This is a genomic window from Variovorax sp. J31P207, assembly GCF_030316965.1.
GTDB lineage: Bacteria > Pseudomonadota > Gammaproteobacteria > Burkholderiales > Burkholderiaceae_C > Variovorax > Variovorax ginsengisoli_B.
The window spans coordinates 55721-166815 of the sequence record NZ_JASZYN010000004.1 but is presented as its reverse complement, the minus strand read 5'-3'; the positions used below and the strand labels follow the sequence as shown (position 1 = coordinate 166815).

The 111095-nt window shown below is 67.9% G+C and carries 107 protein-coding genes, 2 tRNA genes and 1 riboswitch (2 of these 110 running past the window's edge); of the genes, 72 read left to right on the top strand and 37 right to left on the bottom strand.

Annotated features, from left to right (window positions below; translation table 11 throughout):
- Positions 1-1974 carry the 3' portion of an acetate--CoA ligase gene (acs, locus tag QTI68_RS15395; protein ID WP_286522451.1) on the top strand. It extends 24 nt beyond the left edge of the window, so 1974 of the gene's 1998 nt are visible here — the last part of the coding sequence; its start codon lies beyond the left edge, outside the window; the stop codon is at positions 1972-1974.
- A gap of 56 nt (positions 1975-2030) precedes the next feature.
- Entirely contained in the window at positions 2031-2537 is a 507-nt protein-coding gene (locus tag QTI68_RS15390) for a LapA family protein (RefSeq protein ID WP_286522449.1), read from the top strand.
- Positions 2538-2555: 18 nt separating this feature from the next.
- Here QTI68_RS15390 and QTI68_RS15385 read toward each other — a convergent pair whose 3' ends face one another.
- The gene (locus QTI68_RS15385) at positions 2556-2861 is read right to left on the bottom strand and encodes a c-type cytochrome (protein ID WP_286522447.1); all 306 of its coding nucleotides are present in this window, start codon (positions 2859-2861) and stop codon (positions 2556-2558) included.
- 104 nt (positions 2862-2965) lie between these two features.
- Here QTI68_RS15385 and QTI68_RS15380 point away from each other — a divergent pair, with 104 nt between their 5' ends.
- A complete protein-coding gene (locus tag QTI68_RS15380) occupies positions 2966-3220 on the top strand; it encodes a TIGR04438 family Trp-rich protein (RefSeq protein WP_286522445.1) in 255 nt (84 codons plus the stop codon).
- 128 nt (positions 3221-3348) lie between these two features.
- On the opposite strand, the gene ilvD is transcribed toward QTI68_RS15380, so the two are convergent.
- Positions 3349-5043, bottom strand: coding sequence for a dihydroxy-acid dehydratase (ilvD, locus tag QTI68_RS15375; RefSeq protein ID WP_286367550.1), 1695 nt, complete (start codon positions 5041-5043; stop codon positions 3349-3351).
- Between the two features lie 97 nt (positions 5044-5140).
- Here ilvD and QTI68_RS15370 point away from each other — a divergent pair, with 97 nt between their 5' ends.
- Positions 5141-6079, top strand: a complete 939-nt coding sequence (locus QTI68_RS15370; RefSeq protein WP_286522444.1) for a LysR family transcriptional regulator — start codon at positions 5141-5143, stop codon at positions 6077-6079.
- A 6-nt stretch (positions 6080-6085) separates the two neighbouring features.
- Here the strand turns inward: QTI68_RS15370 and bfr are convergent, their stop codons facing one another.
- Entirely contained in the window at positions 6086-6556 is a 471-nt protein-coding gene (bfr, locus tag QTI68_RS15365; protein ID WP_286522443.1) for a bacterioferritin, read from the bottom strand.
- Between the two features lie 137 nt (positions 6557-6693).
- Between bfr and lgt the strand changes: the two genes are divergently transcribed.
- The 6 genes from lgt (at position 6694) to QTI68_RS15335 (ending at position 13210) form a co-directional block, all read left to right on the top strand.
- Positions 6694-7521, top strand: a complete 828-nt coding sequence (lgt, locus tag QTI68_RS15360; protein ID WP_286522442.1) for a prolipoprotein diacylglyceryl transferase — start codon at positions 6694-6696, stop codon at positions 7519-7521.
- 96 nt (positions 7522-7617) lie between these two features.
- Positions 7618-8286 (top strand): GntR family transcriptional regulator, encoded by a 669-nt coding sequence (locus tag QTI68_RS15355; RefSeq protein ID WP_286522441.1) that lies wholly within the window; start codon positions 7618-7620, stop codon positions 8284-8286.
- Entirely contained in the window at positions 8283-9740 is a 1458-nt protein-coding gene (locus tag QTI68_RS15350) for a malonyl-CoA decarboxylase (protein WP_286522439.1), read from the top strand. Before QTI68_RS15355 ends, QTI68_RS15350 begins: the two co-directional genes overlap by 4 nt.
- A gap of 78 nt (positions 9741-9818) precedes the next feature.
- Positions 9819-10805, top strand: a complete 987-nt coding sequence (locus QTI68_RS15345; RefSeq protein WP_286522438.1) for a Bug family tripartite tricarboxylate transporter substrate binding protein — start codon at positions 9819-9821, stop codon at positions 10803-10805.
- A gap of 82 nt (positions 10806-10887) precedes the next feature.
- Complete coding sequence (locus QTI68_RS15340; RefSeq protein WP_286522437.1) at positions 10888-11664, top strand: enoyl-CoA hydratase/isomerase family protein; 777 nt, start codon at positions 10888-10890, stop codon at positions 11662-11664.
- A 7-nt stretch (positions 11665-11671) separates the two neighbouring features.
- Complete coding sequence (locus tag QTI68_RS15335; RefSeq protein WP_286522436.1) at positions 11672-13210, top strand: malonate--CoA ligase; 1539 nt, start codon at positions 11672-11674, stop codon at positions 13208-13210.
- 5 nt (positions 13211-13215) lie between these two features.
- Here the strand turns inward: QTI68_RS15335 and QTI68_RS15330 are convergent, their stop codons facing one another.
- The 4 genes from QTI68_RS15330 to QTI68_RS15315 form a co-directional block, all read right to left on the bottom strand.
- Positions 13216-13641, bottom strand: a complete 426-nt coding sequence (locus QTI68_RS15330; protein ID WP_286522435.1) for a universal stress protein — start codon at positions 13639-13641, stop codon at positions 13216-13218.
- Between the two features lie 41 nt (positions 13642-13682).
- Entirely contained in the window at positions 13683-14126 is a 444-nt protein-coding gene (locus tag QTI68_RS15325) for a universal stress protein (protein ID WP_286522433.1), read from the bottom strand.
- Between the two features lie 359 nt (positions 14127-14485).
- Positions 14486-14818, bottom strand: coding sequence for a cell division protein ZapA (locus QTI68_RS15320; RefSeq protein WP_286522432.1), 333 nt, complete (start codon positions 14816-14818; stop codon positions 14486-14488).
- Positions 14818-15036 (bottom strand): DUF904 domain-containing protein, encoded by a 219-nt coding sequence (locus tag QTI68_RS15315; RefSeq protein ID WP_286522430.1) that lies wholly within the window; start codon positions 15034-15036, stop codon positions 14818-14820. The genes QTI68_RS15320 and QTI68_RS15315 overlap by 1 nt, the downstream gene beginning before the upstream one ends.
- 69 nt (positions 15037-15105) lie before the next feature.
- Positions 15106-15342: riboswitch (cobalamin riboswitch) on the top strand.
- An 81-nt stretch (positions 15343-15423) separates the two neighbouring features.
- On the opposite strand from QTI68_RS15315, the gene QTI68_RS15310 reads away from it, so the two are divergent.
- From QTI68_RS15310 to QTI68_RS15275, 8 genes are read left to right on the top strand one after another with little or no spacing between them, the layout of a single operon-like run.
- Positions 15424-17310, top strand: coding sequence for a TonB-dependent receptor domain-containing protein (locus QTI68_RS15310; RefSeq protein ID WP_286522429.1), 1887 nt, complete (start codon positions 15424-15426; stop codon positions 17308-17310).
- Positions 17307-17873 (top strand): bifunctional adenosylcobinamide kinase/adenosylcobinamide-phosphate guanylyltransferase, encoded by a 567-nt coding sequence (locus tag QTI68_RS15305; protein WP_286522428.1) that lies wholly within the window; start codon positions 17307-17309, stop codon positions 17871-17873. The genes QTI68_RS15310 and QTI68_RS15305 overlap by 4 nt, the downstream gene beginning before the upstream one ends.
- A complete protein-coding gene (locus QTI68_RS15300) occupies positions 17870-18730 on the top strand; it encodes an ABC transporter substrate-binding protein (RefSeq protein WP_286522427.1) in 861 nt (286 codons plus the stop codon). Before QTI68_RS15305 ends, QTI68_RS15300 begins: the two co-directional genes overlap by 4 nt.
- Complete coding sequence (locus QTI68_RS15295) at positions 18727-19731, top strand: FecCD family ABC transporter permease (RefSeq protein ID WP_286522426.1); 1005 nt, start codon at positions 18727-18729, stop codon at positions 19729-19731. The genes QTI68_RS15300 and QTI68_RS15295 overlap by 4 nt, the downstream gene beginning before the upstream one ends.
- On the top strand, positions 19728-20504 hold the full coding sequence (locus QTI68_RS15290; protein WP_286522424.1) for an ABC transporter ATP-binding protein: 777 nt from the start codon (positions 19728-19730) through the stop codon (positions 20502-20504). The genes QTI68_RS15295 and QTI68_RS15290 overlap by 4 nt, the downstream gene beginning before the upstream one ends.
- Before the next feature lie 12 nt (positions 20505-20516).
- The gene (cobO, locus tag QTI68_RS15285) at positions 20517-21086 is read left to right on the top strand and encodes a cob(I)yrinic acid a,c-diamide adenosyltransferase (RefSeq protein WP_286522422.1); all 570 of its coding nucleotides are present in this window, start codon (positions 20517-20519) and stop codon (positions 21084-21086) included.
- Positions 21083-22033: an adenosylcobinamide-phosphate synthase CbiB gene (gene cbiB / locus QTI68_RS15280; protein ID WP_286522420.1), complete on the top strand. Its 951-nt coding sequence runs from the start codon at positions 21083-21085 to the stop codon at positions 22031-22033. Before cobO ends, cbiB begins: the two co-directional genes overlap by 4 nt.
- Positions 22030-23034, top strand: a complete 1005-nt coding sequence (locus QTI68_RS15275; RefSeq protein WP_286522418.1) for an aminotransferase class I/II-fold pyridoxal phosphate-dependent enzyme — start codon at positions 22030-22032, stop codon at positions 23032-23034. The genes cbiB and QTI68_RS15275 overlap by 4 nt, the downstream gene beginning before the upstream one ends.
- Before the next feature lies 1 nt (position 23035).
- Here the strand turns inward: QTI68_RS15275 and QTI68_RS15270 are convergent, their stop codons facing one another.
- Positions 23036-23950, bottom strand: a complete 915-nt coding sequence (locus QTI68_RS15270) for a LysR family transcriptional regulator (RefSeq protein WP_286522417.1) — start codon at positions 23948-23950, stop codon at positions 23036-23038.
- Between the two features lie 165 nt (positions 23951-24115).
- Here QTI68_RS15270 and QTI68_RS15265 point away from each other — a divergent pair, with 165 nt between their 5' ends.
- From QTI68_RS15265 to QTI68_RS15250, 4 genes are all read left to right on the top strand, one after another.
- Positions 24116-24979 carry an alpha/beta hydrolase gene (locus QTI68_RS15265; RefSeq protein WP_286522416.1) on the top strand — a complete coding sequence of 288 codons (864 nt, stop codon included), beginning with the start codon at positions 24116-24118 and terminating at the stop codon, positions 24977-24979.
- A gap of 207 nt (positions 24980-25186) precedes the next feature.
- Positions 25187-26431: an efflux RND transporter periplasmic adaptor subunit gene (locus tag QTI68_RS15260; RefSeq protein ID WP_286522415.1), complete on the top strand. Its 1245-nt coding sequence runs from the start codon at positions 25187-25189 to the stop codon at positions 26429-26431.
- A 22-nt stretch (positions 26432-26453) separates the two neighbouring features.
- Positions 26454-29717, top strand: a complete 3264-nt coding sequence (locus QTI68_RS15255) for an efflux RND transporter permease subunit (protein WP_286522414.1) — start codon at positions 26454-26456, stop codon at positions 29715-29717.
- Between the two features lie 30 nt (positions 29718-29747).
- Positions 29748-31232 carry an efflux transporter outer membrane subunit gene (locus tag QTI68_RS15250; protein ID WP_286522413.1) on the top strand — a complete coding sequence of 495 codons (1485 nt, stop codon included), beginning with the start codon at positions 29748-29750 and terminating at the stop codon, positions 31230-31232.
- A 22-nt stretch (positions 31233-31254) separates the two neighbouring features.
- Here the strand turns inward: QTI68_RS15250 and QTI68_RS15245 are convergent, their stop codons facing one another.
- Complete coding sequence (locus QTI68_RS15245) at positions 31255-31503, bottom strand: hypothetical protein (protein ID WP_286522412.1); 249 nt, start codon at positions 31501-31503, stop codon at positions 31255-31257.
- Positions 31504-31628: 125 nt separating this feature from the next.
- On the opposite strand from QTI68_RS15245, the gene QTI68_RS15240 reads away from it, so the two are divergent.
- The 4 genes from QTI68_RS15240 to QTI68_RS15225 are packed head-to-tail and all read left to right on the top strand — an operon-like array spanning position 31629 to position 35486.
- Complete coding sequence (locus QTI68_RS15240; protein ID WP_286522410.1) at positions 31629-33101, top strand: cobyric acid synthase; 1473 nt, start codon at positions 31629-31631, stop codon at positions 33099-33101.
- Complete coding sequence (gene cobT, locus QTI68_RS15235; protein ID WP_286522408.1) at positions 33098-34144, top strand: nicotinate-nucleotide--dimethylbenzimidazole phosphoribosyltransferase; 1047 nt, start codon at positions 33098-33100, stop codon at positions 34142-34144. Before QTI68_RS15240 ends, cobT begins: the two co-directional genes overlap by 4 nt.
- Positions 34141-34938, top strand: coding sequence for an adenosylcobinamide-GDP ribazoletransferase (locus tag QTI68_RS15230; protein ID WP_286522406.1), 798 nt, complete (start codon positions 34141-34143; stop codon positions 34936-34938). The genes cobT and QTI68_RS15230 overlap by 4 nt, the downstream gene beginning before the upstream one ends.
- Positions 34935-35486 carry a histidine phosphatase family protein gene (locus QTI68_RS15225; protein ID WP_286522405.1) on the top strand — a complete coding sequence of 184 codons (552 nt, stop codon included), beginning with the start codon at positions 34935-34937 and terminating at the stop codon, positions 35484-35486. The genes QTI68_RS15230 and QTI68_RS15225 overlap by 4 nt, the downstream gene beginning before the upstream one ends.
- A gap of 31 nt (positions 35487-35517) precedes the next feature.
- Here the strand turns inward: QTI68_RS15225 and nth are convergent, their stop codons facing one another.
- Complete coding sequence (gene nth, locus QTI68_RS15220) at positions 35518-36156, bottom strand: endonuclease III (protein WP_286522403.1); 639 nt, start codon at positions 36154-36156, stop codon at positions 35518-35520.
- 63 nt (positions 36157-36219) lie between these two features.
- Between nth and QTI68_RS15215 the strand changes: the two genes are divergently transcribed.
- A complete protein-coding gene (locus QTI68_RS15215; protein ID WP_286522402.1) occupies positions 36220-37407 on the top strand; it encodes an aminotransferase-like domain-containing protein in 1188 nt (395 codons plus the stop codon).
- A 69-nt stretch (positions 37408-37476) separates the two neighbouring features.
- Here QTI68_RS15215 and QTI68_RS15210 read toward each other — a convergent pair whose 3' ends face one another.
- The 8 genes from QTI68_RS15210 to mfd form a co-directional block, all read right to left on the bottom strand.
- Positions 37477-37788, bottom strand: a complete 312-nt coding sequence (locus tag QTI68_RS15210) for a HigA family addiction module antitoxin (RefSeq protein WP_286522401.1) — start codon at positions 37786-37788, stop codon at positions 37477-37479.
- Between the two features lie 63 nt (positions 37789-37851).
- Positions 37852-38121 carry a type II toxin-antitoxin system RelE/ParE family toxin gene (locus QTI68_RS15205; protein ID WP_286522400.1) on the bottom strand — a complete coding sequence of 90 codons (270 nt, stop codon included), beginning with the start codon at positions 38119-38121 and terminating at the stop codon, positions 37852-37854.
- Positions 38122-38197: 76 nt separating this feature from the next.
- Positions 38198-38959 (bottom strand): hypothetical protein, encoded by a 762-nt coding sequence (locus QTI68_RS15200; protein ID WP_286522398.1) that lies wholly within the window; start codon positions 38957-38959, stop codon positions 38198-38200.
- Positions 38959-40470: an alkaline phosphatase gene (locus tag QTI68_RS15195; protein ID WP_286522396.1), complete on the bottom strand. Its 1512-nt coding sequence runs from the start codon at positions 40468-40470 to the stop codon at positions 38959-38961. Before QTI68_RS15195 ends, QTI68_RS15200 begins: the two co-directional genes overlap by 1 nt.
- A 31-nt stretch (positions 40471-40501) precedes the next feature.
- Positions 40502-41980 (bottom strand): alkaline phosphatase, encoded by a 1479-nt coding sequence (locus QTI68_RS15190; RefSeq protein WP_286522395.1) that lies wholly within the window; start codon positions 41978-41980, stop codon positions 40502-40504.
- Positions 41981-42100: 120 nt separating this feature from the next.
- On the bottom strand, positions 42101-43342 hold the full coding sequence (locus tag QTI68_RS15185; protein ID WP_286522394.1) for a cystathionine gamma-synthase family protein: 1242 nt from the start codon (positions 43340-43342) through the stop codon (positions 42101-42103).
- A 5-nt stretch (positions 43343-43347) separates the two neighbouring features.
- The gene (gene serB / locus QTI68_RS15180) at positions 43348-44052 is read right to left on the bottom strand and encodes a phosphoserine phosphatase SerB (protein ID WP_286522392.1); all 705 of its coding nucleotides are present in this window, start codon (positions 44050-44052) and stop codon (positions 43348-43350) included.
- Positions 44049-47534 carry a transcription-repair coupling factor gene (gene mfd, locus QTI68_RS15175; RefSeq protein WP_286522391.1) on the bottom strand — a complete coding sequence of 1162 codons (3486 nt, stop codon included), beginning with the start codon at positions 47532-47534 and terminating at the stop codon, positions 44049-44051. Before mfd ends, serB begins: the two co-directional genes overlap by 4 nt.
- Before the next feature lie 105 nt (positions 47535-47639).
- Between mfd and ispD the strand changes: the two genes are divergently transcribed.
- From ispD to QTI68_RS15160, 3 genes are all read left to right on the top strand, one after another.
- Positions 47640-48350 carry a 2-C-methyl-D-erythritol 4-phosphate cytidylyltransferase gene (gene ispD / locus QTI68_RS15170; RefSeq protein WP_286522390.1) on the top strand — a complete coding sequence of 237 codons (711 nt, stop codon included), beginning with the start codon at positions 47640-47642 and terminating at the stop codon, positions 48348-48350.
- Positions 48347-48853, top strand: a complete 507-nt coding sequence (gene ispF / locus QTI68_RS15165) for a 2-C-methyl-D-erythritol 2,4-cyclodiphosphate synthase (RefSeq protein ID WP_286522389.1) — start codon at positions 48347-48349, stop codon at positions 48851-48853. The genes ispD and ispF overlap by 4 nt, the downstream gene beginning before the upstream one ends.
- Before the next feature lie 88 nt (positions 48854-48941).
- Complete coding sequence (locus tag QTI68_RS15160; RefSeq protein WP_286522388.1) at positions 48942-49598, top strand: hemerythrin domain-containing protein; 657 nt, start codon at positions 48942-48944, stop codon at positions 49596-49598.
- Positions 49599-49628: 30 nt separating this feature from the next.
- Here the strand turns inward: QTI68_RS15160 and QTI68_RS15155 are convergent, their stop codons facing one another.
- Complete coding sequence (locus QTI68_RS15155) at positions 49629-51128, bottom strand: sensor histidine kinase family protein (RefSeq protein WP_436411608.1); 1500 nt, start codon at positions 51126-51128, stop codon at positions 49629-49631.
- Positions 51129-51141: 13 nt separating this feature from the next.
- Positions 51142-51873 carry an osmolarity response regulator transcription factor OmpR gene (gene ompR / locus QTI68_RS15150; RefSeq protein WP_028250078.1) on the bottom strand — a complete coding sequence of 244 codons (732 nt, stop codon included), beginning with the start codon at positions 51871-51873 and terminating at the stop codon, positions 51142-51144.
- A 172-nt stretch (positions 51874-52045) separates the two neighbouring features.
- Between ompR and QTI68_RS15145 the strand changes: the two genes are divergently transcribed.
- Both QTI68_RS15145 and QTI68_RS15140 read left to right on the top strand, forming a co-directional pair.
- Positions 52046-52342, top strand: coding sequence for a hypothetical protein (locus QTI68_RS15145; RefSeq protein WP_286522387.1), 297 nt, complete (start codon positions 52046-52048; stop codon positions 52340-52342).
- A gap of 65 nt (positions 52343-52407) precedes the next feature.
- Positions 52408-53097, top strand: a complete 690-nt coding sequence (locus QTI68_RS15140; protein ID WP_478139685.1) for an SIMPL domain-containing protein — start codon at positions 52408-52410, stop codon at positions 53095-53097.
- A gap of 17 nt (positions 53098-53114) precedes the next feature.
- On the opposite strand, the gene QTI68_RS15135 is transcribed toward QTI68_RS15140, so the two are convergent.
- A complete protein-coding gene (locus tag QTI68_RS15135; protein ID WP_286522386.1) occupies positions 53115-53885 on the bottom strand; it encodes a 3-hydroxybutyrate dehydrogenase in 771 nt (256 codons plus the stop codon).
- Positions 53886-54137: 252 nt separating this feature from the next.
- Between QTI68_RS15135 and QTI68_RS15130 the strand changes: the two genes are divergently transcribed.
- The 3 genes from QTI68_RS15130 to QTI68_RS40155 all read left to right on the top strand — a co-directional run bounded on the left by QTI68_RS15130 (position 54138) and on the right by QTI68_RS40155 (position 57017).
- Positions 54138-56279 (top strand): RelA/SpoT family protein, encoded by a 2142-nt coding sequence (locus tag QTI68_RS15130; protein ID WP_286523169.1) that lies wholly within the window; start codon positions 54138-54140, stop codon positions 56277-56279.
- Positions 56280-56329: 50 nt separating this feature from the next.
- Positions 56330-56406 (top strand) — tRNA-Val (locus QTI68_RS15125).
- A 158-nt stretch (positions 56407-56564) separates the two neighbouring features.
- Positions 56565-57017, top strand: a complete 453-nt coding sequence (locus QTI68_RS40155) for a GyrI-like domain-containing protein (RefSeq protein WP_353506432.1) — start codon at positions 56565-56567, stop codon at positions 57015-57017.
- Here QTI68_RS40155 and QTI68_RS15120 read toward each other — a convergent pair.
- A complete protein-coding gene (locus tag QTI68_RS15120) occupies positions 56950-57189 on the bottom strand; it encodes a hypothetical protein (protein ID WP_503011682.1) in 240 nt (79 codons plus the stop codon). The two genes, QTI68_RS40155 and QTI68_RS15120, sit on opposite strands and share 68 nt — an antisense overlap.
- Positions 57190-57345: 156 nt before the next feature.
- Between QTI68_RS15120 and QTI68_RS15115 the strand changes: the two genes are divergently transcribed.
- Positions 57346-59892: a glycosyltransferase gene (locus QTI68_RS15115; RefSeq protein ID WP_286522385.1), complete on the top strand. Its 2547-nt coding sequence runs from the start codon at positions 57346-57348 to the stop codon at positions 59890-59892.
- Positions 59893-59907: 15 nt separating this feature from the next.
- Here the strand turns inward: QTI68_RS15115 and QTI68_RS15110 are convergent, their stop codons facing one another.
- Together QTI68_RS15110 and QTI68_RS15105 are read right to left on the bottom strand one after the other, a co-directional pair.
- Positions 59908-60600: a class I SAM-dependent methyltransferase gene (locus tag QTI68_RS15110; RefSeq protein ID WP_286522384.1), complete on the bottom strand. Its 693-nt coding sequence runs from the start codon at positions 60598-60600 to the stop codon at positions 59908-59910.
- Between the two features lie 43 nt (positions 60601-60643).
- Positions 60644-62977 carry a hypothetical protein gene (locus tag QTI68_RS15105; RefSeq protein ID WP_286522383.1) on the bottom strand — a complete coding sequence of 778 codons (2334 nt, stop codon included), beginning with the start codon at positions 62975-62977 and terminating at the stop codon, positions 60644-60646.
- 132 nt (positions 62978-63109) lie between these two features.
- Between QTI68_RS15105 and QTI68_RS15100 the strand changes: the two genes are divergently transcribed.
- Positions 63110-64285: an FkbM family methyltransferase gene (locus QTI68_RS15100; RefSeq protein WP_286522382.1), complete on the top strand. Its 1176-nt coding sequence runs from the start codon at positions 63110-63112 to the stop codon at positions 64283-64285.
- Positions 64286-64436: 151 nt separating this feature from the next.
- Positions 64437-64883: a hypothetical protein gene (locus tag QTI68_RS15095; protein WP_286522381.1), complete on the top strand. Its 447-nt coding sequence runs from the start codon at positions 64437-64439 to the stop codon at positions 64881-64883.
- 21 nt (positions 64884-64904) lie between these two features.
- Here the strand turns inward: QTI68_RS15095 and gdhA are convergent, their stop codons facing one another.
- Positions 64905-66248 (bottom strand): NADP-specific glutamate dehydrogenase, encoded by a 1344-nt coding sequence (gene gdhA, locus QTI68_RS15090; RefSeq protein WP_286522380.1) that lies wholly within the window; start codon positions 66246-66248, stop codon positions 64905-64907.
- 230 nt (positions 66249-66478) lie between these two features.
- Between gdhA and QTI68_RS15085 the strand changes: the two genes are divergently transcribed.
- From QTI68_RS15085 to rimO, 3 genes are all read left to right on the top strand, one after another.
- Positions 66479-66847, top strand: a complete 369-nt coding sequence (locus QTI68_RS15085) for a hypothetical protein (protein WP_286522379.1) — start codon at positions 66479-66481, stop codon at positions 66845-66847.
- 124 nt (positions 66848-66971) lie between these two features.
- Complete coding sequence (gene phaR, locus QTI68_RS15080) at positions 66972-67505, top strand: polyhydroxyalkanoate synthesis repressor PhaR (protein WP_478139604.1); 534 nt, start codon at positions 66972-66974, stop codon at positions 67503-67505.
- A 39-nt stretch (positions 67506-67544) separates the two neighbouring features.
- The gene (gene rimO, locus QTI68_RS15075) at positions 67545-68951 is read left to right on the top strand and encodes a 30S ribosomal protein S12 methylthiotransferase RimO (RefSeq protein WP_286522377.1); all 1407 of its coding nucleotides are present in this window, start codon (positions 67545-67547) and stop codon (positions 68949-68951) included.
- Between the two features lie 21 nt (positions 68952-68972).
- Here rimO and QTI68_RS15070 read toward each other — a convergent pair whose 3' ends face one another.
- Both QTI68_RS15070 and QTI68_RS15065 read right to left on the bottom strand, forming a co-directional pair.
- The gene (locus tag QTI68_RS15070) at positions 68973-69311 is read right to left on the bottom strand and encodes a DUF1090 family protein (RefSeq protein WP_286522376.1); all 339 of its coding nucleotides are present in this window, start codon (positions 69309-69311) and stop codon (positions 68973-68975) included.
- A gap of 77 nt (positions 69312-69388) precedes the next feature.
- Entirely contained in the window at positions 69389-69640 is a 252-nt protein-coding gene (locus tag QTI68_RS15065) for a hypothetical protein (RefSeq protein ID WP_286522375.1), read from the bottom strand.
- A 73-nt stretch (positions 69641-69713) separates the two neighbouring features.
- On the opposite strand from QTI68_RS15065, the gene QTI68_RS15060 reads away from it, so the two are divergent.
- From QTI68_RS15060 to QTI68_RS15050, 3 genes are read left to right on the top strand one after another with little or no spacing between them, the layout of a single operon-like run.
- Entirely contained in the window at positions 69714-69932 is a 219-nt protein-coding gene (locus QTI68_RS15060) for a hypothetical protein (protein WP_286522374.1), read from the top strand.
- Positions 69933-69952: 20 nt separating this feature from the next.
- Positions 69953-70156, top strand: coding sequence for a hypothetical protein (locus tag QTI68_RS15055; RefSeq protein ID WP_286522373.1), 204 nt, complete (start codon positions 69953-69955; stop codon positions 70154-70156).
- 36 nt (positions 70157-70192) lie between these two features.
- Positions 70193-70951, top strand: a complete 759-nt coding sequence (locus tag QTI68_RS15050; protein WP_286522372.1) for an SOS response-associated peptidase — start codon at positions 70193-70195, stop codon at positions 70949-70951.
- 3 nt (positions 70952-70954) lie between these two features.
- Here the strand turns inward: QTI68_RS15050 and QTI68_RS15045 are convergent, their stop codons facing one another.
- Both QTI68_RS15045 and QTI68_RS15040 read right to left on the bottom strand, forming a co-directional pair.
- Positions 70955-71344, bottom strand: a complete 390-nt coding sequence (locus QTI68_RS15045; RefSeq protein ID WP_286522371.1) for a cupin domain-containing protein — start codon at positions 71342-71344, stop codon at positions 70955-70957.
- A gap of 615 nt (positions 71345-71959) precedes the next feature.
- Positions 71960-72044 (bottom strand) — tRNA-Leu (locus QTI68_RS15040).
- 90 nt (positions 72045-72134) lie between these two features.
- Between QTI68_RS15040 and rnr the strand changes: the two genes are divergently transcribed.
- Together rnr and QTI68_RS15030 are read left to right on the top strand one after the other, a co-directional pair.
- On the top strand, positions 72135-74420 hold the full coding sequence (gene rnr, locus QTI68_RS15035; RefSeq protein ID WP_286522370.1) for a ribonuclease R: 2286 nt from the start codon (positions 72135-72137) through the stop codon (positions 74418-74420).
- Positions 74421-74436: 16 nt separating this feature from the next.
- Positions 74437-75198, top strand: a complete 762-nt coding sequence (locus QTI68_RS15030; RefSeq protein WP_286522369.1) for an SDR family oxidoreductase — start codon at positions 74437-74439, stop codon at positions 75196-75198.
- On the opposite strand, the gene QTI68_RS15025 is transcribed toward QTI68_RS15030, so the two are convergent.
- The 3 genes from QTI68_RS15025 to QTI68_RS15015 all read right to left on the bottom strand — a co-directional run bounded on the left by QTI68_RS15025 (position 75195) and on the right by QTI68_RS15015 (position 79318).
- A complete protein-coding gene (locus QTI68_RS15025; RefSeq protein WP_286522368.1) occupies positions 75195-76667 on the bottom strand; it encodes an NAD(P)H-hydrate dehydratase in 1473 nt (490 codons plus the stop codon). The two genes, QTI68_RS15030 and QTI68_RS15025, sit on opposite strands and share 4 nt — an antisense overlap.
- A gap of 8 nt (positions 76668-76675) precedes the next feature.
- Positions 76676-77932 carry a D-amino acid dehydrogenase gene (locus tag QTI68_RS15020; RefSeq protein ID WP_286522367.1) on the bottom strand — a complete coding sequence of 419 codons (1257 nt, stop codon included), beginning with the start codon at positions 77930-77932 and terminating at the stop codon, positions 76676-76678.
- A 66-nt stretch (positions 77933-77998) separates the two neighbouring features.
- Positions 77999-79318: an amidase gene (locus tag QTI68_RS15015; protein ID WP_286522366.1), complete on the bottom strand. Its 1320-nt coding sequence runs from the start codon at positions 79316-79318 to the stop codon at positions 77999-78001.
- A 225-nt stretch (positions 79319-79543) separates the two neighbouring features.
- Between QTI68_RS15015 and rpsB the strand changes: the two genes are divergently transcribed.
- From rpsB to QTI68_RS14910, 21 genes are all read left to right on the top strand, one after another.
- Positions 79544-80299: a 30S ribosomal protein S2 gene (gene rpsB, locus QTI68_RS15010; RefSeq protein ID WP_286522365.1), complete on the top strand. Its 756-nt coding sequence runs from the start codon at positions 79544-79546 to the stop codon at positions 80297-80299.
- Positions 80300-80409: 110 nt separating this feature from the next.
- The gene (gene tsf, locus QTI68_RS15005) at positions 80410-81333 is read left to right on the top strand and encodes a translation elongation factor Ts (protein ID WP_286522364.1); all 924 of its coding nucleotides are present in this window, start codon (positions 80410-80412) and stop codon (positions 81331-81333) included.
- Positions 81334-81426: 93 nt separating this feature from the next.
- Positions 81427-82149 (top strand): UMP kinase, encoded by a 723-nt coding sequence (gene pyrH / locus QTI68_RS15000; RefSeq protein WP_286522363.1) that lies wholly within the window; start codon positions 81427-81429, stop codon positions 82147-82149.
- Positions 82150-82162: 13 nt separating this feature from the next.
- Complete coding sequence (frr, locus tag QTI68_RS14995; protein ID WP_286522362.1) at positions 82163-82726, top strand: ribosome recycling factor; 564 nt, start codon at positions 82163-82165, stop codon at positions 82724-82726.
- Position 82727: 1 nt separating this feature from the next.
- Positions 82728-83465, top strand: a complete 738-nt coding sequence (gene uppS, locus QTI68_RS14990) for a polyprenyl diphosphate synthase (RefSeq protein ID WP_286522361.1) — start codon at positions 82728-82730, stop codon at positions 83463-83465.
- A gap of 4 nt (positions 83466-83469) precedes the next feature.
- Positions 83470-84315, top strand: a complete 846-nt coding sequence (locus QTI68_RS14985) for a phosphatidate cytidylyltransferase (RefSeq protein ID WP_286522360.1) — start codon at positions 83470-83472, stop codon at positions 84313-84315.
- A complete protein-coding gene (ispC, locus tag QTI68_RS14980) occupies positions 84312-85499 on the top strand; it encodes a 1-deoxy-D-xylulose-5-phosphate reductoisomerase (RefSeq protein WP_286522359.1) in 1188 nt (395 codons plus the stop codon). The genes QTI68_RS14985 and ispC overlap by 4 nt, the downstream gene beginning before the upstream one ends.
- A 21-nt stretch (positions 85500-85520) precedes the next feature.
- Positions 85521-86891, top strand: coding sequence for an RIP metalloprotease RseP (rseP, locus tag QTI68_RS14975; RefSeq protein WP_286522358.1), 1371 nt, complete (start codon positions 85521-85523; stop codon positions 86889-86891).
- 40 nt (positions 86892-86931) lie between these two features.
- A complete protein-coding gene (gene bamA / locus QTI68_RS14970; RefSeq protein ID WP_286522357.1) occupies positions 86932-89343 on the top strand; it encodes an outer membrane protein assembly factor BamA in 2412 nt (803 codons plus the stop codon).
- Positions 89343-89912 (top strand): OmpH/Skp family outer membrane protein, encoded by a 570-nt coding sequence (locus QTI68_RS14965; protein WP_286522356.1) that lies wholly within the window; start codon positions 89343-89345, stop codon positions 89910-89912. The genes bamA and QTI68_RS14965 overlap by 1 nt, the downstream gene beginning before the upstream one ends.
- Before the next feature lie 15 nt (positions 89913-89927).
- Positions 89928-90914, top strand: a complete 987-nt coding sequence (lpxD, locus tag QTI68_RS14960; protein ID WP_286522355.1) for a UDP-3-O-(3-hydroxymyristoyl)glucosamine N-acyltransferase — start codon at positions 89928-89930, stop codon at positions 90912-90914.
- Entirely contained in the window at positions 90911-91357 is a 447-nt protein-coding gene (gene fabZ, locus QTI68_RS14955) for a 3-hydroxyacyl-ACP dehydratase FabZ (protein ID WP_286522354.1), read from the top strand. Before lpxD ends, fabZ begins: the two co-directional genes overlap by 4 nt.
- A gap of 10 nt (positions 91358-91367) precedes the next feature.
- Entirely contained in the window at positions 91368-92156 is a 789-nt protein-coding gene (lpxA, locus tag QTI68_RS14950; RefSeq protein WP_286522353.1) for an acyl-ACP--UDP-N-acetylglucosamine O-acyltransferase, read from the top strand.
- 8 nt (positions 92157-92164) lie between these two features.
- Positions 92165-93313, top strand: a complete 1149-nt coding sequence (lpxB, locus tag QTI68_RS14945; RefSeq protein WP_286522352.1) for a lipid-A-disaccharide synthase — start codon at positions 92165-92167, stop codon at positions 93311-93313.
- Positions 93285-93953, top strand: coding sequence for a ribonuclease HII (rnhB, locus tag QTI68_RS14940; RefSeq protein WP_286522351.1), 669 nt, complete (start codon positions 93285-93287; stop codon positions 93951-93953). The genes lpxB and rnhB overlap by 29 nt, the downstream gene beginning before the upstream one ends.
- Positions 93950-94747 (top strand): TrmH family RNA methyltransferase, encoded by a 798-nt coding sequence (locus QTI68_RS14935; protein ID WP_286522350.1) that lies wholly within the window; start codon positions 93950-93952, stop codon positions 94745-94747. The genes rnhB and QTI68_RS14935 overlap by 4 nt, the downstream gene beginning before the upstream one ends.
- 118 nt (positions 94748-94865) lie before the next feature.
- Positions 94866-96050, top strand: coding sequence for a glutamine-hydrolyzing carbamoyl-phosphate synthase small subunit (gene carA, locus QTI68_RS14930; RefSeq protein ID WP_286522349.1), 1185 nt, complete (start codon positions 94866-94868; stop codon positions 96048-96050).
- Complete coding sequence (carB, locus tag QTI68_RS14925; RefSeq protein WP_286522348.1) at positions 96043-99264, top strand: carbamoyl-phosphate synthase large subunit; 3222 nt, start codon at positions 96043-96045, stop codon at positions 99262-99264. Before carA ends, carB begins: the two co-directional genes overlap by 8 nt.
- A gap of 59 nt (positions 99265-99323) precedes the next feature.
- On the top strand, positions 99324-100193 hold the full coding sequence (gene kdoO, locus QTI68_RS14920) for a Kdo hydroxylase KdoO (protein ID WP_286522347.1): 870 nt from the start codon (positions 99324-99326) through the stop codon (positions 100191-100193).
- A 65-nt stretch (positions 100194-100258) separates the two neighbouring features.
- Entirely contained in the window at positions 100259-100735 is a 477-nt protein-coding gene (gene greA / locus QTI68_RS14915; protein ID WP_286522346.1) for a transcription elongation factor GreA, read from the top strand.
- 20 nt (positions 100736-100755) lie between these two features.
- On the top strand, positions 100756-101169 hold the full coding sequence (locus QTI68_RS14910) for a DUF4149 domain-containing protein (protein ID WP_286522345.1): 414 nt from the start codon (positions 100756-100758) through the stop codon (positions 101167-101169).
- Here QTI68_RS14910 and QTI68_RS14905 read toward each other — a convergent pair whose 3' ends face one another.
- Both QTI68_RS14905 and QTI68_RS14900 read right to left on the bottom strand, forming a co-directional pair.
- Positions 101170-101940, bottom strand: a complete 771-nt coding sequence (locus QTI68_RS14905) for a glycosyltransferase (RefSeq protein WP_286522344.1) — start codon at positions 101938-101940, stop codon at positions 101170-101172.
- A gap of 2 nt (positions 101941-101942) precedes the next feature.
- The gene (locus QTI68_RS14900; protein WP_286522343.1) at positions 101943-102422 is read right to left on the bottom strand and encodes a YhbY family RNA-binding protein; all 480 of its coding nucleotides are present in this window, start codon (positions 102420-102422) and stop codon (positions 101943-101945) included.
- A 20-nt stretch (positions 102423-102442) separates the two neighbouring features.
- Between QTI68_RS14900 and QTI68_RS14895 the strand changes: the two genes are divergently transcribed.
- The 5 genes from QTI68_RS14895 to QTI68_RS14875 all read left to right on the top strand — a co-directional run bounded on the left by QTI68_RS14895 (position 102443) and on the right by QTI68_RS14875 (position 107938).
- Positions 102443-103111, top strand: coding sequence for an RlmE family RNA methyltransferase (locus QTI68_RS14895; protein WP_286522342.1), 669 nt, complete (start codon positions 102443-102445; stop codon positions 103109-103111).
- 150 nt (positions 103112-103261) lie between these two features.
- The gene (gene ftsH / locus QTI68_RS14890) at positions 103262-105181 is read left to right on the top strand and encodes an ATP-dependent zinc metalloprotease FtsH (protein WP_286522341.1); all 1920 of its coding nucleotides are present in this window, start codon (positions 103262-103264) and stop codon (positions 105179-105181) included.
- Positions 105182-105242: 61 nt separating this feature from the next.
- Positions 105243-106103, top strand: a complete 861-nt coding sequence (folP, locus tag QTI68_RS14885) for a dihydropteroate synthase (protein WP_286522340.1) — start codon at positions 105243-105245, stop codon at positions 106101-106103.
- Positions 106100-107434 (top strand): phosphoglucosamine mutase, encoded by a 1335-nt coding sequence (gene glmM / locus QTI68_RS14880; RefSeq protein WP_286522339.1) that lies wholly within the window; start codon positions 106100-106102, stop codon positions 107432-107434. Before folP ends, glmM begins: the two co-directional genes overlap by 4 nt.
- A gap of 9 nt (positions 107435-107443) precedes the next feature.
- A complete protein-coding gene (locus tag QTI68_RS14875) occupies positions 107444-107938 on the top strand; it encodes a GNAT family N-acetyltransferase (protein ID WP_286522338.1) in 495 nt (164 codons plus the stop codon).
- A gap of 52 nt (positions 107939-107990) precedes the next feature.
- Here the strand turns inward: QTI68_RS14875 and QTI68_RS14870 are convergent, their stop codons facing one another.
- The 3 genes in view from QTI68_RS14870 to QTI68_RS14860 are tightly spaced (at most 46 nt apart) and all read right to left on the bottom strand, a layout consistent with a single transcriptional unit that may run on beyond the window.
- A complete protein-coding gene (locus tag QTI68_RS14870; protein WP_286522337.1) occupies positions 107991-109265 on the bottom strand; it encodes an acyl-CoA dehydrogenase family protein in 1275 nt (424 codons plus the stop codon).
- Positions 109266-109311: 46 nt separating this feature from the next.
- Positions 109312-110400 carry a phosphotransferase gene (locus tag QTI68_RS14865; protein ID WP_286522336.1) on the bottom strand — a complete coding sequence of 363 codons (1089 nt, stop codon included), beginning with the start codon at positions 110398-110400 and terminating at the stop codon, positions 109312-109314.
- Positions 110401-110413: 13 nt separating this feature from the next.
- Positions 110414-111095: the 3' portion of a Crp/Fnr family transcriptional regulator gene (locus tag QTI68_RS14860; protein ID WP_286367633.1), read on the bottom strand. The gene runs 41 nt beyond the window's last position; 682 of the gene's 723 nt are visible here — the last part of the coding sequence; the start codon falls outside the window, past its right edge; its stop codon occupies positions 110414-110416.

Here is a 111095-nt window from a genome sequence, read left to right as displayed (position 1 = left end):
TCCGTCCTGGTCGAAAACCGTGTCTTTCCGCCCGACGCGCGGGCCAGCCAGGGCGCGCGCATCGCCAGCATGGCGGCCTACGACGCGCTCTGCAAGGAGGCCGCGGACGACTTCGACGGCTTCTGGGCCCGCCAGGCGAAAGCCAACGTGACCTGGACCAAGCCCTTCACGCGCACGCTCGACGAGTCGAACGCGCCGTTCTACACGTGGTTCGAGGACGGCGAGCTCAACGCCTCCGCCAACTGCCTCGACAAGCACATCGGCACCCCGGTCGAGAACAAGACCGCGATCATCTTCGAGGCCGACGACGGCGCGGTCACCAAGGTCACCTACAAGGAACTGCTGGCTCGCGTCTCGCAGTTCGCAAACGCGCTCAAGGCCGAGGGCATCCGCAAGGGCGACCGGGTCATCATCTACATGCCGATGACCATCGAAGGCGTGATCGCGATGCAGGCCTGCGCCCGCATCGGCGCCACCCACAGCGTGGTCTTCGGCGGCTTCTCGGCCAAGGCGCTGCAGGAACGCATCATCGACGCCGGTGCGGTGGCCGTCATCACCGCCAACTACCAGCTGCGCGGCGGCAAGGAACTGCCGCTGAAGGCGATCGTCGACGACGGCATCGCGCTCGGCGGCTGCGAGTCGATCAAGAGCGTGCTGGTCTACCAGCGCACCGCGACCGCCTGCGCGATGGTGGCCGGGCGCGACAAGACCTTCGCCGAGGTGCTGAAAGGCCAGGCCAGCGAATGCCCGCCGGTCCCGGTCGGCGCCGAGCATCCGCTGTTCATCCTCTACACCTCGGGCTCGACCGGAAAACCCAAGGGCGTGCAGCATGCCACCGGCGGCTACCTGCTGTGGGCCAAGCTCACGATGGACTGGACCTTCGACGTCCGTCCCGAGGATGTCTTCTGGTGCACCGCCGACATCGGCTGGATCACCGGCCACACCTATGTCGCCTACGGCCCGCTGGCCGCGGGTGCGACGCAGGTGGTGTTCGAAGGCATCCCGACCTTCCCGCACGCCGGGCGCTTCTGGCAGATGATCGAGAAGCACAAGGTCACGATCTTCTACACCGCGCCGACCGCGATCCGCTCGCTGATCAAGGCGGCCGACAGCGACGAGAAGGTGCACCCGAAGAACTGGAACCTGTCGAGCCTGCGCATCCTCGGCACCGTGGGCGAGCCGATCAATCCGGAAGCCTGGATGTGGTACCACCGGAACATCGGCGCCGAGAAATGCCCGATCGTCGACACCTTCTGGCAGACCGAGACCGGCGGCCACGTCATCACGCCGCTGCCGGGCGCCACGCCGCTGGTGCCGGGGTCGTGCACGCTGCCGCTGCCGGGCATCATGGCCGCGATCGTCGACGAGACCGGCAAGGACATCCCCAACGGGGCCGGCGGCATGCTGGTCATCAAGCGCCCCTGGCCGTCGATGATCCGCACCATCTGGAACGATCCCGAGCGTTTCAAGAAGAGCTATTTCCCCGAGGAGATGGGCGGCACGATCTACCTCGCCGGCGATGGCGCGGTGCGCAGCGCCGACCGCGGCTACTTCCGCATCACGGGACGCATCGACGACGTGCTCAACGTCTCGGGCCACCGGCTCGGCACGATGGAGATCGAATCGGCGCTGGTGGCCAAGACCGACCTGGTGGCCGAGGCGGCCGTGGTGGGGCGGCCTGACGACGTGACGGGCGAAGCGGTCTGCGCCTTCGTGGTGCTCAAGCGCGGCCGACCGGCGAGCGACGAGGAAGCGCGCAAGATCGCGACCGAACTGCGCAACTGGGTGGCGAAGGAGATCGGTCCCATCGCAAAACCGAAAGACATCCGCTTCGGAGAGAATCTTCCGAAGACGCGCAGCGGTAAGATCATGCGGCGCCTGCTTCGCAGCCTCGCCAAGGGCGAGGCCATCACCCAGGACACCTCGACTCTGGAGAACCCGGCCATCCTCGAACAGCTGGGCCAGGCGTACTGAGCGGGGGCGCTGGCGGCGCGTCGCCGCCAGCGGTTCAACTTCAGGGAAAAAACAAAATGGGATTGAGAACTGCCGTCTTGCTGATCGTCGTGCTGCTGATCGCAGCGCTGGCCGCGTTGAACTGGGGCACGATCGCAACACCCACCTTGATCTCGATCGGTTTCATGCAGGTCACGGCGCCGCTGGGCCTGATCATGCTGGGCCTGACGGCGCTGCTCGGCATCTTCTTCGTGGCCTACGTGGTCTACCTGCAAAGCTCGATCCTGATGGAGACGCGCCGGCACACCAAGGAAATGCAAGCCCAGCGCGACCTCGCCGACAAGGCCGAGGCCTCGCGCTTCACCGAGCTGCGCAGCTTTCTCGAAACCCAGGAAAACGTCCACATGGCGCGCAATGCCGAGCGGCATGCAGCCTTGCTGGCGCGCATCGAACAGGTGGAGGTGGCTGCCAGGCAGCGCGCCGAGCAATCCGAGAACTCGATCGCGGCTCACATCGGGCAGCTGGAGGATCGCCTCGAACGGCGCCCGGTGGCGACACCGTCCGCCCTGCCGCCGGCGGTCTGAGCCGGCGTGCTGCCGTGCCTACTTGGTCGACAGCACCCAGGCCGCGAGCTTCTTGGCGTCCGCCTCGCTGACCTGGTTGTTGGCGGGCATCGGCACCGGGCCCCAGACGCCCGCGCCGCCCTTCACGATCTTGGTCGCCAGCATGTCGACGGCGCCTTTGTCGTCCTTGTACTTCGCGGCCACGTCCTTGAACGAGGGGCCCAGCACCTTGCGATCGACCGCGTGGCAGCTCATGCAGTTCTTCGACGTCGCCAGCGCCAGGTCGGCGAAGGCGGGCGCGGCGCAGGCCAGGGCGGCCAGGGCGAGCAAGAGCGCTTTTTTCATGGGTGACTGATGCGTGGGTGCGTTAAAGTCGTATCAACGCGATTGTAGGCAGGGCGGTGGACCGTCCTGGCCGGCGTGTCCCTGACTCAACGGAGAAGTTCGCGATGTGGTTCCTGATGCTGGGCCTGCTGGGTGTGGCGCTCAAGTTTTTCGAGATCGGCTTTGTCGCCACCTGGAGCTGGTGGGTCGTGCTGATTCCGTTCGCGCTCGCGATCGCATGGTGGGCGTGGGCCGATGCCTCGGGCTACACCAAGCGCAAGGTGGTCGAAAAAGAGAACCAGCGGCGCCAGGACCGCATCGACCGCCAGCGCAGCAATCTCGGCATGCTCACCAGTCGCTCGAACCGCAAGCGGCGCTGAGCAGCCAGGCGCCTCCAACGCGCTCTTCACGAGAAACACCGCGGAACCGGCTTTGCCGGGCCGCTGGTGTTGCCCCCGGCAGGGGGTGGGCGCCCGGACACGCAGTGCCGGGCAACCTGGGGGCGAGCTCAATACTTGTCGAGCACCGCGCCGGAGCTTGCACTTGAGGCATTGAAGGCGAACTTCGCCTGCACCCCCCGCGTATAGCGCGGCGCCGGTGCCTTCCAGCCTTCGCGTCGCTTGGCGATCTCGGCTTCCGGCACGTTGAGTTCGAGCTTCAGTTCATGGGCGTCGATGGTGATCGAGTCGCCTTCGTTGACGAAGGCGATGGTGCCGCCGGCCGCCGCTTCGGGCGCCACGTGACCGACCACCATGCCCCAGGTGCCGCCCGAGAAGCGGCCGTCGGTGATGAGGCCGACGCTTTCGCCCAGGCCGGCGCCGATCAGCGCGCCCGTGGGGGCCAGCATCTCGGGCATGCCGGGGCCGCCCTTGGGGCCCAGGTAGCGCAGCACCATCACGTCGCCGGCCTTGATCTTGCCGTCGAGGATCGCCTGCAGGGCCGACTGCTCGTCGTCGAAGACGCGCGCCGGGCCTGTGATGACCGGGTTCTTGAGCCCGGTGATCTTGGCCACCGCGCCTTCGGGCGACAGGTTGCCCTTCAGGATCGCGAGGTGGCCCTCGGCGTACATCGGGTTGCCGATCGGGCGGATCACGTCCTGGTCGGCGCGCGGCTGGTCGGGCACGTCCTTCAGCACTTCGGCGATGGTCTGGCCGCTGATCGTCAGGCAGTCGCCGTGCAGCAGGCCGGCGTTCAGCAGCACCTTCATGACCTGGGGGATGCCGCCGGCCTGGTGCAGGTCGACCGCCAGGTACTTGCCGCTGGGCTTCAGGTCGCACAGCACCGGCACCTTCTTGCGCATGCGCTCGAAGTCGTCGATCGACCAGTCGACGCCCGCCGCATGGGCGATCGCCAGGAAGTGCAGCACCGCATTGGTCGAGCCGCCGGTGGCCATGATGACGGCCACCGCGTTCTCGATCGCCTTCTTGGTGACGATGTCGCGCGGCTTGATGTCCTTCTTGATCGCCTCGATCAGCACCTTGGCCGATTCCTTGGCCGAGTTGGCCTTCTCGTCGTGCGGGTTGGCCATGGTCGACGAGTAGGGCAGCGAGATGCCCAGCGCCTCGAAGGCCGAACTCATGGTGTTGGCCGTGTACATGCCGCCGCAGGAGCCGGTGCCGGGGATCGCGCGCATCTCGATCTCGCGCAGGTCCTCGTCGCTGAGGTTGCCGGCGGCGTTCTGGCCGACCGCCTCGAACACGCTCACGATGTTGAGGTCCTGGCCCTTGTACCGGCCGGGCAGGATGGTGCCGCCGTAGACATAGATCGCCGGCACGTTGGCGCGCAGCATGCCCATCAGGCCGCCGGGCATGTTCTTGTCACAGCCGCCGACCACCAGCACGCCGTCCATCCACTGGCCGCCGACGCAGGTCTCGATGCAGTCGGAAATCACTTCGCGGCTGACCAGCGAGTACTTCATGCCCTCGGTGCCCATCGCCATGCCGTCTGAAATGGTCGGGGTGCCGAACACCTGCGCGTTGCCGCCAGCTTCCTCGATGCCCTCGATGGCCGCATCGGCCAGCTTCTGCAGGCCCGAGTTGCAGGGCGTGATGGTGCTGTGGCCATTGGCGACGCCGACCATCGGCTTCTTGAAGTCGCCTTCCTGGTAGCCCATGGCGTAGAACATCGAGCGGTTCGGCGCCCGGCTCTTGCCTTCGACGATGTTGGCGCTGCGGCGGTTGATCTGGATCGGTTTCGTGTCCATCGTGGTTCTCGCGTTCGTGATCGGGGGACGCCAAGTATCGGACGATTGATTGATTGGTTCCAATCCTATTTGTCGGTGCTATTGATATGCTTCGCATATGAAAGAAGCAGCAATCGACTTGCGCGCCTGGCGCCAGTTCGTGGCCGTTGCCGAAGAGCTGCACTTCGGCCGGGCCGCGCTGCGGCTGCACATGACCCAGCCGCCGGTCACCCAGGCCATCGCCCAGCTCGAGCGCACGCTCGGGGTGCTGCTGTTCGATCGCACGCGGCGCCGGGTGGCGCTGACGCCGGCCGGCGAGGCGCTGCTGCCGGAGGTGCGCGAGTTGCTGGCGCGCGCCCAGGCCCTGCCGTCGCGGGCCCGCGCGGCGGCGGCTGGAGAGGTCGGGCGGGTCCGGCTGGCCTTCGTCTCGACCATCGGCTTCGACCAGCTGCCGGGCTGGGTGCGCGCCTTTCGCGAACACAGTCCGCAGGTGGTGCTCGAACTGGTCGAGGCCACGGGGGACGTGCAACTGCGAGACCTGCAGCGGGGCGACATCGATGCCGGCCTGATGCTGCACTCACCGGGCTTCGCGCCGCCGGGGCTCAGCCACCTGCGGGTGGCTGTCGAGCCGCTGGTTCTGGCGCTGCCCGAGCACCATCCGCTGGCGAGCGCGCAACCGCTGCCTTGGGAGGCGGTGCTGGGCGAGCCGCTGGTGATCTTTCCGCGCCGCATCGCGCCTTCGCTGCATGACGCGGTCTTCGGGCTCTACCACGCGGCCGGCCGGCTGCCCGTGGTGGCGCAGGAAGCGATCCAGATGCAGACCATCGTCAACCTGGTGTCGGCCGGCCTCGGCCTCGCCTGGGTTCCCGAGAGCGTGATGCAGTTTCGCCGCACCGGGGTGGTCTACCGCACGCCCGACAGGGCCGGTGCGCGCGGCAGGAAACAGCCGGCGGTTCCGCTGTGCGAGACCAGCCTGGTGTGGCTGGAAGGCGACGCGCACCCGGCGCTGGACCGATTCGTCGGCTTCGTGCGCGAGCGGATGGAGGAGGGCGGCTGAGCGCCCTCAGGCTTGCGACTGGGTCTGGAGGTAGTTTTCGAGTCCGACCTTGTCGATCAGGCCGAGTTGCTTCTCGAGCCAGTAGGCGTGGTCTTCCTCGGTGTCTTTCAGCTGGGCGAGCAGCAGGTCGCGGCTGACGTAGTCGCCGACGCCCTCGCACAGCGCCATGCCCTGCTTGAGCGCCTCGCGCACCTCGTATTCGGTGTCCAGGTCTTTCTGCAGCATCTCGGGCACGGTCTGCCCGGGCGTGAATTCCTTCGGGCGCATGTCCGGCAGGCCGCCGAGCAGCAGGATGCGGCGGATCAGCGCGTCGGCGTGCTGGGTTTCCTCTTGCATCTCGTGGTCGAGGCGGGTGTAGAGCTTGACGAAGCCCTGGTCCTCGTAGATGCGGGAATGGATGAAGTACTGGTCGCGGGCGGCGAGTTCGCCGCGGACCAGTTGCTTGAAGTAGTCGATGACCTGTGGGTTTCCCTGCATGGGGCTGACCTTGTTGTTCTAGGTGAAGACCCGAGTATCGCGTCGAACCGGGTCGCTGGGGAAGATGTCCCCGTTTGCGCGGTCTGCATGGGCCTGTGTCTAAGAAGCGTTCGCATCGGGACGGCACAATCTGTCCCATGCTCATGTACCCGCAGATCAACCCCATCGCCCTGCAGCTCGGGCCGGTCGCCATCCACTGGTATGGCCTGACCTACCTGGCGGCCTTCGCGCTGTTCTATTTCCTCGGCACGCGCCGGCTCGGGCACGAGCCCTTCCGCTCGATCACCGGCCCCGGCGCCTGGACCCGCAAGGATGTCGAGGACATCCTGTTCCTCGGCGTGATGGGCGTGATCGTCGGTGGTCGGCTCGGCTACTGCCTGTTCTACAAGCCGGGCTACTACCTCACCCATCCGCTCGAGATCTTCTTCGTCTGGCAGGGCGGCATGAGCTTTCACGGCGGCCTGCTCGGCGTGATCGCCTCGATGGTCTGGTTCTCGCGTTCGCGCGCCCGGCCGTTCTGGCAGGTGATGGACTTCGTGGCGCCCTGCGTGCCCACGGGTCTGGCCGCGGGGCGGGTGGGCAACTTCATCAACGGCGAGCTCTGGGGCCGCTTCAGCAACCCCGAATTGCCTTGGGGCATGGTGTTTCCGCAGAGCGGCTCGATGCTGCCGCGCCACCCCTCGCAGGTCTACCAGTTCCTGCTCGAGGGCCTGCTGCTGTTCGTGCTGCTGTGGCTCTACGCCCGCAAGGACCGCGGCGAGCGGCGCGTGTCGGCGGTGTTCCTGATCGGTTACGGCCTGATGCGCTTCATCGCCGAATACTTCCGCGAGCCGGACGACTTCCTCGGCCTGCTGGCGCTCAACATGAGCATGGGGCAGTGGCTTTGCGTGCCGATGATCGCCTTCGGCCTCTGGCTCTATGCCAGCGCCCGTCCGGCGCCGGTGGCCGGCGCCCTCCGGGGCTGAGCGGCGGCCGCCGGGGCCGGGTATCTCCCGAGGCCCCGGGGCGTTGCGCGTTGGCCTCCGCATTCTCATAATTACGCGTAATTACGAGAGCCGCCCATGCGCCTGGTCCAGAACTCCCTGCACGACGAAGTCGCCGCCACCTTGCGCGAAGAGATCTTCGGCGGCGTGCTGGTGCCGGGCGCCTTCATCGACGAGGCGTCGGTGTGCGAGCGCCTGCAGATCTCGCGCACGCCCTTGCGCGAGGCGCTCAAGGTGCTGACCGCCGAAGGGCTGCTGCGGCACGAGCCGCGCCGGGGCTGCTTCGTCGCCGAGGTCACGCAGCGCGACCTCGACGAGATCTTCCCGGTGATCGCGCTGCTCGAAGGCCGCTGTGCCTGGGAGGCTGCGCGCAACGCCAGCGACGACGATCTCGCCGCGCTCGAAGCGCTCCACGACCGGCTCGCGAAGCACGCGCGGGCGCGCCGCATCAACGACTACTACGCGACCAATTTCGCGATCCACGAGGCGATCATCATGCTGGCCGACAACCGCTGGCTGGCGCAGGTGATCGGCGACCTGCGCAAGATCCTCAAGCTGGCGCGGCAGCAGCAGCTGCATGCGCCGGGACGGCTCGAGCAGAGCCTGTCCGAACATCTCGCGGTGTTCGCCGCCCTCAAGGCCCGCGACAGCGACGGCGCCGAGGCCGCGATGCGGACCCACCTGAACCGCCAGCGCGAGGCCCTGCGGGCGGTCGCGCTGCAACAGAAAGCGAAGCTCATCTCATGAATGCCGGCGACTGGATCACACGCGGGGTTTCCCTGCTGCGCCCGGGCCATGCGCCCGATGGCACCAAGGCGGCCACCGATTCGACCAAGGGGAAGCGGGCCGCGGGGCCGCGCCCGCTCGGCGAGCGGCTCGAGGCGACGCTGCGCCGTCCCGGCGAGGCGCTGGGGCCGCGGGCCCTGCGGCACGCGCTGGTCGACCTGCAGGCGGTGGTCGACCCGCAGATCAGCGAAGTCGAGGCCGGTCGCCGGGCCCATGCGGTGGTGCAGTGGTATGGCGCCCGCGAGCTCGACGAGCGGCGCGACATCTGGCTCCTGATGAGCGAGCGCTTCGCGCCCGATGTGCAGAAGCTCAGCACGGCGCGCGACCAGCACGAGGCCGCGGTCGGCACGCCGGACGAAGGCCAGGCCGAGATCGGACTGCGGCGCGCCCTGGCGTCGCCGCGCGCGCGGCTGCTGCAGCGCTTCGCGATCGATCCCGACGGCATGCGCTTCCTGGTCGACCTGCGCGCCGAGCTGCTGCCGCACCTGAAGGGCGACCGCCGGCTGCTGCCGCTCGAGGCCGAGCTCGAGCACCTGTTCTCGACCTGGTTCGACATGGCTTTCCTCGACCTGCGGCGCATCAGCTGGGACTCGCCGGCCTCGCTGATCGAGAAGCTGATCCAGTACGAGGCGGTGCACGACATCAAGAGCTGGGCCGACGTCAAGAACCGGCTCGACAGCGATCGCCGCTGCTACGGCTTCTTCCATCCGCGGCTGCCCAACACGCCGCTGATCTTCGTCGAGGTGGCGCTGGTCGACCACATCAGCGAGGGCATCGTGCCGCTGCTCGACGAGGCGGCCGCGGTGGTCAGGCCGGACAAGGCGACGACCGCGATCTTCTATTCGATCAGCAACACGCAGGCCGGGCTCAAGGGCGTGAGTTTCGGCGATTCGCTGATCAAGCGCGTGGTCGAGACGCTGCAGGACGAACTGCCGCGGCTGAAGGTCTTCGCGACCTTGTCGCCGATCCCGGGCTTTCGCGGCTGGCTGGCGAAGAAGGCCGACCAGATCGTCGCGCGGCTCGACGAGAAGCGGGCCGCCGAACTGGGGCGGGCCGTGGGCTCGCTGCCTCCGACCGGCGAGCGTTTCCTCGCCGCCGCCGACGAGGTGCTGGCGCTCGACGCCCGGTCACCGGTGCGGCAGTTGCTGCTGCACGCGGCGGCCGAATACCTCGGACGCGCCACGGCCGACGGCAAGCCGGTCGATCCGGTGGCGCGCTTCCATCTTGGCAACGGTGCGCGGGTGGAGCGGCTCAACTGGGGCGGCGACCCGTCGCCCAAAGGCCTCAGGCAGTCCTACGGCCTGATGGTCAACTACCTCTACGATCTCAAGCGCCTCGACAAGCACCGCGCCTGGCTCGCCCAGGGCAAGGTGGCTGTCTCCGGCGGCATCGACGACTTGTTCCTCAAGGGTTGAGAGAGCATTGGGGTCCTTCCAACCCGACGCGCTTCGGGCCCCGGCGCAAGACAGACAAACGACAACAGGAGACAACCGATGACCTCAGGCTTTCAACGGCGGGACGTGCTGCGCCTGGCGGCGGCGAGCGCCGCGATGGCGGCGGCCGGCGTGCGCGCCCAGTCGCACTGGCCGACCCGGCCGGTGACGATGATCGTGCCGTTCCCGGCCGGCGGCGGCACCGACGCCTTCGCGCGGCCGCTGTCGGCGCAATTCACCAAGCTCACCGGCCAGACGCTGGTGATCGACAACCGCGGCGGCGCCGGCGGCACCGTGGGGGCCAGCATCGCGGCCAAGGCGGCGCCGGACGGCTACACGCTCTTCATGGGCGCGGTGCATCACGCGATCGCGCCGTCGATCTACCCCAAGCTCGACTACGACCTCGAAAGGGATTTCGTGCCGCTGCTGCTGCTGGCCAACGTGCCGCAGGTGGTGGTGGTGAATCCGAAGCGGGTCACCGAGACCACGCTCAAGGCCTTCGTCGCCAATGCCAAGCAGAACCCGGGCAAGCTCAACTACGCCTCGGCCGGGGCCGGCACCTCGCACCACCTGGCGGGTGAGCTGTTCAAGCTGCAGACCGGCACTTTCATCACGCACATTCCCTATCGAGGCGCCGGACCGGCGCTGCAGGACCTGATCGCCGGCAACGTCGACGTGATGTTCGACGGCCTCGGCTCGTCGGCCCAGCACATCAAGGCCGGCCGCATCAAGGCGCTGATGGTGGCCGGCGGCAAGCGCAATCCGGCGTTCCCCGACGTGCCCTGCGCCGCCGAGGTGGGTTTGCCCGACTACACCGTGACGACCTGGTACGGACTCTGGGCGCCCAAGGGCACACCGGCGGAGGTGCAGGCCCGGATCGTCGACGACATGAAGAAGGCGCTCGCCAGCGACGAACTGAAGTCGATCTGGGCCAGCAACGGCTCGGAGATCCCGAACGTCACCAACGCCGCCTACGCCGCTTTCGTGAATGCGGAAATCAAGCGCTGGGCGGCGGTGGTCAAGGCTTCGGGGGCGAAGTTGGAATGAGCGCCGCGCCGGGCCGCCCCAAGCAAGCTCGCGCCCCCTCGGGGGGCAGCGAGGACACGAAGTGCCGAGCGTGGGGGCTTGAATGACGGCATCGATCGGCTTGCGCACGGAGGGCCGGTTGGCCTTCGTGACCTTGGCGAACAGCGGCCGCCTGAATGCCATGACGCGCGCCATGTGGCGCGAGCTGCGCGAGGTGTTCGAGCGTCTCGGGCAACTGCCCGAGCTTCGCTGCGTGGTCGTCGGCGGGGAGGGCGGCGCCTTCTGCGCCGGCGGCGACATCTCCGAATACCCCTCGTTCCGCTTCGAGGTCGAGCCGCTGCGCGCCTTCCATGAGGACGAGGTCTGGGCGGCGCTGGCCGCCATGCTGGCCTGCGAACTGCCGCTGGTCGCGTGCATCGAGGGCGCCTGCATGGGCGCCGGGCTCGAGATCGCGAGCTGCTGCGACATCCGGCTGGCCGGCGAATCGGCGAAGTTCGGTGCGCCGATCGCCAAGCTCGGTTTTCCGATGGCGCCGCGCGAGGCAGCGCTGGTGCAGGGTGCGATCGGCGACGTGCTGGCGCGCGACATGCTGCTGGCGGCCAGCGTGCACGGCGCCGAGCGCCTGCGCGACGCCGGCTTCCTGCTGCGCGTGCTGCCCGATGCCGATCTCCAGTCCGAAGTGCTGGCCCACGCAAATCGCATCGCCGCGCTGGCGCCCGCAGCCGCGCGCCTCAACAAAGCCACCTTCGCCGCCCTGCGGCAAGCCGGCGCCCAGGCGGGCGTCGCGCCGCTGCTGACGACCGCCTACGATTACGCCGACACCGCCGAGCATCGCGAAGGCATCGCCGCCTTCATCGCCAAGCGGCCTCCCGTCTTTTGAGATCGACATGACTGACATTTCCAACGCCAATCTGTTCGCCGTGCTGCGCGCGGCGTTTCCCTCCGACCTCGACGCGATCGCGGTCGAGACCGACGACGGCCTGTGCTATTCGTGGCGCGACCTGGACCGCGCCAGCGCCATGATCGCCAACCTGCTGGAAGCGCTGGACCTCGAGCCCGGCGCCCGCATCGCGGTCCAGGTCGAGAAGTCGGTCGAAGCGATGATGCTGTACCTGGCAACCCTGCGCGCCGGCTATGTCTTCCTGCCGCTCAACACCGCCTACCGGGGCGCCGAGATCGAGTATTTCATCGGCAATGCCGAGCCGGCCGTCGTGGTCTGCAGCAGCGCCAACGCGTCCTGGGTGGCGCCGATCGCCACCGCGGCGGGCACCCGCCATGTCTTCACGCTCGACGACGACCGCAGCGGCACATTGCTCGACGTGGCGGCGCAATGCAGCGACCGCCACGCGATCGCCCCGAAGCAGGAGGACGATCTCGCCGCCATCCTCTACACCAGCGGCACCACCGGCCGCAGCAAGGGCGCGATGCTCACGCACCGCAACCTGTCGTCGAACGCCGAGGTGCTGAAGGACTACTGGGGCTGGCGCGGCGACGACGTGCTGATCCACGCGCTGCCGATCTTCCATGTGCACGGGCTCTTCGTCGCGATCCATGGCGCACTGATCAGCGGCAGCCGGATGATCTGGTTCAACCGCTTCGACGCCGCGCGCGTGGTGGCCCGGCTGCCCGAGGCGACGGTCTTCATGGGCGTGCCCACGCTGTATGTCCGGATGCTGGCCGAGCGCGGGCTGACGAAGAAGGCCTGCCGCCGCATGCGGGTCTTCATCTCCGGCTCGGCGCCGCTTTTGATCGATACCTTCGACGCCTGGCGCGAACGCACCGGCCAGACCATTCTCGAGCGCTACGGCATGAGCGAGACCGCGATGCTGACCTCCAACCCCTACAGCCCGGTGCAGGGTCCGCGGCGTGGCGGCACGGTCGGGTTTCCGCTTCCCGGCGTGCAGCTGCGGGTGCGCGACGACGCCGGCGAGCCGTGCCCGACCGGCGAGATCGGTCATATCGAGGTCGACGGGCCCAACGTGTTCGCGGGCTATTGGCGGATGCCCGAGAAAACCCGGGAAGAGTTCACCGCCGACGGCTACTTCAAGACCGGCGACGTCGGCAAGTTCGACGAACTGGGCTACGTCACGATCGTCGGACGCAGCAAGGACCTGATCATCAGCGGCGGCTACAACGTCTATCCGGCCGAGATCGAAGGGTTCATCAACGAGCTGGCCGGCGTGGCCGAGAGCGCGATCGTCGGCGTGCCGCATGCCGACTTCGGCGAGGTCGGCGTGGCCATCGTGACGGCACGGGCCGGTGCCGCGATCGACGGCGAGTCGATCATTGCCGAGCTCAAGGAAAAGCTCGCCAACTTCAAGATCCCCAAGCGCTGCTTCGTGGTCGACGAACTGCCGCGCAACGCGATGGGCAAGGTGCAGAAGGCCCTGCTGCGAGAGCAGCACAAGGCCTTGTTCAAGGGCTGAGGGCCTTACTGGACCAGCAGCACCGAGATGTCGGTCTCGGCCACCACCTTGGTCGCGACCGAGCCCATCAGCGCCCGGCCGAACAGGCCGTGGCCGTGCGTGCCCATGACGATCAGTTCGGCGCCGCAGTCGGCGGCGGCCTTGAGGATTTCCTCGGCGGCATGGCCGTGGCGCTGGTCGACCTTGTAGCCGGTGATGCCGGCGCTGGCCAGCGTGGCCTTGAGCGGATCGAGCACCTTGGCGGTCTCTTCGGCGTAGTAGTCGCGCACGATCTCCTTGCTGAGGTGGCGGGTCACATGGCCGGGCACGCCGATGCACACGTGAACCACGACGAGTTCATTGCCGTCGATGAACATGGCGCGGTTCTTCGCCAGGTAGTCGATGGCTTTCTGGGTGTGCGCGCTGCCGTCGACGGCGATCAGGATCTTCATGCAAGGCCTCTCGTTGTTCTGGATGGGATGACGGGCCGGTCTCAGCGCAGGACCAGCACCGGCAGGTCGGAATGGGTGAGCACATGCTGGGTCTCGCTGCCCAGCAGCAGTCGCTTGATGCCCTTGCGGCCATGCGAGGCCATGACGATCGTGTCGCTGTCGTGCTTCTTCGCGGCGGCGATGATGGCGTCGCCGACCAGGTCGGCGCTGACTATTGAGGTCTTGACCTTGACGCCGCTGGCCTCGGCTTGTTTGGCGATCTCGTCGAGCGACGCTTGAGCCGCCTCGGCCCATTGCTTCTCGATGCGACCGATGTCCTCGGGCGTGAACACGGCGGCGCCGTCGAAGTAGTTGGTCGGGTAGCGTGGCACCACGGTCACGGCGACCAGCTCGGCGCCGTTCTGCGAGGCCAGCGCGATGGCGCTCGCCACGGCCTTCTTGGCGAGGGGGGAGCCGTCGGTGGCGACCAGGATTCGCTTGAACATGAATGCTCCTGTGGTTGGACCGCCAAGAGCTTAATACAAGGGTCGCCGGGACGGACTTGATTCACGTCATGCCGACGGGGGAAAGCTGCGGCGCAGAAAAAAAGCCACGGCGCCTGTTGCAGGGCCGTGGCTTTCGAAAAAAGGTGTCTGCGAGTGTGAGCCGAACCCGCATCCTGAACCAGGGTTCAGGTGGGCGAGGTCAGCAAGGCTTCGGGTTCATCTGACGCGAGATGATCACACCCGCCAAGCGATGTTCCAAGCCCTGCTCCGGAGAGCATTGGTACAAGGAAATATAGAGCCCAGCTTCGCACCGCAGACGAAGCGTATTTTACGCCCGCTGTCGCCTGCGCGCCCAAGCTTCAGAGTAAATGTCCGTCGCCGGCAAGGGCCTGGTCGAGGCGCTGGACCAATTGCGCGGCGCGTGCGTCGTCTTCGGCACTGCCGGCGGGCGCTGCGGCCGGCGCGGGGGGCGGCGCAGGCGCGGGCGCGGCTTCGCGCTGCACGAGGTCGAAAGCGAGGTTCAGCGAGGCCAGCACCGCGATCCGGTCGCGCGCCTTGACCTTGCCGGCGTCGCGGATCTTGCACATGGCGGCGTCGACGCGCTCGACCGCTTCGCGCAGTTGCGGCTCGCCGCCTTCGGGGCAGCCGAGCAGGTAGCTCTGGCCCATGATCTGGACTTCGATTTGTTTCATCAGGGAGTGTTTTGGCCGGGATCGGCGGGCAGGTGGTCGAGCAGGGCGTCGAGCCGCGTGCGTGCCGCGGCGAGCCGCGATTTGAGGGTGTCGCGTTCGCGCGTGAGCGCGTCGACCTGGTCCTGGAGCAGCGCATTGGTGCGCTGTACTTCCTCATGGCGCACGAGCAGGCGTTCGACGCGCTCGGCGATCTGGTCAATACGGCTCGGTGCAGGCATGGAGGACGATTGTAGTTACCGGCGCCGGCGTGTTTGCATCGTCGCGCGCAAGGTAGATGCCAAGAAACCCTACAATTCCGCGCGTTGGTGCTCGCTCCGCGGTTCACGCGGTGCAGTTCAACGGGAAGCAGGAGGCGGAGCCCATCGGGCCGAGCCAACCTGCGCTGCCCCCGCAACGGTCAAGCAGACGGCATCTTCGGATGCCACCCTCGTCAATCAGCCACTGGGCGCTCTGAAACAGGCGCCTGGGAAGGCGGCGAGGGCCGCGCTGCCAGCCCGGATACCGGCCAACGAGGCGGCTGCCGCATGGAGAGAAGCATGTTCGCAGCCATGACGTCCAAACGCCGGCGGGGAAGCCGGCGACGGGCATTGATCTTTGTCGCTTCCATGAAATCTGTCGTCTCGTCCACCTGCGCCGCCCGCAGCGCTTCGTCGTGCCCGCTTCCGCGCGCCCATGCCATCGCGCTGGCCATCGTTTCCCTGACTTCGCTGCCGAACCTGGCCTCGGCCCAGGAGGCCGCCACGGCGACCCTGCCCGAAACCGTGGTGACTGCAACGCGCGCGCCGGCCCGCATCGACGAACTGGTGTCGGACACCGTGGTCATCGAACGGGCCCAGATCGAGCAGCAGGCCAGCCGTACCTTGCCCGAAATCCTGGCCCGCATGGCGGGGGTTCAGATCTCGGCCAACGGCGGCCTGGGCAAGGGCAGCAGCGTGTACATCCGCGGCGCCGAGGCGCGCCACACCATCCTCCTGATCGACGGGGTGCGCTACGGCTCGGCGACGCTCGGCACGCCGGTCTGGGACAACATCCCGGTCGAGCTGATCGACCGCATCGAAGTGGTCAAGGGGCCCGGCTCGGCGCTCTACGGCAGCGACGGCGTCGGCGGCGTGGTGCAGATCTTCACGCGCAAGGCGGCGCCGGGCGAGACGGTGTTCAACCCGCGCGCCTCCACCACCATCGGCAGCGACAGCTACAAGCAGATCACCGGCGGCTTCAGTGGCGGCGCGGGCGCGGCGACCTACTCGCTCGACGTCACGCGCACGCTGGTCAACAGCGTCTCGGCCACCAACCGCAACGTGCAGTTCGGCAACTTCAACCCCGACCGCGATCCGTTCTCGCAGACCGGCGCCAACGCTTCGTTCGGCTACCAGTTCACGCCGGACTGGAAGTTCGACGCCGGCATGCTGTACGCCGATGGCCTGAACCACTACGACGACGGCCCCGGCCGCGACACCCGCGGCACCTTGCGGACCCAGACCGGCTATGCCGGCGTCAATGGCCGGGTGCTGTCCAACTGGACCACCCAGCTGCGCTACTCGCGCAGCGACGACGACACGCGCGCGATCGTGGCCGCGCCCTTCAACGTGCCCGGCCTGTTCCAGACGACGCAGGACCAGTACCTCTGGCAGAACGACATCGCGACCCCGATCGGCACCGTGGTGGCCGGCCTCGAGCGCCTGGAGCAGAAGGTCAAGAGCGACACCGCGTACACGGTCACCGAGCGCACGATCGACGCCGGCTTCGTCGGCCTGAACGGCAATTCCGGTCCCCACAGCTGGCAGCTCAACGCGCGTCACGACAGCAACTCGCAGTTCGGCGACGACGACACCTGGTATGCCGGCTACGCCTACCGCATCACGCCGAACTGGCGCGTCAGCATCTCGCAGGGCACCAGCTTCGTGGCGCCGTCGTTCAACCAGCTCTACTACCCGGGCTTCGGCAATCCGTTGCTCAAGCCGGAGGAGGGCAAGAACACCGATATCGGCATCACCTGGACCGAGGGCGCCCACACGGTGAAGCTGGTTGGCTACGACAACAAGATCCAGGGCTTCATCACCAACACGACGCTGCCGCAGAACATTCCCGAGGCGCGCATCACCGGCGGCACGCTGAGCTACGACGGCCAGTTCGACGCCGTGGGCCTGCATGCCAGCTACGACTCGCTCGACCCGCGCAACGAGGTCAGCGGCAAGCAGCTGCCGCGCCGGGCCAAGAACCAGGCGACGCTGGCGATCGACTACACCACCGGCCCCTGGAAGATGGGCGCTTCGGCCCTGAGCGTCGGCAGCCGCTTTGACGACACGGCCAACACGCGCAAACTCGGCGCCTACACCACGATCGACCTCTATGTGGATTACCGCTTCGCCAAGGACTGGTCGGTGCAGGGCCGCATCACCAACCTGACCGATGAACACTACGAGACCGCCTATGGCTACAACCAGGCCGGAATCGGCGCCTACCTGACCGTGCGGTGGCAGCCGAAGCAGTGAGCATCGTCCGCCGCGAACTGATCCTCGGGGGTCAGAAGAGCGGCAAGTCGCGCCGCGGCGAGCAGATCGCCGCGGCGTGGCTGGCGCGCTCGCCCTCGCACCGCGCGGTGCTGGTGGCGACCGCGCGGGCGCTCGACGAGGAGATGCTGGCGCGCGTGACGCGGCATCGCGAGGATCGGGCGGCGCGCCTGCCTGCCATGGAAACGGTCGAGGAGCCGCTGGCGCTGGCGCAGGCGATCCGCGAGAACGCCGGCCCCCGCACGCTGGTGCTGGTCGATTGCCTCACGCTCTGGCTGACCAACCTGATGGTGCCTTTCGGGGCGCCGCGCGCGTCGATGGCGGCCGATCGCGCGGTCGCGGAGCTGCTGCAGGCGATCGGCGAGTCGCCCGGTCCGCTGGTCCTGGTCGGCAACGAGATCGGCCTTGGCGTGATTCCGCTCGGCCGCGAGGTGCGCGCCTTCGTCGACGCCCTGGGCCTGCTGAACCAGCAGGTCGCCGCCGCCTGCGAGCGCGTCACGCTGATGGCCGCCGGGCTGCCGCTGACCCTGAAGGATGCGCCATGAAGCGGATCGCCCGGCTGTGGTTCGCCGGCTGGCTGTGCGCGCTCGCGCTGGCGGCCCAGGCGACCGTGGTGGTCGACGAGCGCGGCGTGGGCGTCGAGCTGCCGAGGCCGCCGCAGCGCATCGTGACCGTGCTGCCGTCGCTGACCGAATCGGTCTGCGCACTGGGCGCCTGCGACCGGCTGGTGGGTGTCGACCGTTATTCGAACTGGCCGGCGTCGGTGCGGGCGCTGCCGCAGGTCGGCGGCGGCATCGATCCGAACGTCGAGGCGATCGTCGCGCTCAAGCCCGACGTGGTGCTGCTGGCGAAGTCCTCGCGCGTCACCGACCGGCTCGAGGCGCTGGGACTCAAGGTGGTGGTGCTCGAACCGAAGAACCATGCCGACGTCCGGCGGGTGCTCGACGCGCTCGCCCGGGTGCTCGGCACCGGCGATGCGACAGCGGTTTGGCGCGCCATCGATGCCAGCGTGTCGGCGGCGGCCCAGTCGCTGCCCGAGCGCGTGAAGCGCACGCGCGTGTACTTCGAAATCAACAGCGCCCCGTATGCGGCCGGCGAAGCCTCCTTCATCGGCGAGACCCTGTCGCGGCTCGGTGCCAGGAACATCGTGCCGGCTGCGCTGGGGCCGTTTCCGAAGCTCAACCCCGAGTTCGTGGTCCGCGCCGATCCCGACCTGATCATGGTCGGCGAGCGCAGCGCCCAGGGGCTGGAGCAGCGGCCGGGCTGGGGCCGCATCAAGGCCGTGCGCGAAGGCCGCATCTGCCGCTTCACGGCCGAGCAGTCCGACGTGCTGGTCCGGCCCGGGCCGCGCATGGGCGAGGCGGCGCGCCTGATGGCCGGCTGCCTGCAGGAGCACGGGTGAAGGGGCAGCAGCGCCGCGCCTGGGGGCTGGGCATCCTGCTGGTGGCGCTGGCGGGCGCGCTGCTGGTGCTGGGCGCGGGCATCGGCAGCACCGGTTTCGAGAACCTGCTGGCGGCCGGCGACGACCCGGTGGCGCTGCAGATCGTGCGCGACATCCGGCTGCCGCGCACGCTCGGCGCCTGGCTCGCGGGCGCGCTGCTGGGACTGGCTGGCGCGATCGCGCAAGGGCTGTTCCGCAATCCGCTGGCCGATCCGTACCTGTTGGGCAGCGCCTCGGGCGCCTCGCTCGGCGTCGCGCTGGCGCTCTGGCTGTTCGGCTTGTCGCCGACCAGCACGCAATGGGTGGTGCGCCTGGGCCTGACCGGCGCGGCCTTCCTCGGTGCGGTGCTGGCGGTGCTGCTGACGCTGTTGCTGGCGCGCGGCGTCCAGCAGACCTTGCGGCTGCTGCTGGCGGGCGTGATCGTCGGCGTGGTGCTGGGGGCGGCCAAGGATCTGCTGACCATCGCCTCGGCCGACATCCTGCAGGCCATCCAGGGCTTCATGCTCGGCAGCACCGGGCTGGTCGGCTGGAGCGCCTGCGCCGTGATGGGCGGGCTCGGAGTCGCCTGCCTGCTGCTGGGGTGGGCGTTGGCGCCGGTGCTCGACGGCCTGGCGCTCGGCGAGGCCACGGCGGCCAGCCTCGGGCTGCCGCTCGGCGCCATGCGCGCCGCGCTGGTGGCGGTGCTGGCGCTGGCGACCGGCACCGCGGTGGCGCAGACCGGGCTGATCGCCTTCGTCGGCCTGGCGGCGCCGCACCTGGTGCGCTCGGTGGTCAAGACCACGCATGGTCGGCTGATCGTTCTGTCCACCGCGATGGGCGGCCTGCTGCTGATGGCGGCCGACCTGCTGGCGCGCTGGATGGTCGCGCCGCAGGAACTGCCGGTCGGCGTCCTGACCGCGGTGCTCGGCGGCAGCTACCTGCTGTGGCTGATGCACCGGCGCAGCGCGCGGGGTGGCCTGTGAGTACGCCGGCCGCGCTCGAAGCTCGCGGCGTGTCGGCCAGGCTGGGCCTGGCCGAGGTGCTGCACGGCATCGACCTGTCGCTGGCGTCGGGGCGCTGGACCAGCATCGTCGGGCCCAACGGCGCGGGCAAGTCGACCTTGCTCAAGGTGCTTGCCGGCCTGCTGGCCCATGGCGGAGAGGTGCGCCTGCATGGGCAAGCGTTGAGCACGCTCCCGGGCCGCGCCCGGGCCCAACGCCTGTCCTGGCTGGGCCAGGGCGTGGCGGGCGAGGGCAGCGCCGACGACCTGACGGTCTACGACGTCGCGATGCTCGGGCGCCTGCCGCACCAGCGCTGGCTGGCGGCGCCGAGCGCGGCCGACCGGGCGGCGGTCGAGCGCGCACTGCGCAGCACCCAGGCCTGGGACTGGCGCGAGCGGCCGCTCGGCCAGCTGTCGGGCGGCGAACGCCAGCGGGTGCTGCTGGCGCGGGCGCTGGCGGTCGAGGCCGAGCTGCTGCTGATGGACGAGCCGCTCGCCAACCTCGACCCGCCGCACCAGGCCGACTGGATGCGGACCGTGCAGGCGCTGGTGGCCGAAGGCAAGACCGTGGTCAGCGTGCTGCACGAACTGAATGCCGCGCTCGCCGCCGACGCGATGGTCGTGATGGCGGCGGGCCGCGTGACCCATCACGGCGGCTGCGGCGATGCCGCGACCCATCGGGCGCTCGAAGCGGTGTTCGACCACCGGGTCGCCTTTCACCACGTGGCGGGCCAATGGCTGGCCGTGCCGCACTGACAACCGAAACACATGCAGATCGAAACTCCTCCCAGCGAAAAACCCTACGACAAGCCCGAAGGCGAGCGCCGCGGGTTGGTGATCGTCAACACCGGCGACGGCAAGGGCAAGAGCACCGCCGCCTTCGGGCTTGCCCTGCGCGCCCACGGCCGCGGCAAGGCGGTGAAGATCTACCAGTTCATGAAGGTGCCGAGCGCGCGCTTCGGCGAGCACCGGATGTTCGAGCAGCTCGGCATCCCGATCGAAGGCCTCGGCGACGGCTTCAGCTGGAAGAGCCAGGATCTCGAGCACTCGGCGCAGCTGGCGCGCGACGGCTGGGAGCGGGCCCGGGCCGCGATCCTGTCGGGCGCGCACTTCCTGGTCGTGCTCGACGAGATCACCTACCCGCTGATCTACGGCTGGCTGCCGCTCGACGGCGTGCTGGAGACACTGCGCACGCGGCCGAAGGAGGTGCACGTGGTGCTGACCGGTCGCCGCTGCCCGCCCGAGATCGTCGAACTGGCCGACACCGTGACCGAGATGCAGATGGTCAAGCACGCATTCAAGGCCGGCATCCCCGCCCAGCGCGGCATCGAGGATTGAGCGCGATCGCGGCCCTCTGGCTGGCGCTGGCCATCGACCGATGGTTCGGTGAGCCGCCGGCGCGCGGGCATCCGGTGGTCTGGATCGGCCGCTATCTGGGCTGGGCCGGTCGGCGCATCGCACCGCCGGCCGGTGCGCCGGCGCGCGCGCGGGCGGCCTTCGCCGGTGGCGCGCTCGCCTGGTGCGCCGGCGCCGCGCTGGTCGCTGCCGCTGCCTGCGCGGTCGCCGAAGTTGCGAGCCGCCTGCCGGCCTGGGCCGGGCCGCTGCTGACCGGCATCGCCCTCAAGCCGCTGCTCGCCTGGCGCATGCTGCGCGACGAGGTGCTGGCGGTCGAGGCCGCGCTCGGCCGCTCGCTCGATGAAGGCCGCGGCCGGCTGGCGCGGCTGGTGAGTCGCGACGTGGGCGCGCTGGACGCGGTCGGGGTGCGCGAAAGCGCGATCGAATCGCTGGCCGAGAACCTCAACGATTCGCTGGTGGCGCCGCTGTTCTGGTTTGCGCTGTTCGGCCTGCCGGGTGCGGCGCTCTACCGCTTCGCCAACACCGCGGATGCGATGTGGGGCTACCGCGGCGAGCGCGAAGGCCGGCAGTGGACCTGGGCCGGCAAATGGGCCGCCCGCGTCGACGACCTGCTGTCGTGGCTGCCCGCCCGCCTGACGGCCCTGTTCCTGTGGGGCGCTTCGGCGGCGGCGGGCGCAGGACTCGGGACCCTGCGCCGCGAAGCCGGCCGGACGCCGTCGCCCAACAGCGGCTGGCCGATGGCCGCGATGGCGCTGCAGCTGGGAATCCGGCTGGGAAAGCCCGGGGTCTATGTGCTCAACGAAGCCGGCCGAGGCGCCACAGCGGCCGACACAGAGCAGGCAGCGCGACTCGCCGCCCGCGGGGTCGCGCTGGCCGGCGCCTGCGCCACGGCCGCGATCGGCTGCATCGCGCTGCGGGGCGCGGCATGAGGGCCTCCGAGATGTTCGAGCTGATGCACGGCGGACCCGATGCCCAGGGCGCGGTCCCGCATGATTTCTCGACCAACGGCAATGCCTGCGGGCCCTGTCCCGCCGCGCTGCAGGCACTGCAGGCGGCGGACGCCAGCCGCTACCCCGATCCGCACTACCTCGACCTGCGCGAGCGGCTGGCGGGCTTTCATGGCGTCGAGGCCCATCGGATCGTGATCGCCGCCAGCGCCAGCGAGTTCATCGGCCGTGTCACGGCCGCCGTGTCCCAGGGCGGCGGCGGGCGGGTCCGGCTGCCGCCGCACGGCTACGGCGACTACGCGCGGGCTGCCAAGGCCTGGCACTTCCAGCCGGCGACGGCCGACGGCGCGGCCGACCTGGTCTGGTGCTGCGACCCCGCCAGCCCGCTGGGCCTGCCGCAGGAGGACCTGGCCCGCCGGGTGGATCAACTGGCTCCCCACGCGACCTGCGTGCTCGACCTGGCCTACGAACCGCTTCGCCTCGAAGGGGCGCTGGCGCTGGACGCGGCGCAGCGCGACCGCGTCTGGCAGCTCTGGACGCCCAACAAGGCGCTCGGGCTGACCGGCGTGCGGGCCGCCTACGCGATTGCTCCGGTGGCGGCGCAGGACCTGGGCGCACGGCTGGCCCGGCTGGCGCCGTCCTGGCCGCTCGGCGCCCATGGCGTGGCCCTGCTCGAGGCCTGGACCGGCGGGGCGGCACGGCAGTGGCTCGACGGCAGCCTGGCCACCCTCCGGGCCTGGAAGGCGGCGCAGCGCGCCGCCTGCGAATCGCTGGGCTGGCGCCTGCTGCCCGGCGACGCCAACTTCTTCTGCGCCGAGCCGGACGTCGCGCTCACGCCGGCCCGCAGCGCGGCGCTCCGGCAGGCCGGCATCAAGCTGCGCGACACGGCTTCGTTCGGGCTTCCGGGGCTGGTGCGGCTCGGCGTCCTGCCGCCCGCCAGCCAGGAGGCGCTGCGGCAGGCCTGGCGCACCGCGCGGCGCTGAATCAGAGCCGCTGCAGCTGCGGGTGCTTGGCGAACAGCTCCGCCGCCCAGTCGACGAAGGCGCGCACCTTCGCGCTCAGGTGGCGGTTGGGCGGATACACCACGTGCACCGGCAGCGGCGGCCGCGTCCAGTCCGGCAGGATCTGCACCAGTTCGCCGCTCGCGATGAAAGGCTCGGCCATGTAGGTGATGACCTGCGACAGCCCGAAGCCGCCGAGCACCGCCGTCATGTGGGCATTGCTGTCGTTGACCGAGACGCGGTAGGGCCCGGTGATCTCGAACTTCTCGTCGCCCCGGTGGAACTCCTCCGGAAACATGCGCCGCGTGCTGCCCGAGAAGAAGCCCACCACCAGGTGGCGCTTCTCGATGTCCGTGGGATGCTGCGGGGCGCCGTAGCGCTTCAGGTAGGCCGGCGAGGCGACCGTCATCCAGGGCAGGTTGCCGATCCGCCGCGCCACCAGCGACTGGTCGGTCAGGTCGCCGCCGCGTATCACGCAGTCGACGTTGTCGGAGATCAGGTCCACCGCCCGGTCGCTGACCCCGACGTCGACCTGGATGTCGGGATAGCGGTCGCAGAAGGTCGCCAGGGACGGCAGGATCACCAGCCGGGCCATCGACGAGCCGACGTCGATCCGCAGCCGACCCGTCGGGTTGGCCTGGGCGTTGGTCATGCTGGCCTCGATGTCGTCGAAGTCGTTCAGCAGCCGGGCGGTTCGTTCGTAGTAGGCCGCGCCGTCGGGCGTGACCGTGACGCGCCGGGTGGTGCGGTTGAGCAGCTTGACGTGCAGCCGCGACTCCAGCGCCTGGATCTGCTTGGTGACCGTGCCCTTGGGCAGGCCGAGCGAATCCGCGGCGCGGGTGAACGTGCCGGCTTCGACGACGCGGACGAATATCCGCATGCCCTGGATCTGGTCCATCTATGCTGCTCCTGGGGGTGGCGGAATGCCTTGGGGGAGCGGATTCTCACACGGGCTCCGGATGCGATTGTTAGTCGGATGGAAACAGAGTGGGGCCCGGTGTCCGTTTGAACCCACCCTGCGCCGCCTTATATTTCGTTCATCGTCCATCCACCGAGGCCGTCCATGTCCAGCCGTTCCATTGAGCAACCCGTTGCCGCCGCCTCCACGGCCGCTGCACGGGACGCCGAGACCGATATCCGCATCGAGTTGCCGGATCGGGAGCCGGTGCAGGCCCGCCTGTACGGTGTTCGGCCGCGCGGAGCGACCGTGCCGCTGGTGCTGCATTTCCATGGCGGCACCTTTGTCTGCGGCGACCTCGACAACGGCCGCAGCGTGGCCCGGCTGCTGGCCGGCGCCGGCGCCGTGGTGGTTTCGCTGGACTACCCGTTGGCGCCCAAGGCACCGTTCCCGGAGCCGATCGAGGTCGGTTTCGCGGCGCTCGAATGGCTCTACAAGCAGCGCGTCAAGCTGGCCGGCAAGGGCGCCGAGGTGTTCCTGGCGGGCGAGGAGGCCGGCGGCAACCTCGCAGCCGCGGTGGCGCTGATGGCGCGCGACCGGGCCCATCCTCCCCTGGCCGGCCAGATCCTGCTGTCGCCGATGCTGGACCCCTGCGCGGGGACCGCGTCGCTGCGCAAGGCCACCGGCGACGCCATCCAGTGCAAGTGGGCGTCGGGCTGGCAGGAATACCTCAAGCGGCCGGTCAATGCGACCCATCCCTATGCGGTACCCGGCGGCTCGCTGCGGCTGGCGCAGGTGGCGCGGACCCTGGTGCTGGTCGGCAAGGACGATCCGATGCGCGACGAGGCGCTGAACTTCGCGCGCCGGCTCGCCGATGCCGGCATCGAGGTCACCAGCAGCGTGCTGCCGGGCGCGGCGAACTGGCCCGAGGCGCTCTACGAACCGGAAGGTTCGGGCTGTGCGGCCTGCGAGGCGGCGGTGCAGAAGCACTTCCGCGACTTCTTCAGCGCGACGCCGCCGCCGCACTGAGCGACGGCGCACGGCAGGCCGTGCGCCGCAGGTTCCGGTCACCCGGAACCCCCTGAACAGACCGAGGTGAAGGCACCTCGAAGCCGACGGCGCCAACCCGCCGTGGGGCGGCGTTCGCCCCGCAGATTTTCTTTTTACCGCTGTCCTGCGCCATCCGCGCGGGAGGGCGGCGTGTTTTCCAAGCGTCATCCCAAAAGGACCTTCATCATGTCGAACCCTCAACCCTCCTCCCCGGCCCGGCGCCGCCTCTGGCCCGCCGTGACGGGCGTCACGGCGCTGGTGGCGATCGCCTGCGCCGCGCTCGGCTTCCACAGCCTGCATGCCCAGGCCAGCGACGTCACGGCCGTGGCGGCCCCGCGTGCCACGCCGGTGTCGGTGGCGACTGTGGCGGCGACCGAAGTCAACACCTGGGACGAGTTCTCGGGCCGGCTCGAGGCGGTCGAGCGGGTCGACGTTCGATCGCGGGTGGCCGGCGCCGTGCAGGCGGTGCACTTCCGCGAAGGGGCGCTGGTCAAGCAGGGCGAACTGCTGATCACCATCGACCCGGCGCCCTACGCGGCCGAAGTGGACCGTGCCGAAGCCCAGGTCGCCTCGGCCCAGGCCCGCGTCTCGTTCACCCGCAGCGAGCAGGAGCGGGCCCGCCGCCTGTGGGACGAAAAGGCGATCGCCCAGCGCGAGCTGGACGAGCGCACCAATGCCGGCCGCGAGGCCGAGGCCAATCTGCGCGCCGCCCAGGCCTCGCTGCAGAGCGCGCGGCTGAACCTGGGCTATACCCAGGTCCGGGCCCCGGTCGCCGGACGCACCGGCAAGCTGGAGGTCACCGTCGGCAACCTGGTCGCGGCCGGTCCCGGCGCGCCGGTGCTGACCACGCTGGTGTCGGTCAGCCCGATCTATGCGAGCTTCGATGCCGACGAGCAGGTCGTGGTGCGGGCCCTGAAGGACATGCCCGGCGGCGCCAGCGCCCGCGGTCGGATCGAAGGCATCCCGGTGCAGATGGGCACCGCGGCCAGCGAAGGCACGCCGTTCCAGGGCCGGCTCCAGCTGATCGACAACCAGGTCGACGCCAAGAGCGGCACGGTGCGGGTGCGCGCCGCCTTCGACAACGCCGACGGCGCCTTGATTCCCGGCCAGTTCGCGCGCATCCGGATGGGCCAGGCGCGCAACGACACGGCCTTGCTGGTCAACGAACGCGCGGTCGGCACCGACCAGAACAAGAAGTTCGTGCTGGTGGTCGGCGCCGACAACAAGGCCGAATACCGCGAGGTCGCGCTCGGCGCGCCGGTGGACGGGCTGCGCGTGGTCACCAAAGGCCTGAAGGCGGGCGAGCGGGTGGTCGTCAACGGCCTGCAGCACGTGCGCCCGGGCGCACTGGTGGCGCCGCAGGCCGTCGGCATGGATGCCAAGGCCGAATTGGCGCCGCCGGCCCAGCGCGTGGCGGACGCGAAATCCTGATCCCGCTGGCGGGGGAAACATCATGAATCTATCCAAGTTCTTCATCGACCGGCCGATCTTTGCCGGCGTGCTGTCGCTGCTGATGCTGATCGCCGGCTTGATCGCGCTGCGCGGGCTGCCGATCTCCGAGTACCCCGAAGTGGCACCGCCGTCGGTGGTGGTGAGGGCCCAGTACCCGGGCGCCAATCCGAAGGTGATCGCCGAGACCGTGGCGACGCCGCTGGAGGAGTCGATCAACGGCGTCGAGGGCATGCTCTACATGGGCAGCCAGGCGACCACCGACGGCGTGATGACGCTGACCGTCACCTTCAAGCTCGGCACCGACCCCGACAAGGCGCAGCAGCTGGTGCAGAACCGCGTCTCGCAGGCCGAGCCGCGCCTGCCCGAGGAAGTGCGCCGGCTCGGCATCACGACCGTGAAGAGCGCACCTGACCTGACGATGGTGGTGCACCTGGTGTCGCCCAACGACCGCTATGACATCAACTACCTGCGCAACTACGCGGTGCTGAATGTCAAGGATCGGCTGGCGCGCATCCCCGGTGTCGGCCAGGTGCAGATCTTCGGCGGCGGCGAGTACTCGATGCGGGTCTGGCTCGATCCGCAGAAGGTGGCGCAGCGCGGCCTCTCGGCCAGCGACGTGGTGGCCGCGATCCGCGGCCAGAACGTGCAGGCCGCGGCCGGCGTGGTCGGCGCCTCGCCGGGCCTGTCGGGCGTCGACATGCAGTTGTCGATCAACGCCCAGGGCCGCCTGCAGAGCGAGGAAGAGTTCGGCGACATCATCGTCAAGACCGGCAGCGACGGCGCCGTGACGCGGCTGCGCGACATCGGCCGCCTCGAGATGGGCGCGGCCGACTACTCGCTGCGCTCGTTGCTGAACAACGACGCCGCGGTCGGCATCGGCGTGTTCCAGGCCCCGGGCTCCAACGCGCTGGACATCTCGCGCGACGTCCGCAAGACCATGGACGAGATCGCCAAGAACATGCCCGAGGGCGTGGAGTTCCGCATCGCCTACGACCCGACCCAGTTCGTCCGGGCCTCGATCGAATCGGTGGTCCACACCTTGCTGGAGGCGATCGCGCTGGTGGTGCTGGTGGTGATCCTGTTCCTGCAGACCTGGCGCGCCTCGATCATCCCGCTGCTGGCGGTGCCGGTGTCGGTGATCGGCACCTTCGCCGTGCTGCACGTGCTGGGCTTCTCGATCAATGCGCTGAGCCTGTTCGGGCTGGTGCTGGCGATCGGCATCGTGGTCGACGACGCGATCGTGGTGGTGGAGAACGTCGAGCGCAACATCGAGGCCGGCCTGACGCCGCGCGAAGCCACCTACCGCGCGATGCGCGAGGTGTCGGGGCCGATCATCGCGATCGCGCTGGTGCTGGTCGCGGTGTTCGTGCCGCTGGCCTTCATCAGCGGGCTCACGGGCCAGTTCTACCGCCAGTTCGCGGTCACGATCGCGATCTCGACGGTGATCTCGGCGATCAATTCGCTGACCTTGTCGCCGGCGCTCGCGGCGCTGCTGCTGCGCAGCCACGATGCGCCCAGGGACGCGCTGACGCGCGGCATGGACCGGGTCTTCGGCGGTGTCTTCCGCGGCTTCAACAAGCTCTTCCATCGCGGCGCCGAGGCCTACAGCGGCGGCGTCCGGCGGGTGATCTCGCGCAAGACGCTGATGCTGGTGATCTACCTGGCGCTGGTCGGCGTCACCTTCGGCCTCTTCAAGGCGGTGCCCAGCGGCTTCGTGCCGGCGCAGGACAAGCAGTACCTGATCGGCTTCGCGCAGCTGCCCGACGGCGCCACGCTGGACCGCACCGAGGACGTGATCCAGCGCATGGGCGAGATCATGAAGAAGAACCCGAACGTCGAGGACGCGATCGCCTTCCCGGGCCTGTCGATCAACGGCTTCACCAACAGCTCCAACTCCGGCATCGTGTTCGCGACGCTCAAGCCCTTCGCCGAGCGCAAGCGGGGCGACCAGAGCGGCGGCGCCATCGCGGGCCAGCTGAACCAGCAGTTCGCCGGCATCCAGGAGGCCTTCATCGTGATGTTCCCGCCGCCGCCGGTGGCGGGGCTCGGCACCACGGGCGGCTTCAAGCTGCAGCTGGAGGATCGTGGGTCGGTCGGCTACGAGGCGATGGACGGCGCGGTCAAGGCCTTCATGGCCAAGGCCTCGCAGGCGCCGGAGCTCGCGGGCTTGTTCACCAGCTGGCAGGTCAACGTGCCGCAGCTCTATGCCGACATCGACCGCACCAAGGCGCGGCAGCTCGGCGTGCCGGTGACCGACATCTTCGACACCATGCAGATCTACCTCGGCAGCCTCTATGCGAACGACTTCAACAAGTTTGGCCGCACCTACAGCGTGCGGGTACAGGCCGATGCGCCGTACCGCGCCCGCGCCGAGGACGTGGGCCTGCTGAAGGTGCGCTCGACCTCGGGCGAGATGGTGCCGCTGTCGGCACTCATGAAGGTCAATTCGAGCTTCGGGCCGGAACGCGCCATGCGCTACAACGGCTACCTGGCCGCCGACGTCAACGGCGGGCCGGCACCGGGTTATTCCTCGGGCCAGGCGCAGGACGCGATCGAGCGCATCGCGGCCGAGACCCTGCCCAAGGGCGTGAGCTACGAATGGACCGAACTGACCTACCAGGAGATCCTGGCCGGCAACTCGGCGCTGCTGGTGTTCCCGCTGGCGATCCTGCTGGTGTTCCTGGTGCTGGCGGCGCAGTACGAGAGCCTGACCCTGCCGCTGGCGATCATCCTGATCGTGCCGATGGGCATCCTGGCCGCGATGACCGGCGTCTGGCTGTCCCATGGCGACAACAACGTGTTCACGCAGATCGGGCTGATCGTGCTGGTCGGGCTGAGTGCCAAGAACGCGATCCTGATCGTGGAGTTCGCGCGCGAACTCGAGTTCGCCGGGCGCACGCCGATCCAGGCCGCGATCGAGGCCAGCCGGCTGCGGCTGCGCCCGATCCTGATGACATCGCTGGCCTTCGTGATGGGCGTGCTGCCGCTGGTGCTCGCCACCGGCGCCGGCGCCGAGATGCGCTCGGCGATGGGCGTGGCGGTGTTCGCCGGGATGATCGGCGTGACTGCCTTCGGCCTGTTCCTGACGCCGGTGTTCTATGTCGCGGTGCGCAAGATGGCCGGCAACCGCCCGCTCAAGCTGCATGGCGAGGTGCCGCACGTCGATGCCTTCGTGTCGGCCGACCATCCGGCCGGCGGCGGCGGCGGCGGCGCGGGCGGCGGACTGCAGCCCGCGCCTGCCGCACCGCTGCATCACGACGCCTAGGCCACTCTGCCTTCCCAAAGAAAGCTGATCATGAATTCAAGACTTGAAACCCGAGGCGGGCGCTGGGGCGCCGCGCTGCTGCCGTTGTTCGCCGCGCTGGTGCTGGCCGGCTGCGCGACCGCACCGGCCGAACTGCCGACCTTCAACCCGCCGGCCCAGTTCAAGGAGCAGGCCGCCGACACGCAGGGCAGCTGGACCCGGGCCCAACCTGCCGAGGCGCAGCCGCGCGGCGATTGGTGGCGCAGCTTCGACGACCCGGTGCTCGACCAGCTGATCGCGCGCGCGGACGCCCGCAACACCAGCATCCAGGCGGCGGCGGCACGGCTGGCCGAGGCGCGGGCCCTGGCCCGCAGCACCGATGCCGACCTCGCGCCGCAGATCGGCCTGGGCGCCGGTGCCGCGCGCAGTGCCGGGCTCGACCGCAACCAGAGCCCGCGGCCTTCGACCCTGGCGCGGGCCGGTTTCGATTTCTCCTACGAGCTCGATCTGTTCGGCAAGCTCTCCGGCGCCAGCGATGCCGCGCGCCTCGACGCCGAATCGCGCGCCGGCCTGCTGCAGAGCACGCGCCTGCTGGTCCAGGCCGAAGTGGCCCAGACCTACCTGGCGCTGCGCGCGGTCGATGCCGAGCGGGTGCTGGTGCGCGACACGGTCGAGGCCTATCGCGACACGCTGCGCCTGACGCAGAGCCGCGAGCGGGCAGGGGATGTGGCCGAGCTCGATGTGGCGCGGGTCGAGACCGAGGTCGCTTCCAACGAGTCCGATGCGATGACGCTGGACCGCCGCCGCGCCGAACTGGAGCACGCCCTGGCGGTGCTGGTCGGCGACCTGGCGTCCGACTTCGACGTCGGCGCGGGCGAATGGTCCACCGCCTTGCCGACGATCCCGCCGGGCGTGCCCGCCACCGTGCTGTCGCGCCGGCCCGACATCTCGGCGGCCCAGAAGTCGGTGCTGGCGGCGCAGGCGCGGGTCGGCGTCGCGCAGGCGGCCTGGTTTCCGGACATCACGCTGACGGGCGCCGGCGGCTATGCCTCCAACGACGTCGGCGACCTGCTGAAGTGGTCGGCGCGCTCCTGGGGCATCGGGGCCTTGCTGGCGCTGCCGGTGTTCGACGGCGGCCGGCGCGAGGCCGGCGTGCAGGGCGCGTCGGCGCTGCTCGACGGCGCGCTGGCCAACTACCGGACGCAGGTGCTGGTCGCCTTCAAGGAAGTGGAGGACCAGCTGTCGTCACTGCGCATCCTGGCCCAGCAATCGGGCGTGCAGGCCAAGGCCGTGGCGTCGGCCGAGCGTGCCACCACGCTGTCGGACTCGCGCTACCGCAACGGCATGATCAGCCAGCTCGACCTGCTCGACGCGCGCCGCAGCGAACTGCAGAACCGGCGGCAGGCGCTGCAGGTGAAGTCGGCGCAGTACCAGGCGACCGTGGGGCTGATCCGGGCGCTGGGGGGCAGTTGGGACGCGCAGGTGGTGTCGCTCGCGCCGACGGGCGCCCAGCAGGCGCAGGTGGCGGCTCGCTGAGCGGCCCCGGTTGCTCGGCCGTTCAGCGCCCCATGGGCAGACCGTGGAACGCGCTGTGCGCCCAGCCGTCGGGATCGGCCAGCTTGCGCAGCTGGTGGGCGCCCATCACGAGCGCGTTGGCGTAGGTGGTCTGCGGGTTGGCGGCGCAGTAGATGCCGCTGTAGTGGATCGCCTCGGCGGCGTCGCTGGGGAGGGCTTCCAGGATCACCCAGAAGAACTGATTCTTGTCGCGCTCCTCGACCGTGAGCGCTATGTCGCGTAAGCCTGGCATTCGCCGTGGTTCCCTTTTTTCTTCATGGCGTCGAAGGTAAGGGTGAAATGCATGAATGCTTTAGGATTCATTCCAAGCCGATTGCGGGGATCGTGAGGAAGATCACGTAAAGGACAATCGCGCTCATGAATTCCAATGTGCCAGGCGGCCGGGCCCGCTGCGTCATGGTCCTCGGCACCACCAGCGGCGCCGGCAAGAGCTGGCTGGCGACCGCGCTGTGCCGCTGGTTCGCGCGCCAGGGCCTGCGGGTGGCGCCGTTCAAGGCGCAGAACATGAGCAACAACGCCCGCGTGGTGGCGGGCGGGGAGATCGGCAGCGCGCAGTACTTCCAGGCGCTGGCGGCGCGTGCCGAGCCCGATGTCCGCATGAACCCGCTGCTGCTCAAGCCCGAGCGCGACACCCACAGCCAGGTGGTGCTGATGGGGCAGGTGAGCCCCGAGCTCACGGCCTTGCCCTGGCGCGGGCGCAGCGAGCGCGTCTGGCCGCAGATCGCGCAGGCGCTCGACGCCCTGCGCGCCGAGAACGACGTGGTGGTGATCGAGGGTGCCGGCTCGCCCGCCGAGATCAACCTGATGGCCAGCGACATCGTCAATCTGCGCGTGGCGCGGCACGCCGATGCCCGTTGCCTGCTGGTCACCGATATCGATCGGGGCGGGGCCTTCGCGCATCTCTACGGCACCTGGGCGCTGATGCCGGCAGCCGACCGCGCGCTGATCGCCGGCTTCGTGCTCAACAAGTTCAGGGGCGATGCCTCGCTGCTCGCGCCCGCGCCGCAGCAGTTGCAGGCCTTGACCGGCGTGCCGACGGTGGCGACGCTGCCCATGTGGTGGCAGCACGGCTTGCCGGAGGAGGACGGCGTCTTCGACGACCGCAGCGTGGCGGCGGGCGGCGAAGTCACGCGCACCATCGCCGTGGTCGCCTATCCGCGCATCAGCAACCTGGACGAATTCCAGCCGCTCAAGAATATCGCCGGGGTGCGCCTGCGCTGGGCCCGCAGTCCGGCCGACGTGGCCGGCGCGGACTGGATCATCCTGCCCGGCTCGAAGAACACGAGCGGCGATCTCGCCTGGCTGCGCGCCCAGGGCCTCGACCGCGCGGTGGCCGCGCATGCGGAACGCGGCGGCGCCGTGCTGGGCATCTGCGGCGGGCTGCAGATGCTCGGCGAGGCGCTGATCGATCCGCATGGCGTCGACGGCAACGGGCCGGGGCTCGGGCTGCTGCCGGTGGTCACCGTCTTCGCCGCCGACAAGACCGTTCGCCACCGCGAGGCGAAATTCTCGAAGTTGGGCGGCCCGTGGTCCGCTTTGTCCGGGCTCAGCGTGCGCGGCTACGAAATCCGTCATGGCCAGACGGCCGAACACACCGCCATGGCGGCCGCCGGCGACCGCGCCACGGCGGTCATGGCGGACGATCTCGCGTGGCAGAACAGCGCCGGCCATGTGCTCGGCCTCTACCTGCACGGCCTCTTCGAGGACCCCGGCGCGCTCCAGGCGCTGTTCGGCGTCGAGGCGCGAACGCTCGATGCCGTGTTCGACGGCCTGGCCGACCACATCGATTCCCACTTTGAACCGGGCGTGCTGCGCTCCCTCATCGAATGACCTCGCTACAACTTCCCCCGATCGACAGCATCGACGACGCCGCCTTCGCGGCACGGCTGCAACAACTGCTCGACAACAAGACCAAACCCATCGGCGCGCTCGGCCGGCTGGAGGCGCTGGCGCTGCGCATCGCGTGCATCCTGGGCAGCACGGCGCCGGTGCTCGACGCGCCGCAGATGCTGGTCTGCGCCGGGGACCACGGACTCGCGGCGCGCGGCGTGTCGGTGTACCCCAGCGACGTGACCTGGCAGATGGTCGAGAACTTCCTGGCCGGCGGCGCAGCCGTGAGCGTGCTGGCCCGGCAGCACCGCCTGAACCTGACCGTCGTCGATTGCGGCGTGCGGCACGACTTCGCGCCGCGAAAAGGCCTGCTGCTGCGCAAGGTCGCGCCGGGCACCGCCGATGCCTCCCTGGGGCCGGCGATGAGCATGGCGCAGTGCGAGCAGGCCATCGTGAACGGCATGGCGCTGATGCGCGATCTGCCCGGCAATGCCGTGCTGCTGGGCGAGATGGGCATCGGCAACTCGTCCGCGGCGGCGATGCTGCTGGCCCGGATTTCCGGGCAGGACATCGATGCCTGCACCGGCGCCGGCACTGGCCTCGATGCCGCCGGGCGGGCCCACAAGCACAAGGTGCTGCGCGGCGTGCTCGAGCTGCACGCGGCCGCCACCGACCCGCTGGCCGCGCTGGCCGCGTTCGGAGGGTTCGAGATCGCGACGCTGGTGGGCGCGGTGCTGCAGGCGGCGCAGGAGCGGCGGGTGATCGTGCTCGACGGCTTCATCGCCAGTGCCGCGGTGCTGGTGGCGCGTGCGCTGCGCCCGCATGTCGTGCAACGCTGCGTCGCGGCGCACGAGTCGGCCGAACCGGGTCACCGGCTGCTGCTGAACTACTTGGAGCTGCGGCCGCTGCTGCAGCTGGACCTGCGTCTTGGCGAAGGGTCCGGTGCGGCGCTGGCATGGCCGCTGCTCGAATCCGCCTGCTGCATCCTGCGCGAGATGGCGAGCTTCGAGTCGGCCGGCGTTTCGAGGCAGGAGCCGGCATGAACGGCGTGCGCCACTTCCTGCTGGCGCTGCAGTTCTTCACGCGGGTTCCGGTCACGGGGCCGCTCGCGGGCTGGGTCGGGTTCAGCCCGGCGATGCTGCGCGCGAGCGCGGCGCATTTCCCGGGCGTCGGCTGGCTGGTGGGTGCGGTTGCGGCCGGCGTGTTCTGCATCGCGCAGGCGGGGCTGGCGGGCTTCGCGGGTGCGCTGGCGGCGGCGGCGCTGTCGACGATCGCCACCGTTCTCATGACCGGCGCGTTTCACGAGGATGGCCTGGCCGACGTCGCGGATGGCCTCGGCGGATCGGCCGACCGTGCGCGCGCGCTCGAGATCATGAAAGATTCGCGGATCGGCGCTTTCGGCGCGATCGCGCTGGTGCTGGCGCTGGGCCTGAAGGTGCTGCTGCTGGGTGCGCTGGCGGGGCAGGGCGTGCCGACCGTGGTTCTCGCGCTCGTGAGCGCCCATGTGCTGTCGCGCCTCGCGCCGCTGTTCCTGATCCGCTGGCTGCCCTACGTCGGGGACGAGAACGCAGCGAGCAAATCGAAGCCGCTGGCCGACGCGATCGGCAATGGCGCCTTGCTGGTCGGCGTTGCGTGGTCGCTGCCGGCGGTGGGCTGGCTGCTGATGACGCAGGGCGCGATGCGGGGATTGGCGCCGGTGCTGCTGTGCGCGCTGGCCGCGTTGCTGGTCGCGCGGCTGCTGCGGCGCCGGCTGCGCGGGTTCACCGGGGACGGCCTGGGTGCGACGCAGCAGGTCTGCGAACTGGCGATCTACCTCGCGCTGGCGTGGCAGGCATGAAGCTGCTGCTCGTGCGCCATGCGCGGACCACGGCCGTCGATGGCTTCTGCTACGGGCGAACCGATGTTCCCGTGCTGCCCGAAGTGACCCGTGCCGTGGCCGAGCGCGTGGCGCCGGAGTTGCCTGAAGGGGTTTCGCTGACCTGTTCGCCCTTGTCGCGCTGTTCGGAACTCGCGCAAGCCATCGTCGCGCTGCGTCCCGATCTGGCCGTGGCCGGCGCCGACCCGCGCATCGCCGAGATGGATCTGGGCGAGTGGGAAGAGCAGCTCTGGTCGGCCATCGACCGCGCCGAGATCGACGCCTGGACGCGCGATTTCGCGGATGTGCGGGCGGGGCGCAGCGGCGAATGCACGCGGCAGTTCATGCGGCGGGTGGGCGAGGCCTTCGATGCCTGGCGTGCCGGCGGCCGCGATGCGGTCTGGATCACGCATGCCGGCGTGATTCGTTGCGCCTGGCTGCTGCGCGACGGCATCCGCGCCATCGAACGGTCCGATCAATGGCCGGGCCAGCCGATCGCTTTCGGCGAGTGCATCACGATCGAGATCTGAACGACGCGCCCGGCGTATCGCGCTGGCCGCTTCAGGGCGCCGGCGTCTTGGGCTTGTAGTCACAGTAAGGTGACACTGCGCACTTCCAGCACAGGGGCTTGCGGGCGACGCAGGTGTAGCGCCCGTGCAGGATCAGCCAGTGGTGGGCGTGCAGGCGGTAGGCCTCGGGCACCCGCTTCTCGAGCTTGAGCTCGACTTCGAGCGGCGTCTTGCCGGGGGCCAGTCCGGTGCGGTTGCCGACCCGGAAAATGTGGGTGTCGACGGCCATGGTCGGTTCGCCGAAGGCGACGTTGAGCACCACGTTGGCGGTCTTGCGGCCGACGCCTGGAAGGGCTTCCAGTTCGGCCCGAGTGCGCGGCACTTCGCCCCCGTGCAGCTCGACCAGCATCCGGCAGGCCTCGACGAGGTGCTTCGCCTTGCTGCGGTACAGGCCGATGGTCTTGATGTAGCGCTCGAGCCCCTCGACGCCCAGGTCCAGGATCGCCTGCGGCGTGTTGGCGACCGGAAACAGCAGGCGGGTGGCCTTGTTGACCCCGACGTCGGTAGCCTGGGCGGACAGCAGCACGGCCGCGAGCAGCTCGAAGGGCGTCTTGTATTCGAGTTCGGTCTCGGGGCTCGGATTGGCCGCCTGCAGGATGGCGAAGAACGGCTCTATGTCTGATTTCTTCATCGTGGCGGGGAGTTTAGGGGGCTGCGACAATCGCTTCCTGCAACTCCTCCCAAGAAGGCTCTCATGCAATTCGCTTCCCGACTCGACAACGTCGAAACCTCCGCCATCCGCGAACTCTTCAAGCTGCTGGGCACGCCCGGCATCATCAGCTTTGCGGGCGGCTTTCCCGACAGCGCGATGTTCGACGTCGAGGGGCTGAAGGAGGCCAGCGCCAAGGCGCTCGCCGAAGAGCCCGGCGGGGCGCTGCAGTATGGCGCCACCGAAGGCTACGAGCCGCTGCGCACGCAGCTGTCGGCCTTCATGAAGACCAAGGGCGTCGAGGTCGACCCGAGCGGCCTGATCGTGACCACCGGCAGCCAGCAGGCGCTCGACCTGCTCGGCAAGACGCTGATCTCGCCCGGCGACAAGGTGATCGTCGAAGGCCCCACCTTCCTGGCGACGATCCAGTGCTTCCGCCTCTACGGCGCGCAGCTCATCAGCGCGCCGGTCGACGCCGACGGCGTGCGCACCGACGAGCTCGAGAAGCTCATCGCCGAACACAAGCCGAAGTTCGTCTACCTGATTCCCACCTTCGGCAATCCCAGCGGCGCGATGCTGAGCCTGGAGCGCCGCCGCAAGGTGCTCGAGATGGCGGTGCGCTACCAGACGCTGATCGTCGAGGACGACCCCTATGGCGACCTCTACTTCGACCAGGCGCCTCCGCCCTCGATCATGGCGCTGACCAAGGACGTCCCGGGCAGCCGCGCGCTGGTGGCGCATTGCGGCAGCCTCAGCAAGGTGCTGAGCCCCGGCCTGCGCATCGGCTGGATGATCGGCCCGGCCGAGCTGCTCGCCAAGGCGACCATGTGCAAGCAGTTCAGCGACGCCCACACCAGCACCTTCGCCCAGGCGACCGCCGCGCAGTACCTCAAGAGCGGCCGGATGCCGGCCACGCTGGCCCATGTGCGCGAGGTCTACGCGGAGCGGGCGCGCGCGATGGGCGAGGCGTTGCAGCGCGAGTTGGGCGACGCCATCACGTTCACGCAGCCGGGCGGCGGGCTGTTCTTCTGGGCCCGCCTGACCGGTGCCGGCGGCAAGGTCGCGGACGCCAACGTGCTCGCCAAGCGGGCGATCGAGAAACTCGTGGCCTTCGTGCCCGGCGCGCCCTTCTTCGCCGAGAAGCCGGATGTCGCCACGCTGCGCCTGAGTTTCGCGACCGCCAATGTCGAGAAGATCCACGAAGGCATCGCGCGGCTCGGCACCGCGCTTTAGATCGACCCGGGCGGCCCTCCTTGCAATGGGCGTAAAAAAGCCCGCTTCGGGGGCGGGCCTTGGGGGCTCTCAGGCGGCGGCCGCGTGCTCGCGCGGGCGGACCTCTTTCTCGATCTGCTTCGCGGCCGCTTTCTCGGCCATCTTGAGGTCGTAGACGCTCTGCATGTTGAGCCACCATTGCGCCGAGCCGCCAAAGTAGCGGGACAGGCGCAGCGCCATCAGGGGGGACACGCCGCGCTTCTCGCGCACGATGTCGTTCACGGTCGGCGCTGCGACGTGCAGTTCCTTTGCGAGCGCGCTGGCGCTCATCTTCAGGGGCTCCAGAAAGTCCTCCCGGAGCGTTTCGCCGGGATGTACCGGACGCATTCCATTCTTGACCATGGCCTCTTGCCTTTCTGCCACACAGGGCGTTCGCATCTTGCGAAATTGCTTTTGCCGTGCGCTTCAATGAGGGTCGTAGATCTTCACTTCCTCGGGACTGTCGCCGTCCCACTTCCAGGCTAGCCGCCACTGGTCGTTGATCCTGATGTGCAAGAAGCCATCGTAGTGCTTCAGATCGTTGCCGGGCGGCGAGCCCATGTCGTCGTTGGTGACAGCCGCATCAAGCTGCGTCAACTTGCGCGCCGCGACCCGCGCGATGGCGGCGAATCGCTTGTTCCTTCCTGTGCGGAAGAGTTCCTCAGTGTCAGCGTCAGAGAAGGATTTGATTGACACAGGGCTGGATTCTATAACGCGTAACGTTAAACGTCAAGCGTTATGAATCGTCCGACCCTGTGCAGGTTGGCGGCGGCTAGTCCAGCAAGTCCGAGTAGTCCCCGCGGTCGTACCCCTTGCTGGCGGCCCAGGGCTCCGGCTTCGGCGCCGGCAGGCGGGTCGCGGTCAGCAGGTAGAACGAGGTGCCGTGCGCATCGCTGCGCTCGATGCGGCGCGGAAACTGGCCCGCCACGTCCCAGTCCACCACGGTCGTGGTCTCGCCCTGGACGCCGCGGTAGCGCTGCACGCCGTCGCGGACGGCCCCGACGCGCGTCATGCGCTGCAGCTGGGCCGGCGCGATCAGCCAGTAGGCCGCATCCCAGGAGCCGCCGTAGCCCACGTTGCCGTGGTGCGCGCGGTCGACCTCGATCACCCGGCGGGTCTTGTCGAGCACCACCTCGACCAGCTCGCTGCCGTCCGCCCGGCGCGTGATGCGCAGGGGCGCGCCCTGCGCTTCGTCGTGGGCGTGGCCGGCGTGCGGGCCGTGTGCATGCGGATGGCCGTGTCCGAGGCTCGCGCGCAGGCCCTCGGGGAGCTCGCGCTCGGTCCACACCGTGCCGGTGCGGCGGAACATGCGATTGGTGTAGCGGGTCTCGCGCGTCACGCCGTCGACGCCGATCGAGCGGCTGACATGCGTCACGCGCAGATCGACCGGGGGCGCGGCTTCCACCGCGGCCGTGGTGACCGCGACCGGCGGTGCCGCGACCGGCGGTGCCGCGGCGGGCTGCGCGGCGGCGCCGCCGGCCAGCAGCGCCACCAGCAGCGCCAGGGCGCCCAGAGGGTTCGGGTGCCTTGCCATCAGAGACCGGCCGCTTCCTTGACCTTGGAAAACACCCGCGTGTTGTCCATCGTGCCCTTGAAGATCCGGGCGCCGGCACCGCCCGCGAACAGCATCACGTCGCCGCCGCCATGGGTCTCGGAGCCCGGCGTGCCCAGGTTGATGCCCACTTCCTGCAGGAAGTTGTCCTGCGTGGTGTCGACGTTGGTCAGGTCGTCGCGGGTGGCGCCGCGGGCCGGCGCGACCCACGGTTTGTTGCCGTCCTCGGCATTGACGTCGCTGCCGACGGTGGCGTTCGGACGCCCGCCGTTGCCGAACACCAGCGTGGTGTAGGGCTTGCCGTCGGAGGCCTTGGCCAGGTCGCCGGTCTGGTAGTCGCGCACCTTGCCCAGGATCGGGTTGTTGATCTTGCTGTAGCCGTTGAAGGCGATCGCGTGGTCGTGGTCGGCCGTGACCACCACCAGCGTGTTCTTCAGGCCCGGGTCCTTCTTCTCCATGAAGGCCAGCGCGGTGTCGATGGCGCGGTCCAGCGCCAGCGTGTCCTCCAGCGCCCGCTTGGCGTTGCTGCCGTGCAGTGCATGGTCGATGCGGCCGCCTTCGACCATCAGGAAGAAGCCCTTGTCGTTGCGGCTGAGCACCTGCAGCGCCTTCTCGGTCATCTGCGACAGGCTGGGCTGGTCGAGGTTCTGGTTCACGCGGTCGAGTTCGTAGGCCATCTCGCTGGCCGAGAACAGGCCCAGCAGCTTGGTCGTCGCAGTGGTGTCGAGCGCGGCCAGCTTGCTGCCGGTGTCGACATAGGTGTAGCCCTTGCCCTCCATCGCCGTCACCAGGTTGACGTTGTCGGTGCGCTTGCTGGCCGCGTAGGTCGACTTCGGCAGGTAGTTGCGCTGGCCGCCGCCCAGCAGCACGTCGACGCCGTCCTTCAGCGCCGCGTTGTAGCGCGCATGTCCCGGCACCGACTGCTCGGCGATCGTGTTGTAGGCGTTGCGGTTGCAGATGTGCGCATAGGTCGCGGCCGGCGTCGCGTGCCCCACGCGGGTGGTGGAGACCGCCCCGACCGAGCGCCCCTGGGCCTTCGCCAGTTCCAGCAGCGTGGCGGCGGGCTTGCCGTTGGTCGCGCTGCAGGTGGTGTCTTCGCCGCTGATGTACTGCGAGCCGTCGGGTGCGTAGGCCGCGGTGTCTTCCGACATCGAGATGACTTCGTTGTTCATCTTCACGCCGGTCATGTAGGCGGCCATCGAGGGCGCGCTGTCGGTGGTCTGGCCGTCCTTCGAGAAGGTCTTGACGCGGGCCGCGTAGCCGAGCGATTGCATCGTCAGCTTGGCGCGTTCGGCCGAGGCCAGCGAGCCGGGCTGGGCCGCCAGCTGCTTCTCGCCCTTGTAGATGCGCGCGGCGGTCACTGTCACCGGGCCCATGCCGTCGCCGAGGAAGAAGATCACGTTCTTCGCCTCTCCGGAGGCGTGGGCGCTGCTGCCCAGGCCCGCGAGCGCGAGCGAGATGGCGAGGCTGATGCTTCGAATGGTGGGAGTCATCGATGGATTCCTGATCTGGATGGGGGTGGGCTCAGAGACCGGTGGCGGTCTTGATGAGGCCGAACACGTCGTTGTTGGTGAGCGCGCCCTTGAAGGCGTCGGCGCCGACGCCCTTGGCGCCGAGGAAGACGTCGCCGCCGCCATGCGTCTCGCTGGCCAGCGGGACCACGGCTTCCTGCAGGTAGTCCGGGCTCTCGAGCGTGGCGTCGTCGATCGGCCCGCGGGTCGGCAGGCGGTTGGGACCGTTGCCGAAGCCTAGGATGGTGTAGGGGTTGCCATCGACGTCGGTGCTCGACGCGCCGTTGACGTAGCTCTTCACCAGGCCGAGCACCCCGGGCTTGCCGGGCTCGGTCTTGCCGGTGCGCTTGGCATAGCCGTTCATCTGCAGCGAATGGTCGTGGTCGGCCGTGACCACGATCAGCGTGTTCGCCAGGCCCGGGTCGAGCGCTTCCATCTTGTCGAGCGCGGCCTTGATCGCATCATCGAAAGCCACCGTGTCCTGCAGCGCCCGCCGCGCGTTGGTCGCGTGCAGGGCATGGTCGATGCGCCCGCCCTCGACCATCAGGAAGAAGCCCGATTTCTTGGTCGCCAGCGCGTCGATGGCCTTGCGGGTCATTTCCGACAGGCTCGGTTCCTTGGCCGGGTCGCGGTCGAGGTCGTAGCTCATGTGGCTCTTGGTGAACAGGCCGGCGATCCGCGTGCCGTCGACCGGCAGCTTGTCGAACTCGGCCTTGTTCGAGGCGAAGCTGTACTTCGCGGCCTGCAGTTCCTTCACCAGGTTGCGCTTGTCGTTGCGGGTGCCGCCGTCTTCCTTGGGCGTGAAGTAGCTGCTGCCGCCGCCGAGGATCACGTCGATGCCCTGGCCCAGCTTGGCGTTGTAGCCGGCGCCGCCGGGCACCAGCGCCGCGGCGATGGTGTTCTCGGCATCGCGGTGGCACACGTGCGAATAGGTGGTGGCCGGCGTGGCGTGCGTGATGCGGGCCGTGCTGACCACGCCCGTGCCGTAGCCCGCGGCGCCCATCTGCTCGAGCAGGGTCTCGACCGCGACGCCGTTGCCGGTGCCCGGACAGGTGCTGTCGAAGTTGAGGTGGTAGGCCTTGCCGGCGGCGTCGACGGCCCGGGTCTCGGGCGACATCGAGATGACCTCGTTGTTCATCTTCACGCCGGTCATGTAGGCGGCCATCGAGGGCGCGCTGTCGGTCACCTGGCCGTCGTTGGAATAGGTGTGGACGAAGGCCGTCTCGGGCAGCTTGTCCATGGTGAGCTCGCCGTCCTCGCCGACCTGGTAGATGCGCGCGGCGGTCATGGTCGTGATGCCCATGCCGTCGCCCAGGAAGAAGATCACGTTCTTGGCCCGCGGGGCGGGTGCCGGCGCGGCCGGCGCCGGGGTCGTCGTGCCGCCGCCAGCGACCGGCAGGCTGCCGCCGTTGCTGCTCCCGCCCCCGCATGCCGTCACCAGCAGGCTCAGGCCCAGGCCCAGCAGCGACGGATAGATCACCTTCTTCTTCATTGATGCTCCTCAGATTCGAAAGCACCGGACCCCATGTCCGGCGCCGTGAATGCAGGGGACTCTAGAAAAAGGATGTGACTCGGCCGTGAAACTGACCAATACCTGACCGGATCGAGGTGATCAGGCCAGCGCCTGCCCGAAATCTGCGATGAGTTCGTCGGCGGCTTCGAGCCCGACCGAGACCCGGACCAGCCCGTCGGCGATCCCCATCTCGGCGCGCACCACGGGGCCTGCTTCCCAGTAGATGGTCGGCGCCACCGGGATCACCAGCGTCCGGTTGTCGCCGAGGCCGGTGGCCTTGATGGCCAGCTGCAGGCGGTCGAGCGCGGCCGGCATGCGGCTGCTGTCGCGCAGTTCGAAAGCCAGCAGCCAGGAGCCGGCCTGGAAGTGCTTCGTCGCCAGCGCATGCTGCGGATGGCTTTCGAGCATCGGGTAGTGCACCCTGGCGACCGCCGCATGGGATTCGAGAAAGCGCGCCAGCGCCAGCGCGGTCGCGCTGGTCTGCGCCACCCGCAGCGCAAGCGTCTCGGCACCCAGGCTGATGCGGTGGGCCTGCTCGGGTGCCAGGGTGCCGCCCATGTCGCGCAGCCCCTTCTTGCGGATCTGCTGCAGTCCCCATTGCCGGGGGTCGAGCCCGCGGTAACTGGCGGCGATGTTGGGATAGGCCTGCCAGTCGAACTCGCCAGTGTCCGTGACCGCGCCGCCCAGCGCCGCCCCGTGGCCGGCGATGGTCTTGGTCAGCGAGTTCACGACCAGCCCGGCGCCGACGCTGCGCGGCCGGAACAGGGCAGGGGAGGTGATCGTGTTGTCCACCACGTAGAGCAGTCCGCGCTCGCGGCACAAGGCGCCGATCGCCTCGAGGTCGGGGACCTGGGTGCCGGGGTTGGCGATGGTCTCGACGAACACCATGCGCGTCTGCGGCCGCAGGGCGTCGCGCACCCGGTCGACCGAGCCCGCGTCGACCTTGTCGACCGCCACGCCCAGTCCGGCCAGCGTGCCGAACAGGCTGTTGGTATTGCCGAACACGAAATGGCTCGAGACGACGTGGTCGCCGGCGCGCAGCAAGGTGAGGAAGACCGCGCTCAGCGCCGCCATGCCGCTGGCGAAGCAGATGCTGCCGAGGCCTTGCTCGAGCTGCGTCAGCTTGGCTTCGAGCGCGGCGGTGGTCGGCGTGCCCTGGCGGGCATAGCTGAAGCTGTTCTTGAGCGTGCCCTGGAAGACGCCGATCAGGTCTTCGGTGCGCTCGTAGCCGTACTGCACCGAGGTGTGGATCGGCTTGTGGATCGCGCCGTGCTCGACGCCGCCGCGGCGATCGCCGTGCAGGGTCGCGGAGACGGGCGGCGGGCGCTTGTCGTCGGCCATGGGGCTCACCGCAGCACTTCGAGCAGGCGGTCGAGCCCGCCCTCGTTGATCGCCACCATCGCCTCCTCGCGCACCTTCGGCTTCGCGTGGAAGGCCACCGAGAGGCCGGCTTCGCCCATCATCGGCAGGTCGTTGGCGCCGTCGCCGACGGCGATCGTCTCGGCCGCCGAGATCCCCAGCAGCGAGGCCACCTCGAGCAGGGTGCGGCGCTTCTCGGCGCCATCGCAGATGTCGCCCCAGGACTGCTGCACGACCTCGCCCGTGAGCAGGCCGTCGGCTTCGTCCAGCAGGTTGGAGCGCGCGAAGTCGATGCCCAGCCGATCCTTCACGCGGTTGGCGAAGAAGGTGAAGCCGCCCGACACCAGCAGCACCTTGAGCCCCGCAGCCTTGCAGGCCAGAACGAGTTGCTCCGCGCCCGGATTGAGCTGCAGGCGCTGGTCGTAGACCTGCTGCAGGGCCGCCACCGGAACGCCCTTCAGCAGCGCCACGCGCCGCCGCAGGCTTTCCTTGAAGTCCTTGATCTCGCCGCGCATCGTGGCCTCGGTGATGGCCGCGACCTCGGCCTTCTTGCCGACCGCATCTGCGATCTCGTCGATGCATTCGATGTTGATCAGGGTCGAGTCCATGTCGAACGCGACCAGCTTGAAGTCGGCGAGCGCGAGCGGCGGCGTGAAGCGCTGCACGACCAGGCCGGGGGAGAGTTCTTTCATGCCGGTGTCGGCTCCTGTACTTTGGGTTGGCCCAGGCTGCGCAGCACATCGCGCACCATCTGCGCCCGCTCCTTGGGCTCCTTCAGCTCGCGCTCGATACGCAGCTTCTCGTTGCCCGCGAGTTTGATGTGCTTGTTCTTCTGGATCAGGTGGATGATGTTCATCGAGTCGATCGGCGGGTCTTTCTTGAAGGTGATGTGGATCACCCCCGGCGCCGCATCGACCTTGATCACGCCGTAGGGCCGCGCCAGCACCCGCAGCCGGTGCACGTCGATCAGCGTCTGCGCCTGTGGCGGCAGCTTGCCGAAGCGGTCGACGATTTCCTCGAGCAAGGTGTCGATCTGGTCCGGCGTCTTGGCGGTCGCCAGCTTCTTGTAGAAGGACAGCCGCAGGTGGACGTCGCCGCAATAGTCGTCGGGCAGCAGGGCCGGCGCATGCAGGTTGATCTCGGTCGTGACCGACAGCGGCGCCAGCAGGTCGGGCTCCTGCCCGGCCTTGAGCGAGCGCACCGCCTCGGCCAGCATCTCGTTGTAGAGCTGGAAGCCGATCTCCATCATGTTGCCGCTCTGGTTCTCGCCCAGCACCTCGCCGGCGCCGCGGATCTCCAGGTCGTGCATCGCGAGGTAGAAGCCCGAGCCCAGCTCTTCCATCTGCTGGATCGCGTCGAGCCGCTGCGCCGCCTGCTTGGTCAGGCCCTCGATGTCCGGCACCATCAGGTACGCATAGGCCTGGTGATGGCTGCGGCCGACCCGGCCGCGCAGCTGGTGCAGCTGCGCCAGGCCGAACTTGTCGGCGCGGCTCATCACGATCGTGTTGGCGGTCGGCACGTCGATGCCGGTCTCGATGATGGTCGAGCACAGGAGCAGGTTGTAGCGCTGGGCCACGAAGTCGCGCATCACGCGCTCGAGCTCGCGCTCGGGCATCTGGCCGTGGGCCACGGCGATGCGCGCCTCGGGCAGGATCTGCTCGAGCTTCTGGCGCCGGTTCTCGATCGTCTCGACCTCGTTGTGCAGGAAGTAGACCTGGCCGCCGCGCTTCAACTCGCGCAGCACCGCCTCGCGGATCACGCCGGTGCCCTCGTTGCGAACGAAGGTCTTGATCGCCAGCCGCCGCTGCGGCGCGGTGGCGATCACGCTCAGGTCGCGCAGGCCTTCGAGCGCCATGCCCAAGGTGCGCGGGATCGGCGTGGCGGTCAGGGTCAGCACGTCGACCTCGGCCCGCATCGCCTTCATCGCCTCCTTGTGGCGGACGCCGAAGCGGTGCTCCTCGTCGATGATCAACAACCCCAGGTTCTTGAACTTCACCGACTGCGACAGCAGCTTGTGCGTGCCCACCACGATGTCCACGCTGCCGTCGGCGAGTCCCTTCGCGGCCGCGGTGATCTCCTTGGCGGAGCGGAAGCGGCTCATCTCGGCGACCTTCACCGGCCATTTGGCGAAGCGGTCGACCAGCGTCTGGTAGTGCTGCTCGGCCAGGAGGGTGGTCGGCGCGAGAAAGGCCACCTGCTTGCCGCCGGTCACGGCCACGAAGGCGGCGCGCAGGGCGACTTCGGTCTTGCCGAAGCCGACGTCGCCGCAGACCAGCCGGTCCATCGGCTGCGGCGAGATCATGTCCTGGATCACGGCATGGATCGCGGCCTTCTGGTCGGCGGTCTCGTCGAAGCCGAAGTCGTTGGCGAAGACCTCGTAGTCGGCGGCCGAGAAGCGGAAGGCGTAGCCTTCGCGCGCGGCGCGCCGGGCATAGATGTTGAGCAGTTCGGCGGCCGAGTCGCGCACCTGCTCGGCGGCGCGGCGCTTGGCCTTCTCCCACTGGCCCGAGCCCAGCTTGTGCAGAGGCGCCTCGTCGGCGCTGACGCCGGTGTAGCGGCTCACCAGGTGCAGCTGCGACACCGGGACGTAGAGCGTGGCCTTGTCGGCGTACTCCAGGTGCAGCATCTCCTGCAGCAGCGGCTTGCCCTCGGCGTCCTTGCCCTGGCCCAGGTCCATGTTGACCAGCCCGCGGTAGCGGCCGATGCCGTGGGCCGAATGCACCACCGGGTCGCCGATCGCGAGCTCGCTCAAGTCCTTGATCAGCGCTTCGACGTCGCTGACCTGCTCCTGCTTCTTGTTGCGCCGGCGCGTGGCGGGAGCGGTCGCGAAGAGCTCGGTCTCGGTGACGAAATCGATGCCCTGTTCGCGCCACGCGAAGCCGGCCACCAGGGCCGCGGTCGCGATGCCGATCTTCTCGTCGGGCTGGGCCTCGAACTCGGCCAGCGAGTCGAAGGCCGGCGGCCCGACGCCGCTGGCACGCAGGAAATCGAGCAGGCTCTCGCGCCGGCCGTCGCTCTCGGCGATCACCAGCACGCGGTGCGGCGTGCTGCGGATGTGTTCCTTGAGCTTGACCAGCGGATCGTCCGCGCCGCGCACCACGGCGAAGGGCGGCAGGACGTCGAACTCGGCGTAGGGCGGTGCATCGGCGTCGGCTTCGCCGCGGATCGCCAGCTGCGGGTGCGGCTTGGCCCGCTGGTAGAACTGCTCGGCGTTCAGGAACAGCGCCTGGGGCGGCAGCGCAGGCCGTTCGGGATCGCCTTGCACCAGGCGGTAGCGCTCGCCCGTGTCCTGCCAGAAATGCTGGAAGGCCGGCTCCAGGTCGCCGTGCAGCACAACCGTCGCGTCGGGCCCCAGGTAGTCGAACACGGTCGCGGTCTCTTCGAAGAAGAGCGGCAGGTAGTACTCAATGCCCGCCGTGGCGACGCCGTTGCCCATGTCCTTGTAGATCCGGCTGCGGGTCGGATCGCCTTCGAGCAGCTCGCGCCAGCGGCTGCGAAAGCGCGCCCGGGCGTCGTCGTCCATCGGGAATTCGCGCCCGGGCAGCAGCCGCACTTCGGGCACCGGGTAGAGGCTTCGCTGGGTGTCGGGGTCGAAGGTGCGGATCGAGTCGATCTCGTCGTCGAACAGGTCGACCCGGAACGGCACCGGCGAGCCCATCGGGAACAAGTCGATCAGGCCGCCGCGCACCGCGTACTCGCCCGGGCTCACGACCTGCGTCACGTGGGTGTAGCCGGCCAGGGTGAGCTGGGCCTTGAGCTTCGAGTCCTGCAGCTTCTGCCCGCTCTTGAACTGGAAGGTATAGCCGGCGAGGAAGGCCGGCGGCGCCAGCCGGTAGAGCGCGGTGGTGGCGGGCACCAGCACGACATCGGCTTCTTTCTGGCTGATGCGCCAGAGCGTCGCGAGCCGTTCGCTGATCAGGTCCTGGTGCGGCGAGAAGCTGTCGTAGGGCAGGGTCTCCCAGTCGGGAAACAGGGCGCAGCGCAGTTCGGGCGCGAAGAAGGCGATCTCGTCGATCAGCCGCTGGGCGTCGTTGGCATCGGCGGTGAAGACGGCGGTGGCCCGGCCGGCCGCTTTTTCGCGCTCGGCCAGTTGCGCCAGCATCAGCGCATCGGCCGACAGCGGGGGGCGCGGCAGCGTGAAACGCTTGCCCGCGGTGAGGTGGGGTAGGTCCATGAAGTGCCCGGGAAATGCACAACACCCCGCGCCGGCCGGCGAGGGGTGTGCAGGGGGTCGATTCTAGAATGGCTGTCCTTTTGCCGCTGGCTGCCCTCGCTCTCCATGTCCGCCTCCCGCTTTTTCGTCCTGATCCCCTGCGCCGGTTCCGGCAGCCGTGCCGGCAGCGCCGGCCCCAAGCAATACCGGCGGATCGTCGGCCGGCCGATGGTCGAGCACACGCTGGAGGCGTTTCGCGCGCTGGCCGGGACATTCGCCGGCCTGGCGCTGGTGGTGGCGCCCGACGATGCCGATGTCGGCAGCGCGCTGCCGCGCTTCCCGGCCGCCGGCGAGCACCTGCTGCGGGTCGGCGGCGCCAGCCGCGCCGCCACCGTGCGCAACGGCCTGCGCGCGCTGCGGCAACTCGGTGCCGGCCCGCACGACTGGGCGCTGGTGCACGACGCCGCGCGCTGCCTGGTCACGCCCAGCCAGATCGAGGCCCTGATCGCGGCCTGCGAGCATGACGCGGTCGGCGGCCTGCTGGCCCATCGGCTGGCGGACACGCTCAAGGTCGCCACGCCCGAGGGCAGGGTCGCCAGCACGCCGACCCGGGCCGACAAGTGGCTGGCCCAGACGCCGCAGATGTTCCGCATCGGGATGCTGCTCGACGCGCTGGAGCGCAGCGGCGACGCCGTGACCGACGAGGCCAGCGCGATCGAGGGCGTGGGCCTGGCGCCGTTGCTGGTGCCGGGGAGCGCGCAGAACTTCAAGCTCACCTATGCCGAGGACTTCGCGCTGGCCGAGGCGATCCTGCAGAGCCGCAGGAGCCGCCCATGAGCGGGTGCGACATCCGGGTCGGCGAAGGCTGGGACGTGCACCAGCTGGTGGCCGGCCGCAAGCTGATCCTCGGCGGGGTCGAGGTGCCCCACGCCACGGGGCTGCTGGGTCACTCCGACGCCGACGTGCTGCTGCATGCGATCACCGATGCGCTGCTCGGCGCCGCCGGCCTCGGCGACATCGGACGCCATTTCCCGGACACCGATCCGCAGTTCCGGGGCGCCGACTCGTCGGTGCTGCTGGCCGAGGCGGCGCGCCGCGTCCGGGCCGCCGGCTGGGAGATCGGCAACGTCGACAGCACCGTGATCGCCCAGGCGCCGAAGCTGGCGCCGCACATCCCGGCGATGTGCCAGCGCATCGCGGCGACGCTCGGCCTGGCGGTCGAGCAGGTCAACGTCAAGGCCAAGACGGCCGAGAAGCTCGGTCCGGTGGGCGAGGGCAGGGCGATGGAAGCGCGCGCCGTGGCGCTGCTGCATCGAGGGGTCGGCAGCGCAGCGCCTTGATATGGCGCAAGGCAGGCGACGGGTTTTGCAGCGAACATTCCGTTGCGGCCGAGGTCCTGCCGCGATGCAGCGTGTGGAGGGTCCCCTCATGACGCATGTCACCGTCGACATCATCCGGCGTGAACACCGAGCGCTCTCGGCGATGCTGCGGGCGATTCTCCTGCTGCTCGGGGAGCATCGGCGCCGCAGCACGGTGCCCGACCTCGCCGCCTTGCAGGCCATGATCTTCTACATCGGCGAGTTCCCGGAGAAGCTGCACCACCCCAAGGAAAGCCGGCTGTTGTTCCCCAGGCTGCGCGGGCGCGACGACAAGCTGGACGCCGTCCTCGATCGCCTTGATCGGGACCATGCGAGTGGCGGACATGCGTTGCGCGAGCTCGAGCACGCGCTGCTCGGCATCCAGGCCCTGGGCGATCCCACGGGGCGCAACGCCGGCTGGGAGGCGTTCGAAGCTGCCATGCGCCAGTACGCACTCGCCTACCTGGAGCACATGCATGTCGAGGAGACGGAGGTCCTGCCGCTGGCGGAGGCCGTACTCGGCGCGGCAGACTGGGCCGAACTCGACGCGGCGTTCGGCGCGAACCGCGACCCGATGACCGGCTACGAGGCCGACGAGGCCTACCGGCCGCTCTTCAGGAGGATCGTCGGCGCGCTGGAGAAGTCGGGCGGCATCGGTTCGGCGCTCGAAGCCTTCGCCGGCACCGCGCAGCCGAAGTTCACCGACCCTCGCCCACACGGGGGCTGAGCCAGTCAGGCGCCGGCGCTTCGCCCCACGCTAGGCCTTGTTCGACGGTCCCGCCGCGGGCGCCGGCTTGTCCTTGGCTGCCAGGGGATCGATCTTGATCGATGCCGCGCGCGGCATCCGGATGTGGGCCGCCAGCCCGCGCCCCGGCGTGCTGGTCAGTGCGAAGGTACCGCCCATGCGCTCGATGTTCTTGGTCACGATCGACAGCCCCAGCCCGGCCCCGGCCGCCGAGGTGCGGGCCACGTCGCCGCGGAAGAAGGGCTTGCTGAGCTGCGACAGCATCGAGGCCGCGACCCCGGCCCCGTGGTCGCGCACCTTGATCAGGACCGCGTCGTTGTGGGCCTGGGCCTGGATCGTGATGTCGGCCACGCCGGTGGAGGGCGTCTTGCCATAGCGGCGCGCGTTCTCGACCAGGTTGGAGATCACCCGCTGCAGTTCGACCTCGTCGGCCATCACCCGCAGGTCGGCCGGCACGTCGACCGTGATCTTGATGTCCTCGTGGTCCTGGACCGCGTAGGTGCAGGCGTCGATCACGTCGCGCAGCAGCACCGGGCGGAAGTCGACGTGGTCGGGCCGGGCGTAGTCGAGGAACTTGTCGATGATGGCGTCCAGCTGGGCGATGTCCGCCGCCATGTGGTCGCGCGCATCCTCGTCGGCCACGCTCATCTCGGTTTCGAGGCGCAGCCGCGCCAGCGGCGTGCGCAGGTCGTGCGAGATGCCGGCCAGCATCACGGCGCGGTCCTGCTCGATCTTGGCCAGCTGGTCGGCCATCCGGTTGAAGCCCACGTTGACCGCCCGGATCTCGTTGGTGCGGGCCCGCTCGTCCAGCCGGTGGGCCTCGTACTCGCCTTCGCGCACCTGCAGCGTCGCCTGCGACAGCTGCTTCAAGGGCCGGTTGATCAGTCGCGTGATCAGCGCCGCGCCGGCCAGCGACAGCGCCATCGTGGTGGCCAGCCAGATCATCCAGGTGCGCCGGTCGAGGCGGCTGAAGCGGGTCGGGTCGACCAGCAGCCAGTAGGTGTCGCTCTCGATCGTGAAGCCGACCCAGAGGCCCGGCTCGTCGTTGACCCGGCTCGCGACCGTGGTGCCCTCGCCCAGCCGCGCGATCAGTTCTTCGGTCACGCGCTGGTCGAGCGCGCCGCTGGTGTAGGGCAGGAAGCGGTCGCCCGGCTCGCGCGGGAGGATGCGCACGCCCTCCTGGTCGGCCAGCGTCTTGATCAGCGAGACCCGGGTGATGGCATCGGAATAGACCAGCGCCGCCCGCGTCAGATTGACAAGGGAAGCGATCTGGTGCGCCGTCTGGATCGCGCGCGGCTCGTATTCGAGCGCTCGGAAAGTCTGCAGCCAGGCCACCGTGCAGCCGACCAGCAGCAGCACCAGCAGGAAGAAGGTGCGCCAGAAGAGGCTGAGGCCCAGGTGCAGCCGTTTCCGGCGGCGGCGCGAGCCGATGCTTCCCAGCGGGCTCGGCAGCGTGCCCTGGGTGCTGTCCTCGAGCGGGCTGGGCTGGGTGGTCTGGGGCCCGATGGCCACGTCCGTCAGCGCTTCAGGTCGTGCCGTCCGGCACGAACACGTAGCCGACGCCCCAGACGGTCTGGATGTAGCGCGGCGCCGCGGCGTCGGATTCGACCAGCTTGCGCAGGCGCGAGATCTGCACGTCCAGGCTGCGGTCGAAGGGTTCGAACTCGCGGCCACGCGCCAGCTGGGCCAGCTTTTCGCGCGACAGCGGCTGCCGCGGATGACGCACCAGCGCCTTCAGCATCGCGAACTCGCCGGTGGTCAGCGACAGCTCCTCGCCGTCCTTCTTGAGCGTGCGCGAGCCGAGGTCGAAGCTGAAAGGCCCGAAGTTGACGGTCTCGTTGTCGGTCGACGGCGCGCCGGGCGCCTCCAGCGGCGGCCGCCGGCGCAGCACCGCGTGGACCCGGGCCAGCAGTTCGCGCGGGTTGAAGGGCTTGCCGAGGTAATCGTCGGCGCCGACCTCGAGGCCGACGATGCGGTCGACGTCCTCGCCCTTGGCCGTCAGCATGATGATCGGCGTGCGGTCGTTGGCCGCGCGCAGGCGGCGGCACACCGAGAGGCCGTCTTCACCCGGCATCATGAGGTCGAGCACGATCAGGTCGACCGTGTCGCGCAGCAGGATGCGGTTGAGCGCCTTGCCGTCCTCGGCAACGATGACCTCGAATCCTTCCTGGGTCAGGTAGCGGCGGAGCAGGTCGCGGATGCGTGCGTCGTCGTCGACGATCACGATCTTGTCTGTGCGGGCGGGAGCTTGATTCATTTTCACAACGCCGAATTTGTAACAACGCCAATTCTGAAGCCGTTGCGGGCTCATTGGCCCGCTTTGGGGTAGGTGTTGACACTAAGTTACAAAACTTGCGGCCGCTAGCGCGTGGGACGTCTGCGCCTTGCAAGGCGATGGCACAGTGACCTTGTCGTCACAATTTGCCGCCATGAAATCCAAGCTTGTCATGTTGTCGTTGTTGGTTGCCACGTCGGGCTTGCCGGCTTGGGCCGGGCCGCCGGGTTTGCTGGCGGTGGGCGGTGCGACCGGCGGGGAAGGGCGCGGCGGCGGCGCTGGCCGACGCCTGACGCCCGCCGAGCTCGCCCAGTTGAGGCAGCAGGTGCGCCAGCAATGGACGCCGTCCCAGAATCTCGCGCAGTCGGCCGGATCGCCTTCGGGCGGGCGCATGATGCCGGACGCGCCGACCCCCGGGGCGTTGACCGCTCCGCGCAGCCAGCGGCCCTGAGCCGCGGCCCGCGCGGGCCTTTTTTCGTTTTCCAAGGAATTGCCGACTTGAACAATCTCAAATGGATGGCGGCCTGTGCCGTCTGGATGGCTGCCGGCGTTGCCGCGGCCCAGACCGTGTCGATCGCACCGCCGCAGAACGTGCTCCAGCTGTCCGCCAACTCGACGGTCGAGGTCCAGCAGGACCTGCTCTCGATGACGCTCAGCACCACCCGCGAAGCCGCTGACGCGGCGACCGTCCAGACGCAGTTGCGCACCGCGCTCGATGCGGCGCTGGTCGAGGCGCGCAAGAGCGCCCAGCCCGGCCAGCTCGACGTCCGGACCGGCAACTTCAACCTGGCACCGCGCTACAGCCGCGAAGGCAAGATGACGGGCTGGCGCGGCACCGCGTCGCTGGTGCTCGAAGGGCGCGACTTCCCGCGCATCACCCAGACCGCAGGTCGCATCAGCACGCTGTCGATCGCCAACGTCGGCTTCGGCCTGAGCCGCGAACAGCAGGCCAAGACCGAGACCGAGGCCCAGTCCGTGGCGATCGACAATTTCAAGCAGCGCGCCGACGAACTCGCCAAGGGGTTCGGCTTCAGCGGCTACACGCTGCGCGAAGTGTCGGTCAACGCCCATCTGGGCGGACCGGTGCAGCCGCGCATGATGGCGATGGAGGCGATGGCCAAGGCCGCCTCCGATGCGCCGGTCCCGATCGAAGCGGGCAAGGCCAACGTGGTGGTCAACGTCTCGGGCTCGGTGCAGCTCAAGTAGGCCGCGAGCAGGCCGCCTTACTGCGCGGTCCAGCCGCCGTCCACTTGCCAGGCGACGCCGCGCACCTGGTCGGCGGCCGGCGAACACATGAACACCGCCAGCCCGGCCAGTTGTTCGACCGTGGTGAATTGCAGCGAGGGCTGCTTCTCGCCCAGCAGCTCAGTCTGCGCCTGGGCCAGCGAAATGCCTTCGCGGGCCGAGCGGTCGTCGATCTGTTTCTGGACCAGCGCGGTCAGCACCCAGCCGGGGCAGATCGCGTTGCAGGTGACGCCGGTGGTGGCGGTCTCGAGCGCCACCGACTTGGTGAAGCCGACGATGCCGTGCTTGGCCGCCACATAGGCCGACTTCTGCGCCGACGCCACCAGTCCGTGCGCCGAGGCGATGTTGATGATGCGGCCCCAGTTGGCCTCGCGCATCGCCGGCACCGCGAGCCGTGTGGTGTGGAAGGCGCTGCTGAGGTTGATCGCGATCACCGCGTCCCAGCGATCCACCGGGAAGTCCTCGACCTTCGCGACATGCTGGATGCCGGCATTGTTGACGAGCACGTCGACGCGGCCGAAGCGGCTGGCGGCGAACTTCATCATGTCCTCGATGTCGCCCGCGCGGCTCATGTCGGCGCCGTGATGTTCGACCTTCACGCCCAGCGCGGCGATCTCGGCCTTCGGGCCTTCCGAGTCGCCGAATCCGTTGAGAACGATGTTCGCGCCCTGGCCGGCCAGGGCTTTCGCGATGCCGAGCCCGATGCCACTGGTGGACCCCGTGACAAGCGCGGTTTTGCCTTTGAGCATGATGACAATCTCCGAATGAATTAGGATGCAACGAGCCCATTATCTTCATCGCGATTTAGCCTTTTCCTACATGACCGCGCCCGCCATTTCTCACGTGCCTCGTGAAGCTCGCGGGCCCTTCGTGCGGCCCATGCTTTCCAGGCGGGGCGCCCCGTGAAGCGCGAGCAATCCAACCTGCACGTGCCGGCGCCGTCGGAATCGCTGGTGGTCGACTACCCGCTGTCGGCCGCCACTGCCGAACGCACGCCGGTGATGGCCAACATGCTGGCGCGCGCGCGCGCTTTCGCCGAACCGCTGATCGCCGACGAGACGCTGGACACCGGCGAGAACACGCTGGCGCATGCCGATGCCGTGGCTGCGATCGTGCGCGCCATGGGCGGTTCCGAGGCCATGCAGGCGGCCAGCTACCTGGTCTATTCGTGCCAGCACCTGAACCGGCCGCAGGAGGTCATCGCCAAGGTGTTCGGCGAGAACTTCGCAGCGCTGGCGGTCGAGACCACCAAGCTCGTGCATGTGCAGAAGCAGGCCCGCTCGGCGACGGCGAACGCGCAGCCGGAGGCCGCCGGCACGCAGACCGAGAACGTACGCAAGATGCTGCTGGCGTTCTCGCGCGACCTGCGCGTCGTCATGCTGCGGCTGGCCTCGCGCCTGCAGACCTTGCGCCATGCGGCGGCCAGCAAGCGGCCGCTGCCCGAGAACGTGGCGCGCGAATCGCTGCAGGTGTTCGCGCCGCTGGCCAACCGGCTCGGCATCTGGCAGGTCAAGTGGGAGATCGAAGACCTGTCGTTCCGCTTCCTCGAACCCGAGACCTACAAGCTGATCGCGCGCCTGCTCGACGAGAAGCGCATCGAGCGCGAAGGCTACGTCGAGCAACTGCGTGCGCGCCTCGAGCGCGACCTGGCGGCCGAGGGCGTCAAGGCCACGGTGCAGGGACGGCCCAAGAACATCTACAGCATCGTCAAGAAGATGCGCGGCAAGTCGCTCGACTTCGCGCAGGTGTTCGACATCATGGCGTTGCGCGTGGTGGTGGCCGACGTCAAGGACTGCTATGCGGCGCTGGCCTGGGTGCACTCCCACTTCCAGCCGATCGACGAGGAGTTCGACGACTACATCGCGCGGCCCAAGCCCAACGGATACCAGTCGCTGCACACGGTGGTGCGCGAGGTCGTCGGCGGCCATGCCGGCAAGCCGATCGAGATCCAGATCCGCACCGAGCAGATGCACGATCATGCCGAGCATGGCGTGGCCGCGCACTGGGCCTACAAGGAGGCTGGCCACAAGGGCTACGCGGGCGTCTGGGCCAGCGGCGAATACGACGCCAAGATCGCGGTGCTGCGGCAACTGCTGGCCTGGGAGCGCGATCTCTCGGGCGGCCAGCGCGGCCAGGGCCTGTTCGACGACCGCATCTACGTGCTCACGCCCGACGCCGCGATCGTCGAGCTGCCGCAGGGCGCGACCGCGGTCGATTTCGCCTACACCGTGCACACCAGCCTCGGCCATCGCTGCCGCGGCGCGCGCGTCGACGGCGCGATGGTGCCGCTCAACACGCCGCTGCAGAACGGCCAGACGGTCGAGATCATCGCCGCCAAGGAAGGCGGCCCGTCGCGCGACTGGCTCAATGCCGACCTCGGCTACCTCGTCAGCCATCGGGCGCGCGCCAAGGTGCGCGCCTGGTTCAACGCGCAGATCACGCACGAGACCGTCGCGCGCGGCCGCGAGGCGGTCGAGAAGCTGCTGCAGCGCGAGGGCAAGACCGCACTGAAGCTCGACGACCTCGCGTCGCAGCTGGGCTTCAAGTCGGCCGACAACCTGTTCGAAGTCGTCGGCAAGGACGAGTTCTCGCTGCGCAACATCGAGATGCTGCTGCGGCCGCCCGAGCCGCCGCCGGGGCCGGACGACGGCGTCGTCATCAAGAAGGCGCGCGGCAGCGAGCAGTCGGGGCGCGGCGGCGTGCTGGTGGTCGGTGTCTCGTCGCTGATGACGCAGCTCGCCAAGTGCTGCAAGCCGGCGCCGCCCGATGCGATCCGCGGCTTCGTGACCAAGGGCCACGGCGTCAGCGTGCACCGCGCCGATTGCAGCAACTTCCGCACGATGGCGGGGCAGAACGGCGAGCGTGTGATCGATGTGGAGTGGGGCACGCAGAAGGGCGGCGATGCGGGCTCGGTCTACGCGGTCGACGTGGCGGTCGAGGCGGCCGACCGGCAGGGCCTGCTGCGCGACATCTCGGACGTGCTGGCGCGCGAGAAGATGAACGTCATCGGCGTGCAGACGCAGTCGGTGAAGGGCACGGCGTGGATGACCTTCACGGTCGAGATCGCCGACGTCACGCGGCTCAAGCAGGTGCTCGCGGTGGTCGCTGCGGTGCCCGGTGTGCGTTCTGCGCGACGCCGCTGAAAAAGTGCCCTCAGAAGCCTGCTATACTTCGGCCTCTCGAATACAACCTCAGGCGCGTAGCTCAGCTGGTTAGAGCACCACCTTGACATGGTGGGGGTCGTTGGTTCGAGTCCAATCGCGCCTACCAAATTTCCCCTCTGAGAGTGACCAGCTCTCAGGCCTACGGGGAAATTTTTTCTCTCCTCCCGGCATCGCTTCAAGCTTTGCTTTCTCCCGATCGCAGTCGGCTTGCACCGGTTGGAATTCAATCGGGATGACGCGCGGCAAGAATACGACGCGGCGGCGATGCCGGCCGTGCGAATCGTCGCGCGCGACCTGCGCAACTTGTCTGTGCAGTGCGGCACCGTGGGCCACCCGCCGCCATTCCGCACGCGCAAAGCGCGTGCACCCTCATTGCGAAGACAACACCGTCTCGGAATCTCTCGGCGTGTCTTGCGGCGATCCCGACGATGCCGACACTTCCGATACGACGCAGCAGCTTTCGCGCCAAGGCCGTGGTCGATCGTCGACGAGGAGATCGAGATGCTGGGCATTCCGGCCTGCCGATACGCTCCGCATCGCTTGGCGGGCCCCAGCGCGCGCTTCTCGAAGGCAATCAATGCCCTCTGTGGCCGATGGCTGCCGAGCAGCGGCCATGAACCCGACGACCGGCTGACTCTCGAGCACGACCTCACTCGCTGCGCACTGTCACCCCGTGCGACTTGCGCACCGCTTGACGCATGGCGTCGGCCACCTTGACGAAGCCCGCCACGTCGGCGCCATCGACGTAGCTCGCCGTGCTGTCTTCCCGGCGGCCGTGGCTCAAGCAGTCCTCGTGGATGCTGCGCATGATCGAGCGCAGGCGCACATCGACTTCCTCGCGCAGCCAGGAAATGCGCCAATGCTTGTCTTCATGGGTGGAGTCCACCATGGTTCTCCCCGGCGCATTCTGGATGGGCCGGCGGCCTGGCTGATACAAGTTACATTTGAAACTTCACCGCTTTTTTTAGTTGGCGATCGGTGCTTGAGGTACGCTGCATGTTGCGGCCTGCCGGAAGCAGCTTTGCCGCCATACCTCAATTTCGAAATGACAGGCACCACTTCTCCATCCAGGGCAAGTTTCACAATTTGTGCATGGAATTATTTCGGCTACGCTAAGACGTTGCAGCAGTCCCTGCGGCAATCCAACCCGGAACTGCCTTTCTTCATATTTATTGCTGACCGAGATTCACCAGAAATTCCCTCGGAACAACGGGAAAACGTAATCAATATCAACCCGGGAATTGTTTCAAACCTGGATTTCATGGCGTTTCGTTATTCGATTATGGAGTTCAACACCTCGGTTAAGCCCCATTGCATTGAATATTTGTTCGACCGGCTCGGCTATGAACTGGTCGCCTATATCGATCCTGACATTTTCGTGCTTGGATCCCTGGATGGAATTTTCCAAGACTTGGAGCTCAACGCTGACTGTGTTCTAACGCCCCATATCACCAAGCCTCTGTCCGACGGGAGGCTGCCTGACGATCTAGCGATTGGGCGCGCGGGTGTCTACAACCTGGGATTCGGAGCGTTTGCCAACCGGCCCGAGGCACGCGAGTTCCTGAGTTGGTGGCACAAGTGGCTGGATACGGATTGCGTGGTGGACCTTGTTCGCGGCATTTTTGTAGACCAGCGTTTTTGTGATTTCGCCCCCTCTTTCATTGGTCGAACCAAGATTGAGAGGGATCCTGGCTATAATTTAGCCTATTGGAACCTGCCTCACAGAAGGGTCGAACGCCAGAACGGCATGCTTTTTGCCAATGGATCGCCGGTCAAGTTTGTCCACTTCAGTGGCGTGAACAAAGACAGGCCACTCGACTTTTCGAAGCATCAAAACAGATACACCGCCGAAACAATCGGAGAATTGCGGCCATTGTTTGATTTCTATGTCGAACGACTCCGCGTCAGCGACGTATGCGGCGATCTGCACTTCTCGACGATCGAATACGGATTCCTGCGTACCCAAAATGGGCAGTTCATCACGCCCCTGCTTCGTTCGTTCGTGACATGCACGAGCAATGAACTCGAGAGCAAGGGGCTGTCGCCCTTCGATTTGACTCCCGCCTACTGCGCCAGTCCTGCCGATGAATGCGCGCCCGAGCATGCGGAAAGCGTCAGCAGGCTTCTGCAGCACGTGCATGCGCGGCGAGGCGACTTGCAGGAAGTTTTCGACATCGGCAGCGCGAATGGGCGGCGCGGATTGATCGATTGGGCGATCGGCAACTTCTCAAACGAGTACGAAATGGCGGTCGATTGGGTCGTGCCAGCCGTCATTCGAGCGCAGCATGCGGAAGAGCAGCGTGCGCAAGAGGCGTCGCAGAATCACCTCGTCGCCGAAATCGTGCCCGCGTTCGTGCCGGAGGCTGCCGTCGCAACGGACTCTGCGCAAGATAAAGTGTCGATCGGCGCCCGATTGCAGAGGAGCTTGCACCGTCTCCTGCCCGCAAGGGACGATGCCCCGCAGCCAGCCGTGATTGAGCGGGACGCGCCGACGTCAGTGCGACGCCTGCCGGGTCTGGCCATCTATGGGTTTCTCAATTCTGAAACCGGAGTGGGGCAAGCGGGGCGCGCCTTGGCCGGCGCCTTCGCGACAACCGGGAAGCCGCTCTCGACACATTCCTTCAGGCCGCCCCAGTTCAAGAATTCGGTGCAATTCGCTACCGACGATGGCCTTGCGAATCACATGCAGCACGCACTTCTTGCGATAAACGCCGACAACGTGATCAATTTGTCAAATTACATGGATCCTAGCGAGGTTGCGTCAAACTCGACGATTGGTCTGTTTTATTGGGAGCTCCCGGTATTTCCGGGAGCTTGGGCGCGAGCCGCCGATCGCGTTGACGAAATCTGGGTGTCGAGCCAGTTTGTTGCAGAGAGCCTGCGAACGACCACGAGCAAATCGATCCGAATCGTGCCGCTGCCGGTGCCGATCAACGACCTCGGGATCGGGGAAGCGCGCACCGCGCTGGAGCTTCCGCACGACCGTCTGATCTATCTCGTCACCTTCGACTTCAACTCATTTCCACAGCGAAAGAATCCGATGGCAGTGCTGCGTGCATTCGTGGACGCATTTCCGAGAGCATCCGCATCCGCGCCGCTGCTGATCGTCAAGTGCCATGGGATGCACAACAGAAGCCATTTCGAAAAGGAGATTCGGCAATTCGCCGCTCTGCACTCCCATATCCAAATAATCGACCGGATCTTCTCTACGACTGAAATCCTCCAGTTGCAGGCAGCGACCGACGTATTCGTCTCGCTGCACCGATCCGAAGGCTTCGGCTTGAATCTTGCCGAGGCGATGGCTGCCGGCAAACTTGCCGTCGGGACTGCCTTTTCAGGCAACATGGACTTCATGGATTCGTCTAACAGCCTGCTGGTGGACTACAAGATGAAGGCGCTGAGCGAGGGAGACTACGTCTTTTGGAACGGGCAGTGGTGGGCCGACCCCATTCACGACCATGCAGTGGCGGCGCTTGAGCAGGCCGAAGATTCCTCGCTGAGGAGTCGCCTCGGGGCCGCTGCCCGCGTGCAGGTGGCCGATCTCCTTTCGGTGTCACGAGTGGGAGCGGTGATGTCGACCCATCTCAACTGATCCCGAGCGCTTCACTCAGCGAAGTAGACCATACGCCAGCTGGAGCTTGCGCTTGCGATCTGCGACATCGTTGGCCGTGAAGCGACCGAAGTATCGATCGCCCCAAGTCTCGTCTTTCTGCAAGTCAAACGCACAATCGTCGGCCATGGCGCGGATGCATGCGACGTTGGGTGACCAAAAATTGGTGATGTCGCCAGCCAACTCGTCTGCGCGGTAGTAGCGCGCCACCGCCAGCTCGGTTGCGAGTTCGCTCGACGCGTGCGTTTCGAGGTACATCGTGCCGTGGCAAAGCGAGCGTACGATCGCGAGGCCCTTCATCATGTCGGGGAGATGGTAGAGCACCCCGAGAAAGATCACATGGTCGAAGGTCCCAAGCATCGAGGTCGAAAGGTCGTAGAGATTCGCGCAGCGGTAGTCGACCTGGATGCCGGTAACCCTCTCCATGACGCCGAAGCCGTGCGCGTCCTTGGTTCGGTAATCTACAGCCACCACGGCAGCGCCCCGACGGCAGGCCTCCAGCGTGAAATAGCCGTCGGAAGGGCCGATGTCCAGGACGCGCATGCCATGCATGTCGGACGGGAACGCCAGCTTCTGCAACAGGAATGACGGGTTGTACGAGCCCGGCGTCATCAGCCCAGGGAAGATCTCGAACGTATGGTGCCAGTGAGGAACGGTGGAGACCAAGCGTTGGGCTTCTTCAAATGTCATAGAGCGATCTGGATGAATTGTTGAGCAGGGGCGGGCGATCGGGTCAGGGATCGCGGCGCAGTATCTTCAGTTCAGAGCGAATATTGGCACAGTCGTACGTTGTTTCGCCAGTCTGAAGCAAAAGGCCGATCGTGATGGTGCCACTCAATCCGCTGACGTCGGCGAGCAATTCAAATCCGCTATCGGCAAGGCTGGGCCGCTGAAAGTACTTAGCGACATCTTCGCGCCCGGCGCGCGCCGTTGAGAACACAAGTCGGCGGCCACTGCCGTCCTCCAAGAAAATCTGCGTCGCCTGCGGCAGCACTCCATCCTTTGCCGATGCAGCAAGCCACCCACTCACCCGCAGAAGGCTCGGTTCGACGGCCGTCACCTCCCTGGCCGGGCGGGCGTCGATCGTATCGATCGAGCCGTCGCAATTTCGCCCCAATCGCGCTCCAGTCTCCACTTCCTGCAGCTTTCCACGCGAGCCGAGGCGTTCGGCACCTTGTCCGAGTTCGCGCGCGCCGGCTTGATGAAACTCGACCCCGATTTCGTCGCGCCAGGAGCGCCACGTGCCTGCTGTTTCAAACGCGACTGCCCGTACTGCATTGCCTTGCAGCATCCTGGTGGCACCGAAGAGCAGGCTGAAGGCCGACGTCTGGTCGACCAAAGGCGAAAGGAGGAATGGTGTGGCGGCGGTGCCGGACACCAGGCGATAGCTGTGCACCGCGCCAGAAGCCAAGGTAACGCGCATGTGAAGACTGTTCGGCTTGAACAACAACGCCTGCAATCGGCCCAGCAGTGATGGAACTGGGCGCACTGTGATGAACACGGGGCGGTCGGAATTCGGCACAGGCACGTCCTCCCCCAATCGAACGCGCCGCAATGGGCCCAAGGGCTCGAGGGGGGCAGGGATCACCGCCTGGGCTCGTGCCTCGAGTTGCAGATAGCCGGCGGTCGCGGCGACCGGAGTGTAGTTGGCAAGAAGCGCGGGCCAGCTCGCGCCATCGTCGGTTGCCGGGAAGCGGCCGTCCAGGGGCTCCAGTCGAAAGAAAATATTCTGAGGCCTGTCGGCGGTTGTGAGATGCCGTCGGTTCAGTTCGAGCAGGCGCGGCGTGTAGGCGGAATAGCTTTGCAGGACTGGGCGCGGATTCCAATGGTTGTCCGACGCCAGGAGATACGATTGTCCGTACGAGTAAACGTCGGTCGTGCCCTCGAGTGCGGGCAAGGCGAGCTGGTGGTTGATTGCCTTCAGCGCCTCTGCGTAGCGCCGGCCAAGGTCTTCCGGATGGGAGGTTCTGGTGCGCAGGCCTTTCCAGAGGGAAGCATAGGTGTCGCGCCAGGTCAGCGCCAGATGAGCGATGCTGCCCCCGTATCTCTCGGACATGCCAAGACTCGCCAGGAGGCAGGCGACGAGCAAGAGGGTAGCTGCACGTGCGCGCGAAATCATGGCCAGCAGCGAGGCACCCAACGTAAGCGCGGATGCTGACATCAGAACATGTGCATCGTGCCGCACGAAGCCGCCTTTGAAGGCGACGAAGAGAAACAGCGAGACAGCAGCAACCCTGAGGACCCGCACCGTCCCAGCAGCCCCACGCGTGAATGCACTGACGCCGACGAAGAGCGCGGCGGCGCCCAGGTAGACGAGGATGTCCGAGCTAGGCCCGTCGAGGGACATCGCCTCTGAATAGCCCGAAGAAACATCTGCAATCCCGAGCACGTATGCCGGCAAGCTTGAGGCAGATTGGCCCGCAAGCAACCAAGCCACGAAGAGCACGGCCGCGGGCACGATCGCACACGTGAGCGCCAGGCCCCATCGGCGAAGCCAGAGCGCCGCAAAAACGCACGTGCCGAGCATCCCAACGCTCAGGATGAACATGGTGCCCTTGATGGCAGGCAGCAGGCCAAAAGGTGCCAACACGAACACCGCAATCAAGAAATGCGACCCGCCAGTGTCATCGCCGTTTTCGATCAATTCCAAGAACGCCAGGCAACTGGCCAGCGCGACGCCATACAAAAGCGCATCCTTGTCGCCAGTCGCGGCAACGGCCAGTCCGGTCACCGCGATCCAGAACCACTGGCTTCGCCTTGCAAGGACCATCACGCTGAAACCGAACGCGAGCGCCAGCAGCAGACTGCCCCCCAGCATGAGCGTATCGGTTTGCGGGTGGTACAGGCGCGTATAGACCGAGGCATATGGTCCGAAAGTGAAAACGAGGTCGCGCCCGAACTGCAAGCCCTGCGACACAGCCTGGTTCATCGCAATGGCCCAGCCGTCGTCCAGAGTAGGACCTGGCATTGCTGGATCCAATGGGATGAAACGCGCGATCGCGGCGCAGAGCACGGCGAACACAAGAAGAGAGCGCAGTCGCGCCGGGTTGGATGTGTGGGATGTCAAGGTGTCAAGTAGCAGAGCAAAGCAAATGCATCCCAGGGGATGTGGCGGCAGTTTACTCACCTGCGGCGGACGGGACTCGCGTGGCCATTGACGGCAACGCTCGCGTTCCACTACCCTGCATCGGATCTGAACATGACCGTCGGTCATGTGCGTCAACTACAAATCCAGCGTCAAACGATGACATTTACGTCTTATGCCCAGAACTTCGAGGATGTCGTCCTGATGAGAGCGCTTGGCGATGTCGAGCAGGGGTTCTACGTGGACATCGGCGCCCAGCATCCAGTCGTCGACTCGGTGAGCAAGGCGTTTTACGAGCGGGGCTGGCGCGGTATTCATGTCGAGCCCGTCCCGGAGTACGCGGCCTTGTTGCGAGAAGATCGTCCCGACGAATTGGTCTTGGAGATCGCGCTTTCAGACCGTGCGGGCTATCTGAACCTGAGCGTGATCGAGGGCACCGGACTGAGCACTGCGGTGGAGGCATACGCACGAAATCACGTACGGGACCATGGCTTGAAGGCACGGGCGCTGCGCATGCCCACGGCCGCCATGCGCGATGCTCTGGCGTTCATTGGCGACCGGCCCGTGCATTGGCTCAAGATCGACGTCGAAGGCTACGAGGAAAATGTGCTGAGGGGTTGGGACAGCCAGGCTCTCCGGCCTTGGATCATCGTCATGGAAGCCACCGTCCCGATGTCTTCGGAACTGAATTTTGCCGGTGGTGATCGAATCCTGGACGCTGCGGGCTATCGGTTCGTCTATTTCGATGGGCTCAACCGCTTCTATGTGGCACCGGAGCACCCCGAGTTGGTGGAGCGCCTGCAGATTCCACCAAATGTCTTCGACGGTGTTCGATTGAGCGGCTTGGCGAGCCACGACTGGTGTCGTGGCCTGCTCGAGCGGGAGGAGGAAAGAGCGCGCGTTGCACATGGGCAAGCCCAACTGCTCCAGTCCCGGATTGATGGTCTGAGCAGCGAACTCGCGGCTCTGAATGACTCCGAACGACAACGCTCGCAACTCCAACTCGAAGCTCTCGCGTTGCGCTCTCGTCTGCGTGACTTCGAGGCGCGATTCCTGGCCTTGCGGATACAGGGCGAAGAACGGATTAGTGCTACACGCCGGGAACTTGTCGAGGCGATGCGACGAGGTGTCGAATTGGAAGAAGCGTTGATGCAGACTCGGGCCCGCTCTGAGACTCTGCAGGCGCAACTCGACGACCTTCGAGCCAGCAAATCGTGGCGCTGGACTGCCCCACTGCGGAACTTGAATTCCGGGCGCCGCACCCCAACGCGAAGACGGCCATCTTCTTGAGCACGTCCAGGCGGACGAGCATCGCTGAAAGCGATGCCTCCTTCCGACGCCGGTCGGGCCCCATCGATCCGTTCTGCGTCGGCTGTGAAGAGGGACTTCGCCTGCGCGATTGCATCGGATTCCTGCGCCGGGCCATCGATAATCCGACCGCATGAAATCACTCAAGCCCCTGGCCCTGGCGGCCGTTCTTCTCGCTGGCTGCGCGACGAGCGGCCCGAAGCCGGCGCTGAACGCGCAGGGGAGCGTGGCGACCCTCGCGGACGCCGGGCCGCGACCCGCATCGACCGCGATCCCCATCGATGCATTCAAGCGTCAGCTCAAGGACCCGGAGGGCGTGCGCGTTCGCGGCGTGCAGGCGCCGGGATTCCTGAGCGTGGAGTCCTCGATCTTCAGCCGGGCCTTCTACGGCTGGGCGATCTGCTTCGACATGAACACCCGCAACGGCATGGGCGGCTATGGCGGCTACCGCAAGCAATTGATCGTGGTGCGCAACGACGAACTGGTGGCCGCCGAGTCGGAGGATCCGGGGCGCAAGACCCAGGCGGCCTGGCTGCTGGACCTCTGTGAGCAAGCCAAGGTTGCCGCCGCGAAACCCTAGACGCGACCGCAGGCGGGCTTTTCAGATCACGCCTTGCGCCAGCATGGCATCCGCCACCTTGACGAAGCCCGCCACGTTGGCGCCATCGACATAGCTCACGGTGCCGTCTTCCCGGCGGCCGTGGCGCAGGCAGTCCTCGTGGATGCTGCGCATGATCGAGCGCAGCCGGCCATCGACCTCCTCGCGCGGCCACGACATGCGCATGGCGTTCTGGCTCATCTCCAGGCCCGAGGTCGCCACGCCGCCGGCGTTGCTCGCCTTGCCGGGCGCGAACAGCACGCCATGGTGCTCGAACAGCGCGATCGCCTCCATCGTGGAGGGCATGTTCGCGCCCTCGGCGACGCAAGCCACGCCGTTCTTCACCAGCGTGGCGGCGTCTTCGGCATCGAGCTCGTTCTGCGTCGCGCAGGGCAGCGCGACATCGACCGGCACATGCCACGGGCTGCGACCGGGCAGGAACTGCGCGCCGACCTGCGTGGCATAGTCGCCGACGCGTCCGTAGTGCCGGTTCTTCACCTCCATCAACTGGGCCAGCTTGGCCGGCGTGAAGCCGGCTTCGTCGAAGACGGTGCCGCTCGAATCGGACACCGTGACCACCTTGGCGCCCAGCGCCATCGCCTTCTCGACCGCGAACTGCGCCACGTTGCCCGAACCGGACACGCCCACCCGCAGGCCCTCCAGCCCGAGCCCCTTCTGGCGCAGCATTTCCTCGGCGAAGTAGACCGTGCCATAGCCCGTGGCTTCGGGACGCATGAGCGATCCGCCGAAGCTCAGGCCCTTGCCGGTGAAGACGCAGTCGGCGCCGTTGCTGAGCTTCTTCATCATGCCGGCCATGAAGCCGATCTCGCGCGCGCCGACGCCGATGTCGCCGGCCGGAACGTCCCGGTCGGCCCCGATGTGGCGGAACAGCTCGGTCACGAAGGCCTGGCAGAAACGCATGATCTCGCCGGGGCTCTTGCCTTTGGGATCGAAGTCGGAGCCGCCCTTGCCACCGCCCATCGGCAAGGTGGTGAGCGCGTTCTTCAGGGTCTGCTCGAAGGCCAGGAATTTCAGGATCGAGAGATTCACCGAGGGATGGAAGCGCAGGCCGCCCTTGTAGGGGCCGATCGCCGAGCTGTGCTGCACGCGATAGCCGCGCTGCACCTGGACGTCGCCGCGGTCGTCGACCCAGGACACCCGGAAGATGATGATCCGCTCCGGCTCGACCAGCCGGTCGAGCAGGCCGTGCTCGGCGTAGCCGGGGTGCTTCTCGATGTAGGGCCACAGGCTTTTCATCACTTCGGCGATGGCTTGCAGGTATTCGGGCTGGTCGGGATTGCGCGCCTGGGCGCAGTGCAGGAATTCTTCCAGCGTCTTGTATTTCATTCTCGTGCGCCATTCGGCCTTGGACAGGGAGCGGCGATTCTGGAGAGGAAGCGCACAGGCGTCTGTGCGATATGCCCTCAAGCTTGAAGGGAATTGTCCGGAGAGGGAAATGTCCCGAGCCGGACACCGTTGGAGAAGGGGCCTATGGCATTCGGCAACTGGCAGCGCCGACTTCAGTTGTGGTACCTTGGACTCCCGTCACCTCCTACAGCATCTGATCCAGGGCACCGATGAACACCCCCGCGGCCGAGACTGACTCCACGCTCGAAGAACTCCGCATCGCGGCACTGGTGCGCCAGGCGCCGCTCGAATTCGCGCGAGTGGTTTATGGACTGAACGACCGGGCCAACGGGCGGGCGGGCACCATGGCCGCCGAAGACGTGGCGCGCACCGTCCGCCAGGGCGTGCCCGTCACGCGCGAACGCGCCGAGCAGCGGGCGCGTGCCTTCCTTCCGCTGGCCGGGCAGGAGCACTGCCCACGCTGCTGGGTGTTCCATGGCATCAAGAGCCCGCTGCATTACCGCGAGGCCACCGACGACCGCCCGGAGTCCGGCGGCTGCAAGGTCTGCGGCGCGGAATACGCCACCACGCTGGACTAGCCGAACCGGGCGCCCCCGGGCGGCCTCCGGGATTTTCCGGTCAGGGTAAACCTAGGCGCGAGGCGGCAAAGCCGCTCCCTAGAATGGCTCGCGCGCCGTGGCGCCCAACCAGAAGGAGTTCCTAGTGCAGAGCAAGAAGTCCGGCGCCAAGCCGGCCCAGCGGGTGATCAAGAAGTATCCGAACCGTAGGCTCTACGACACAGAAACCTCCAGCTACATCACGCTCGCAGAGGTCAAGCAGCTGGTCATGAACAAGGCCTCGTTCGTGGTCCGCGACGCCAAGAGCGGCGACGACCTCACGCGCAGCATCCTGTTGCAGGTCATCCTCGAGGAAGAGGCCGGCGGGGCGCCGATGTTCACCGAGCAGGTGCTGGCCAGCATCATCCGCTTCTACGGCCAGGCGATGCAGAGCTACATGGGTCCCTACCTCGAGAAGAACATCCAGGCGATGTCCGAGGTCCAGGCGCAGCTCAGCGAGAAGGCGGAAAGCCTGAGCCCCGAGATGTGGACCAAGTTCATGGCGGTCCAGTCCCCGATGCTCCAGGGCCTGATGGGGAACTACGTCGAGCAGTCCAAGAGCGTCTTCCTCCAGATGCAGGAGCAGATGCAGAAGAACACCGAGCAGGTGCTCGGTGCTTTCGGCTTGAAACGCCCTTGATCGCGCTGCGGCGCCCGATAGCTGGGACAATAGGGGGATATGAGCGAAGTTGCCTCCCCTGAACGTACAGCCGCGCCGGCGGCCCCCAAAGTCGGCTTCGTGAGCCTGGGTTGCCCCAAGGCCCTGACCGATTCCGAGCTGATCCTGACCCAATTGAGTGCCGAGGGCTATCAGACCTCGAAGACCTTCGAGGGCGCCGACCTCGTCATCGTCAACACCTGCGGCTTCATCGACGACGCGGTCAAGGAAAGCCTCGACACCATCGGCGAGGCACTGGCCGAGAACGGCCGCGTCATCGTCACCGGCTGCCTGGGCGCCAAGACCGGGGAGCAGGGCGGCAACCTGGTGCGCCAGATGCACCCCAGCGTGCTGGCCGTGACCGGCCCCCATGCCACCCAGGAGGTGATGGACGCGGTGCACGCCAACCTGCCCAAGCCGCACGACCCCTTCATCGACCTGGTGCCGCAGGCTTTCGGCATCGCCGGCCTCAAGCTCACGCCGCGCCACTATGCCTACCTGAAGATCAGCGAAGGCTGCAACCACCGCTGCACCTTCTGCATCATCCCGTCGATGCGCGGCGACCTGGTGTCGCGGCCCGTCGGCGACGTCCTGTCCGAGGCCAAGGCCCTGTTCGAGGGCGGCGTGCGCGAACTGCTGGTGATCAGCCAGGACACCTCGGCCTACGGGGTCGACGTCAAGTACCGCACCGGGTTCTGGGACGGCAAGCCGGTCAAGACGCGGATGCTCGAACTGGTGCGCACGCTGGGCGAGATCGCCGAGCCCTTTGGCGCCTGGGTGCGCCTGCACTACGTCTACCCCTACCCGAGCGTCGACGAGATCATCCCGCTGATGGCCAGCGGCCAGGTGCTGCCCTACCTCGACGTGCCGCTGCAGCACAGCCATCCGGACGTGCTCAAGCGCATGAAGCGGCCGGCCAGCGGCGAGAAGAACCTCGAACGGATCGCGCGCTGGCGCGAGGTCTGCCCCGAACTGGTGATCCGCAGCACCTTCATCGCGGGCTTCCCCGGCGAGACCGAGGCCGAATTCGAGCACCTGCTCGACTTCATCCGCGAGGCCGGCATCGACCGTGCCGGCTGCTTCGCCTACAGCCCGGTCCAGGGTGCGGCCGCCAACGACATCCCTGGCATGCTGCCCGAAGCCGAGCGCGAGGCTCGCCGGGCGCGCTTCATGGAGGTCGCCGAAGCGGTATCGATCGCCAAGCTGCGCCAGCGCATCGGCGCCACCATGCAGGTGCTGGTCGACTCGGCGCCGGCCCTGGGGCGCAAGGGCGGCGTCGGCCGAAGCTACGCCGATGCCCCCGAGATCGACGGCATCGTCCGGCTGCTGCCGCCCGAGAAGATCAGCAAGACGCTCAAGGTGGGCGAATTCACCCGGGCCCGGATCGTCGGTGCCGAGGGCCACGACCTGATCGCGCTGCCCATCTGACCGAATGTGCGCCGAGGGCGCTCAGGACTTCTGAGCCGCCTTGAGCTTGCGCAGCTGCGCTTCGGCGCGCTCGAGCTCGATGCGCAGCTGCTGGACTTCCTGCTCCTGGCGCTTGATCTGCGTCGCCGGATCCTTGGCCGCCATGATCGCGTCGCAGTGAACCTGCAAGGCGGCCAGGGCGTCGCTGAGCTGGCGGCGTCGAAGCATCTGTCCGCGGGCGCGCGCCTGCGCGATGTCCTGGTCGAGGCTGGCTTCCTCGGCCTTGCAGCTGGCTGCGTCGGCGGGTTCTGCCGCCTGGGCGAACGACGCGTTGGCCAGAAAGAAGAGCGTGATGGCCAGGAGGCCGGTTTTCAAGCGCATGGCGGGACTGCCTGACAGAAGAGGGTTGAACGAAGAGCCTGCCGATTCTGCACCGGACCCGGGGCGGCGGCCATGGCTCAGCGGATCTCGACGCCGGCGCCGTCCGTCACGTCGATGCCGCTGCGCACGATGCCGCTTCGGCTGCGATAGGCCAGGATTCCGCGGCCGCGCGCGTCCGCGTTGACGCCGAAGACCGTCGAACGCTCGCCGTTCGCCAGTTCGAACGGGTTGCCCTCGACCGGACGCGTGCCGCCGTTGAGCGTGTCGAAGACATGCACCAGCTGGGCTTGGCCTGTGAGGTTGACGACAGTGATCTTGAGTTGGGGCATCCCGGGAATTCTGCCCGAGGCGATGGGGTGTCAAAGACTGGATAAAAAAACAGTACTTTGTTATTCTGGGCGCATGGAACGAGATGACTGGATTGCAGTCTGTGCCCACCAGCTGCAGCGCCAATGGCGCACCGTGGACCCCGATCAGCTCGACGAGGTGGCGGCCGATCTGTGGCGCGACCCGCGCTTGCGCGCCATGGCGCCGGCGCAGGCCGCCGTGGCGTGGCTCGCGCCTGTCGCGCACCTGTCGCGCCGGCCCGAGGTCGCCGAACGGCGTATGGGCGAGCCCTGAGCCCGATGGGAGAATTTCTCATGGACAAGCTCAGTGACGATCAACTGGCAGCGTTGGCTTTCGCGTGGCGGCGCCGGTCGCTGCAGGGCGAGCCGCGCGCCGGCGCGGTCGCGCACCGGATGGAAAAGGAACTCCAGCGGCGCTTCGGCGCGCCGTCCACCGTGGCGGCCGGGCTGGACGCCGCGCCGAGTTTGCGTGCGCGGCCCTGGTGGCGGCTCTGGTAGCGCCGGACCGCGGGCGTCGGGCAGTACATTGCGGACATGTGCAGCCACTACCAAGCAGAAAAGCGCCGCAAGCAGATCGAGAAGCACTTCGGCATCCAGTTGCCTCCGAGCTGGGAGCCGCCGCCGGGCGGCCTGCACATCTACCCGACCCAGCTGGCGCCCTTCATCCGCCGGCCGCGCGAGCGCGATTCGGGCGACGAGGCGGTGCCGGCCATGGAGATTGTCGAGGGCCATTTCGGCCTGCTCCCGGGCTTCGCGAAAGACGTGAAATACGGCGTGCGCACCTACAACGCCCGCGTCGAGACCGTCGACCAGCTCGCCAGCTTCAAGCACGCCTGGGCCCAGGCGAGGCATTGCATCGTGCCCTGCGAGGCGATCTACGAGCCCGACTGGCGCACCGGGACCCATGTCCCGACCCGCTTCACGGCCGCCAACGACGAGACCCTGGGCGTCGCCGGCCTCTGGGCGCCATGGAAGGACCCGGCCACGGGAAAGTGGGCCGACAGCTTCACGATGCTGACGATCAATGCCGACACGCACCCGATGTTCAAGGAGATGCACCGGCCCGATCCGGCGCGGCCGCTGCAGGCGCAGGACAAGCGCATGGTGGTGATCCTGCCGGAAGCCCAGTACGAGGCATGGCTCGACGCACCGGCGCAGCGCTCGATGGTTTTCATGAACCAGTTCCCGGCCGAGCGACTGGCGATGGTCGCCGAAGCACTGCCGCCGCCGCAGGCGAAGACGAGGCCGGCGCGAGCGGCTCCGGAGCCGCCGCCACAGTCGTCGCTGTTTTGACGCTCACGCGTCGTTGACCGTCTCGTGTTCCGGCGGCATCAGGATCTCGAGGAGCTCGCAGTCGTCCGACCAGCCCACGACCGTGTGCCGGATGCCGGGTGGCTGCACCCAGCTCGAGCCCTCGACCAGGCGGTGGCGCCCGACGCCCTCGAACTCGGTCTCGAACCAGCCCTTCAGGCAATACACCATCTGGAACTGCACGTCGTGGTGGTGCCGCACGCTCAGCTCGGAACGGAAGGGGGCGATCATGCGGATCACATGAACCTGCGCCAGCCCGTTCGTCGCCGCTGCCGCCCCGAGATCCCGGTAGGCCGAGTAGTCGCGCAGGCCGCCGCTCTTGAAGTCGGCCTCCTTGAGGTGGCTGACGACGAAGTGCTGTTGGGGAGTTGGCACCCTTGCTTCCATGCTGGCCCTCGCGAGGTCGTTGGGGGGCATGAATGAAACACCCAAAGCTCGCCGAGATCAAGCCGCGCGCCTGCCCGGGCAGTCGACGTGTTAAGGTGCAGGTCGGCGTCACGGCCGATGCAGATGCGCAAACCGCGCGTCTCTTGTGTCGTACGCAGCGGCCTCTTGCGAGCCCGCCCGCGCTCCGGGCCTCACGGCCGGGGCCCACTTCCATCCACTTCCGATCCTTGACTGCCTGGTTGAACGCCGCGCGCATCAGGCCGAGCGCCAGGTTCACCGTTGCGCGAACCCGGATGTTCAGGCTGCGCGCGATCCATTCATTGATATCGTGCGTCAGAATGTCGGAATGCCTCCTGCTCGCGGGGGGCGCCTTGCATCACTTCATGAGACGAAGCCCGTTCCACTTGCCTGCATCCGTGTCCTTGGCCACCGCCACCCCGTGCGGCGCGCGCACCATGGCGTGGAGCGAAGGGCTGCGGGCTTCGAAAGGCGACGTCGGATGTGGTGGTGCGAGCGAAGAGGGCCGTTTTTCGGCCGTGCGCGCGCTGGAAACAAAAAACCCCGGCAAGTCGAAGACTGGCCGGGGTTCTTGTGCTATCGCTATGGTGCCCAGAAGAGGACTCGAACCTCCACGATGTTACTCGCTAGTACCTGAAACTAGTGCGTCTACCAATTCCGCCATCTGGGCCCACATGCTGCTTGGAATGAATCCTTGCAGCAGGTTTTGAATTTCAGGAACGAAGGAGATCATATCAAAAATATTGGCCATTCCGGCGCCTTGCTGGATGAAATTGAAGGAACCGTCCAAGGACATCGCGACGGGCACGGTTTCGTACAACGCGATGACGGCGATGCCGACATCTATCTGCCCCCCAACGAAATGCGCGCGGTGCTGCACAAGGACCGCGTCAAGGCGCGGATCGTGCGCCAGGATCGGCGCGGCCGTCCCGAGGGGCGCGTGGTTGAAATCATCGAACGGCCCGAGCAGCCGATCATCGGGCGCCTGTTGCATGAAGGCGGCGTCTGGCTGGTCGCGCCAGAAGACAAGCGCTACGGCCAGGACGTCCTGATTCCCAAGGGCGCGACCGGCACCGCGAAGGTCGGGCAGGTGGTCGTGGTGCAGCTCACCGAGCCGCCCGCGCTGTTCGGCCAGCCGGTCGGCCGCGTCAAGGAAGTGCTCGGCGAGATCGACGACCCGGGCATGGAGATCGAGATCGCGGTGCGCAAGTACGGCGTGCCGCATGAGTTTTCCGAGGCCTGCCTGGCCGAAGCGAAGGCGATTCCCGACAAGGTGCGCCCGGCCGACAAGCACGGCCGCATCGACCTCACGGACGTGCCGCTGGTCACCATCGACGGCGAGGACGCGCGCGACTTCGACGATGCCGTGTATTGCGAGCCGGCCAAGGTCGGCCGCGGCAAGGGCTGGCGCCTGCTGGTCGCGATCGCCGACGTCAGCGCCTACGTGCAGACCGGGTCGGCGATCGACATCGATGCCTACGACCGCGCGACCAGCGTCTACTTCCCGCGCCGCGTGATTCCGATGCTGCCCGAGAAGCTGTCGAACGGCCTGTGCTCGCTCAACCCCGAGGTCGAGCGTCTTTGCATGGTGTGCGACATGCTCGTGGCGGCCGACGGCGAGATCTATGCCTACCAGTTCTACCCGGCCGTGATGTGGAGCCATGCGCGCTTCACCTACACCGAGGTGGCGGCAATCCTCGGCAACACGCGCGGGCCGGAGGCCCTGAAGCGCAAGGAGCGCGTCAAGGACCTGCTGAACCTGCACGACGTCTATCGCGCGCTGCTGAAGCAGCGCGGCAAGCGCGGCGCGGTCGACTTCGAAACCACCGAGACGCAGATCATCTGCGACGACGCCGGCCGCATCGAGAAGATCGTGCCGCGCACGCGCAACGAGGCGCACCGGCTGATCGAGGAAGCCATGCTGGCGGCCAACGTCTGCAGCGCCGATTTCATCGCCGAGGGCAAGCATCCGGGCCTCTTCCGCGTGCACGAGGGCCCGACGCCCGAGAAGAAGGAAATCCTGAGCGGCTACCTGAAGGCCATGGGCGTGGGGCTGTCGATCACCGACGACCCGAAGCCGGGCGAGTTCCAGGCGATCGCCGAGGCGACCAAGGACCGGCCCGACTCGCAGCAGATCCACACGATGCTGCTGCGCTCGATGCAGCAGGCCATCTACACGCCGATCAACAGCGGCCACTTCGGTCTCGCGTACGAGGCCTACACGCACTTCACGAGCCCGATCCGCCGCTATCCCGACCTGCTGGTGCATCGCGTGATCAAGGCCATCCTCGGCAAGACCAAGTACCAGCTGCCGATGCTGCCGACGCCGGGCGAGGCGCATGCCAAGCTGGCGAAGCGGCTGGCCTCGCGCGTCAAGGCGCCCACCAGCAAGCCGCAGAAGGCGACCGTCGCACCGACCAAGGAGACGCTGGCCTGGGAGGCCGCGGGCCTGCATTGCAGCGCCAACGAACGGCGCGCCGACGAAGCCAGCCGCGACGTCGAGGCCTGGCTCAAGTGCAAGTACATGCGCGAGCACCTGGGCGAGGAGTACGGCGGCGTGGTCACGGCCGCGACCACCTTCGGCATCTTCGTCACGCTCGACGCCATGTATGTCGAGGGCCTGGTCCACATCACCGAGCTCGGCGGCGAATACTTCAAGTTCGACGAGCACCGCCAGGAGCTGCGCGGCGAGCGCACCGGCATCCGCTATGCGATCGGCACCCGGGTGCGGGTGCAGGTGAGCCGGGTCGACCTCGATGGCCGCAAGATCGATTTCCGCCTGATGCGCGAAGGCGAGGAGCTGACCGCGCGCGCCATGAAGGACAAGGGCGCGTCCACCGGCGGCGTGCCGGCCAAGGCTTCGACCAAGCGCTCGCGCAGCAAGGCCGAGGCACCCTCCGAGCGCATTGAACGCGCGGAGCGCGGCGATCGGTCCGAGCGGGTGGAGCACGTCGCTGCGGCGGCGCCACAATCCGCGATGCAGGCATTCAGAACCGCCGTCAAGAAGGCGGCCAACAAGATGAAGGGGCGCAAGCCGCGCCGCTGAAACAAGGAGCACAGGAATGAGTGGAGACAAGACAAGCCGCATCGCGGTCGTCACGGGCGCCGGCAGCGGCATCGGTCGCGCGGCCGCGCTGGCCCTGCTGGCCGATGGCTGGAGCGTGGTGCTGGCCGGCCGCCGGCCGGAGCCGCTGGAGCAGGTCGCCAAGGAATCGGGCGCCGCTGCCAGGGCCCTGGCGGTGCCCACCGACGTCGCCGATGCGGCTTCGGTCAAGGCGCTGTTCGACGCGGCGGTCGAACGCTTCGGGCGGGTCGACCTGCTGTTCAACAACGCCGGCGTCGGCAACCCGCCGGGGCCGTTCGAGGACTGGACGCCCGAGCAGTGGCAGGGCGTGGTCGACATCAACCTGACAGGCATGTTCTTCTGCATCCAGCAGGCCTTCCGCACCATGAAGGCGCAGACGCCGCGCGGCGGCCGCATCATCAACAACGGCTCGATCTCGGCCACCACGCCGCGGCCCAACTCGATCGCCTACACCGCGACCAAGCACGCCGTGAAGGGGCTGACCAAGACCGCTTCGTTGGACGGTCGCAAGTACGACATCGCCGTCGGCCAGGTCGACGTCGGCAACGCGATGACCGAACTGGCCGCCCGGATGACCAAGGGCGTGCCGCAAGCCAGCGGCGAGATCGCGATCGAGCCCGTGATCGATGTCGCCATCGTCGGGCAATCGGTGCTCTACATGGCCAACCTGCCGCTGGAAGCCAACGTGTTGTTCCACACCATCATGGCGACCAAGATGCCCTTCGTCGGGCGAGGCTAGCGCAGGGGCAGGCCACCGCCCGCCAGCGCCCCGGCGGTGAGCGGGATGCCGGCGGGCCAGCGGTCGGCCAGATCGCCGTGCGTCCAGACGGCTTCGCAGGCCGCGGCCTGCGCCGGCCGGCCGGCGGCCAGCCGGGCGCCGACCATGCCCGCCAGCACGTCGCCGGTGCCGGCCGTCGCGAGCCGCGCGTTGCCGCTGTGATTGATCACCGGCAGTTCGCCGGCTGCGGCGACGACCGTGCCGGAGCCTTTCAGCACCACCACCGCACCGAAGCGCGCCGCCAGCTGCGAGGCCGCGCCGAGGCGGTCGGCCTGGACCTGCGCGGTGCTGGTGCCGAGCAGACGCGCCGCCTCGAGCGGATGCGGGGTCATGACCGTCGCCCGGCCGGCCTGTTGCCGGGCCAGCAGCTGCGCTTGCAGGCCGGCGTCGCCGGCCACGGCGTTGAGGGCGTCCGCATCGAGCACCAGCGTGCCCGCCTCGGCGAGCACGCGCGGCAGCACGGCGGCGACCGGGCTGCCGCCGCCGCAGCCGCAGACCACCGTCATCGGACCCAGGTCCAGCGCTTCGGGGCGGCGGAACATCAGCTCGGGCCGCAGCAGGTCGATCGGCGCGATGCTGCCGTCCAGGGGGGCGACGAAGACCCGTCCGGCGCCGGCCGAGAGCGCGGCCGTGGCAGCCAGCAGGGCGGCGCCGGCCATGCCGGGCGCACCGCCGACGATCGCGACATCGCCGTAGCTGCCCTTGTGAGAGGACTGCCGCCGGATGACGTCGGGCGTCGCCCCGGGCAGCCGCGCCACCGGCGCCTCGGCACCGGGGGCCAGGCCCAAGTCGTCGAACCAGACCTCGCCGGCGGCATCGCGGCCTTGAGCGGTGAAGAGGCCGGGCTTCAAGGTCAGCAGGCTCAGGCAGATTCGACGAGGTGCCGCCGACGCTGGCGCCGGGGGCGGCAATTCGAACGACAGCACGCCGGTGTCGGTGTCCAGCCCCGAGGGCGTGTCCACGCTCAGCACCGGCACCGGGCCGGCGTGCATGCGCTGCAGCCATTCGAGCATCCGGCCTTCGGGCGCCCGGGCAGCGCCGATGCCCAGCAGGGCGTCGATCGCCAGCTCGCAGTGCGCCGGGGGCGTTTCGGCAAAGACGACGCCGGCGTCGCGTGCGCGCTGCAGCGACGCGCGGGCATCGGCCGGCCGCCGCGCGTCGTCGCCGATGCAGCTGACGACCGGCGCGAAGCCGCGCGCGCGCAGTTGCGCCGCGGCCTCGAAGCCGTCGCCGCCGTTGTTGCCGGGGCCACAGGCGATCCAGATCGTCCGTGCCTGCGGCGCGATGGCCATGGCGAGGCGCGCCACCGCCAGGCCGGCGCGCTGCATCAAGGTGTGGGGCGGCAGCGCCGCCGCGGCCGCCTGCTCGATCCGCCGCGTGGCCGCGATGTCGAACAGGTAGCCGGTGCTGGCGGACGTGATGCGGTGCATGGGGCGCCTCAGTGTTGCAGCAGGCGCTCGATGCCGAGCCCTTCGAGGTCGATGCCGGGATCCTGACCGGCGATGAGGTCGGCCAGCACCCGCGCACTGCCGCAGGACAGCGCCCAGCCGCTCGAGCCATGGCCGAGGTTGAGCCAGACGCCGGGCACTCCGCTGGCGCCGAGGATCGGCGGGCCGTCCGGCAGCATCGGGCGTGCACCCTTCCACTGCTGGACGCCGGAGCGCAGTGTCACCGCGCCCGGGAACCAGTCCTGCAGCACCTTGTAGAGCGTCTGGAGCGAGGCCGGATTCAGCTTGGCCCCGGAACCGCCGAGTTCGGCGCTCCCGGCCACTCGCACGCGCAGTCCGAGCCGCGAGATCGCCACCTTGTAGCGCTCGTCCATCACGGCGCTGCGCGGCGCGTTGAGCGGCTCGCGGATCTGGGCACTGACCGAATGGCCGTACACCGGCGCCAGCGGGATGCGCAAGCCCAGCGGCTTCAACAGCGCGGCCGAGTCGACCCCGGCACAGACCACCACGGCGTCGAAGCGATGGGCCTCGGAACCCGCCGCCAGCGACAGCGAGGTCGGGGCCGACCGGCTCATCGGCGCCAGGTCGCAATTGAAATGGAACTGGGCGCCGAGCGCCTCGGCCTCCCACTTGAGCAGCAGGGCGAACTGCCGGCAGTTGGCGACTTCGTCGTCAGGCAGGTGGATCGCACCGGCCAGCGCCGTGTCCGTGCTGAGTGCCGGCTCGATCTTGCGGGCCTCGTCGGCATCGAGCTCGCGGAAGCTGGCGCCCGCGGCCCGCAGCACCTCGAGCCCGGCCTGCACCAGTTTTTTCTCGCGCTTGGAGCGCAGCAGCACCATGTAGCCGTCGCTGCGCTCGTACTCGAGTTCGCAGGCCTCGGTGATCGCGTGCAGGCGGTTGCGGCTGTAGAAGGCCAGGCGCTGCATCCGCGAGCGGTTGGCCAGGTAGGTCTCGAGCTTGCAGGCGCGCTGCCAGCGCGCCATGAAGCCGAGGTCCCGGGACGACAGGGGCCAGCGCAGCTTGATCGCGCCATGTGTGGACAGCAGCGAGCGCAGCACCTTGCCGCGCATGCCCGGGCCGGCCCAGGGGGTGACATAGCCGGGCGCGACCACGCCCGCGTTGGCGAAGCTCGATTCTTCGGCGGCGGCGCCGCGGCGCTCGAAGACTGCCACCTCGTGGCCGTCCGAGGCCAGCTCCCATGCTGTGGTGACGCCGATGATCCCGGCTCCCACGATCGCGATTTTCATTCGTTTCTTTGGCGGTGAAATTGTGGGTCGGCGCTTCCTCCGGAAGCTGCGCCGACCCTGCCGACTTTATAGCGCCCGTTCGACCTGCCGGGCGACGGCGAGCACGGCGTCGTCGTGCAGGGCCGCATGCCACAGCATCAGGCCCACCGGCAATTCGTCCGCGGCCTGGCAAGGCAGCGAAATGGCGCAGCCGTCGAGCATGTTGACCACCGAGGGGTTGCGCAGCAGCAAGCCGTTCAAGCGGAAGAACGCGTCGTCGCGCGCCTCGCCGGGCGCGACCTCGGCGACCGGCGGCGCCGTGACCGGCACGGTGGGCGACAGCACGGCGTCAAAGGGCGAGAGCGCGCGCTCCATGCGGCCGATCCATTCGTGCCGGGCCCGGACCAGGTCGAGGTACTCGTAGGCCTTCATCGTCGCGCCCTGCAGGATCCGCCGCGCCACGCGCGGGTCGTAGCCGGCGCCGCTGCGCTCCAGCAGCAGGCGGTGCCAGGCGTAGGCCTCGGCGGGCGAGAAGCCGCCGGTGGCGTTGATCGCCGGCAGGTCGGCCAGCGCCGGCAGGTCGATCTCCTCGATTCGGGCGCCGGCCGCGCCGAGGCGGCTCAAGCTTCGTTCGAAGGCCTTGGCGACCACGGGGTCGAGGCCGTCCTGGAACAGGGAACGTGACACGGCCAGGCGGTAGGCGGCCAGCGGCGCGGCGCCGGGTGTCACGCGGCGTGCCGCGAGGATCTCGTGCGCCGTGACCGCATCCCGCACCGAGCGCGTCATGGCGCAGATGGTGTCGAGCGTGGTCGACAGGGGCAGGGCGCCCTGCGTCGGCACCAGCCGGGCGGTGCTCTTGAAGCCGACGATGCCGTTGAGCGCCGCCGGGATCCGGATCGAGCCCCCGGTATCGGAGCCGAGCCCGACGAAGGCCGCGCCGCTGGCCACCGAGATCGCGGCGCCGGACGAGGAGCCACCAGGGATCCGCGCCGTGGCGGGATCGCAGACGTTGGCCGGGGTGCCGTGATGCGGGTTGATGCCGACGCCCGAGAAGGCGAACTCGGTCATGTTGGTGCGGCCCAGCAGGGCGCCGCCGGCGGCCCGCAGGCGCGCCACGGCGACCGCGTCGGCGCGGGCGGCCGGCGAATGGGCCAGCACCACCGACCCGGCCGGCGTGGGCTGGCCGGCGACGTCGAACAGGTCCTTGACCGAGAAAGCCAGCCCGGCGAGCGGCTGGCTCGGACGGGCCGCCGCGGCTTCCCGGGCGGCTTCCTCCGACAGGAGGCGCGTGAAGGCATGAGCGCAGGCCGGAGTGGCGGCGGCGGCCAGGCTGTGCGCCATTTCGGTGCGTGCGTCCGAGGAGTTCGTCAGCAGGGCGAGGCGGGTGGCGTGCAGGTCTGGGCGCATGGTGAGAGAGGGCAGGCAGGGGGTGGGAAGAGGGGGCGAAAGGCGCGGCGTGCTATACTCCTTGGGTTTCGCCCACTGGCCGCAATGCATTGCAAGGGTCATAGCAAGGCTCATTGAGCGAGACGCATCCGCAAACCAGCCCAATCAAGGTGTTGTGAGGCTTTTCCGAATGGAAAGACGCACAAAACGGGCTGGATTTTAGACCCAACCTTTGGAGTTATTCCTATGTCGACCACCATGCGCGAAATGCTGGAAGCCGGTGTCCATTTCGGTCACCAGACCCGCTTCTGGAACCCCAAGATGGCCCCGTACATCTTCGGCCATCGCAACAAGATCCACATCATCAACCTGGAAAAGTCGCTTCCGATGTTCCAGGATGCGATGAAGTACGCCAAGCAGCTCACCGCCAACCGCGGCACGATCCTGATGGTCGGCACCAAGCGCCAGGCCCGCGAAATCGTGGCTGCCGAAGCCCGTCGCGCCGGCGTGCCCTTCGTCGACACCCGCTGGCTCGGCGGCATGCTGACCAACTTCAAGACCGTCAAGACCTCGATCAAGCGCCTGAAGGACATGAAGGCCCAGCAGGAAGCCGGCCTCGACAGCCTGAGCAAGAAAGAGCAGCTGACCTTCTCGCGCGAAATCGCCAAGCTGGAAAAGGACATCGGCGGCATCCAGGACATGACCGCGCTGCCCGACGCCATCTTCGTGATCGACGTGGGCTTCCACAAGATCGCCGTCGCCGAAGCCAAGAAGCTCGGCATCCCGCTGATCGGCGTGGTCGACTCGAACCACTCGCCTGAAGGCATCGACTACGTGATCCCGGGCAACGACGACTCGTCGAAGGCCGTCACGCTGTACGCCCGCGGCATTGCCGACGCCATCATCGAAGGCCGCAACAGCGGCGTGAACGACGTGGTCAAGGCCGTGGCCGAAGGCAGCGGCGACGAATTCGTCGAAGTCGAAGAGGGCGCTTCGGCCTGATTCGAGCTCGCTCGAGCCTGAAGAAGGGGCTTGTTGCCCCTTTTTTTTAATCTGATTTTCGCGGCCGCCCCCGGGGCGCCCGCCACTGACAAACCGAACGGAGAACACTCATGGCAACGATCACCGCAAGCATGGTTGGCGAACTGCGCGCAAAAACCGACGCCCCGATGATGGAGTGCAAGAAGGCCCTGACCGAGGCCGACGGCAACATGGACAAGGCCGAAGAGCTGCTGCGCATCAAACTCGGCAACAAGGCTGGCAAGGCCTCGGGCCGCATCACGGCCGAAGGCGTGGTCACGGCCTTCGTCGACGGCGATGCCGGCGCGATGATCGAGATCAACTGCGAGACCGACTTCGTCACCAAGAACGACAGCTTCCTCGCGATGGCCAATGCCGCCGCCATGCTGGTCGCCAAGAACAACCCGGCCGACCTGGCCGCGCTGGGCGCCCTGGCCTACGAGCAGGACGGCTTCGGCCCCACGCTCGAAGACGTGCGCAAGGGCCTGATCGGCAAGATCGGCGAGAACATGAGCTTCCGCCGCTTCAAGCGCTTCGCCGGCAACGGCAAGCTGGCGTCTTACCTGCACGGCACGCGCATCGGCGTGATGGTCGAGTTCGAAGGCGACGACACCTCGGCCAAGGATGTCGCGATGCACATCGCCGCCATGAAGCCGGTCGCGATCTCGGCATCGGACGTGCCCGCCGACCTGATCGAAAAGGAACGTGCGGTTGCCGCCGGCAAGGCCGAGGAAGACCGCAAGGTCGCCGAAGCCGCCGGCAAGCAGCCGCAGCCGGCCGACATCGTCGCCAAGCGCATCGAAGGCGGCGTGCAGAAGTACCTCAAGGAGGTCTCGCTGCACAACCAGCCTTTCGTCAAGAACGACAAGCAGACCGTCGAGCAGATGCTCAAGGCCGCCAGCACCTCGATCAAGGGCTTCACGCTCTACGTCGTCGGCGAAGGCATCGAGAAGAAGGTCGACGACTTCGCGGCCGAAGTGGCTGCGCAGGTCGCGGCCGCCAAGGCTGCGGCCTAAGTCACGCCGCAGGGCGGCAGCGCCCGTGACGCGCTGCCGCTTTTTCACAGTCACGTCTTACACTCGCCCCCGCCAACTCCAAAGGATCCATCCATGTCAGAAGCCCGCCCAGCCCACAAGCGAATCTTGTTGAAGCTGTCGGGCGAGGCGCTGATGGGTGACGACGCCTTCGGCATCAACCGAGCGACCATCGTGCGCATGGTGGGCGAGGTGGCCGAGGTCGTGAACATGGGCGTCGAGGTGGCGGTCGTGATCGGCGGCGGCAACATCTTTCGCGGCGTCGCCGGCGGCTCCGTCGGCATGGACCGCGCCACGGCCGACTACATGGGGATGCTGGCCACCGTCATGAACGCGCTGGCGCTGGCCGACGCCATGAACAAGCAGGGCCTGATCGCCCGCGTGATGTCGGCGATCGCGATCGAGCAGGTGGTCGAGCCCTACGTGCGTCCCAAGGCCTTGCAGTACCTCGAAGAGGGCAAGGTCGTGATCTTCGCGGCCGGCACCGGCAACCCCTTCTTCACGACCGACACCGCCGCTGCGCTGCGCGGCGCCGAGATCGGCGCCGAACTGGTGCTCAAGGCGACCAAGGTCGACGGCGTCTACACCGCCGACCCCAAGAAGGACCCGGAAGCGACGCGCTACACCAACCTGAGCTTCGACGAAGCCATCGCACAAAACCTCGGCATCATGGACGCCACGGCTTTCGCGCTGTGCCGCGACCAGAACCTGCCGATCAAGGTGTTCTCGATCTTCAAGAACGGCGCCCTCAAGCGCGTCGTGATGGGCGAGGACGAAGGTACCCTCGTGCACGCTTGAGGAAAATGAATCCATGACCACCATTGCAGAAATCCGCAGCGCGACCGACGCCAAGATGAACCAGTCGCTCGCCGCCTTCCAGAACAACCTGACCAAGATCCGAACCGGCCGTGCCAACCCGGCGCTGCTGGACTCGATCCATGTCGACTACTACGGCTCCGCCGTGCCGCTGTCGCAGGTGGCGAACGTGTCGCTGCTCGATTCCCGCACGATCAGCGTCCAGCCCTGGGAAAAGGGCATGGGCGCCAAGATCGAGAAGGCCATCCGCGAAAGCGACCTGGGCCTGAACCCGGCGTCGATGGGCGACCTGATCCGCGTGCCGCTGCCGCCGATGAGCGAAGAGCGCCGCAAGGAAATGACCAAGCTGGTTCGCAACGAAGGCGAGAGCGCCAAGATCGCGACGCGTAATCTGCGCCGCGACGCCAACGACGCGATCAAGAAGCTGGTCAAGGACAAGCTGGCCTCGGAAGACGACCAGAAGCGCGCCGAGACCGAGATCCAGAAGGTCACCGACCGCCACATCGCCGAAATCGACCGCTTGGTGACCGCCAAAGAAGCCGAGATCATGGCCGTCTGACATGAAGAAGATCGCACCAGCGGTTCCCCATCACATCGCCATCGTCATGGATGGCAATGGCCGCTGGGCGACGCGCCGCTTCCTGCCGCGGGTGGCGGGGCACAAGCAGGGTGTCGAGTCCCTGCGGCGCTGCGTCAAGGCCTGCGCGGCACGCGACGTCCGCGTGCTGACCGTGTTCGCCTTCTCGTCCGAGAACTGGAACCGGCCGGTCGAGGAAGTATCCGGCCTGATGGACCTGATGGTCGGCGCCCTGGGCCGCGAGGTGCCGAAGCTGAGCCAGGACGGGGTGCGGCTGCACTTCATCGGCGAGCGCGGCGGGCTGTCCGACAAGATGATCGCCGGCCTGGTCCAGGCCGAGACGGCGACCGCACACAACACCCGGCTGGTGCTCAACGTCTGCTTCAACTATGGCGGCCGCTGGGATATCGCCCGCGCCGCGGCCCAGCTGGCGGCCCGCGGCGAGCCTCTGACCGAGGCCAACCTCGACGCCGCCATGGCGCTCGCCCACGTGCCCGACCCCGACCTGTTCATCCGCACCGGCGGCGAGCAGCGGCTGTCGAACTTCCTGCTCTGGCAGAGCGCCTATGCCGAGCTGTACTTCAGCGACAAGCTGTGGCCCGAGTTCGACGAGGCGGCGCTGGACGACGCCATCGCCGCCTTCCAGCGCCGGGAGCGCCGCTACGGACAGACCTCCGAGCAGCTCGGCGCGGCCGGCTCGCGCGACCAGCAGGCCGCCTGAGCGCATGCTCAAACAACGCATCATCACGGCGATCGTCCTGCTGGCGATCCTGCTGCCCGCGCTGTTCTACCCCTCGTACGTGCCCTTCGCCTGCGTGATGCTGGTGCTGATCGGCGCCGCCGCCTGGGAGTGGGGCCGCCTCAACGACTACGGCCCGCGCATGTCGCTGTTCCTCGGTGCCGAGATGGTGCTCCTGTGCGGGCTGTCCTGGTGGCTGGGCCTGCTGCAGGGCTCGCTGCTCGGCGTCTGGATCGTCGCCAGCGCGGCCTGGGTGCTCGGCGGCGCCGCGCTGCTGCGCGTGGCGGTGCCGGGATGGCCGCGCGTGCCCCGGGGCTTGCGCCTGGTCGGCGGATTGCTGGCGCTCTGGGTCGCCTGGCTGGCCGCGGTGCAGGCCCGCATGGTCGGCATCAACTTCCTGCTCTCGATCCTGGTGCTGGTCTGGGTCGCCGACGTCTTCGCCTATTTCACCGGCCGCGCCTTCGGGCTCAAGTTCACCCGCAGCAAGCTGGCCCCGACCATCAGTCCCGGCAAGAGCTGGGAGGGTGTCTGGGGCGGCATGGCCGGCGTGGTCGTGCTCGCGCTGGCCTGGGCCTGGAGCGACTCGGCCGCCCAGGCCGGCGTCGCCAGCCTCTACACGCGGTTGGCCGAACGCGGCTGGTGGCTGCTGCTGATCGGGGCCGTCTTCATGGCGGCCATGAGCGTGGTCGGCGACCTGGTCGAGTCGCTGATCAAGCGCAGCGCGGGCGCCAAGGACAGCAGCGCCTTGCTGCCCGGCCACGGCGGCGTCCTCGACCGGATCGACGCGTTGTTGCCGACGCTGCCGATCGCCATGATGTTGGCCTTCCTATGAATTCAGTCAAACAACGCGTCACGGTGCTCGGTTCGACCGGCTCCGTCGGCGTCAGCACGCTCGACGTGATCGCGCGCCATGCCGGGCGCTTCGAGGTCTTCGCCCTGTCGGCCGCCACCAAGGTGGACGAACTGCTGGCCCAGTGCGTGCGTTTCTCGCCGCAGTTCGCGGTGATGGCGAGCGCGCCGCACGCCGCGCTCCTGGCCGAGAAGATCCGCCACAGCGGCTTGCCGACCCGGGTGCTGAGCGGCGCGGCCGCGATCGAGGAGATCGCCGCGCACCCGCAGACCGATGCGGTCATGGCCGCCATCGTCGGCGCCGCGGGACTCGGCCCCTGCCTGGCGGCCGCGCGGGCAGGAAAGCGGCTGCTGCTCGCCAACAAGGAAGCGCTGGTGGTCGGCGGCGAGCTGTTCATGCGCACGGTGCACGAGGGCGGCGCCACACTGCTGCCGATCGACAGCGAGCATTCGGCGATCTTCCAGTGCCTGCCCGAGGACCGCGCCACCTGGGCCGAACGGGTCGACCACGTGCTGTTGACCGCATCGGGCGGACCGTTCCGGCAGCGCGATCCGCGCACGCTGGCCGAGATCACGCCCGAGCAGGCCTGCGCGCATCCGAATTTCTCGATGGGGCGCAAGATCTCGGTCGACTCGGCCACCATGATGAACAAGGCGCTCGAGGTGATCGAGGCTCGCTGGCTGTTCGACCTGACGCCCGAGCAGGTCAAGGTGGTCATCCATCCGCAGCAGATCATCCACTCGATGGTGCAGTTCCAGGATTCGTCGGTGATCGCGCAACTCGGCACGCCCGACATGCGGGTCCCGATCGCCTGCGGCCTGGCCTGGCCGGAGCGCATCGAGAGCGGTGCCGGCAAGCTGGATTTCGCGTCGCTGGCGGCCCTGACCTTCGAAGCCGCCGACGAGGCGCGCTTTCCCGGGCTGCACCTGGCATGGCATGCACTTCGGGCCGCCCCGGGCACCACGGCGGTGCTGAACGCCGCCAATGAAGTGGCGGTCGAGGCCTTTCTCGAGCGTCGGCTGCGCTTCGACCGCATTCATGCGGTCAACCTGGAAACTTTGGAGCGCGTGCGGCCCTCCAAGCTTTCGTCGCTCGGGGATTTGCTGGCCCTCGACGCCAGTGCCCGCGACGCAGCCCGTGCCACGGCGCTTCGTTTCGCGACCTGACCCACCAACCCGGGGAACCCGATGCTCACAGTCGTTGCCTTCATCGTCGCCCTCGGCCTGCTCATCGCCGTGCACGAGTACGGCCACTACCGGGTCGCGGTGGCCTGCGGCGTCAAGGTGCTGCGCTTCTCGGTCGGGTTCGGCAAGACGCTTTATCGCTGGCAGCCCAAGCGCCAGCATCCGGGCCAGACCACCGAGTTCGTGATCGGCGCCTTCCCCCTGGGCGGCTACGTGAAGATGCTCGACGAGCGCGAGGGCCCGGTGCCGGCCGAGGAGCGCCACCGCGCCTTCAACACCCAGCCGTTGCGCTCGCGGGCCGCCATCGTGGCGGCCGGACCGATCGCCAACCTGCTGCTGGCGGTCGTCCTCTACACGCTGGTCAACTGGATCGGCGTCCAGGAACCGGCCGCGACCCTGGCCCGGCCGGTCGCCGCATCGCTGGCCGAACAGGCCGGACTGAAAGGCGGCGAACACATCGCGCGGGCGGGCTTCGACGGCGAGCTCGACGCCGTCCAGTCCTTCGAAGACCTGCGCTGGCGCATGACCCGCGGCGCCCTCGATGGCCGCGACCTGACGCTCGAGATCGCGGGCGAGGGCGGGGGCCCGGCGCGCGAACTGGTGCTGCCTTTGAGCCGGATCGAGGCCAAGGATGCGGACGCTCAGATGTTCCGCAAGATCGGCCTCATCACGCCGATGACCCGCCCCGAGATCGGCGAGGTGATGCCCGGCAGCGCCGCCGAGCGCGCGGGACTGCGCAATGGCGACCTGGTGCGCCTGGTCGGCACGACGCCGATCGTCGATGGCCAGCAGTTGCGCGACATCATCCGGGCTTCGGTCGATGGCGGCCAGCCGCGCATGCAGACCTGGCAGGTCGAGCGCGGCGGGCAGTCGCTGCGCATCGATGTCACGCCCGAGCTGCGCGACGAACCCAGCGGCAAGATCGGCCGCATCGGTGCCTATGTCGGCGCGCCGCCCGCGATGGTGCTGGTGCGCCAGGGCGTGGTCGACGGCGTCTGGCGCGGCGTGGTCCGAACCTGGGAGGTTTCGGCGCTGACCGTGCGCATGATGGGCAAGATGGTCATCGGCGAGGCCTCGCTCAGGAATCTCAGCGGACCGCTCACGATCGCCGACTACGCCGGCAAGTCCGCCAGCCTCGGCTTGACGCAGTACATGGTGTTCCTGGCCCTGATCAGCGTGAGCCTGGGGGTGCTGAACCTCATGCCGCTGCCGGTCCTCGATGGTGGACACCTGATGTATTATCTTTGGGAGGGCCTGACCGGCAAGAGCGTCTCCGACGCCTGGATGGAAAGGTTTCAGCGCGGCGGTGTCGCGCTGCTGCTGGTCATGATGTCGATCGCACTCTTCAACGACGTCACGCGGCTCTTTGGTTAACTTTTCTGCCAGCCCTTTCCGGCCCTGGCGCAATTCACAGATGAACACAACAATCAGTCGCTTTCGCCTGCGCAGCGTTGCCGCGGTAGTGGCCAGCGCCCTGGCGGCCACGGCAGCCTGGGCGGTCGAGCCTTTCACCGTGCGCGACATTCGGGTCGAAGGCCTGCAGCGCGTCGAGCCGGGAACCATCTTCGCCTCGATGCCCTTGCGCGTGGGCGATATCTACAACGACGACCGCGGCTCGGCCGCGATCCGGGCGCTGTTCGACCTCGGCCTGTTCAAGGACGTGCGCATCGACATCAACGGCAACGTGCTGGTGGTGATCGTCGAGGAGCGGCCGACCATCGCCGACGTCGACTTCGTCGGCACCAAGGAATTCGACAAGGCGAACCTGCAAAAGGCCCTGCGCGAAGTCGGCCTGGCCGACGGCCGCCCCTACGACAAGGCGCTGGCCGACCGGGCCGAGCAGGAGCTCAAGCGCCAATACGTGAGCCGCAGCCTCTACAACGCCCAGGTCGTGACCACGGTCACGCCGATCGAGCGCAACCGCGTCAACCTGACCTTCACCGTGACAGAAGGCGAGCCCGCGCGCATCCGCGAAGTGCACATCGCCGGCAACAAGGACTTCAGCGAATCGACCCTGCTGAGCCTGTTCGACCAGGACAGCGGCGGCTGGCTCAGCTGGTACACCAAGTCGAACCAGTATTCGCGCGCCAAGCTCAATGCCGACCTCGAGACGCTGCGTTCGTACTACCTGTCGCGCGGCTACCTCGAGTTCCGCATCGACTCGACGCAGGTCGCGATCTCGCCCGACCGGCAAGACCTCTCGGTCACGGTCAACATCAGCGAAGGCGAGAAGTTCGTGGTCTCCGGCGTGAAGCTCGACGGCAACTACCTCGGCCGCGACGAAGAGTTCAAGACCCTGGTCACGATCAAGCCCGGCGAGCCGTACAACGCCGAGCAGGTCGCCCAGACCACGAAGGCCTTCTCCGACTACTTCGGCTCTTTCGGCTATGCCTTCGCCCGCGTGCAGGCCACGCCCGAGATCGACCGCACCACCAACCGGGTGGCGCTGACGCTCAAGGCCGAGCCCGAGCGCCGGGTCTACGTGCGCCGCGTGGCCGTGGGCGGCAACAACCGCACCCGCGACGAAGTGATCCGGCGCGAGTTCCGCCAGTACGAGGCCTCCTGGTACGACGGCGACAAGATCAAGCTGTCGCGCGACCGGGTCGACCGGCTCGGCTACTTCACCGAAGTCACGGTCGACACCCAGGAAGTTCCGGGCGTGCCCGACCAGGTCGACCTGACGGTCAACGTGATCGAGAAGCCGACCGGCTCGCTGCAGCTGGGCGCCGGTTTCTCGAGTGCCGACAAGATCAGCCTGACCTTCGGCATCTCGCAGGAAAACGTGTTCGGCTCGGGCAACTATCTCGGTGTTCAGATCAACACCAGCAAGTACAACCGCACGCTGTCCCTGGTGACGACCGATCCCTACTTCACCAAGGAAGGGATCTCGCGCACCATCAGCCTCTACACCGCGACCACGCAGCCTTACTACGGCAACATCGACGGCAACTACAGGCTGACCACCGAGGGCGGGAACATCCGCTTCGGCGTGCCGTTCAGCGAACGCGACACGGTGTTCTTCGGCGCCGGCGTGGAGCGCTACCGCTTCGACCCGGGCACCTCGTTCGCCGGCTACGTGCCCTTTTCGTACCAGCAGTACTTCGGCTGCATCGCGCCGAACGGCCAGCTGGGCGTGATCTATTGTGGCAACCCCACGGTCTCGGGGGTCCCGTTGTCCATCGGCTGGGCCCGCGACAATCGCGACAGCGCGCTGGTCCCGACCACCGGCGTGCTGCAGAGCGCCAACCTCGAGGTCGGCGTCGGCTCGGACATGAAGTACTACAAGGCCGGCTACAAGTACCAGCAGTACTTCCCGCTGAACAAGCAGTACACCTTCGCGATCAACGGAGACTTCGGCTACGCCGGCGCCTTCAGCGGCCAGCAGTTCCCGATCTTCAAGAACTACTACGCCGGCGGCCTGGGTTCGGTGCGCGGCTTCGAGCAGAACTCGCTCGGCCCGCGCGACATCCCGTTATTCGGCCAGACCGTAGGCGCGGCGCTGGGTGGCATCAAGAAGGCGATCTTCAACGCCGAACTGAGCACGCCGTTCCCGGGCGCCGGCAACGACCGCACCCTGCGCCTGTACGGCTTCATGGATGCCGGTAACGTGTTCGGCGACCGCACCCCCTGGTCGACCAACGCCCAATGGGATTCGATCAACAAGATCCGGGCGTCGGTGGGCCTGGGCATCAGCTGGATTTCGCCGCTCGGGCCGCTGCGCATCGCCTATGCCTTCCCGGTCGTCTACGAGAAGGGGGATGTCGCCCAGCAGATCCCGGAGGATAGAATTCAACGCCTGCAATTCCAGATCGGAACGACCTTCTAATGACTCCACTGCTTCGTGCCGCCGGTGCGCTGCTTGTTCCTGTCTTCATGGCGGCGGGGCTGCCGGCTGCCCATGCGCAGGAAACCTTCCGCATCGGATTCGTCAATCCTGACCGGGTGCTGCGCGAGGCGCAGCCGGCGAAAGCCGCCCAGGCCAAGCTCGAGGCCGAGTTCCTCAAGCGCGAAAAGGATCTGACGGCGCAGGGCGCGGCATTGAAGGCGGCTTCCGAGCAGTTCGAGCGCGAGGCTTCGACCTTGTCCGAGAGCCAGCGCGTGACCCGCCAGCGGCAGCTGGTCGACCAGGACCGCGACTTCCAGCGTCGCCGTCGCGAATTCCAGGAAGATCTGAACGCACGCAAGAACGAAGAGTTGCAGCAGGTCTACGAGCGCGCCAACCGTGTGGTCAAGCAGGTGGCCGAGGCCGAGAAGTACGACGCCATCCTCCAGGAGGCGATCTACATCAACCCCAAGCACGACATCACCGAAAAGGTGATCAAGGCGCTCAACGCCTCGAGCAACACGCCCACCAACACGTCGGCCAATGGGTCGACCCCGGCCGGCGGCAAGTAGCGCCGCGAAAACGGCGTGGCACTGCGGCTAGGCGCAATCGTTGAGGCCCTCGGAGGCGATCTCCAGGGCGACCCCGGGCTGTCGATCGAGCGCCTGTCGCCGCTGGCGACGGCCGAGGGCGATGCGATCGCCTTCCTGAGCCATCCCAAGTACCAGAAGGAACTCGCAGCCTCCCGGGCCGCCTGCGTGATCGTGGCCCCGGCGATGCGCGAAGCCGCCGCCGCGCGCGGCGCCTTCATCGAGACGCCCGATCCCTATCTCTATTTCGCCCGCCTGACCCAGCTCTGGAAGAAGGCCCATGCCAGGCCCGAGGCCCAGCGCATCCACCCCAGTGCGGTGATCGACCCCGAAGCCGTCATCGACCCCAGCGCCCGGATCGGCGCGCTGTGCGTGGTCGAGCGCGGGGCCCGCATCGGGGCCGACACGGTGCTCAAGTCCGGTGTCACCGTGAGCGAGGACTGCGTCATCGGCGCCCGCTGCCTGCTGCATCCGGGCGTGGTGATCGGCGCCGACGGCTTCGGACTCGCGCCCCATGAAGGGGCCTGGGTCAAGATCGAGCAACTGGGCGCAGTGCGCATCGGCGACGACGTCGAGATCGGCGCCAACACCTGCATCGATCGCGGCGCCCTCGGGGACACCGTGATCGAGGACGGTGTCAAGCTCGACAACCTGATCCAGATCGGCCACAACGTGCGCATCGGCAAGCACACCGCGATGGCCGGCTGCGCCGCGGTGGCGGGCAGCGCCACCATCGGCGCCCACTGCACGTTGGGCGGCCGGGCCGGCGTGCTCGGGCACCTGACGATCGCCGACCACGTGAACATCTCGTCGAACTCGCTGGTGACGCGCTCCATCCACAAGCCCGGCCACTACACCGGCGTGTTTCCCATCGACGACAATGCGACCTGGGAGAAAAACGCTGCCACGCTCAAGCAACTGCACAGTCTGCGGGAGCGCCTCAAGGCGCTGGAAAAAATGACGATGCAGGACAAGAAATCATGACGACGCTCGATATCCATCAAATTCTCAAGCTGCTGCCTCACCGATACCCGTTCCTCCTGGTGGACCGCGTGCTCGAGATGGAAAAGGGCAAGCGCATCACGGCACTCAAGAACGTGACCATGAACGAGCCCTTCTTCAACGGCCACTTCCCGCATCGCCCGGTGATGCCAGGCGTGCTGATGCTCGAGGCCATGGCACAGGCGGCGGCGCTGCTGTCCTTCCATTCGCTGGACATCGTGCCCGACGACAACACGGTCTACTACTTCGCCGCCATCGACGGCGCCCGTTTCAAGCGGCCGGTCGAGCCCGGCGACCAGCTCACGCTGGAGGTCGAGATCGAGCGCATGAAGGCCGGCATCTCCAAGTTCAAGGGGCGCGCGCTGGTCGGTGCCGAACTGGCCTGCGAAGCGACACTGATGTGCGCGATGCGCCAGATCAACTGATCCTGCCGGCATGACCCTGATTCATTCGACGGCGATCGTCGACCCGCAGGCCGAACTCGACCCGACGGTCAGCGTCGGTCCCTACGCCGTGATCGGCCCGCACGTACGGGTCGGCGCCGGCACCACGATCGGCGCGCACTGCGTGATCGAGGGCAGGACCACCATCGGCCGCGACAACCGGATCTTCCAGTTCGCATCGCTGGGCGCGGTGCCGCAAGACAAGAAATACGCCGGCGAACCCACGCGACTGGTCATCGGCGATCGCAACGTGATCCGCGAGTTCTGCACCTTCAATATCGGCGTGCCGGGGGCAGGCGGCGTCACGCGGGTGGGCAACGACAACTGGATCATGGCCTACACGCACATCGCGCACGACTGCCGCGTCGATGACCACACCACGCTCGCGAACAACACGACCTTGGCCGGCCACGTGCACTTGGCCGACTGGGTGACGGTGGGCGGGCTGACCGGTATCCACCAGTTCGTGTCGGTCGGTGCCCATGCGATGCTCGGTTTTGCCAGCGCGGTCTCGCAGGACGTGCCGCCCTTCATGCTGGTGGACGGCAATCCGCTCGCCGTGCGCGGGTTCAACGTGGTCGGCTTGCGCCGCCGGGAGTTCTCGCCCGCCCGGATCGCGGCGGTCAAGCAGATGCACCGCCTGTTGTACCGGCAGGGCAAGACGCTGGACGAGGCACGCATCGCGATCGAGGCGCTGGCCGCCGAAACGCCCGAATCGGCGCCCGACGTCGCGGTGATGAGCGAATTTCTCGCCGGCGCCACCCGCGGCATCGCGCGCTGAGTTGTCGCATGCCTGAAACGCAGCGGCAGTTTTCGCTGGTCGCCGGCGAGGCTTCGGGCGACCTGCTGGCGGGCCTGATGCTCGATGGCCTGCAGGCGCGCTGGCCCGCGATGAAGGCCGTCGGCATCGGGGGACCCCAGATGCTCTCGCGCGGTTTCGAAAGCTGGTGGCCGCAGGAGAAGCTCGCCGTCAGCGGCTATGTCGAGGTGCTGCGGCACTACGCCGAGATCGCCGGCATCCGGCGCCAGTTGCGGGCCCGGCTGCTGCGCGAGCGGCCCGAGATCTTCATCGGTGTCGACGCGCCCGATTTCAACCTCGATCTCGAAGCCGGCCTGCGCGAGCGCGGCATCAAGACCGCGCATTTCGTCTGTCCCTCGATCTGGGCCTGGCGGCCGGAGCGGGTCGTCAAGCTGCGCGCGGCCGCCGACCACGTGCTGTGCATCTTCCCGTTCGAGCCGGCCTTGCTCGAGCAGCACGGGATTGCCGCCACCTACGTGGGCCATCCGCTGGCCAAGGTGATCCCGATGACGCCCGATCGCGAGGCCGCGCGCAAGGCGCTCGGGCTCGACCCGGACGCCGAAGTGGTCGCCATCCTGCCCGGCAGCCGGCGCTCGGAAGTGCGCCAGCTGGCGCCCATGTTCTTCGCCGCCGCCGCCCTCATGCTGACAGCGCGGCCCGGGCTGCGCTTCATCTGCCCGGTGTTGCCGAACCTGCGCCCGGAGATGGAGCAGATCCTGGGCGCCAGCGAGCTGGCCGGCCGCGTGACCCTGCTCGACCGCCAGTCCCACGCCGCGCTGGCGGCGTGCGACGTCACGCTGATCGCCAGCGGCACGGCGACCCTCGAGGCGGCGCTGTTCAAGCGCCCCATGGTGATCTCCTACCGCGTGAACTCGCTGACCTGGCGGCTGGTGATGCAGCGCAAGCAGCTGCAGCCGTGGGTCGGCCTTCCCAACATCCTCAGCGGCGAGTTCGTGGTGCCCGAAATTCTCCAGGACGCCGCCACGCCGCAGGCGCTGGCCGAGGCGACGCTGGCCTGGCTGGCTTCACCGGACAAGGTTCACGCCTTGCAACAACGTTTTTGCGCGATGCATGCCGAATTGCTGCGCGATACGCCCACACTGTGCGCCGATGCGATCCAGAAAGTTCTTGCAGGCTGAGCAGGCGACGCTGGTCTGGGACGGTCCCGGCCTCATGGCCGGGGTCGACGAGGCCGGCCGTGGCCCGCTGGCCGGGCCGGTGGTGGCGGCGGCCGTCATCCTCGACGACCTGCGGCCGATCCGTGGCCTGGCCGATTCCAAGACGCTGACCGCCCGGCAGCGCGAGCGCCTGCACGACCAGATCCTGGCCAAGGCGCTGTGCTGCTCGGTGGCGCAGGCCAGCGTCGAGGAGATCGACACCCACAACATCCTGCAGGCCACGATGCTGGCGATGCGGCGCGCGGTCGAGGGGCTGCGGCTGAAGCCGGTCAAGGTGCTGGTCGACGGCAACCGGCTGCCGACGCTGAACGTGCTGGCCGAAGCCATCGTCAAGGGTGACGCCCGGGTCAAGGCGATCTCGGCTGCCTCGATCCTGGCCAAGGTGCACCGCGACCGGCTGTGCGAGGAACTGCACGCCGAATTTCCGCACTACGGCTTTGCCGGCCACAAGGGCTACGGAACGCCGGAGCACCTCGAGGCGCTGCTGCGCCACGGCGCCTGCGTCCACCACCGCAAGTCGTTCAGCCCGGTCGCCGCGGCGCTGGCGCGCGTCTCCGCACCGGCCGAGGATATGGCCAGTTTTGGTGGAGACCTTCGATGAGCGTCGACGAGGTCAGCCACGTCACGTCGAAGGACAACCCGCTGCTCAAGGAATTGCGCAAGCTGGCGCACGACCCCGGCGCCTACCGCAAGGCCGGCCGGATCTGGCTCGAAGGCGACCACCTGTGCCGGGCGGCCCGCGAGCGCGGCGTGCGGCCGGCGGTGGCCGTGTTCGCCGAATCGCTCTGGCCCGCGGCGCGCCACGAATGGGCCGGCGCCGCGCCGAAGACGGTGGTGCTGGCCGATGCCTTGCTGGCGGGCGTCAGCGGGCTCGAATCGCCGGCGCCGATGGGTTTCGTGCTCGACCTGCCGGACCGGCCCGCGGTCGCGCCGAGGTCGCCCACCGTGGTGCTCGATCGGCTGCAGGATGCCGGCAACGTGGGCTCGATCCTGCGCAGCGCCGCCGCCTTCGGCTTTGCGCAGGTCATCGCGCTCAAGGGCACGGCGGCGCTGTGGGCGCCCAAGGTGCTGCGCGCCGGCATGGGGGCGCATTTCGGCCTGCGGCTGATCGAAGGGGTCGAGATCGAGGTCCTCGATGCGCTCGAAGTGCCGATGATCGCCACCAGCTCGCACCGCGGCGACTGGCTGCACCGGGCCGAACTGCCATTTCCCTGCGCCTGGCTGATGGGGCATGAAGGGCAGGGCGTGTCGGCTGCCCTGGAGGCGCGGGCGGCGCGCCATGTCCGCATCGCCCAGCCGGGTGGCGAAGAGTCGCTCAACGTCGCCGCGGCGGCGGCGATCTGCTTGTATGCAAGTGCTGCCGCAGCAGATTCCAGGGCCGCGGGCCGGCTATAATCAAGGGCTTTCCCGCTCACACCCCGCCCACAGCGCACGCAAGCCAACTCCTCGACGAAGGTCGCAGCCCAAAGTCTTTCTTGGGTTCGCTTTGGGCGTCATCCATCCGGAGATCCCAGTGCTTTTGTCTCTCAAGGGAAAATTCCCGCCCGCCATCCTGGCGCTTGCAGACGGCACGGTCTTTCTCGGCAACTCGATCGGCGCCACCGGCGCCACGACCGGCGAAGTGGTGTTCAACACCGCCATGACCGGTTACCAGGAAATCCTGACCGACCCGAGCTATTGCCAGCAGATCGTGACCCTCACGTATCCGCACATCGGCAACTACGGCGTCAACGAGGAAGACATCGAGTCCGACAAGATCCATGCCGCCGGCCTGATCATCAAGGACCTGCCGCTGGTCGCGTCCAACTTCCGCAAGACCGCGACGCTGAGCGACTACCTGGTGCGCGGCAAGACGGTCGCGATCGCCGACATCGACACCCGCAAGCTGACCCGCCACCTGCGCACGAACGGGGCCCAGAACGGCTGCATCCTGGGCCTCGCCGAAGGCGAGAAGGTCACGCAGGCCCTGATCGACAAGGCCGTGGCCGCCGCCAAGGCCGCGCCGAGCATGGCCGGCTTGGACCTCGCCAAAGTGGTGTCGGTCAAGGAAACCTACGAGTGGACCCAGACCGAGTGGAAGCTGGGCTCGGGCTACGGCGTGCAGATCACGCCCAAGTTCCACGTCGTGGCCTTCGACTACGGCGTCAAGAAGAACATCTTGCGCATGATCGCCCAGCGCGGCGCGCGCATCACCGTGGTGCCGGCCCAGACACCCGCGGCCGACGTGCTCAAGCTGCGCCCCGACGGCATCTTCCTGGCCAACGGCCCGGGCGACCCGGAGCCCTGTGACTACGCGATCTCGGCGGTCAAGGAACTGATCGAGACCGGCATCCCGACCTTCGGCATCTGCCTGGGCCACCAGATCATGGCGCTGGCCTCGGGTGCCAAGACCTTCAAGATGAAGTTCGGCCACCATGGCGCCAACCATCCCGTGAAGGACCTGGACAACGGCCGCGTCAGCATCACCAGCCAGAACCACGGCTTCGCGGTCGACGAGAAGACCCTGCCGGCCAACCTGCGCCCGACCCACATCAGCCTGTTCGACAACACGCTGCAGGGCCTGGCGCGCACCGACCGCCCGGCCTTCTGCTTCCAGGGCCACCCCGAGGCCTCGCCCGGCCCGCATGACATCGGCTACCTGTTCGACCGCTTCACGGCACTCATGCAAAGTCACAAAGAAGGACAGAAGAATGCCTAAGCGCACAGACCTGAAGAGCATCCTCATCATCGGCGCCGGCCCGATCATCATCGGCCAGGCCTGCGAATTCGACTACTCCGGCGTGCAGGCCTGCAAGGCGCTGCGCGAGGAGGGCTACAAGGTCATCCTGATCAACAGCAACCCGGCGACGATCATGACCGACCCGGCCACGGCCGACGTCATCTACATCGAGCCGATCAGCTGGCAGACGGTCGAGAAGATCATCGCCAAGGAGCGTCCCGACGCGATCCTGCCGACCATGGGCGGCCAGACCGCGCTCAACTGCGCGCTCGACCTGTGGCGCAACGGCGTGCTCGACAAGTACAAGGTCGAGCTGATCGGCGCCACGCCCGAGGCCATCGACAAGGCCGAGGACCGGCTGAAATTCAAGGACGCGATGACCAAGATCGGTCTCGGTTCGGCCCGTTCGGGCATCGCGCATTCGATGGACGAGGCCTGGGCCGTCCAGAAGAGCGTCGGCTTCCCGACCGTGATCCGCCCCAGCTTCACGCTCGGCGGCACCGGCGGCGGCATCGCCTACAACCCCGAAGAGTTCGAGATCATCTGCAAGCGCGGCCTGGAAGCCTCGCCCACCAACGAGCTGCTGATCGAAGAGTCGCTGCTCGGCTGGAAAGAGTACGAGATGGAGGTCGTGCGCGACAAGGCCGACAACTGCATCATCGTCTGCTCGATCGAGAATCTCGACCCGATGGGCGTGCACACCGGCGACTCGATCACGGTGGCGCCGGCCCAGACCCTGTCCGACAAGGAATACCAGATTCTCCGCAACGCCTCGCTGGCGGTGCTGCGCGAGATCGGCGTCGACACCGGCGGCTCGAACGTGCAGTTCTCGATCAACCCGAAGGACGGCCGGATGGTCGTCATCGAGATGAACCCGCGCGTCTCGCGTTCGTCCGCGCTGGCCTCCAAGGCCACCGGCTTCCCGATCGCCAAGGTCGCGGCCAAGCTGGCCGTCGGCTACACGCTCGACGAGCTGCGCAACGAGATCACCGGCGGCGCCACGCCGGCCAGCTTCGAGCCCAGCATCGACTACGTGGTCACCAAGATCCCGCGCTTCGCCTTCGAGAAATTCCCGCAGGCCGATTCGCGCCTGACGACCCAGATGAAGTCGGTCGGCGAGGTGATGGCGATGGGCCGCACCTTCCAGGAGTCGTTCCAGAAGGCCCTGCGCGGCCTCGAGGTCGGCGTCGACGGCCTGAACGAGAAGACGCAAGACCGCGAAGTGCTCGAGAAGGAGCTCGGCGAGCCCGGCCCCGACCGCATCTGGTACGTCGGCGATGCCTTCGCGATGGGCCTGAGCGTCGACGAGGTGTTCGCGCTCACCAAGATCGACCCCTGGTTCCTGGTGCAGATCGAGGAGATCGTGAAGATCGAGCTCGAACTCGAAACCAAGTCGCTGGGCGATATCGACAAGGCGACCCTGCTCGCGCTCAAGAAGAAGGGCTTCTCCGACCGCCGCCTGGCGCGCCAGCTGAAGACCACCGACACCGCGGTCCGCGAGAAGCGCCGCGCGCTCGGCGTGCGCCCGGTCTACAAGCGGGTCGACACCTGCGCGGCCGAGTTCGCGACCAACACCGCCTACATGTACTCGACCTACGAGGACGAGTGCGAGGCCGCGCCGACCGACAAGAAGAAGATCATGGTGCTCGGCGGCGGCCCGAACCGCATCGGCCAGGGCATCGAATTCGACTACTGCTGCGTGCATGCGGCGCTGGCGATGCGCGAGGACGGCTACGAGACCATCATGGTCAACTGCAATCCCGAGACCGTCTCGACCGACTACGACACCAGCGACCGGCTCTACTTCGAGCCGCTGACGCTCGAAGACGTACTGGAGATCGTCGACAAGGAAAAGCCGACCGGCGTGATCGTGCAGTACGGCGGCCAGACCCCGCTCAAGCTCGCGCTCGACCTGGAAGCCAACGGCGTGCCGATCATCGGCACCAGCCCCGACATGATCGACGCCGCCGAAGACCGCGAGCGCTTCCAGAAGCTGCTGCACGAGCTCGGCCTGCGCCAGCCGCCGAACGCCACCGCGCGCACCGAACCGGAAGCGCTCGAGAAGGCCGCGGCGCTGGGCTATCCGCTGGTGGTGCGCCCGAGCTACGTGCTCGGCGGCCGGGCGATGGAGATCGTCCACGAGCAGCGCGACCTCGAGCGCTACATGCGCGAGGCGGTCAAGGTCAGCAACGATTCGCCGGTGCTGCTCGACCGCTTCCTCAACGACGCGGTCGAATGCGACGTCGACTGCCTGCGCGATGCCGAAGGCACGACCCTGATCGGCGGCGTGATGGAGCACATCGAGCAGGCCGGCGTCCACTCGGGCGATTCCGCCTGCTCGCTGCCGCCCTACAGCCTGAAGGCCGAGACCGTGGCCGAGCTCAAGCGCCAGAGCGCCGCGATGGCCAAGGCCCTGAACGTGGTCGGGCTCATGAACGTCCAGTTCGCGATCCAGGAAAAGGACGGCCAGGACGTGATCTACGTCCTCGAGGTCAATCCGCGCGCTTCGCGCACCGTGCCCTACGTGAGCAAGGCGACCGGCATCCAGCTGGCCAAGGTCGCGGCGCGCTGCATGGCCGGCCAGTCGCTGAAGTCGCAGGGCGTCACCAAGGAAGTCACGCCGCCGTACTTCAGCGTCAAGGAGGCCGTGTTCCCGTTCGTCAAGTTCCCGGGTGTCGACACCATCCTCGGCCCCGAGATGAAGTCCACCGGCGAAGTGATGGGCGTGGGCAAGACCTTCGGCGAGGCCTTCGTGAAGTCGCAGATCGGCGCCGGCACCATCCTGCCGAAATCGGGCAAGGTGTTCGTGTCGGTCAAGAACAACGACAAGGCACGTGCCGTCGAGGTCGCACGCGGCCTGGCCAAGCTGGGCTTCGAGCTGATCGCGACCAAGGGCACGGCGGCGGCGATCAACGCCGCGGGCATCGCCTGCGCGGTGGTCAACAAGGTGACCGAAGGCCGCCCGCACATCGTCGACATGATCAAGAACAACGAGATTGCGCTGGTCATCAACACGGTCGAAGAGCGCCGCAACGCGATCGCCGATTCGCGCCAGATCCGCACGTCGGCGCTGCTGGCCCGCGTGACCACCTTCACCACGATCTTCGGCGCCGAGGCGGCGGTCGAAGGGATGCAGCACATGGACGAGCTGGGTGTCATCTCGATCCAGGAAATGCACGCGCAGCTGGCCTGATCGAGCGCAAGGTCTTGTCGGCGGGATGGCCGCAGAATAAGGTCGAAGGAGACTTTTGCATGGAGAACCAACTCGTCGAGCTCGCGCTGAGCGACTGGGACGCGGCCACGCCGAACGAGGCGTGGATCGCGGCGCTCGAGGCCGGCAAGGTGCTGTACTTTCCACAGCTCGGCTTCCAGTTGCGGCCCGAAGAGCAGGCGCTGCTGTCGCCCGCCGTGCTGTCGCCCGACGTGCGCAACATCAGCCTGGACGCCAACGGCCGGATCAAGGGCGTGGCCGGCGACGAGGCGCGGCAACAGGCGGTGGCCGCCATGGTCGGGCGCTTCCGGACCCAGGCGCAGGCCTTGATACACGGCCTGCTGCCGCACTACGTGCCCGCCCTGCGCCTGGCGCCGACCAGCTACCGGCCGGCGCAGGTCGAGACGCGCGTCCAGTCGTGGCGCGCCGACGACCGCCGCCTGCACGTGGATTCGTTTCCGTCGCGCCCCAACTACGGCGAGCGCATCCTGCGCGTCTTCACCAACGTCAATCCGCAGGGGGCGCCCCGGGTCTGGCGGGTCGGCGAGCCGTTCGAGGCGGTCGCCGCGCGCTTCCTGCCCCGTGCCAAGCCCTATTCGCGCTGGCAGGCAAAGCTGCTGCGCGCGCTGCGCGTGACCAAGTCGCTGCGCAGCGAGTACGACCACCTGATGCTGCAGTTGCACGACGGCATGAAGTCCGACCTCGACTACCAGGAAAAGTGCGAGCAGCAGACCGTGCCGTTCCCGGCCGGGTCGGTGTGGGTCTGTTTTTCGGACCAGACCTCGCATGCCGTGATGTCGGGCCAGTACATGCTCGAGCAGACCCTGCATCTGCCCGCCGCAAGGCAATACAATCCTGATTCCAGCCCGCTCGCGATCCTGAGCCGGCTGACCGGACGCACGCTCGTCTGAACTTTTTTTCTCCCATCGACCGCCGAACGGCAGCGTTCGGCGGTTTCGCTTTCTGGAGCAACGAAATGGCCACCATCCCGATCACCAAGCTGGGCGCACAGAAACTGCGCGAAGAACTCCAGCGTCTGAAGACCGTCGACCGCCCGTGGGTCATCAATGCCATCGCCGAGGCCCGTGCACAGGGCGACCTGAGCGAAAACGCCGAGTACGAGGTCGCCAAGGACCGGCAGGGCTTCATCGAGGGGCGCATCCAGGACATCGAGGGCAAGCTGTCGGCGGCGCAGATCATCGACCCGAGCGAACTCGACGCGGGTGGCAAGGTGGTCTTCGGCTCTACGGTCGAACTCGAGGAAGAAAAGACCGGTGAAGCCGTCAAATACCAGATCGTCGGCGAGGACGAGGCCGACCTCAAGCTCGGGCTGATCAACGTCTCCAGCCCGATCGCGCGGGCGCTGATCGGCAAGGAAGAGGGCGACACCGCCGAGGTGCAGGCCCCTGGCGGCATCAAGCGCTACGAGATCGTCGCCGTCAGCTACCTCTGAGCGGCGTCGGCCGCCCGCGCATGAAAGACCGCATCGCCCTGCTGGTCGCCGCCTTCTGGTGGGGCAGCCTCTCGACCATCGGCTTCCTGGTGGTGCCGATGCTGTTCGCCCGCCTCGGCAGTCCGGCCGTGGCCGGCAACATGGCGGGCCAGCTGTTCGCGGCCCAGACCTGGGTCGCGCTGGCCTGCGGGCTGGTGCTGCTGGTGCACTTCCGGGCCCAGGCCGGCGAACGGATGGATGCCGCCGCCCGGACCATCACCGGGTGGGTGGTCACCGGCTTGCTGCTGGCCTTGCTGCAGCAGTACGCGGTCGCCCCGCACATCCTGGCGCGCGAGAACCTCAGGCTCTGGCACACGCTGGGCAGCGCCATGTACCTGGGTCAATGGCTCTGCGCAGCAGTCGTGCTCTGGCGCATGGGGCGCAAGGCGGCCTGATCAGGCCTTCCAGAAGCTGGTGATCCAGCGCGCCGGCCGGATGAACCGGAAGCGCCGGTTTCGCCGTCCGGCCAGCGCGTCGGGCGGATTGCATTCGCCGTGGAAGACCATGATCCGGGCGCCTTCGGGCACGAAGGGTTCGCGCCAGTAGTTGGTCGGCCAGGTCGGGATCCCGTGGTACTTGAAGCTCGGGCACCAGGCTTCGGGCCAGTAGGCGAGCTTGCCCTGGCGGTGCATGTAGTCCGACAGGTAGGCCTGCTCGTTGCGGTATTCGGCCTGCACCGCATCCATGTTCTGGCGGAAGTTCGCCAGCACGTCGGGATGGGCACCCAGCTCGAAGCGGTACACCGAGGAGTTCCCGGTGATGCGCCGGCGCCGCCAGGGGCGCTCGTAGTCGTGGATGATCAGGAACTCGCCCGGCTGCTCGAAGAAGGCATCCAGGCTGCCGACCACGACGACGTCGAGGTCGACGAACAGGGCGGTGCCGCGCAGCCCGTACAGGTCGGCCTCGAAGGTGGTCAGCTTCTTCCAGGCCCGGTCGGGCTGGCCCGGTGCCAGTTCGAGGTCGAGCGGCGGGATTGGAAAGCACTGCACCTCGCTGCGGATGCCCTTGGCATCGTCGGTCAGGCAGACGAAGCTGAAGTCGCCAGTCAGGTGGCGCCGCACCATCGCATAGAGGCGGTTGACGTAGTCGGGCCCGTACTTGGTGCCCCATTTCATGCACAGGACGTGCCGTTGGCGCGGGGGCTTGCCCGCAGTCTCGCTCGGCATCCTCAGTCTGCCTGGTTCCGCTTCTTGGCCGACAGCGGCCGCTTGGCCTTGGCGCGCTTGATCGTGCCGCCGGGGGTCAGGCGCTGGTTGCCGAGCACCCGCAGGGTCTTGATCTCGGGGCGCTGGCCGGCGCGCTTGCTGTATTTGATGATCTTGACGTCGCGCGGGCCGGGCATCCGGTCTTCGTCGATCGTGCGTTCCTTCTCGGGAATCGGCCGCCACAGCACCAGCAGCTTGCCGATGTGCTGGATCGGCGCGGCGTCCAGCTGGTCGGACATGGTCTGGAGCATGGCTTCGCGCGCCGCGCGGTCGTCGGAGAAGACGCGCACCTTGATCAGGCCATGGGCCTTGAGCGCGGCGTCGGCTTCCTTCAGGACGGCGGGGGTGAGCCCGTCGCCGCCGATCATGACGATCGGGTCCAGATGGTGCGCTTCGGAGCGGTGCACCTTGCGCTGCGCAGGGGTAAGTTGAATGGCGGGCATCCCCGTATTATCGAGTGTCAATGAATCCCAAACCGAAAACGAAGAAGCTGAACAAGGCCTGGCTGCACGATCACCTCAACGATCCCTACGTGAAACTGGCCAACCGGGAGGGCTACCGGGCCCGCGCCGCGTACAAGCTCAAGGAGATCGACGAGACGCTGGGCCTGATCAAGCCCGGCCAGCTGGTGGTCGACCTGGGCTCGACGCCGGGCGCCTGGAGCCAGTACGTCCGGCGCCGGATGTCGCCTGCGGGCGCGGCCTCGGGCGAGCTGGCCGGCACCATCATCGCGCTCGACATCCTGCCCATGGAGCCGATCGAGGGCGTGACCTTCCTGCAGGGCGACTTCCGGGAGGACGAGGTGCTGGCCCGGCTGGCGATCGCCATGGACGGCCGGCTGGCCGACGTGGTGGTGTCCGACATGGCGCCCAACCTGTCGGGCATCGCCTCGGCCGACACCGCCCGCATCGCCCACCTGATCGAGCTGGCCATAGAGTTCGCCCGCCAGCACATGAAACCCGAGGGCGCGCTGGTCGCCAAGCTGTTCCACGGCAGCGGCTACGCCGAGCTGACCCGCCTGTTCAAGGACAACTTCCGGACCGTGAAACCCATGAAACCCAAGGCTTCGCGGGACAAATCCTCGGAAACCTTCATGGTCGGCATCGGGCTCAAGCGGCCGGATACCAATTGATACGTGCCAAAAACCGCTTGTGCCCTATGGCTGCTCTAGGGAATTTACGGGTTTTCGCAGGTTGAAAAGCCTAAAATGGGCACCAATTGCCGCAGACAGTGCGCTTTTTCCGTTCCCTAATTTTTTGCGCGCCCCCGACTGGAGTTTCGTTTGAACAATCAGTGGTTTTCCAAAGTTGCCGTTTGGCTCGTCATCGCGATGGTGCTGTTCACTGTGTTCAAGCAGTTCGACACCCGCGGCGCAGCCGGCGCAGGCAACATCGGCTACAGCGACTTCCTCGAGGAAGTTCGCGGCAACCGCATCAAGAGCGCCACCATCCAGGAAGGCCAGGGAGGCAGCGAGATCGTCGCCATCACCAATGACGACCGGAAGATCCGTACCACCGCCACCTACCTCGACCGCGGCCTGGTCGGCGACCTGATCGCCAACAACGTCAAGTTCGACGTCAAGCCGCGCGAAGAGGGCTCGCTGCTCATGACCCTGCTGGTCAGCTGGGGCCCGATGCTGCTGCTGATCGGCGTCTGGGTCTACTTCATGCGACAGATGCAGGGCGGCGGCAAGGGCGGCGCCTTCAGCTTCGGCAAGAGCAAGGCCCGCATGCTCGACGAGAACACCAACCAGGTCACTTTCGCCGACGTCGCGGGCTGCGACGAGGCCAAGGAAGAAGTCAAGGAAGTGGTCGACTTCCTGAAGGACCCGGCCCGCTTCCAGAAGCTCGGCGGCCGCATTCCGCGCGGCCTGCTGCTGGTCGGCCCTCCGGGCACCGGCAAGACCCTGCTGGCCAAGAGCATCGCCGGCGAGGCCAAGGTGCCGTTCTTCTCGATCTCGGGTTCCGACTTCGTCGAGATGTTCGTCGGCGTGGGCGCGGCCCGCGTGCGCGACATGTTCGAGAACGCCAAGAAGAACGCGCCCTGCATCATCTTCATCGACGAAATCGACGCCGTCGGCCGCCAGCGCGGTGCCGGCCTGGGTGGCGGCAACGACGAACGCGAACAGACCCTGAACCAGATGCTGGTCGAGATGGACGGCTTCGAGACCAACCTCGGCGTGATCGTGGTGGCCGCGACCAACCGTCCCGACATCCTCGATGCCGCCTTGCTGCGTCCGGGCCGTTTCGACCGCCAGGTCTATGTCACGCTGCCGGACATCCGCGGCCGCGAGCAGATCCTCAACGTCCACATGCGCAAGGTTCCGCTGGGCCAGGACGTCAACCCGAGCATCATCGCGCGCGGCACGCCCGGCATGTCGGGCGCCGATTTGGCCAACCTGTGCAACGAGGCCGCACTGATGGCCGCCCGCCGCAATGCGCGCGTGGTCGAGATGCAGGACTTCGAGAAGGCCAAGGACAAGATCTTCATGGGCCCCGAGCGCAAGAGCATGGTGATGCCCGAGGAAGAGCGCCGCAACACGGCCTACCACGAGTCCGGCCACGCGCTGATCGGCAAGCTGCTGCCCAAGTGCGACCCGGTCCACAAGGTCACGATCATCCCGCGCGGACGCGCGCTCGGCGTGACCATGAGCCTGCCGGCGCAGGACCGCTACAGCTACGACCGCGAGTACATGCTGAACCAGATCAGCATGCTGTTCGGCGGCCGCATCGCCGAAGAAGTGTTCATGCACCAGATGACCACCGGCGCTAGCAACGACTTCGAGCGCGCGACCCAGATCGCCCGCGACATGGTGATGCGCTACGGCATGACCGAATCGCTGGGCCCGATGGTCTACGCCGAGAACGAGGGCGAAGTGTTCCTGGGCCGCTCGGTCACCAAGACCACCAACATGAGCGAGTCGACCATGCAGAAGGTCGACGCCGAGGTTCGCCGCATCATCGACGAGCAGTACGCCCTGGCGCGCCGCCTGATCGAGGAGAACAGCGACAAGATGCACGCCATGGCCAAGGCCCTGCTCGAATGGGAAACCATCGACACCGAGCAGCTCGACGACATCATGGCCGGCCGCGCGCCGCGCCCGCCCAAGGACTGGACGCCGCGCATCCCGCCGTCGAACAGCGGCGGCGGCAGCGGCGGCACGCCGGCGGTCAATCCCGACCCGGCACCGACCGCCGCCTGAGCATGACGCTCTGGCAGATCACGGGGCCTCGGGCCCCGTTTTTCTTTGGGTCCGGGCGCGCATGACGACGGTCTGGCGCACGACGCGCTTCGCCATCGACCTGGCGCGTCCCCAGGTCATGGGCATCGTCAACGTCACGCCCGACTCGTTTTCCGATGGCGGCGCGCACGCATCGAGCGAAGCCGCGCTGCGGCATTGCGTCCAGCTGATCGAGGAGGGCGCGGACATCCTCGACATCGGTGGCGAGTCCACCCGTCCGGGCAGCCCGGCGGTGCCGCTGGAGATCGAACTCGCGCGGGTGCTCCCGGTGGTGCGAGAGGCCGTGAAGCTGCAGGTGCCGGTCTCCGTCGACACCTACAAGCCCGAGGTGATGCGCGCCGTGCTGGACCTGGGCGCCGACATCGTGAACGACATCTGGGCGCTGCGGCGCCCGGGCGCCCGCGAGGCTGTGGCGGGCCATCCGTCATGCGGAATCTGCCTGATGCACATGCATCTGGATCCGCAGACCATGCAGACCGCGCCGATGGTGGGCGACGTGTTGCCCGCGGTACGCTCCTTCCTCGAACGTGAGGCGCAGCGACTCGAGGCGCTGGGGGTCGGGGCGTCGCGCATCGTGCTCGATCCGGGCATCGGCTTCGGCAAGACCGTGGCGCAGAATTTCTCGCTGCTGGCGCGCCATCGCGAGCTGCTCGCGGCGGGCTGGCCGCTGCTGGCCGGCTGGTCGCGCAAGTCCTCGATCGGCAGCGTCACCGGCATCGCGGAGGCCGGCGAGCGCATGGTCCCCAGCGTGGCCGCGGCTGTGCTGGCGGTCGATCGCGGTGCGGCGATCGTGCGCGTGCATGATGTGCGCGAGACCGTGGCGGCACTCGCCGTGTGGCGGGCGATGGCCGAGCAACAACAAGAACAGGAAACGAACCCATGACAAGACAATACTTCGGCACCGACGGCATCCGCGGCACGGTCGGCCAGCCTCCGATCACCCCGGACTTCGTGTTGCGGCTCGCCCATGCGGTCGGCCGGGTGCTCAAGAAGACCGAGTCGCGGCCGACCGTGCTGATCGGCAAGGACACCCGCATCTCGGGCTACATGCTCGAATCCGCGCTCGAATCCGGCTTCAATTCGGCCGGTGTTGACGTCGTCCTGCTCGGCCCGCTGCCGACGCCCGGCGTGGCCTACCTGACGCGTGCCCAGCGCGCCAGCCTGGGCGTAGTGATCAGCGCCAGCCACAACGCCTTTCCCGACAACGGCATCAAGTTCTTCAGCGCCCAGGGGACCAAGCTCAGCGACGAATGGGAGCTGGCGGTCGAGGCGGCGCTCGAAGAAGCGCCGGTGTGGGCGGATTCGGCCCAGCTCGGCAAGGCGCGCCGCCTCAACGATGCACCGGGCCGCTACACCGAATTCTGCAAGAGCACCTTCGCCAACGACCTGACCTTGCGCGGGATGAAGCTGGTGGTCGATGCCGCGCACGGGGCCGCCTACCAGGTGGCGCCGCAGGTCTTCCACGAACTCGGTGCGGACGTCATCAGCATCGGCTGCGCGCCCGACGGCCTCAACATCAACAAGGGTTTCGGTGCCACCCATCCGCAGGCCCTGATCGATGCCGTGCGAGCGCAGGGCGCGCACTACGGCATCGCGCTCGACGGCGATGCCGACCGGCTGCAGCTGGTGGATGCCGACGGGCGCCTCTTCAACGGCGACGAACTGCTCTACCTGATGGTTATGGAGCGCATCGCGCGCGGCGACAAGCCGGCCGGCGTGGTCGGAACGTTGATGACCAACAAGGCGGTCGAGGTGGCGCTGAAGCGGCAGGGCATCGAATTCGTGCGGGCCAAGGTCGGCGACCGCTATGTCCTCGAAGAGCTCGAAAAGCGCCACTGGCTGCTCGGCGGCGAGGGCTCGGGCCACCTGCTGGCGCTCGACCGCCACACCACCGGCGACGGCATCGTGAGCGCGCTCCAGGTGCTGCAGGCCTGCGTGCGCAGCGGCCGGAGCGTGGGCGAATTGCTGGCCGGCGTGAGCTTGTTCCCGCAGACCCTCATCAATGTGCGGCTGGCGGATGGGCAGGACTGGAAATCGAATGCGGCGCTGGCGGCCGAGAGCGAACGCGTCGAGCGGGAGCTCGGCGACAGCGGGCGGGTGCTGATCCGTGCCAGCGGCACCGAGCCGCTGCTGCGCGTGATGGTCGAAGCGCGCGATGCGGCGCAGGCCGAAAGCTGCGCGCGCAGCATCGCCGAGACGCTGAGTCTCGCCTGACGCAGTGCCATGAGCGCCACCGGTGTGATCGAGATCGTCATGGCCGACTATCGGGATCCTGCGCATGCGCAGGCAGTCGTGTCGCTGCTGGACGCCTACGCGCGCGATCCCGCGGGCGGGGGCACGCCGCTGGCCGCGGAGATGCTCGCCGGGCTGCCCGCGGCGCTGGCGGCCAGGCCGCAGGCCTTCAGCGTGCTCGCCTGGGCCGGCGAGCAGCCGGTCGGCCTGGTCAATTGCATCGAGGGCTTCTCGACCTTCGCCTGCCGGCCGCTGGTCAATGTGCATGATGTGGTGGTGCTGGCGAGTCATCGCGGCCAGCGCATCACGCAGCGGATGCTGCAGCGGGTCGAGCAGGAAGCCCATGCGCGCGGCGCCTGCAAGCTCACGCTCGAGGTGCTCTCGGGCAACCGCAGCGCGCTGCGCGCCTACGAGCGCGAGGGCTTCGGCAGCTACCAGCTCGACCCCGCCTTTGGGAGCGCGCTCTTCCTTCAGAAGAAGCTGTGAAAAAGCCGCCGGCACCCGAGGGTGCGCGGCGGCTCGATTCGGCAATAAGCGATCAGAACCGGGTCACGGGCATCGCATCGTCGCCCGCCTTGGCCGGCGCGTACTTGCCCAGTTCCCACTTGGCGATCGCGTTGCGGTGCACTTCGTCCGGGCCGTCGGCGAAGCGCAGCGTGCGGGCGCCTGCATAGGCGTAGGCCAGCGGGAAGTCGTCGCACATGCCGCCGCCGCCGTGCACCTGCATGGCCCAGTCGATCACCTGGCAGGCCATGTTCGGCGCCACCACCTTGATCATCGCGATCTCGGTCTTCGCGACCTTGTTGCCGGCGACGTCCATCAGCCAGGCGGCCTTGAGCGTCAGCAGGCGCGCCATGTCGATCTTGCAGCGCGCCTCGGCGATGCGTTCCTGCGTCACGGTCTGCGAGGCGACGGTCTTGCCGAAGGCGACGCGCGAGGTGGCGCGCTTGCACATCAGTTCGAGCGCGCGCTCGGCCAGGCCGATGAGGCGCATGCAGTGGTGGATGCGTCCCGGGCCGAGGCGGCCCTGGGCGATCTCGAAGCCGCGGCCTTCGCCGAGCAGGATGTTGCCGACCGGCACGCGAACGTTCTCGAACACCATCTCGACGTGGCCGTGCGGTGCGTCGTCATAGCCCATCACGTTGAGCGGACGGATGATCTTGATGCCCTTGGCGTCGGCCGGCACGATCACCATGCTCTGCTGCGAATGCTTGGGCGCGTCGGGTTCCGACTTGCCCATGGTGATGAAGACCTTGCAGCGCGGGTCGGCGGCGCCGGAGATCCACCACTTGCGGCCGTTGATGACGTACTCGTCGCCCTGGCGCTCGATGCGGGTCGAGATGTTGGTGGCGTCGCTGGACGCCACGTCGGGTTCGGTCATGGCGAAGGCCGAGCGGATCTCGCCCTCGAGCAGCGGCTTGAGCCAGCGCGCCTTGATTTCCTCGGAGCCGTAGCGGGCGATGGTCTCCATGTTGCCGGTGTCGGGCGCCGAGCAGTTGAAGGCTTCGCTGGCCCATGGCACCCGGCCCATGATCTCGGCCAGCGGGGCGTATTCCTGGTTGGTCAGGCCGGCGCCGGAGTAGCCCGAGGCAGCGGCGCTGTCGACCGGCAGGAACAGGTTCCAGAGACCCTGGGCCTTGGCCTTGGCCTTGACCTTCTCGACGGTTTCGAGCGCGCTCCAGCGCTTGCCGGCCGCGGTGTTGGCGGCCAGCTCGGCCGAGTACGCGGCCTCGGCGGGATAGATGTGCGCATCCATGAAAGCGCTCACGCGCTCTTGCAGCTCTTTGGTCTTGGCCGAGTATTCGAAGTCCATGTCGTCTCCAGGTGGGTAATCGTTCAGGCGGCCGCTGCCGCGCCGGTCATGCTTTCTTGGCGAACTGCCAGGCCATCTCGGCCATCGGCCGCGCGCCGCGGCCCGAGGCCACGGCCTGTTCGCTCGATGCGGTACCGGCCTCGACCCGCTTGGCGATCCCTTGCAGGATCGCGGCAATGCGGAACATGTTGTAGGCGAGGTAGAAGTTCCAGTCCGGCGCCAGCGCCTCGGGCGTCGTGAGCCCGGTGCGGTCGCAGTAGCGGCGGATGTATTCGCTTTCGGTCGGAATGCCCAGGCTCTTCAGGTCGAGGCCGCCGACCCCGCGCGACATCGCGTGCGGGATGTGCCAGGCCATGCAGTGGTAGCTGAAGTCGGCGAGCGGGTGGCCGAGCGTCGACAGTTCCCAGTCGAGCACGGCGATGGCGCGCGGCTCGGTGGCATGGAACATCAGGTTGTCGAGGCGGAAGTCGCCGTGCACGATCGACGTCATCGATTCGTCGCGGGCGCTGGCCGGAATGTGGGCCGGCAGCCATTCCATCAGGCGGTCCATCTCGGGGATCGGCTGCGTCACCGAGGCCACGTACTGCTTGCTCCAGCGGCCGATCTGGCGCTCGAAGTAGTTGCCGGGCTTGCCGTAGTCGGCCAGTCCGCGCTCGGCGAACTTCACCGTGTGCAGGGCGGCGATGACCCGGTTCATTTCGTCGTAGATGGCCGAGCGGGTCGCGTTGTCCATGCCGGGCAGCGACTGGTCCCAGAGCACCCGGCCGGCCATGAACTCCATCACGTAGAAGGCGCGCCCGATGATGGACTCGTCCTCGCACAGGCAATACATCCGCGGCACCGGCACGTCGGTGCCGGCCAGCCCGCTCATGACCTTGAACTCGCGCTCGACCGCATGGGCCGACGGCAGCAGCTTGGCCACCGGGCCGGGCTTGGCACGCATCACGTAGCTTTGCGACGGCGTGACCAGCTTGTAGGTCGGGTTCGATTGCCCGCCCTTGAACATCTCGACCGTCAGCGGGCCCTTGAAGCCGTCGAGGTTCTTTTCGAGCCAGGCGGTCAGGGCGCCGATGTCGACCTGATGCTGTTGCGAGACGGCACGCGTGCCGACGAAGTTGTCGAAGTCCTGGGTCATGTCTCTTCTTTGTTCATTGGTCGTCGGCTTCGGAGATCCGCATGAGTGCGGCGCGGTCGAGCACCACCAGGCCGCCCGATTCGATGCGGATCGCTTCCTCGCGCTCCATCGCCTTGAGTTCCTGGTTGACGCGCTGGCGCGAGGCGCCGAGCAGCTGGGCGAGCTCTTCCTGCGCCAGGTGCAGGCCGATGCGCATCTGGCTGCCGTCCGCCAGGTTGGGCACCCCGTAGCTGCGCACCAGGTGGATCAGCTGCTTGGCCAGCCGCGCCCGCAGGGGCAGGGTGTTGAGATCCTCGACCAGTCCGAACAGCTGCCGGATGCGCCGCGCCTGCAGCCGCATCAGCGCTTCGTAGAGCTCGACGTGGTTCGACAATATCTTCTGGAAGTCGGCCCGCGCCACGCACAGGATGGTCGAGTCGCCGTGCGCATAGGCATCGTGCGTGCGCCGGTCGCCGTCGAAGATCGCCACGTCGCCGAACCAGATGCCCGGCTCGACGTAGGTCAGCGTGACCTGCTTGCCGGACACCGCCGTCGAGCTCACGCGCACCGCGCCCTTCGCGCAGGCGATCCACTGTTCGGGCGGATCGCCGCGAGCGGCGATCAGCTCGCCGTCCTTGTAGCGTTTGACGAAAGCACATCGGAGGATGTCGTGGCGAAGAGAAGGTGAGAGGGAAGAGAACCAGCGACCACTGTTG

Coding starts and splice junctions, on each gene's coding strand:
- QTI68_RS15015 (WP_286522366.1), bottom strand. CDS start 79,318: ATGCGCCCAGACCTGCACGCCACCCGCCTCGCCCTGCTGACGAACTCC.
- QTI68_RS15215 (WP_286522402.1), top strand. CDS start 36,220: ATGCAATTCGCTTCCCGACTCGACAACGTCGAAACCTCCGCCATCCGC.
- frr (WP_286522362.1), top strand. CDS start 82,163: ATGACCACCATTGCAGAAATCCGCAGCGCGACCGACGCCAAGATGAAC.
- cobT (WP_286522408.1), top strand. CDS start 33,098: ATGACCTCGCTACAACTTCCCCCGATCGACAGCATCGACGACGCCGCC.
- QTI68_RS15330 (WP_286522435.1), bottom strand. CDS start 13,641: ATGAAGATCCTGATCGCCGTCGACGGCAGCGCGCACACCCAGAAAGCC.
- QTI68_RS15315 (WP_286522430.1), bottom strand. CDS start 15,036: ATGCCTGCACCGAGCCGTATTGACCAGATCGCCGAGCGCGTCGAACGC.
- QTI68_RS14905 (WP_286522344.1), bottom strand. CDS start 101,940: ATGCCGAGCGAGACTGCGGGCAAGCCCCCGCGCCAACGGCACGTCCTG.
- QTI68_RS40155 (WP_353506432.1), top strand. CDS start 56,565: ATGCCGGCCGTGCGAATCGTCGCGCGCGACCTGCGCAACTTGTCTGTG.
- bamA (WP_286522357.1), top strand. CDS start 86,932: ATGAACACAACAATCAGTCGCTTTCGCCTGCGCAGCGTTGCCGCGGTA.
- QTI68_RS15350 (WP_286522439.1), top strand. CDS start 8,283: ATGAATGCCGGCGACTGGATCACACGCGGGGTTTCCCTGCTGCGCCCG.
- QTI68_RS15310 (WP_286522429.1), top strand. CDS start 15,424: ATGAAATCTGTCGTCTCGTCCACCTGCGCCGCCCGCAGCGCTTCGTCG.
- ispD (WP_286522390.1), top strand. CDS start 47,640: ATGTCCGCCTCCCGCTTTTTCGTCCTGATCCCCTGCGCCGGTTCCGGC.
- QTI68_RS15030 (WP_286522369.1), top strand. CDS start 74,437: ATGAGTGGAGACAAGACAAGCCGCATCGCGGTCGTCACGGGCGCCGGC.
- rnhB (WP_286522351.1), top strand. CDS start 93,285: ATGCGATCCAGAAAGTTCTTGCAGGCTGAGCAGGCGACGCTGGTCTGG.
- gdhA (WP_286522380.1), bottom strand. CDS start 66,248: ATGAAATACAAGACGCTGGAAGAATTCCTGCACTGCGCCCAGGCGCGC.
- QTI68_RS15085 (WP_286522379.1), top strand. CDS start 66,479: ATGAACACCCCCGCGGCCGAGACTGACTCCACGCTCGAAGAACTCCGC.
- QTI68_RS15070 (WP_286522376.1), bottom strand. CDS start 69,311: ATGCGCTTGAAAACCGGCCTCCTGGCCATCACGCTCTTCTTTCTGGCC.
- kdoO (WP_286522347.1), top strand. CDS start 99,324: ATGGAGAACCAACTCGTCGAGCTCGCGCTGAGCGACTGGGACGCGGCC.
- QTI68_RS15320 (WP_286522432.1), bottom strand. CDS start 14,818: ATGAAACAAATCGAAGTCCAGATCATGGGCCAGAGCTACCTGCTCGGC.
- QTI68_RS14985 (WP_286522360.1), top strand. CDS start 83,470: ATGCTCAAACAACGCATCATCACGGCGATCGTCCTGCTGGCGATCCTG.
- glmM (WP_286522339.1), top strand. CDS start 106,100: ATGACAAGACAATACTTCGGCACCGACGGCATCCGCGGCACGGTCGGC.
- bfr (WP_286522443.1), bottom strand. CDS start 6,556: ATGCAGGGAAACCCACAGGTCATCGACTACTTCAAGCAACTGGTCCGC.
- QTI68_RS15160 (WP_286522388.1), top strand. CDS start 48,942: ATGACGCATGTCACCGTCGACATCATCCGGCGTGAACACCGAGCGCTC.
- QTI68_RS15130 (WP_286523169.1), top strand. CDS start 54,138: ATGGCCAACATGCTGGCGCGCGCGCGCGCTTTCGCCGAACCGCTGATC.
- QTI68_RS15225 (WP_286522405.1), top strand. CDS start 34,935: ATGAAGCTGCTGCTCGTGCGCCATGCGCGGACCACGGCCGTCGATGGC.
- carB (WP_286522348.1), top strand. CDS start 96,043: ATGCCTAAGCGCACAGACCTGAAGAGCATCCTCATCATCGGCGCCGGC.
- lpxB (WP_286522352.1), top strand. CDS start 92,165: ATGCCTGAAACGCAGCGGCAGTTTTCGCTGGTCGCCGGCGAGGCTTCG.
- serB (WP_286522392.1), bottom strand. CDS start 44,052: ATGAAAGAACTCTCCCCCGGCCTGGTCGTGCAGCGCTTCACGCCGCCG.
- rseP (WP_286522358.1), top strand. CDS start 85,521: ATGCTCACAGTCGTTGCCTTCATCGTCGCCCTCGGCCTGCTCATCGCC.
- QTI68_RS15025 (WP_286522368.1), bottom strand. CDS start 76,667: ATGCACCGCATCACGTCCGCCAGCACCGGCTACCTGTTCGACATCGCG.
- QTI68_RS15140 (WP_478139685.1), top strand. CDS start 52,408: ATGGCGGCCTGTGCCGTCTGGATGGCTGCCGGCGTTGCCGCGGCCCAG.
- QTI68_RS14875 (WP_286522338.1), top strand. CDS start 107,444: ATGAGCGCCACCGGTGTGATCGAGATCGTCATGGCCGACTATCGGGAT.
- lgt (WP_286522442.1), top strand. CDS start 6,694: ATGCTCATGTACCCGCAGATCAACCCCATCGCCCTGCAGCTCGGGCCG.
- QTI68_RS14900 (WP_286522343.1), bottom strand. CDS start 102,422: ATGCCCGCCATTCAACTTACCCCTGCGCAGCGCAAGGTGCACCGCTCC.
- QTI68_RS14870 (WP_286522337.1), bottom strand. CDS start 109,265: ATGGACTTCGAATACTCGGCCAAGACCAAAGAGCTGCAAGAGCGCGTG.
- QTI68_RS15200 (WP_286522398.1), bottom strand. CDS start 38,959: ATGGCAAGGCACCCGAACCCTCTGGGCGCCCTGGCGCTGCTGGTGGCG.
- QTI68_RS15230 (WP_286522406.1), top strand. CDS start 34,141: ATGAACGGCGTGCGCCACTTCCTGCTGGCGCTGCAGTTCTTCACGCGG.
- mfd (WP_286522391.1), bottom strand. CDS start 47,534: ATGGACCTACCCCACCTCACCGCGGGCAAGCGTTTCACGCTGCCGCGC.
- QTI68_RS15345 (WP_286522438.1), top strand. CDS start 9,819: ATGACCTCAGGCTTTCAACGGCGGGACGTGCTGCGCCTGGCGGCGGCG.
- ilvD (WP_286367550.1), bottom strand. CDS start 5,043: ATGGACACGAAACCGATCCAGATCAACCGCCGCAGCGCCAACATCGTC.
- QTI68_RS15245 (WP_286522412.1), bottom strand. CDS start 31,503: ATGCCAGGCTTACGCGACATAGCGCTCACGGTCGAGGAGCGCGACAAG.
- QTI68_RS15260 (WP_286522415.1), top strand. CDS start 25,187: ATGTCGAACCCTCAACCCTCCTCCCCGGCCCGGCGCCGCCTCTGGCCC.
- folP (WP_286522340.1), top strand. CDS start 105,243: ATGACGACGGTCTGGCGCACGACGCGCTTCGCCATCGACCTGGCGCGT.
- QTI68_RS15190 (WP_286522395.1), bottom strand. CDS start 41,980: ATGAAGAAGAAGGTGATCTATCCGTCGCTGCTGGGCCTGGGCCTGAGC.
- QTI68_RS15240 (WP_286522410.1), top strand. CDS start 31,629: ATGAATTCCAATGTGCCAGGCGGCCGGGCCCGCTGCGTCATGGTCCTC.
- QTI68_RS15100 (WP_286522382.1), top strand. CDS start 63,110: ATGACCGTCGGTCATGTGCGTCAACTACAAATCCAGCGTCAAACGATG.
- QTI68_RS15210 (WP_286522401.1), bottom strand. CDS start 37,788: ATGGTCAAGAATGGAATGCGTCCGGTACATCCCGGCGAAACGCTCCGG.
- ompR (WP_028250078.1), bottom strand. CDS start 51,873: ATGAATCAAGCTCCCGCCCGCACAGACAAGATCGTGATCGTCGACGAC.
- QTI68_RS15255 (WP_286522414.1), top strand. CDS start 26,454: ATGAATCTATCCAAGTTCTTCATCGACCGGCCGATCTTTGCCGGCGTG.
- QTI68_RS14910 (WP_286522345.1), top strand. CDS start 100,756: ATGAAAGACCGCATCGCCCTGCTGGTCGCCGCCTTCTGGTGGGGCAGC.
- QTI68_RS15065 (WP_286522375.1), bottom strand. CDS start 69,640: ATGCCCCAACTCAAGATCACTGTCGTCAACCTCACAGGCCAAGCCCAG.
- cobO (WP_286522422.1), top strand. CDS start 20,517: ATGCAGATCGAAACTCCTCCCAGCGAAAAACCCTACGACAAGCCCGAA.
- QTI68_RS15275 (WP_286522418.1), top strand. CDS start 22,030: ATGAGGGCCTCCGAGATGTTCGAGCTGATGCACGGCGGACCCGATGCC.
- QTI68_RS14895 (WP_286522342.1), top strand. CDS start 102,443: ATGAATCCCAAACCGAAAACGAAGAAGCTGAACAAGGCCTGGCTGCAC.
- QTI68_RS15050 (WP_286522372.1), top strand. CDS start 70,193: ATGTGCAGCCACTACCAAGCAGAAAAGCGCCGCAAGCAGATCGAGAAG.
- nth (WP_286522403.1), bottom strand. CDS start 36,156: ATGAAGAAATCAGACATAGAGCCGTTCTTCGCCATCCTGCAGGCGGCC.
- QTI68_RS15380 (WP_286522445.1), top strand. CDS start 2,966: ATGTGGTTCCTGATGCTGGGCCTGCTGGGTGTGGCGCTCAAGTTTTTC.
- rpsB (WP_286522365.1), top strand. CDS start 79,544: ATGTCGACCACCATGCGCGAAATGCTGGAAGCCGGTGTCCATTTCGGT.
- QTI68_RS15385 (WP_286522447.1), bottom strand. CDS start 2,861: ATGAAAAAAGCGCTCTTGCTCGCCCTGGCCGCCCTGGCCTGCGCCGCG.
- QTI68_RS15355 (WP_286522441.1), top strand. CDS start 7,618: ATGCGCCTGGTCCAGAACTCCCTGCACGACGAAGTCGCCGCCACCTTG.
- QTI68_RS15325 (WP_286522433.1), bottom strand. CDS start 14,126: ATGTTCAAGCGAATCCTGGTCGCCACCGACGGCTCCCCCCTCGCCAAG.
- tsf (WP_286522364.1), top strand. CDS start 80,410: ATGGCAACGATCACCGCAAGCATGGTTGGCGAACTGCGCGCAAAAACC.
- lpxA (WP_286522353.1), top strand. CDS start 91,368: ATGACCCTGATTCATTCGACGGCGATCGTCGACCCGCAGGCCGAACTC.
- QTI68_RS15020 (WP_286522367.1), bottom strand. CDS start 77,932: ATGAAAATCGCGATCGTGGGAGCCGGGATCATCGGCGTCACCACAGCA.
- ispC (WP_286522359.1), top strand. CDS start 84,312: ATGAATTCAGTCAAACAACGCGTCACGGTGCTCGGTTCGACCGGCTCC.
- QTI68_RS15145 (WP_286522387.1), top strand. CDS start 52,046: ATGAAATCCAAGCTTGTCATGTTGTCGTTGTTGGTTGCCACGTCGGGC.
- QTI68_RS15195 (WP_286522396.1), bottom strand. CDS start 40,470: ATGACTCCCACCATTCGAAGCATCAGCCTCGCCATCTCGCTCGCGCTC.
- QTI68_RS15335 (WP_286522436.1), top strand. CDS start 11,672: ATGACTGACATTTCCAACGCCAATCTGTTCGCCGTGCTGCGCGCGGCG.
- uppS (WP_286522361.1), top strand. CDS start 82,728: ATGAAGAAGATCGCACCAGCGGTTCCCCATCACATCGCCATCGTCATG.
- QTI68_RS15185 (WP_286522394.1), bottom strand. CDS start 43,342: ATGGCCGACGACAAGCGCCCGCCGCCCGTCTCCGCGACCCTGCACGGC.
- QTI68_RS14935 (WP_286522350.1), top strand. CDS start 93,950: ATGAGCGTCGACGAGGTCAGCCACGTCACGTCGAAGGACAACCCGCTG.
- QTI68_RS15390 (WP_286522449.1), top strand. CDS start 2,031: ATGGGATTGAGAACTGCCGTCTTGCTGATCGTCGTGCTGCTGATCGCA.
- QTI68_RS15120 (WP_503011682.1), bottom strand. CDS start 57,189: ATGGTGGACTCCACCCATGAAGACAAGCATTGGCGCATTTCCTGGCTG.
- QTI68_RS15060 (WP_286522374.1), top strand. CDS start 69,714: ATGGAACGAGATGACTGGATTGCAGTCTGTGCCCACCAGCTGCAGCGC.
- QTI68_RS15110 (WP_286522384.1), bottom strand. CDS start 60,600: ATGACATTTGAAGAAGCCCAACGCTTGGTCTCCACCGTTCCTCACTGG.
- QTI68_RS15055 (WP_286522373.1), top strand. CDS start 69,953: ATGGACAAGCTCAGTGACGATCAACTGGCAGCGTTGGCTTTCGCGTGG.
- QTI68_RS15265 (WP_286522416.1), top strand. CDS start 24,116: ATGTCCAGCCGTTCCATTGAGCAACCCGTTGCCGCCGCCTCCACGGCC.
- QTI68_RS15370 (WP_286522444.1), top strand. CDS start 5,141: ATGAAAGAAGCAGCAATCGACTTGCGCGCCTGGCGCCAGTTCGTGGCC.
- ispF (WP_286522389.1), top strand. CDS start 48,347: ATGAGCGGGTGCGACATCCGGGTCGGCGAAGGCTGGGACGTGCACCAG.
- QTI68_RS14965 (WP_286522356.1), top strand. CDS start 89,343: ATGACTCCACTGCTTCGTGCCGCCGGTGCGCTGCTTGTTCCTGTCTTC.
- greA (WP_286522346.1), top strand. CDS start 100,259: ATGGCCACCATCCCGATCACCAAGCTGGGCGCACAGAAACTGCGCGAA.
- QTI68_RS15115 (WP_286522385.1), top strand. CDS start 57,346: ATGACAGGCACCACTTCTCCATCCAGGGCAAGTTTCACAATTTGTGCA.
- QTI68_RS15250 (WP_286522413.1), top strand. CDS start 29,748: ATGAATTCAAGACTTGAAACCCGAGGCGGGCGCTGGGGCGCCGCGCTG.
- QTI68_RS15135 (WP_286522386.1), bottom strand. CDS start 53,885: ATGCTCAAAGGCAAAACCGCGCTTGTCACGGGGTCCACCAGTGGCATC.
- fabZ (WP_286522354.1), top strand. CDS start 90,911: ATGACGACGCTCGATATCCATCAAATTCTCAAGCTGCTGCCTCACCGA.
- pyrH (WP_286522363.1), top strand. CDS start 81,427: ATGTCAGAAGCCCGCCCAGCCCACAAGCGAATCTTGTTGAAGCTGTCG.
- QTI68_RS15340 (WP_286522437.1), top strand. CDS start 10,888: ATGACGGCATCGATCGGCTTGCGCACGGAGGGCCGGTTGGCCTTCGTG.
- rimO (WP_286522377.1), top strand. CDS start 67,545: ATGAGCGAAGTTGCCTCCCCTGAACGTACAGCCGCGCCGGCGGCCCCC.
- QTI68_RS15095 (WP_286522381.1), top strand. CDS start 64,437: ATGAAATCACTCAAGCCCCTGGCCCTGGCGGCCGTTCTTCTCGCTGGC.
- QTI68_RS15300 (WP_286522427.1), top strand. CDS start 17,870: ATGAAGCGGATCGCCCGGCTGTGGTTCGCCGGCTGGCTGTGCGCGCTC.
- QTI68_RS15270 (WP_286522417.1), bottom strand. CDS start 23,950: ATGGACCAGATCCAGGGCATGCGGATATTCGTCCGCGTCGTCGAAGCC.
- QTI68_RS14865 (WP_286522336.1), bottom strand. CDS start 110,400: ATGACCCAGGACTTCGACAACTTCGTCGGCACGCGTGCCGTCTCGCAA.